At 71.2% G+C, this 111,254-nt stretch carries 103 protein-coding genes, 1 tRNA gene and 1 pseudogene (1 of these 105 running past the window's edge); 62 read left to right on the forward strand and 43 right to left on the reverse strand.

Features of this window, described 5'->3' with window-relative positions; genetic code table 11:
• Positions 1-137 precede the first annotated feature (137 nt).
• Genes J2W21_RS08065 through J2W21_RS08075 form a run of 3 tightly spaced genes read right to left on the reverse strand, consistent with a single transcriptional unit; the run spans position 138 to position 2,488 of the window.
• Positions 138-986 (reverse strand): HAD family hydrolase, encoded by an 849-nt coding sequence (locus J2W21_RS08065; protein ID WP_307114244.1) that lies wholly within the window; start codon positions 984-986, stop codon positions 138-140.
• Between the two features lie 39 nt (positions 987-1,025).
• A complete protein-coding gene (locus J2W21_RS08070) occupies positions 1,026-1,553 on the reverse strand; it encodes a YbhB/YbcL family Raf kinase inhibitor-like protein (RefSeq protein ID WP_307113990.1) in 528 nt (175 codons plus the stop codon).
• On the reverse strand, positions 1,550-2,488 hold the full coding sequence (locus J2W21_RS08075) for a carbohydrate kinase family protein (RefSeq protein WP_307113991.1): 939 nt from the start codon (positions 2,486-2,488) through the stop codon (positions 1,550-1,552). Before J2W21_RS08075 ends, J2W21_RS08070 begins: the two co-directional genes overlap by 4 nt.
• Before the next feature lie 168 nt (positions 2,489-2,656).
• Between J2W21_RS08075 and J2W21_RS08080 the strand changes: the two genes are divergently transcribed.
• Both J2W21_RS08080 and J2W21_RS08085 read left to right on the forward strand, forming a co-directional pair.
• A complete protein-coding gene (locus tag J2W21_RS08080) occupies positions 2,657-4,108 on the forward strand; it encodes a sugar porter family MFS transporter (RefSeq protein WP_307113992.1) in 1,452 nt (483 codons plus the stop codon).
• 76 nt (positions 4,109-4,184) lie between these two features.
• Positions 4,185-5,291 (forward strand): GTP pyrophosphokinase, encoded by a 1,107-nt coding sequence (locus J2W21_RS08085; protein ID WP_307113993.1) that lies wholly within the window; start codon positions 4,185-4,187, stop codon positions 5,289-5,291.
• A gap of 84 nt (positions 5,292-5,375) precedes the next feature.
• Here the strand turns inward: J2W21_RS08085 and J2W21_RS08090 are convergent, their stop codons facing one another.
• Positions 5,376-6,977 (reverse strand): S53 family peptidase, encoded by a 1,602-nt coding sequence (locus tag J2W21_RS08090; protein WP_307113994.1) that lies wholly within the window; start codon positions 6,975-6,977, stop codon positions 5,376-5,378.
• 168 nt (positions 6,978-7,145) lie between these two features.
• On the opposite strand from J2W21_RS08090, the gene J2W21_RS08095 reads away from it, so the two are divergent.
• Both J2W21_RS08095 and J2W21_RS08100 read left to right on the forward strand, forming a co-directional pair.
• Positions 7,146-8,147: a bile acid:sodium symporter family protein gene (locus J2W21_RS08095; RefSeq protein WP_307113995.1), complete on the forward strand. Its 1,002-nt coding sequence runs from the start codon at positions 7,146-7,148 to the stop codon at positions 8,145-8,147.
• Between the two features lie 70 nt (positions 8,148-8,217).
• Positions 8,218-8,676 carry a Dps family protein gene (locus J2W21_RS08100; RefSeq protein WP_307113996.1) on the forward strand — a complete coding sequence of 153 codons (459 nt, stop codon included), beginning with the start codon at positions 8,218-8,220 and terminating at the stop codon, positions 8,674-8,676.
• A 23-nt stretch (positions 8,677-8,699) separates the two neighbouring features.
• On the opposite strand, the gene J2W21_RS08105 is transcribed toward J2W21_RS08100, so the two are convergent.
• A complete protein-coding gene (locus J2W21_RS08105) occupies positions 8,700-9,611 on the reverse strand; it encodes a LysR family transcriptional regulator (protein WP_307113997.1) in 912 nt (303 codons plus the stop codon).
• A gap of 90 nt (positions 9,612-9,701) precedes the next feature.
• On the opposite strand from J2W21_RS08105, the gene J2W21_RS08110 reads away from it, so the two are divergent.
• From J2W21_RS08110 to J2W21_RS08120, 3 genes are all read left to right on the forward strand, one after another.
• Positions 9,702-13,397: a bifunctional proline dehydrogenase/L-glutamate gamma-semialdehyde dehydrogenase gene (locus J2W21_RS08110; protein WP_307113998.1), complete on the forward strand. Its 3,696-nt coding sequence runs from the start codon at positions 9,702-9,704 to the stop codon at positions 13,395-13,397.
• 140 nt (positions 13,398-13,537) lie between these two features.
• On the forward strand, positions 13,538-14,125 hold the full coding sequence (locus J2W21_RS08115) for a hypothetical protein (RefSeq protein WP_307113999.1): 588 nt from the start codon (positions 13,538-13,540) through the stop codon (positions 14,123-14,125).
• Between the two features lie 91 nt (positions 14,126-14,216).
• Positions 14,217-14,687, forward strand: a complete 471-nt coding sequence (locus J2W21_RS08120) for an NUDIX domain-containing protein (protein ID WP_307114000.1) — start codon at positions 14,217-14,219, stop codon at positions 14,685-14,687.
• A gap of 31 nt (positions 14,688-14,718) precedes the next feature.
• Here J2W21_RS08120 and J2W21_RS08125 read toward each other — a convergent pair whose 3' ends face one another.
• Positions 14,719-15,516, reverse strand: a complete 798-nt coding sequence (locus J2W21_RS08125; RefSeq protein WP_307114001.1) for an alpha/beta fold hydrolase — start codon at positions 15,514-15,516, stop codon at positions 14,719-14,721.
• A gap of 158 nt (positions 15,517-15,674) precedes the next feature.
• Positions 15,675-16,436, reverse strand: coding sequence for a LysR substrate-binding domain-containing protein (locus J2W21_RS08130; protein ID WP_307114002.1), 762 nt, complete (start codon positions 16,434-16,436; stop codon positions 15,675-15,677).
• 58 nt (positions 16,437-16,494) lie between these two features.
• Between J2W21_RS08130 and J2W21_RS08135 the strand changes: the two genes are divergently transcribed.
• A complete protein-coding gene (locus J2W21_RS08135) occupies positions 16,495-16,914 on the forward strand; it encodes a DUF5997 family protein (RefSeq protein WP_307114245.1) in 420 nt (139 codons plus the stop codon).
• A 9-nt stretch (positions 16,915-16,923) separates the two neighbouring features.
• Here J2W21_RS08135 and J2W21_RS08140 read toward each other — a convergent pair whose 3' ends face one another.
• Positions 16,924-17,298, reverse strand: coding sequence for a VOC family protein (locus tag J2W21_RS08140; RefSeq protein ID WP_307114003.1), 375 nt, complete (start codon positions 17,296-17,298; stop codon positions 16,924-16,926).
• Positions 17,299-17,428: 130 nt separating this feature from the next.
• On the opposite strand from J2W21_RS08140, the gene J2W21_RS08145 reads away from it, so the two are divergent.
• Positions 17,429-18,523 carry an alanine racemase gene (locus J2W21_RS08145; protein WP_307114004.1) on the forward strand — a complete coding sequence of 365 codons (1,095 nt, stop codon included), beginning with the start codon at positions 17,429-17,431 and terminating at the stop codon, positions 18,521-18,523.
• A 185-nt stretch (positions 18,524-18,708) separates the two neighbouring features.
• Positions 18,709-18,954, forward strand: a complete 246-nt coding sequence (locus J2W21_RS08150) for a hypothetical protein (protein ID WP_307114005.1) — start codon at positions 18,709-18,711, stop codon at positions 18,952-18,954.
• A gap of 33 nt (positions 18,955-18,987) precedes the next feature.
• On the opposite strand, the gene J2W21_RS08155 is transcribed toward J2W21_RS08150, so the two are convergent.
• On the reverse strand, positions 18,988-19,743 hold the full coding sequence (locus tag J2W21_RS08155; RefSeq protein WP_307114006.1) for a MerR family transcriptional regulator: 756 nt from the start codon (positions 19,741-19,743) through the stop codon (positions 18,988-18,990).
• A 156-nt stretch (positions 19,744-19,899) separates the two neighbouring features.
• A complete protein-coding gene (locus tag J2W21_RS08160; RefSeq protein ID WP_307114007.1) occupies positions 19,900-20,460 on the reverse strand; it encodes a TetR/AcrR family transcriptional regulator in 561 nt (186 codons plus the stop codon).
• Positions 20,461-20,538: 78 nt separating this feature from the next.
• Between J2W21_RS08160 and J2W21_RS08165 the strand changes: the two genes are divergently transcribed.
• Both J2W21_RS08165 and J2W21_RS08170 read left to right on the forward strand, forming a co-directional pair.
• Positions 20,539-22,089 carry an MFS transporter gene (locus tag J2W21_RS08165; protein ID WP_307114008.1) on the forward strand — a complete coding sequence of 517 codons (1,551 nt, stop codon included), beginning with the start codon at positions 20,539-20,541 and terminating at the stop codon, positions 22,087-22,089.
• A gap of 111 nt (positions 22,090-22,200) precedes the next feature.
• Entirely contained in the window at positions 22,201-22,737 is a 537-nt protein-coding gene (locus tag J2W21_RS08170; RefSeq protein ID WP_307114009.1) for a YbhB/YbcL family Raf kinase inhibitor-like protein, read from the forward strand.
• Positions 22,738-22,815: 78 nt separating this feature from the next.
• Here the strand turns inward: J2W21_RS08170 and J2W21_RS08175 are convergent, their stop codons facing one another.
• Together J2W21_RS08175 and J2W21_RS08180 are read right to left on the reverse strand one after the other, a co-directional pair.
• Positions 22,816-23,196, reverse strand: coding sequence for a fluoride efflux transporter FluC (locus J2W21_RS08175; protein ID WP_307114010.1), 381 nt, complete (start codon positions 23,194-23,196; stop codon positions 22,816-22,818).
• Positions 23,193-23,903, reverse strand: coding sequence for a fluoride efflux transporter FluC (locus J2W21_RS08180; RefSeq protein ID WP_307114011.1), 711 nt, complete (start codon positions 23,901-23,903; stop codon positions 23,193-23,195). The genes J2W21_RS08175 and J2W21_RS08180 overlap by 4 nt, the downstream gene beginning before the upstream one ends.
• A 79-nt stretch (positions 23,904-23,982) precedes the next feature.
• Here J2W21_RS08180 and J2W21_RS08185 point away from each other — a divergent pair, with 79 nt between their 5' ends.
• A complete protein-coding gene (locus tag J2W21_RS08185; RefSeq protein WP_307114246.1) occupies positions 23,983-25,488 on the forward strand; it encodes a lipase maturation factor family protein in 1,506 nt (501 codons plus the stop codon).
• 103 nt (positions 25,489-25,591) lie between these two features.
• Here the strand turns inward: J2W21_RS08185 and J2W21_RS08190 are convergent.
• Positions 25,592-25,674 (reverse strand) — tRNA-Leu (locus J2W21_RS08190).
• A 291-nt stretch (positions 25,675-25,965) separates the two neighbouring features.
• Here J2W21_RS08190 and J2W21_RS08195 point away from each other — a divergent pair.
• The 7 genes from J2W21_RS08195 to pknB are packed head-to-tail and all read left to right on the forward strand — an operon-like array spanning position 25,966 to position 35,555.
• Positions 25,966-26,688 (forward strand): FhaA domain-containing protein, encoded by a 723-nt coding sequence (locus J2W21_RS08195; protein ID WP_307114012.1) that lies wholly within the window; start codon positions 25,966-25,968, stop codon positions 26,686-26,688.
• Entirely contained in the window at positions 26,685-27,158 is a 474-nt protein-coding gene (locus tag J2W21_RS08200) for an FHA domain-containing protein FhaB/FipA (RefSeq protein WP_307114013.1), read from the forward strand. Before J2W21_RS08195 ends, J2W21_RS08200 begins: the two co-directional genes overlap by 4 nt.
• A gap of 2 nt (positions 27,159-27,160) precedes the next feature.
• Complete coding sequence (locus J2W21_RS08205; RefSeq protein WP_307114014.1) at positions 27,161-28,903, forward strand: protein phosphatase 2C domain-containing protein; 1,743 nt, start codon at positions 27,161-27,163, stop codon at positions 28,901-28,903.
• On the forward strand, positions 28,900-30,321 hold the full coding sequence (locus J2W21_RS08210; RefSeq protein WP_307114015.1) for an FtsW/RodA/SpoVE family cell cycle protein: 1,422 nt from the start codon (positions 28,900-28,902) through the stop codon (positions 30,319-30,321). Before J2W21_RS08205 ends, J2W21_RS08210 begins: the two co-directional genes overlap by 4 nt.
• Entirely contained in the window at positions 30,318-31,793 is a 1,476-nt protein-coding gene (locus tag J2W21_RS08215) for a peptidoglycan D,D-transpeptidase FtsI family protein (RefSeq protein ID WP_307114016.1), read from the forward strand. Before J2W21_RS08210 ends, J2W21_RS08215 begins: the two co-directional genes overlap by 4 nt.
• Entirely contained in the window at positions 31,790-33,478 is a 1,689-nt protein-coding gene (locus J2W21_RS08220; RefSeq protein WP_307114017.1) for a serine/threonine-protein kinase, read from the forward strand. Before J2W21_RS08215 ends, J2W21_RS08220 begins: the two co-directional genes overlap by 4 nt.
• A gap of 49 nt (positions 33,479-33,527) precedes the next feature.
• Complete coding sequence (gene pknB, locus J2W21_RS08225) at positions 33,528-35,555, forward strand: Stk1 family PASTA domain-containing Ser/Thr kinase (protein WP_307114018.1); 2,028 nt, start codon at positions 33,528-33,530, stop codon at positions 35,553-35,555.
• Between the two features lie 6 nt (positions 35,556-35,561).
• Here the strand turns inward: pknB and J2W21_RS08230 are convergent, their stop codons facing one another.
• Positions 35,562-36,203 carry an aminodeoxychorismate/anthranilate synthase component II gene (locus tag J2W21_RS08230; protein WP_307114019.1) on the reverse strand — a complete coding sequence of 214 codons (642 nt, stop codon included), beginning with the start codon at positions 36,201-36,203 and terminating at the stop codon, positions 35,562-35,564.
• Positions 36,204-36,367: 164 nt separating this feature from the next.
• Between J2W21_RS08230 and J2W21_RS08235 the strand changes: the two genes are divergently transcribed.
• A complete protein-coding gene (locus tag J2W21_RS08235; protein WP_307114020.1) occupies positions 36,368-36,715 on the forward strand; it encodes a cell division protein CrgA in 348 nt (115 codons plus the stop codon).
• Here J2W21_RS08235 and J2W21_RS08240 read toward each other — a convergent pair.
• From J2W21_RS08240 to J2W21_RS08250, 3 genes are all read right to left on the reverse strand, one after another.
• Positions 36,690-37,832, reverse strand: coding sequence for a glycosyltransferase (locus J2W21_RS08240; RefSeq protein WP_307114021.1), 1,143 nt, complete (start codon positions 37,830-37,832; stop codon positions 36,690-36,692). The genes J2W21_RS08235 and J2W21_RS08240 overlap by 26 nt on opposite strands.
• A 49-nt stretch (positions 37,833-37,881) precedes the next feature.
• Entirely contained in the window at positions 37,882-38,286 is a 405-nt protein-coding gene (locus tag J2W21_RS08245; protein ID WP_307114022.1) for a 6-pyruvoyl trahydropterin synthase family protein, read from the reverse strand.
• A 69-nt stretch (positions 38,287-38,355) separates the two neighbouring features.
• The gene (locus J2W21_RS08250) at positions 38,356-39,402 is read right to left on the reverse strand and encodes a zinc-dependent alcohol dehydrogenase (protein WP_307114023.1); all 1,047 of its coding nucleotides are present in this window, start codon (positions 39,400-39,402) and stop codon (positions 38,356-38,358) included.
• A 78-nt stretch (positions 39,403-39,480) separates the two neighbouring features.
• On the opposite strand from J2W21_RS08250, the gene J2W21_RS08255 reads away from it, so the two are divergent.
• The 10 genes from J2W21_RS08255 (at position 39,481) to J2W21_RS08300 (ending at position 52,116) form a co-directional block, all read left to right on the forward strand.
• Complete coding sequence (locus J2W21_RS08255) at positions 39,481-40,197, forward strand: hypothetical protein (RefSeq protein ID WP_307114024.1); 717 nt, start codon at positions 39,481-39,483, stop codon at positions 40,195-40,197.
• Positions 40,197-40,826 carry a phosphoribosylanthranilate isomerase gene (locus tag J2W21_RS08260; RefSeq protein WP_307114025.1) on the forward strand — a complete coding sequence of 210 codons (630 nt, stop codon included), beginning with the start codon at positions 40,197-40,199 and terminating at the stop codon, positions 40,824-40,826. Before J2W21_RS08255 ends, J2W21_RS08260 begins: the two co-directional genes overlap by 1 nt.
• A 114-nt stretch (positions 40,827-40,940) precedes the next feature.
• A complete protein-coding gene (locus tag J2W21_RS08265) occupies positions 40,941-41,750 on the forward strand; it encodes an IclR family transcriptional regulator (RefSeq protein ID WP_307114026.1) in 810 nt (269 codons plus the stop codon).
• A 660-nt stretch (positions 41,751-42,410) separates the two neighbouring features.
• Positions 42,411-43,715 carry an aromatic ring-hydroxylating oxygenase subunit alpha gene (locus J2W21_RS08270; protein ID WP_307114027.1) on the forward strand — a complete coding sequence of 435 codons (1,305 nt, stop codon included), beginning with the start codon at positions 42,411-42,413 and terminating at the stop codon, positions 43,713-43,715.
• A complete protein-coding gene (locus J2W21_RS08275; protein WP_307114028.1) occupies positions 43,712-45,118 on the forward strand; it encodes a ferredoxin reductase in 1,407 nt (468 codons plus the stop codon). Before J2W21_RS08270 ends, J2W21_RS08275 begins: the two co-directional genes overlap by 4 nt.
• Before the next feature lie 128 nt (positions 45,119-45,246).
• Positions 45,247-46,152 (forward strand): formyltetrahydrofolate deformylase, encoded by a 906-nt coding sequence (purU, locus tag J2W21_RS08280; protein WP_373423089.1) that lies wholly within the window; start codon positions 45,247-45,249, stop codon positions 46,150-46,152.
• Positions 46,153-46,201: 49 nt separating this feature from the next.
• A complete protein-coding gene (locus J2W21_RS08285) occupies positions 46,202-48,694 on the forward strand; it encodes a GcvT family protein (protein ID WP_307114029.1) in 2,493 nt (830 codons plus the stop codon).
• A 2-nt stretch (positions 48,695-48,696) separates the two neighbouring features.
• Positions 48,697-49,368: a cyclodeaminase/cyclohydrolase family protein gene (locus J2W21_RS08290; protein ID WP_307114030.1), complete on the forward strand. Its 672-nt coding sequence runs from the start codon at positions 48,697-48,699 to the stop codon at positions 49,366-49,368.
• Entirely contained in the window at positions 49,365-50,279 is a 915-nt protein-coding gene (locus J2W21_RS08295; RefSeq protein WP_307114031.1) for a bifunctional 5,10-methylenetetrahydrofolate dehydrogenase/5,10-methenyltetrahydrofolate cyclohydrolase, read from the forward strand. Before J2W21_RS08290 ends, J2W21_RS08295 begins: the two co-directional genes overlap by 4 nt.
• Positions 50,280-50,703: 424 nt before the next feature.
• Positions 50,704-52,116, forward strand: a complete 1,413-nt coding sequence (locus tag J2W21_RS08300) for an MFS transporter (RefSeq protein ID WP_307114032.1) — start codon at positions 50,704-50,706, stop codon at positions 52,114-52,116.
• Positions 52,117-52,443: 327 nt separating this feature from the next.
• Here the strand turns inward: J2W21_RS08300 and J2W21_RS08305 are convergent, their stop codons facing one another.
• The 5 genes from J2W21_RS08305 to J2W21_RS08325 all read right to left on the reverse strand — a co-directional run bounded on the left by J2W21_RS08305 (position 52,444) and on the right by J2W21_RS08325 (position 56,168).
• Positions 52,444-52,905, reverse strand: coding sequence for a DUF4383 domain-containing protein (locus J2W21_RS08305; protein WP_307114033.1), 462 nt, complete (start codon positions 52,903-52,905; stop codon positions 52,444-52,446).
• Between the two features lie 139 nt (positions 52,906-53,044).
• Positions 53,045-53,923: an anti-sigma factor gene (locus J2W21_RS08310; protein WP_307114034.1), complete on the reverse strand. Its 879-nt coding sequence runs from the start codon at positions 53,921-53,923 to the stop codon at positions 53,045-53,047.
• Positions 53,916-54,518: an ECF RNA polymerase sigma factor SigK gene (gene sigK / locus J2W21_RS08315; RefSeq protein WP_307114035.1), complete on the reverse strand. Its 603-nt coding sequence runs from the start codon at positions 54,516-54,518 to the stop codon at positions 53,916-53,918. Before sigK ends, J2W21_RS08310 begins: the two co-directional genes overlap by 8 nt.
• A 94-nt stretch (positions 54,519-54,612) precedes the next feature.
• Positions 54,613-55,323: a fasciclin domain-containing protein gene (locus J2W21_RS08320; protein ID WP_307114036.1), complete on the reverse strand. Its 711-nt coding sequence runs from the start codon at positions 55,321-55,323 to the stop codon at positions 54,613-54,615.
• A 119-nt stretch (positions 55,324-55,442) separates the two neighbouring features.
• Positions 55,443-56,168 carry a DUF72 domain-containing protein gene (locus J2W21_RS08325; protein ID WP_307114037.1) on the reverse strand — a complete coding sequence of 242 codons (726 nt, stop codon included), beginning with the start codon at positions 56,166-56,168 and terminating at the stop codon, positions 55,443-55,445.
• Positions 56,169-56,220: 52 nt separating this feature from the next.
• Between J2W21_RS08325 and J2W21_RS08330 the strand changes: the two genes are divergently transcribed.
• The 4 genes from J2W21_RS08330 (at position 56,221) to J2W21_RS08345 (ending at position 60,406) form a co-directional block, all read left to right on the forward strand.
• A complete protein-coding gene (locus tag J2W21_RS08330) occupies positions 56,221-56,907 on the forward strand; it encodes an HAD family hydrolase (protein ID WP_307114038.1) in 687 nt (228 codons plus the stop codon).
• Positions 56,908-56,955: 48 nt separating this feature from the next.
• Positions 56,956-57,894 carry a 5'-3' exonuclease gene (locus J2W21_RS08335; protein ID WP_307114039.1) on the forward strand — a complete coding sequence of 313 codons (939 nt, stop codon included), beginning with the start codon at positions 56,956-56,958 and terminating at the stop codon, positions 57,892-57,894.
• A gap of 10 nt (positions 57,895-57,904) precedes the next feature.
• Positions 57,905-59,152 carry an NRAMP family divalent metal transporter gene (locus J2W21_RS08340; protein ID WP_307114040.1) on the forward strand — a complete coding sequence of 416 codons (1,248 nt, stop codon included), beginning with the start codon at positions 57,905-57,907 and terminating at the stop codon, positions 59,150-59,152.
• 171 nt (positions 59,153-59,323) lie between these two features.
• Entirely contained in the window at positions 59,324-60,406 is a 1,083-nt protein-coding gene (locus J2W21_RS08345) for a YeiH family protein (RefSeq protein WP_307114041.1), read from the forward strand.
• Between the two features lie 5 nt (positions 60,407-60,411).
• On the opposite strand, the gene J2W21_RS08350 is transcribed toward J2W21_RS08345, so the two are convergent.
• The 9 genes from J2W21_RS08350 to J2W21_RS08390 form a co-directional block, all read right to left on the reverse strand.
• Positions 60,412-61,137 carry an aspartate/glutamate racemase family protein gene (locus J2W21_RS08350; RefSeq protein ID WP_307114042.1) on the reverse strand — a complete coding sequence of 242 codons (726 nt, stop codon included), beginning with the start codon at positions 61,135-61,137 and terminating at the stop codon, positions 60,412-60,414.
• Positions 61,138-61,255: 118 nt separating this feature from the next.
• Complete coding sequence (locus tag J2W21_RS08355; protein WP_307114248.1) at positions 61,256-62,728, reverse strand: NCS1 family nucleobase:cation symporter-1; 1,473 nt, start codon at positions 62,726-62,728, stop codon at positions 61,256-61,258.
• Positions 62,729-62,949: 221 nt separating this feature from the next.
• Positions 62,950-63,585 carry a nucleoside/nucleotide kinase family protein gene (locus tag J2W21_RS08360; RefSeq protein ID WP_307114043.1) on the reverse strand — a complete coding sequence of 212 codons (636 nt, stop codon included), beginning with the start codon at positions 63,583-63,585 and terminating at the stop codon, positions 62,950-62,952.
• A 100-nt stretch (positions 63,586-63,685) separates the two neighbouring features.
• Positions 63,686-64,465 (reverse strand): 4'-phosphopantetheinyl transferase family protein, encoded by a 780-nt coding sequence (locus J2W21_RS08365; protein WP_307114044.1) that lies wholly within the window; start codon positions 64,463-64,465, stop codon positions 63,686-63,688.
• Positions 64,465-68,574: a Pls/PosA family non-ribosomal peptide synthetase gene (locus J2W21_RS08370; protein WP_307114045.1), complete on the reverse strand. Its 4,110-nt coding sequence runs from the start codon at positions 68,572-68,574 to the stop codon at positions 64,465-64,467. The genes J2W21_RS08365 and J2W21_RS08370 overlap by 1 nt, the downstream gene beginning before the upstream one ends.
• Before the next feature lie 10 nt (positions 68,575-68,584).
• The gene (locus J2W21_RS08375; RefSeq protein WP_307114046.1) at positions 68,585-69,964 is read right to left on the reverse strand and encodes an aspartate aminotransferase family protein; all 1,380 of its coding nucleotides are present in this window, start codon (positions 69,962-69,964) and stop codon (positions 68,585-68,587) included.
• 66 nt (positions 69,965-70,030) lie between these two features.
• Positions 70,031-70,573, reverse strand: coding sequence for a hypothetical protein (locus J2W21_RS08380; RefSeq protein ID WP_307114047.1), 543 nt, complete (start codon positions 70,571-70,573; stop codon positions 70,031-70,033).
• Between the two features lie 243 nt (positions 70,574-70,816).
• Positions 70,817-71,833: a homoserine dehydrogenase gene (locus J2W21_RS08385; RefSeq protein ID WP_307114048.1), complete on the reverse strand. Its 1,017-nt coding sequence runs from the start codon at positions 71,831-71,833 to the stop codon at positions 70,817-70,819.
• Positions 71,830-72,633: a FadR/GntR family transcriptional regulator gene (locus J2W21_RS08390; protein ID WP_307114049.1), complete on the reverse strand. Its 804-nt coding sequence runs from the start codon at positions 72,631-72,633 to the stop codon at positions 71,830-71,832. Before J2W21_RS08390 ends, J2W21_RS08385 begins: the two co-directional genes overlap by 4 nt.
• A 227-nt stretch (positions 72,634-72,860) precedes the next feature.
• On the opposite strand from J2W21_RS08390, the gene J2W21_RS08395 reads away from it, so the two are divergent.
• The 4 genes from J2W21_RS08395 (at position 72,861) to J2W21_RS08410 (ending at position 77,517) form a co-directional block, all read left to right on the forward strand.
• Positions 72,861-74,255, forward strand: coding sequence for an MFS transporter (locus J2W21_RS08395; protein ID WP_307114050.1), 1,395 nt, complete (start codon positions 72,861-72,863; stop codon positions 74,253-74,255).
• A gap of 1 nt (position 74,256) precedes the next feature.
• Positions 74,257-74,790 carry a gluconokinase gene (locus tag J2W21_RS08400; RefSeq protein ID WP_307114051.1) on the forward strand — a complete coding sequence of 178 codons (534 nt, stop codon included), beginning with the start codon at positions 74,257-74,259 and terminating at the stop codon, positions 74,788-74,790.
• Positions 74,791-74,828: 38 nt separating this feature from the next.
• The gene (locus J2W21_RS08405; RefSeq protein ID WP_307114052.1) at positions 74,829-75,302 is read left to right on the forward strand and encodes an MSMEG_6728 family protein; all 474 of its coding nucleotides are present in this window, start codon (positions 74,829-74,831) and stop codon (positions 75,300-75,302) included.
• A 364-nt stretch (positions 75,303-75,666) separates the two neighbouring features.
• The gene (locus tag J2W21_RS08410) at positions 75,667-77,517 is read left to right on the forward strand and encodes a cytochrome c biogenesis protein CcdA (protein ID WP_307114053.1); all 1,851 of its coding nucleotides are present in this window, start codon (positions 75,667-75,669) and stop codon (positions 77,515-77,517) included.
• Positions 77,518-77,605: 88 nt separating this feature from the next.
• Here J2W21_RS08410 and J2W21_RS08415 read toward each other — a convergent pair whose 3' ends face one another.
• Entirely contained in the window at positions 77,606-78,742 is a 1,137-nt protein-coding gene (locus J2W21_RS08415; protein WP_307114054.1) for an L-idonate 5-dehydrogenase, read from the reverse strand.
• 216 nt (positions 78,743-78,958) lie between these two features.
• Between J2W21_RS08415 and J2W21_RS08420 the strand changes: the two genes are divergently transcribed.
• Positions 78,959-80,167: an aspartate transaminase gene (locus J2W21_RS08420; RefSeq protein WP_307114055.1), complete on the forward strand. Its 1,209-nt coding sequence runs from the start codon at positions 78,959-78,961 to the stop codon at positions 80,165-80,167.
• A gap of 28 nt (positions 80,168-80,195) precedes the next feature.
• Positions 80,196-80,879 (forward strand): 4-carboxy-4-hydroxy-2-oxoadipate aldolase/oxaloacetate decarboxylase, encoded by a 684-nt coding sequence (locus J2W21_RS08425; RefSeq protein WP_307114056.1) that lies wholly within the window; start codon positions 80,196-80,198, stop codon positions 80,877-80,879.
• Between the two features lie 89 nt (positions 80,880-80,968).
• On the opposite strand, the gene J2W21_RS08430 is transcribed toward J2W21_RS08425, so the two are convergent.
• Positions 80,969-81,193: a hypothetical protein gene (locus J2W21_RS08430; protein ID WP_307114057.1), complete on the reverse strand. Its 225-nt coding sequence runs from the start codon at positions 81,191-81,193 to the stop codon at positions 80,969-80,971.
• Between the two features lie 122 nt (positions 81,194-81,315).
• Positions 81,316-82,266: a LysR substrate-binding domain-containing protein gene (locus J2W21_RS08435; RefSeq protein ID WP_307114058.1), complete on the reverse strand. Its 951-nt coding sequence runs from the start codon at positions 82,264-82,266 to the stop codon at positions 81,316-81,318.
• Positions 82,267-82,529: 263 nt separating this feature from the next.
• Here J2W21_RS08435 and J2W21_RS08440 point away from each other — a divergent pair, with 263 nt between their 5' ends.
• From J2W21_RS08440 to J2W21_RS08485, 10 genes are all read left to right on the forward strand, one after another.
• Complete coding sequence (locus J2W21_RS08440; protein ID WP_373423090.1) at positions 82,530-83,318, forward strand: LamB/YcsF family protein; 789 nt, start codon at positions 82,530-82,532, stop codon at positions 83,316-83,318.
• Between the two features lies 1 nt (position 83,319).
• On the forward strand, positions 83,320-84,039 hold the full coding sequence (locus tag J2W21_RS08445) for a 5-oxoprolinase subunit B family protein (RefSeq protein WP_307114059.1): 720 nt from the start codon (positions 83,320-83,322) through the stop codon (positions 84,037-84,039).
• Positions 84,036-85,049 carry a 5-oxoprolinase subunit C family protein gene (locus J2W21_RS08450; RefSeq protein ID WP_307114060.1) on the forward strand — a complete coding sequence of 338 codons (1,014 nt, stop codon included), beginning with the start codon at positions 84,036-84,038 and terminating at the stop codon, positions 85,047-85,049. Before J2W21_RS08445 ends, J2W21_RS08450 begins: the two co-directional genes overlap by 4 nt.
• A 97-nt stretch (positions 85,050-85,146) precedes the next feature.
• A complete protein-coding gene (locus J2W21_RS08455) occupies positions 85,147-85,896 on the forward strand; it encodes an SDR family oxidoreductase (protein ID WP_307114061.1) in 750 nt (249 codons plus the stop codon).
• A gap of 263 nt (positions 85,897-86,159) precedes the next feature.
• Positions 86,160-86,498, forward strand: a complete 339-nt coding sequence (locus tag J2W21_RS08460; RefSeq protein WP_307114062.1) for a hypothetical protein — start codon at positions 86,160-86,162, stop codon at positions 86,496-86,498.
• 55 nt (positions 86,499-86,553) lie between these two features.
• Positions 86,554-87,111 (forward strand): gluconokinase, encoded by a 558-nt coding sequence (locus J2W21_RS08465; RefSeq protein ID WP_307114063.1) that lies wholly within the window; start codon positions 86,554-86,556, stop codon positions 87,109-87,111.
• The gene (locus J2W21_RS08470; RefSeq protein WP_307114064.1) at positions 87,111-87,884 is read left to right on the forward strand and encodes an SDR family oxidoreductase; all 774 of its coding nucleotides are present in this window, start codon (positions 87,111-87,113) and stop codon (positions 87,882-87,884) included. The genes J2W21_RS08465 and J2W21_RS08470 overlap by 1 nt, the downstream gene beginning before the upstream one ends.
• Before the next feature lie 70 nt (positions 87,885-87,954).
• Positions 87,955-88,896 (forward strand): 2-hydroxyacid dehydrogenase, encoded by a 942-nt coding sequence (locus tag J2W21_RS08475; RefSeq protein WP_307114065.1) that lies wholly within the window; start codon positions 87,955-87,957, stop codon positions 88,894-88,896.
• 958 nt (positions 88,897-89,854) lie between these two features.
• Entirely contained in the window at positions 89,855-91,249 is a 1,395-nt protein-coding gene (locus tag J2W21_RS08480; protein WP_307114066.1) for an MFS transporter, read from the forward strand.
• Positions 91,250-91,574: 325 nt separating this feature from the next.
• Positions 91,575-92,324 carry an SDR family oxidoreductase gene (locus J2W21_RS08485; protein WP_307114067.1) on the forward strand — a complete coding sequence of 250 codons (750 nt, stop codon included), beginning with the start codon at positions 91,575-91,577 and terminating at the stop codon, positions 92,322-92,324.
• A gap of 128 nt (positions 92,325-92,452) precedes the next feature.
• On the opposite strand, the gene J2W21_RS08490 is transcribed toward J2W21_RS08485, so the two are convergent.
• Positions 92,453-93,118, reverse strand: coding sequence for a transmembrane-type terpene cyclase (locus J2W21_RS08490; protein WP_307114068.1), 666 nt, complete (start codon positions 93,116-93,118; stop codon positions 92,453-92,455).
• A gap of 1,067 nt (positions 93,119-94,185) precedes the next feature.
• Here J2W21_RS08490 and J2W21_RS08495 point away from each other — a divergent pair.
• Positions 94,186-94,578 (forward strand): nuclear transport factor 2 family protein, encoded by a 393-nt coding sequence (locus J2W21_RS08495; RefSeq protein ID WP_307114069.1) that lies wholly within the window; start codon positions 94,186-94,188, stop codon positions 94,576-94,578.
• Between the two features lie 50 nt (positions 94,579-94,628).
• Positions 94,629-94,925 carry a hypothetical protein gene (locus J2W21_RS08500; RefSeq protein WP_307114070.1) on the forward strand — a complete coding sequence of 99 codons (297 nt, stop codon included), beginning with the start codon at positions 94,629-94,631 and terminating at the stop codon, positions 94,923-94,925.
• 325 nt (positions 94,926-95,250) lie between these two features.
• Here the strand turns inward: J2W21_RS08500 and J2W21_RS08505 are convergent, their stop codons facing one another.
• Positions 95,251-96,402: an ATP-binding protein gene (locus tag J2W21_RS08505; RefSeq protein WP_307114071.1), complete on the reverse strand. Its 1,152-nt coding sequence runs from the start codon at positions 96,400-96,402 to the stop codon at positions 95,251-95,253.
• Positions 96,403-96,550: 148 nt separating this feature from the next.
• On the opposite strand from J2W21_RS08505, the gene J2W21_RS08510 reads away from it, so the two are divergent.
• Positions 96,551-96,871: a histone-like nucleoid-structuring protein Lsr2 gene (locus J2W21_RS08510; RefSeq protein ID WP_307114072.1), complete on the forward strand. Its 321-nt coding sequence runs from the start codon at positions 96,551-96,553 to the stop codon at positions 96,869-96,871.
• A gap of 139 nt (positions 96,872-97,010) precedes the next feature.
• Here the strand turns inward: J2W21_RS08510 and J2W21_RS08515 are convergent, their stop codons facing one another.
• Entirely contained in the window at positions 97,011-97,535 is a 525-nt protein-coding gene (locus J2W21_RS08515) for a DUF805 domain-containing protein (protein WP_307114073.1), read from the reverse strand.
• A 526-nt stretch (positions 97,536-98,061) separates the two neighbouring features.
• Between J2W21_RS08515 and J2W21_RS08520 the strand changes: the two genes are divergently transcribed.
• Both J2W21_RS08520 and J2W21_RS08525 read left to right on the forward strand, forming a co-directional pair.
• A complete protein-coding gene (locus J2W21_RS08520; RefSeq protein ID WP_307114074.1) occupies positions 98,062-98,202 on the forward strand; it encodes a helix-turn-helix domain-containing protein in 141 nt (46 codons plus the stop codon).
• Positions 98,199-99,293, forward strand: coding sequence for an XRE family transcriptional regulator (locus J2W21_RS08525; RefSeq protein ID WP_307114075.1), 1,095 nt, complete (start codon positions 98,199-98,201; stop codon positions 99,291-99,293). The genes J2W21_RS08520 and J2W21_RS08525 overlap by 4 nt, the downstream gene beginning before the upstream one ends.
• 83 nt (positions 99,294-99,376) lie before the next feature.
• Here J2W21_RS08525 and J2W21_RS08530 read toward each other — a convergent pair whose 3' ends face one another.
• Entirely contained in the window at positions 99,377-99,583 is a 207-nt protein-coding gene (locus J2W21_RS08530) for a hypothetical protein (RefSeq protein WP_307114076.1), read from the reverse strand.
• A 244-nt stretch (positions 99,584-99,827) separates the two neighbouring features.
• On the opposite strand from J2W21_RS08530, the gene J2W21_RS08535 reads away from it, so the two are divergent.
• Complete coding sequence (locus J2W21_RS08535) at positions 99,828-100,109, forward strand: hypothetical protein (protein ID WP_307114077.1); 282 nt, start codon at positions 99,828-99,830, stop codon at positions 100,107-100,109.
• A gap of 24 nt (positions 100,110-100,133) precedes the next feature.
• Here J2W21_RS08535 and J2W21_RS19795 read toward each other — a convergent pair.
• Together J2W21_RS19795 and J2W21_RS08540 are read right to left on the reverse strand one after the other, a co-directional pair.
• A pseudogene (locus tag J2W21_RS19795) lies at positions 100,134-100,473 on the reverse strand (transposase); the annotation flags it as partial.
• Positions 100,474-100,500: 27 nt separating this feature from the next.
• A complete protein-coding gene (locus J2W21_RS08540; protein WP_307114078.1) occupies positions 100,501-100,917 on the reverse strand; it encodes a hypothetical protein in 417 nt (138 codons plus the stop codon).
• Positions 100,918-101,379: 462 nt separating this feature from the next.
• Here J2W21_RS08540 and J2W21_RS08545 point away from each other — a divergent pair, with 462 nt between their 5' ends.
• From J2W21_RS08545 to J2W21_RS08565, 5 genes are all read left to right on the forward strand, one after another.
• Positions 101,380-101,919: an SRPBCC family protein gene (locus tag J2W21_RS08545; protein ID WP_307114079.1), complete on the forward strand. Its 540-nt coding sequence runs from the start codon at positions 101,380-101,382 to the stop codon at positions 101,917-101,919.
• Positions 101,920-102,041: 122 nt separating this feature from the next.
• Positions 102,042-102,233, forward strand: coding sequence for a hypothetical protein (locus J2W21_RS08550; RefSeq protein WP_307114080.1), 192 nt, complete (start codon positions 102,042-102,044; stop codon positions 102,231-102,233).
• Positions 102,234-102,404: 171 nt separating this feature from the next.
• Positions 102,405-104,984 (forward strand): PEP/pyruvate-binding domain-containing protein, encoded by a 2,580-nt coding sequence (locus tag J2W21_RS08555; RefSeq protein WP_307114081.1) that lies wholly within the window; start codon positions 102,405-102,407, stop codon positions 104,982-104,984.
• A gap of 565 nt (positions 104,985-105,549) precedes the next feature.
• Entirely contained in the window at positions 105,550-106,005 is a 456-nt protein-coding gene (locus J2W21_RS08560; protein ID WP_307114082.1) for a MarR family winged helix-turn-helix transcriptional regulator, read from the forward strand.
• Entirely contained in the window at positions 106,002-107,639 is a 1,638-nt protein-coding gene (locus J2W21_RS08565) for a chloride channel protein (protein ID WP_307114083.1), read from the forward strand. Before J2W21_RS08560 ends, J2W21_RS08565 begins: the two co-directional genes overlap by 4 nt.
• A 601-nt stretch (positions 107,640-108,240) precedes the next feature.
• On the opposite strand, the gene J2W21_RS08570 is transcribed toward J2W21_RS08565, so the two are convergent.
• From J2W21_RS08570 to J2W21_RS08580, 3 genes are all read right to left on the reverse strand, one after another.
• The gene (locus J2W21_RS08570; RefSeq protein ID WP_307114084.1) at positions 108,241-109,317 is read right to left on the reverse strand and encodes a tellurite resistance/C4-dicarboxylate transporter family protein; all 1,077 of its coding nucleotides are present in this window, start codon (positions 109,315-109,317) and stop codon (positions 108,241-108,243) included.
• Positions 109,318-109,646: 329 nt separating this feature from the next.
• A complete protein-coding gene (locus tag J2W21_RS08575; RefSeq protein ID WP_307114085.1) occupies positions 109,647-110,828 on the reverse strand; it encodes a glycerate kinase in 1,182 nt (393 codons plus the stop codon).
• A 29-nt stretch (positions 110,829-110,857) separates the two neighbouring features.
• Positions 110,858-111,254 carry the 3' end of a cation:dicarboxylate symporter family transporter gene (locus J2W21_RS08580; RefSeq protein ID WP_307114086.1) on the reverse strand. The gene runs 926 nt beyond the window's last position, so 397 of the gene's 1,323 nt are visible here — the last part of the coding sequence; its start codon lies off the right edge, out of view; its stop codon occupies positions 110,858-110,860.

The following is a 111,254-nucleotide window of genomic DNA, read 5'->3' on the forward strand; positions in this document are numbered from 1 at the left end:
CGGCGGGGGGGCCGGCCCCCCCCCCCCCCCCCCCCCCCCGCCGCCCCCCCCCCCCCCCGGGGCCCGGGGCCGCGGGGGGGGGGCCCCCCCCCCCCCCCCCTCTCTGCTGTCTCCGTCCTTCTGCAGGGCGGCGCCGTCTACCGCGCCAGGCTCCCGGAGGCGGGGCGCCGAGGTCTCCGTGTCCCCGGGGCCGCGGCGAGCTTGCGCTCGAGGACCTGCGCGACGCCGTCGTCCTCGATGCCCGGGGCGTGCAGCTCGGTCGCGGCGAGCGCCTCGGGGTGCCCCGAGGACATCGCATACCCCTCGCCCGCCCAGGCGAGCATCTCGACGTCGTTCGGCATGTCCCCGAACGCGACCACCTCGGCGGGCGCGATCCCGAGCGCGTGCGCATACTCGGCCAGCGTCACGGCCTTGTTCACCCCGAGCGGGGCCATCTCGAGCATGGTCAGGTCCACCGCCGAGTGCGTGATCGAGACGAGGTGGGAGACATGGGGCGCTACGATGCGCAGGTACTCCTCGGCCGTGATGCCCTCGATCTTCGCCATGAACTTCACCACCTCGTCCCCCGGGACCAGCTCGGCGAGGTCGCCGTGGCGAACCTGGTCCAGCAGGGCCCGGTGCCGGGGCTCGGCGAAGGCGGTCTCCATGACGAACTCCGCCGGGGTCTCCGCCGCGAACGCCGTCTCAGGGAAGAGCCCTTGGATGATCCCGCGGACCTCGAGCATCGTCTCGCGGCGGATGGCCTCCGCGGAGACCACAGACATCGTCTCGAGGTCGTAGACGAGGGCGCCGTTCGAGCAGATCACACGCCCGGCGTGCCCGAGCTGCTCGCTCAGCGGCGTGAGCCAGCGCGCAGGGCGGCCGGTGACGAAGACGAGCTCGACGCCGGCCTCCTCGCACGCGTGCAGCGCCTGGACGGTGCGCTCGGTGATCCGTCCGTCCCGGCGCAGGATGGTGCCGTCGATGTCGCTGGCCACGAGCCGCATGAGCTCGGCGGCGCCCAGGCCGCCCTCGGTTCCGGACATTCAGCGGACCTCGTAGGTGCAGGTGATGGTCGCAGTCGCCAGCTCATGCGCGGCGATGTCCCGGAGCACCCGCGAACCCTTGCTGCGCGGCGTCCCGGGCACGCTGCCGACGTCGAGGGCGTGCACCGTGAACACGTACCGGTGGGGCCCCGAGCCGCGCGGCGGCGCTGCGCCGACGAACCCGGTGAAGCCGGCGTCGTTGAGGAGCTCGAGGCAGCCATTGGGGAGGCCGGCCTCGGAGTCGGCCGGGCCCATGCCGTCCGGGGCGCCGCCGGCGCCCTCGGGCAGCTCGTCGACTTCGGCGGGGATGTTCACCACCGCCCAGTGACAGAAGCTGCCCGCCCGCGGGGCGTCCGGGTCCATGACCGTCACGGCGAAGCTGCGGGTCCCCTCGGGCGCGCCGCTCCACGCCAGCTGGGGCGAGAGGTCCTGCCCGTCGAGCCCGAAGTACGCGCTCGTCTGGGGACGCGGGAGCCCGGCGCCGTCCTTGAGGTCCTGGCTCCTCAGCGAGAACTGTCCTTCGCTCATGACGCTCCTCCTGTGCGGATCTCGGCGCGCGACGGCGGGTTGGCGCCGGGGCGCGAGACGGTCACCGCGGCGGCGCGCGCGGCGAAGTCGAGGATGCGGCCGAGCTCGGCCGCATCGAGGCGGCGCAGCTCGGGGCGGCGCTGGGCGCCGTCGAGCTCGCGGTCCACGATTGCTGAGAGCAGCGCGGCCATGAACGAGTCCCCGGCCCCCACGGTGTCCGCCACGCGCACCTTCGGGGCCGGCGCCGAGGCCTCGCCGTCGCGGCACACGGCCCACGGCCCCTCGGCGCCCCGGGTCACGACCACGAAAGCCGGCCCCTCGGGGCTGCCCAGGCCGAGCCAGCGGCGCGCGGAGTCGAGGGGGTCCACGCCGGGGTAGAGCCAGGCGAGGTCCTCGTCCGAGGCCTTGACCACGTCGGCGAGGGCCACGAGCCGTTCGACCCTTCCGCGGACCACGTCGGCATCGGTGGTGATGGTCGGGCGGCAGTTCGGGTCGAAGGAGATGGTGGCGCGGGGCCGGGCCCGTTCCACGGCGCGCAGCACCTGGTCCGCGCCGGGTTCGAGGACCGCGGCGATCGAGCCGGTGTGCAGGAGCGTCGTGGGGCCCAGAAGGCCTTCGAGCCGGTCGCGGAGGCTGGGGAGGTGCCAGTCGAGCTCGAAGTGGTAGATCGCGGCGCCGTGGTGGTCGAGCTCGGCCAGGGCCACCGAGGTGGGGCTCTCGTCGGGCGGCAGGGCCACGAGCACGTTGGCGCCGTGGAGGTGGTCGGTGAGCATCCGCCCGTTGGCGTCGTCGCCGTAGCGGCCGATGAACTGGACCGGATGGTCGAGGCGTGCCAGGCCGACGGCCACGTTCAGCGGGCTCCCGCCCGGGTGCGACTCGGTGCCGGAGGGGCGGCGGACCACGTCGATGAGTCCCTCGCCGATGACTGTCAGCATGGCATTCACGGTAGCAGTCGGGGGTGCGGCGCGGGCCGCCGGAACCGAACTGGCGCTCCCGCGCGACGTGGGTCTGGGTGGCCCGACGCGGGAGGCGGGGAGAGGGCTGGGTAGGGCCCGTGCCCTATGGTTCCACTCTGGACCTACTCGAGATTTTTGGAGTCCCCGATGTCCGCTACGGCTGCACCGCACCATCAACCGCGCGCGACGAAGCTCCCCGCGCTCGTCCCCGGCCCCCACTCGAAGCGGCTCGGCCTCATCGCGCTCGTCGCGACGTTCGGCGGCCTGCTCTTCGGCTACGACACCGGCGTGATCAACGGCGCCCTCAACCCGATGTCCGCCGAGCTGGGCCTGACCCCCATCACCGAGGGCGTCGTCACCGCCTCGCTCGTGTTCGGGGCCGCGATCGGCGCGATCCTCGGCGGGAGACTCTCGGATGCCTGGGGGCGCCGGACCACGATCATCATGCTCGCGGCCCTCTTCTTCGCCGGCACCGTCGCCGTGGTGGCCACCTCCAACTTCGAGGTCCTCGTCCTGGGCCGCATCCTCCTCGGCCTCGCGGTCGGCGGCGCCTCGACCGTGGTCCCGGTCTTCCTCGCCGAGCTCGCCCCCTACGAGATCCGCGGCTCGGTCGCCGGCCGCAACGAGCTCGCGATCGTCATCGGCCAGCTCGCGGCGTTCGTCATCAACGCCGTCATCGGCAGCGTCTTCGGCATGATCCCCGGCGTGTGGCGCATCATGTTCGCGATCTGCGCGCTGCCCGCCGTCGCCCTGTTCTTCGGGATGCTGCGCATGCCGGAGTCGCCCCGCTGGCTCGTCGAGAAGGGCCGCAAGGCGGAGGCCCTCGCCGTGCTCAAGACCGTCCGGGCCGGTGACCGCGCGGCGGCCGAGCTCGCCGACGTCGAGCTCGTCGCCCAGGAGGAGCGCGCGAGCCACCAGATCGGCTGGCGCGCCATCTTCTCGAACAAGAACCTGCTCCGCATCCTGCTCGTCGCGATCGGCCTCGGAGTGGCCCAGCAGCTCACCGGCATCAACTCGATCATGTACTACGGCCAGACCGTGCTCACCGAGTCCGGCTTCAGCAAGGACGGCGCGCTCATCGCCAACATCGCGCCCGGCGTCATCGCCGTAGTCGGCGGAATCGTCGCCCTGAAGATGATGGACCGACTGGACCGCCGCACCACCTTCATCACCGGCCTCTCGCTCACCACGGCCTGCCACGTGCTCATCGGCATCGCCTCGATGGCCCTGCCGGTGGCCAGCCCGATCCGGCCCTTCGTGATCCTCTTCCTCGTCGTGGCGTTCGTCGGCTCAATGCAGACCTTCCTCAACGTGGCCGTGTGGGTCTACCTCTCGGAGATCTTCCCGCTGCACATGCGCGGCTTCGGCATCGGCGTCGCGGTGTTCGCCCTGTGGGTCATGAACGGGTTCCTCTCGCTCTACTTCCCCTCGATGGTCGCCGCGATGGGGATCACCGGAACGTTCTTCCTCTTCGCCGTGGTCGGAGCCCTCGCCCTGGTCTTCGTCATCACCCAGGTGCCCGAGAGCCGCGGACGCACCCTCGAGGCCCTCGAGGAGGACGTCACCACCGGCGCGATCTACCTCGTGCACAAGAAGTAGCAGCGCCCGGTCGGGGCAGGCGGCCGCCCCTGCCCCGACCGGGCCGAGTGTCGGCGCCGGTTGCTACGGTTCTTGCATGGCCTCCACCTACGACCACCTCGACGCCGGGCAGCGCGCCATCGTGGACGCGTCCGTCGCGACGTACGAGCGCGTCCGGCCCATGCTCAAGAGCGTCACGAGGGACATGATCCAGACCCTCATCTCCATGTTCAAGGACGCCGAGGTGACTCCCCTGTTCGTCACGGGCCGCACCAAGACGGTCGAGTCCTTCCGCGAGAAGATCTCCCGACTCGACCCGCCGGCCGTGCCGGGGGGCGAGCCCACGCTCAAGTTCCCCGACCCGTTCCGGACCCTCAACGACATGGTCGGCGTCCGGGTGATCACCAAGCTGCCGGCGGAGAACGCGGTGGTGGCCAACCTCATCAAGCGGCAGCGGCAGATCTTCGACTGCCGCGGGGACCGGGAGAAGGCCATCGGCTCAATCGAGTCGGGCACATACGGATACTCGAGCCGGCACCTGATCCTGCGGACCCTCCAGAACGACACCGTGCGCGCCTACCAGGCCGTCTTCAACCCGGAGCTGCCAGCCAACGGCTCGTACTTCTTCGAGTGCCAGATCCGCACCGTCTTCGCGCACGCGTGGAGCGAGATCGAGCACGACATCCGCTTCAAGGGCGAGGACCCGAGGGCCTGGAGCCCCCAGTTCGACCGCCAGTTCACGGCCACGGCGGCCATGCTCGAGGTCGTCGAGAAGGAGTTCGCAGAGCTCCACGAGCGCTACGAGACCGTGGTGAGCTTCTGGGACGAGGGCGGAGAGGGCGCCGCCCCGCTCACCCCCGAGCGGATCCGCGAGGTCTGGCAGACGCTCCTGCCGCACGTGGACCGGAAGATCGACGACGACTGGGGCTGGGCGGCCGAGCTCTTGGCCGCCCACCGGCTCGCGGAGACGCGCCAGCTCGTCGAGCTGATCGACGCCGAGCGGATCACCGACGTCCGCAAGGCCCTCGACCACCGGTACTCCCCCGGCCCCGACCGGCTCCTCGACGACCTCCTGCTGTGGCGCTACGGCCGGGAGCACATCGAGCTCACCGCGGAGCCGGCCGACGTCGAGCCCCACCCGCGGCGGGACTCCCTCCAGCGGCGGCTCAAGCAGATCGAGCGCTACCGGCTGACCGGCCGGTAGGAACTGCCGCGACGACGGCGCCGGGCGGCCCGCCCGCACGAGGGGGCGCCCGGCGTCGTCCGCGGTGCCGGCTCGTCGCCGCGGCTACAAGGAGGGCTGGCCGCCCAGGGCCGCCAGGAGCGCGGTGCCGTTCGGGGAGCCCAGCCCAGTGCACGGGTCCCACCCCGGGCCCGCGTGATAGGTGCCGTTGCTGCCCGAGGTGATGTCCCGGAAGGCCCCTGCCTGCGCGTACAGGGCGGGCTGGAGCAGCCCGAAGCGCCGCCCCGTCGCCTGGGCCAGCCGGGCGACGAGGGCTGCCCAGAGCGGGGCCACGGCGCTGGTCCCGCCGATCACCATGTCGGTCCCGTCCACGCGGACCCGGTAGCCGGTCTGCGGGTCGGCCACCGCGCTCACGTCGGGGACGCCCCGCCCGTGCTTGGCGGGATGCGGGGCGGGCTTCGGCCTGCGGTGGGCGGCGGGAGCCGACGAGTTCTGCCACGCCGGGGCCGGGAACACGTCGCTGTACCCGCCGCCGGTCGCGGACGTGGTGGGCGAGTCGTTCCAGACGGTCTCGGACGTGATGGTCCCGGACGCGGCGTCGGCGACCAGGCGGGTGCCGCCGCATGCGAGGGCATGGGGGCTCGAGGCGGGGAAGTCTGCGTGGTCCTTGCCGTCGCCCACCCCGTCGGTGCTGCCGCGATCGCCGGCCGCCGCGGTGACGGTGACGCCGAGGGCGGCCGCGTCGGCGAGCGCCTGGTCCATGGCGTTGCGGGCCTGGGCGGTCCAGGCGTCCTCGCTCTGGCCCCAGCTGATGCTCACGGCGCACGGGGCGGGGGTGGCGTGCGAGGCCCGCACGAGCGCATCGAGGAAGCCGGCGTCCGTGTTCGGCCCGAAGTAGACCACGATCGTGGACCCCGGGGCGAGGGCGCCCACCACCTCCACGTCCAGCAGCACCTCCCCGTCTGCGCCCTGGGGGTCCTGGCCGGGCTGGTTCTCGGCGCCGTCCACCCCGACGGCGGTGACGGTGGGCGTGGCGAGGCCGAGGCCCCCGAAGTAGGCGTCCAGGTCGGCCTGCCCGAAGCCGCCGCCGAGCTCGAGGATCGCCACCGTCTGGCCCGCACCGTCGGTCCCGGCGGGAAAGCCGTAGATCCGGCCTAGGTCAGGGGGGCTGTAGCTCGTGCCGGCCGCCGCGCGCGGGATGGCCCGGAACTGGGCCCTCGCCTGGGGGCGGTCGTCGAGGCCCAGGACCGCCGTGACCACGCCGTCCAGCGAGGCTGGGATCCGCAGGGACCCGGTGCGATGCCGGTGTGCGACGGACTGACCGTGGGGGCCGGAGCTCGTGACCCTCTCGAGGCTTGTGCCGAAGATCCGGCAGAGCTGCTCGACCGTGCCGGCCAGGCGGATCCTGCGGGAGGCGGGGTCGGCTTCCACGACCTCGGCCCCGAGCCGGGTGAACGTCTCCGTGGCAAGCCTGAGGTCCTCGTCGGAGGCGCCGTGACGGGCGGCGAGCTCCTGTGGCGAGAGCGGGGCCTCGCCGGGCTCCGCTGGAAGCGGGGCCTTGCGGCGCAGCACCACGGTGATCTGGATGCGCTCGGCGGGGTCGGCCGCCTGGCGCGCCGCAAGGCCGGGGGCGGGGGCGCGCTCCGAGCCCTCGAGAATGACGCTGGGCTCCTCGGCAGAGGGCTCGGAGGTGGGCTGGTCGGTCATGGCGTTCTCCGTTCGTGGGCCCTGCCGGGCCCGTCGCTGCGGGAGGGTGCGGTCCGGTATCCGCGACGATACGACCCGCGCGGCCCGCGGGCCATGCCCGGCACCGGCGATTCGTCCGGATGACGGGCGCGACTCGTCCGATTAGGTGCCCGATGCAACCATAGGGGGGTGACCCCCGCCGTATCCCAGCAGACAGCCCATGCCCCAGCGCCCTCGAAGGCCGACCGCGACGCCAAGCTCGCCGTCACCGTCTTCCCCGTCCTCGTGCTCGCCGCAGGCCTCATCGGCTTCCTCGTCCCGGGCCCGATCAAGGCGGCCGCGCCGGCCGTGCCGTACCTCCTCGGCGTCATCATGTTCTGCATGGGGCTCACGCTCACCCCGCCGGACTTCGCCTCCGTGGCCAGGAGGCCGTGGGCGGTGGCCCTCGGGCTCGTGGCGCACTACGTGATCATGCCCGGGGCCGGCTGGGCCATCGCGACCGCCCTGCAGCTGCCGCCCGAGCTGGCCGTCGGCGTGATCCTCGTGGGCTGCGCGCCCTCGGGCACGGCGTCGAACGTCATGGCCTACCTCGCCAAGGGCGACGTCGCGCTGTCCGTCGCCGTCGCGACCGTCTCCACGCTCGTGGCGCCGCTCGTGACCCCGGCACTCACCCTCCTGCTCGCGGGCTCGTTCCTGCACGTCGACGCCGGGGGCATGATCCTGGACATCGTCAAGACCGTGCTGATCCCCGTGGTCCTCGGCCTCGTGGTCCGCGTGTTCCTCAAGAAGGCCGTGGCGAAGGTCCTCCCGGCGCTGCCATGGATCTCGGCGGTCGTGATCGCCGCGATCGTGGCGATCGTGGGGGCCGGATCCGCGAGCAAGCTCGTGGCCGCGGGCGGGATCGTGCTGCTCGCGGTGGTGCTCCACAACGGCTTCGGACTGAGCCTCGGCTACCTCGCCGGCAAGGCCGGCCGCCTCGACCGCAGGGCCCGGCGCGCCCTCGCCTTCGAGGTCGGCATGCAGAACTCGGGGCTCGCCGCGACCCTTGCGGCCGCGCACTTCACGCCCCTCGCAGCGCTGCCCTCGGCGGTGTTCTCGGTGTGGCACAACATCTCCGGCGCGGTGGTGGCGGCGTGGCTCGCGCGCCGTCCGGTGCCGGAGGCCGAGCAGGTGGCGCACACCGGGCGCTAGGGTTTTGCCCCGCCCCGGGCTGGGGTAAGAGGCCGGTATCCCGATTCGTTCCGATGGAAAGGACCCGGCCATGAAGGCTTCCGACCAGCTCGCCCACGGACTGCAGGCGATCCTCGTGGACCTGATCGAGCTGTCCCTCCAGGGCAAGCAGGCGCACTGGAACATCGTGGGACCGAACTTCCGCGACCTGCACCTGCAGCTCGACGAGGTCGTCGCGGCGGCGCGGCTCCACGCCGACGAGGTCGCCGAGCGCCTGCGCGCCCTCCACGCGGTTCCGGACGGCCGGACCGCCACCGTGGCCAAGACCACCTCGCTGTCCGAGCCCACCGAGGGCCTCGTGAGCACCTCGAGCACGGTCGACGCCGTCGTGGCCGCCATCGACTCCGTCTGCGCCACCGTGCGCGGGGTGTACGACGCGGTGGAGAAGGACGACGCCGCCACCACCGATATCCTCAACCAGATCCTGCTCCAGCTGGAGAAGCTGTCGTGGATGGTCGGCGCGGAGAAGGCCAAGACGACCGCGCCGTAGGGCGCCCCGTCCGGGGGCCCGCCCTAGGCCGGCAGAACCGCCTGGGCGGCCTCCTCGAGCGCGCGGCGGACGGCCAGCATCACCGGGTTCTGTGCCGCCGCCGAGCGCATGGCGGTGAAGACCGTCCGGTGCGGGGCGCCGGCGAGCGTCACGAGCCGTGCCGCCGGGGCCCGTCCCACCCAGACCAGATCCGGCAGCAGGGCCACGGCATTGCCCGATTCGACGAGCCGGACGTGCGCCTGCAGGTCCGCGGTCTCGTAGCGGACGTCCGGCTCGAAGCCGGCGGCCCGGCAGCTCTGCTCGGCCCAGTGCCGGGAGGCCGCCCCTCGCGGCTCCATGACCCACGGCAGGCCCGCGACCTCGGAGAGCGCGCCGGCACCGTCGAACGCGGCGCCGGAGCCCGCGGGCGGGAGGGCGAGCCGGATCGCATCCTGCGTCAGGCGCTGCCGGTCCAGCCCGGGGTAGTGGGGAGCCGCGTGGTGGGGGTACTGCTCGGCCACGACGATGTCGAAGCTGCGCGCCCAGGTCTCGCGCAGCGCCGTCTCGGGCTCGTGCTGGACCATCTCCACGCGCAGCAGCGGGTGCCGCTCCCCCAGGGCGCGCAGCGCCGCCGGCAGAAGAGCGAGGGCCGCAGTCTGGAAGACCGCGAGCCGCACGGTGCCCTGCACCTCGCTCGCACTGGCCGCGAGGGCCGCCTCGGTGCGCTCGAGCTCGGCCAGAAGGGTCTCGGTGTGCGCCACGAGGACCTCGGCCTCCGGAGTGAGCACGACGCCGCGGCCGGACTTGCGCGTGAGCGGCACCCCCGCCTCCCCCTCGAGCAGGGCCAGCTGCTGCGACACCGATGAGGGGCTATAGGCGAGGGCCTCCGCGACGCCCGCGAGCGTCCCGCGGATGCTCAGCTCACGGAGCAGTCTGAGGCGGCGGATCTCAAGCACGGGGCCTCCTTTCTTCCGTCGGATTTCCTCACCGGTACCGGTCAGAAATCATCACTTCTCCTTTCGTATTGTGCGTCACATACTGGCTCCATGACCACGCACATCCACGCCCGGAGCTCCGCGGGCAGCGCCCCCGCCCCCTCCGCTCCGGCTCCGGCCGCGCGGGCACTGGCCGCGCCGCACCCCATCCGTCCCCAGGACCTCGCCGACGACGCCGTCGCGCAGGTCCGCAGGTGGCTCGACGCCGCCGCCGCGCTGCCCGTCGATGCGGCCGCGGCGCAGCTGGCGGGCGTGCTCCAGGACCCGGACGGCCTGTCCTTCACCGTGGGATTCGTCGACGGCGTGGTGCGCCCGGAGGACCTCGGTGTCGCGGCGCGCAACCTCAGGGCGCTCTCGGCCAAGGCCCCCGCCTTCCTGCCGTGGCCGCTGCGCGCCGCGCTCGCCGCGGGCGGAGCGCTGGCGCCTGCCGCCCCCGGCGTGGTGGTGCCCGTGGCCCGCCGCGTCCTCCGCGAGATGGTGGGCCACCTGATCGTGGATGCCTCGGACGCCCGCCTGGGCCCCGCGATCGCCAAGATCCGGAAGCCGGGCATCCGGCTGAACATGAACCTGCTGGGCGAGGCGATCCTCGGCCGGGGCGAGGCGTCGCGGCGGCTCGAGGGCACCCGGCGGCTGCTGGCCCGCGACGACGTCGACTACGCCTCGATCAAGGTCTCCTCGACCGTGGCGCCGCACAACCACTGGGCGTTCGAGGAGGCCGTGGCCCACATCGTCGAGTCGCTCACCCCGCTCTACCGCCTGGCCGCCTCGGCCCCCACCCGCAAGTTCATCAACCTGGACATGGAGGAGTACAAGGACCTCGACCTGACGATCGCAGTCTTCACGCGGCTGCTCGAGCGCGAGGAGTTCCGAGGCCTCGAGGCCGGGATCGTGCTGCAGGCGTACCTGCCGGACGCGCTCGGGGCGATGGTCCACCTCCAGGAGTGGGCCGCGCAGCGCGTGGCCGGCGGCGGCGCGCCGATCAAGGTCCGCGTGGTCAAGGGCGCCAACCTGCCCATGGAGCACGTGGATGCGGAGATCCATGGCTGGCCGGCCGCGACGTGGGGCTCCAAGCGGGAGACCGACACCTCGTACAAGGCGATCCTCGACTACGCGCTCACGCCCGAGCACCTGGCCAACGTGCGGGTGGGCGTCGCCGGGCACAACCTGTTCGACGTCGCCCTCGCGTGGCTGCTCGCGAAGGCCCGCGGTGTGGACACGGGGGTGAGCGCAGGCTCCGGGCTGATCGAGTTCGAGATGCTCCTCGGCATGGCGTCGGCGCAGGCGCAGGCCGTGCTGGCCGACGTGGGCCACCTGCTGCTGTATACGCCCGTGGTGCACCCGGACGAGTTCGACGTCGCGATCGCCTACCTGATCCGCCGCCTCGAGGAGGGCGCGAGCCAGGAGAACTTCATGTCCGCGGTCTTCGAGCTGGGCTCGGACGATCCCCGCGGCGCCGCCCTCTTCGAGCGGGAGAAGGAGCGCTTCCTCGCCTCCCTCGAGGCCCTCGGCTCCGCCCCGTTCACAGGACCCGACGGCCAGCCGGCCCTTCCCGCCCCGAACCGGACCCAGGACCGCAGCCGCGACCTCCCCGCCCCGTCCGGGAGTCACCTGCTCGGGGTCACCTCGGGCGACTCCCAGGGCGTGACTCACAGATGGAGGGCCGGGGCGGGCTTCGCCAACACCCCGGACACCGACCCCGACCTCCCCGCCAACCGGCAGTGGGGACGCGATATCATCGCCCGCGCCGAATATAGCCGTATCGGCATGGACGCGATCGAAGAGGCGACGATCGGCACCGAAGGCGAGCTCGACGACGTCGTCCGTGCGGCAGCCTCGGCCGGCGAGGCGTGGGGGGCGCTCACCGGCGTCCAGCGCGCCGCCGTCCTTGACGAGATGGGCCGCTCGCTCGAGCGGCACCGCGCGGACCTTCTCGAGGCCATGGCCTCCGAGACGGGCAAGACGCTCGACCAGGGCGACCCCGAGGTCTCCGAGGCCGTCGACTTCGCCCACTACTACGCGACGCTCGCCCGCGAGCTCGACGCCGTCGAGGGCGCCCGGTTCGTGCCCAGCCGCCTCACCGTCGTGACGCCGCCCTGGAACTTCCCGGTGGCGATCCCCGCGGGATCCACGCTCGCCGCGCTCGCCGCCGGCTCCGGCGTCGTCATCAAGCCGGCCCAGCAGGCCCGCCGCAGCGGCGCGGTGATGGTCACGGCGCTGTGGGAAGCGCTCGAGGCGACCCGAGCGCAGACCGGGGTCGGGCCCGAGGTGCTCCGACTCGTGCAGCTGCCGGAGCGCGGACTCGGCCAACGGCTCATCGCGCACCCCGACGTGGACCGGGTGATCCTCACGGGCGGCTACGAGACGGCGCAGCTGTTCCGCTCCTTCCGGCCGGACCTGCCGCTGCTCGCCGAGACCAGCGGGAAGAACGCCGTCATCGTCACTCCGAGCGCGGACCTCGACCTCGCCGCGAAGGACGTGGCCTACTCCGCGTTCGGGCACGCCGGGCAGAAGTGCTCGGCCGCCTCGCTCGTGGTCCTCGTGGGCTCGGTCGCCCGGTCCCAGCGGTTCCGCAACCAGCTCGTCGACGCGGTCGAGTCGCTCCACGTCGGCTACCCGTGGGACCCGCGCAGCCAGATGGGGCCCGTCATCGAGCCCCCGGGCGAGAAGCTGCGCCGCGGCCTCACCGAGCTCGGCCCGGGCGAGCACTGGGTGCTCGAACCGCGCCAGCTCGACGACTCCGGCAAGCTCTGGAGCCCCGGGGTGCGTGCGGGCGTCCGGCCCGGGAGCGAGTACCACCTGACCGAGTACTTCGGCCCGGTCCTCGGCGTCATGACCGCCCGGACGCTCGAGGAGGCCGTTGAGCTCGTCAACCGGGTCGACTACGGCCTGACCTCCGGGCTCCACTCCCTCGACGCCGCCGAGATCGAGTACTGGGCCGAGCACATCGCCGCCGGCAACCTGTACGTCAACCGCGGCATCACGGGCGCGATCGTCCAGCGGCAGCCCTTCGGCGGCTGGAAGAAGTCCGCCGTCGGCGCCGGGGCTAAGGCGGGCGGACCCAACTACCTCGTGGGCCTCGGCTCCTGGACGGACGCACCCGTCGGGGCGGAACCGGCCACCGGGCGGAACCTCGGCCGGGCGGCCGCGGACCTCCTCGCCTCCGCCCGTGAGGAGCTCCCCGCAGCCGACGCCGCGTGGCTGGCCGCCGCCCTCGGCTCGGACGCCGCCGCGTGGGCCGAGGAGTTCGGCATCTCGAAGGACGTCTCAGCCCTGGCCTGCGAGCGCAACGTGTTCCGGTACCGCCCCGTCCCGGTGACCGTCCGGTTCGAGGCCCCGACCTCGGGACATGGCGTCGCCGAACTGCTGCGGATCGCCGCGGCCGGGCTCGTGGCGGGATCGGCCGTGACGGTGAGCACCGCCGTCGGCCTTCCCGGCTCCGCGGAAGGCGTGCTGCGGCGCCACGGTGTGACCGTGGCGGTCGAGGACTCCGCCGCCTGGCTGCGGCGCGCGGCAGCTCTCGGCGCGGGGCGCGTGCGGCTCATCGCCGGCACGGACGACGACGGTGTTTCCTCCGCGCGGGCCCTCGCCGGCGCCGTGGACGGCACCCCGGATGTGGCCATGTATGCGCATCCGGTCGTGTCAGCTGGCCGCGTGGAGCTGCTCCCGTTCCTGCACGAGCAGGCTGTCTCCGTCACGGCGCACCGGTTCGGGAACCCGAACCCCGTGACGGCAACGGTGCGCCTCTGAGGAAGCCCGCTGCGACGTCTACGACATGAAGTTTTCGGAAATAGTCATGTGAAGTAGTGACATGAACACGTCCTGTCACGAATCATGGACTTGCCATCTCACATGCACCCGGGGAACGTCACCCGAACAGGAGAGACTTCATGTCCAGATTCACGGCACTTGCCTCGCACAAGCTGGTGGTCGCCGCTGTCGCCGCGGGGGCCATCAGCCTCGGCGGCGCCGCGGCCGCCGCCATCGCTGCCCCGGGAGTCCAGCCCGCGGCGGACCAGCCGACCGCAACCTCGACGGCCCAGCCGACCGAGACGGACTCGCCCGAGCCGAGCGAGAGCGCCGAGCCCACCGAGACCGCCCAGCCGACGGAGTCCGCCGAGCCAACGGAGTCCGAGGCCCCGAAGCCGAGTGAGTCGGCCGAGCCCAGCGAATCGGCCGAGCCGACCGAGACCGAGTCGCCCGAGCCGAGCACGACGGCCTCCCCCAAGCCCAGCGAGGACGGGAGCGGCCCGAACGAGCACGCTTCGGAGGTGGGCAAGCAGGCCTACATCGCCGCCCACTCCAGGCCCACGGGCACCCCGGCGCCGCGATGGGTGTCGCAGTGGGTGCACCGGTACGTGCCGGGCTCGTCCCAGCACGAGTCGGAGCAGGACCAGCAGGGCGAGGACCAGCAGGGTTCCGGCGAGCACGGCCAGCAGGCCTCCGGCGACCACGGCAGCTCGCACCGCGGCCGCTGATCAGCCCTGACAGCCGCAGCGCCACCCGCTGGGGGCCGAGGACTTCCTCGGCCCCCAGCGGCGTCTCGTAGGCTGGGCCCATGGAGCTTCCATGCCGATGAAGAGCGCGGGCATCCTGCTGTACCGCCGCCCGGCAGGGTCCCCGGACGGGCTCGAGGTCTGGATCGCGCACATGGGCGGCCCGTTCTGGGCCCGCAAGGACCAGCACGGCTGGTCGCTGCCCAAGGGGCTCTGCGAGGGAGACGAGGATCCGCTCACCGCGGCGCAGCGCGAGTTCGCGGAGGAGATGGGCAGCCCGCCGCCCGCGGGGGACTACGTGCACCTCGGTGAGTTCCGGCAGCCCTCCGGCAAGGTGATCACGGCGTTCGCGGCAGAGGCGGAGTTCGAGCCCGAGCAGGTGGTCAGCAACATGTTCGAGCTCGAGTGGCCCAAGGGCTCGGGCCGCGTCCAGGAGTACCCAGAGGTGGACCGCGCCGAGTGGGTCAGCGAGCCCACGGCCCGGCTCAAGCTCGTCAAGGGCCAGATCCCCATCCTCGACGCGCTCCTCGCCCGGCTCGGCTGAGGCGCGGCGCGGCCGGGGGCTCCCCAGCATGTCAGGGCGCGTCGAGGAATCCGAGGACATCGCTGGCGAAGCTGGGCACGAGCGGGATGCCGACGTGGCCGCGGCCGTAGTAGATGATCAGACGGCCCCGGGGCAGCCCGCGTGCGGTCTCGCGGAACACCGCGGCGCCGTAGGGGGCGTCCTCGTCACCGCCGACCACGAGGGTCGGCACGGCGATGGCCGCGAGCCGCGAGGTGATGTCGAACCGGTCCTCCGCGCGGAGCACCGCCATGACGTCCGCGGTGGAGCCGCGGTACATGAGCGGGCCCATGACCCACCCGGCCCAGCTCTCGAGGCTGCGCGCGGAGGGCCGGAGGCCGCCGAGCCGGACGATCTCCACCCCTGCGCCGCGGAGGTCGCCGGCTTCGAGCCGGCGCAGGAGGGCCCGCTGCCCGGCCTTGCCCGCCGGCCCCAGCCGGCAGCCGCCGGCCACGAGGACGAGGCGGCGGACGAGCTCCGGCCGGTCGTGCGCAAGCTGGAGGGCCACGGCCGCTCCGGTGGAGATCCCGAGGACGTCCACGGGTCCCCCGAACCGCGGCAGCCGCTCCGCGTAGTCGGCTGCGATGTCCGCCATGGTCGTCGCCGGCGTGAGGCCCGGGCGCCGGTTCACCCACCAGACCTCGCGGCGCCGCGCCAGGGGACCCAGCGGTTGGGATTCGGCGATGAAGGCAGGCCCGCGCGGCACCTCGTGCCGAGGGGTCAGCCCCGGGATCACCAGAAGCGGCGGCCCGGACCCGAGCCTGAACGAGGGCAGCCCCTCGAAGGGGTTCGCGTGGCCGGTCTGCTCCATGGCGCGCCCCTACTGCCCGGCCCCGGCGCGGACGGCCCCGCGGCACACACCCGCGGTGCCCGCCGCGCAGGCCGGGCCGTGGCCGTTCGCCGCCGCAGAGCGTTCCATCCTGCTCAGGCTAGCCCGTGGACGCGGAGTGCTGGCAGGGCCGCGTCCGGTCAGCGGCCGCGGCGCTTCCCCGCGCCGGGCCGTCCGCCTCCCGCGGAGGGGCCCCGCTTGCCCCCTGCTCGGCCGCGGCCGCCCCCGGCGCGCGCGGCCTTGGCCGCCCGGCTCGCCTCATTGCGGGCCCTGGCCTCCTTGGACTGGGACGCGGCCCGGTCCTCTCGGCGCTTCTTCGCGGCCTCGGCCTGGTCCCGCTGCACGGACGCCTGCCGCGAGCTGTTCGCGCCGCGGCCCCGGACCACGCCGATGAACTCCTGGATGTGCTCGGACTCGTCCTCGCGCCGCCAGGCCACCCCCACCGCGTACGGGTCCACCCCGGTCACCGGCCGGTAGCGCAGCTCCTTGCGGTTGAAGTGCCGCACCACGGACATGGGCATGATCGCGAGCCCCGCACCGCCCTCGACGAGGTCGAGGCGTTCGGAGGGGCCGCCGTCGTACTCGAAGAGCTCATCCTCGACCTCGGCGAGCGGGATCTCCTCGAAGGCCTGGATCTCGTGGCCCTTCGGCGCCACCACCACGGGGAGCTCCTCGTAGAGCGGGATGACGTGGAGCTGCTCGCGGTCCCTGTCCACCGGGAGCCGGACGAACGCCACGTCCGCCCGGCCGTCGCGGAGCACGGCGAGCTGGTCGACGTCGTCGACCATCTGGGAGGCGAGCGGGACGTCCGGGAAGCGCTCCTCCCACCGGTGGAACCACTTGCCCGGCGCGACCCCCGCGACGAAGGCAACCTTCAGGGGCTGGGCACTCTCCGACTGCATGCGTCAACGGTAGCCTTGATCCATGAGCTCGAACCCCCAGGGCAGCGCGTCCCAGTCCATGAAGCCTGCCACCGCAGCCAAGAAGCTCGGGATCTTCCTGCCCGCCGCGCCCGCGGAGTTCCAGGAGGGCACCGTCTCCCGCGAAGAGTTCGACCAGCTGCGCGAGAACCCGCCCGCGTGGCTCACCGAGCTGCGCGAGCACGGCCCGCACCCGCGTCCGATCGTGGCGCAGAAGCTCAACGTGACGATCTCGGGCCTCGCCCGCGGCGGCATCACCGAGCCCCTCACCACGGCGCAGATCACCGAACTGCTCAACAACCGGCCGCAGTGGCTCCAGGAGGAGCGGGCCAACATGGCCGCGGTGCGCGAGGAGGCGCGCCGCGTCAAGGCCGAGGCCGAGGAGAAGGCCGCGCGCGCGGCGTCCGGGGCGCACGGCGCGGCGGCGGAGCGCTCGCTGCGCGGCGGCCGCCACGGCTGAGGCGCCGCGTCAGTCCTGGTGGAGCTGGATCCAGTTGCCGTGCCGGTCGTCGAACACCGCGGAGATGCCCGAGGGATCCTCGGCCGGCTCGCCCCGGAACTCCAGCCCGGCGTCGCGGAGCCGCCCATAGTCCTCCACCACGTCCGGGGAGCCGAGGACGATGGCCGGCAGCCCGGCGTCGTACACGCCCCGGCGGTAGGCCTCGGCGACCGGGTTGTCGCTCGGCTCCAGCAGCAGGCCCACGCCGCCGGAGTCCGGCGTGGTCACAATGAACAGGTTCGCCTCAGCCATCGCGAGCAGGGGCTCGAAGCCGAGGACCGTGGTGTAGAAATCGAAGGCTGAGGCAGGGTCTGTCACGTGGATGGAGCACATCTTGATCCTCATGCGCACAGCCTATGCACGCCCGGGCCGCCGGCCTAGGGTCCGCCACCGCGCACGACGCCGCGCCGGCACCGCCCGCGTCCGCCCGGCCTAAGCTGGGGCTTCCGACCCGACCCCGAGCCCAGGAGCGCCCGTGAGCACTGTTCCCCCCGAGATCGACACCCCGGAGATCATGGTGGACGCCGACGTGCTGCGGCGGAACATCGAGCGGATGGCGGCGGGCGTCGCGGCGAAGGGCCTCGCGCTGCGTCCGCACGCGAAGACGCACAAGATCCCCGAGATCGCCGCGCTGCAGCTCGTCGCGGGGGCCGTGGGGCTCACGGTCGCCACCATCGGCGAGGCCGAGGTGTTCGCGGAGCACGGCGCCGCGGACCTGTTCATCGCGTACCCGCTGTGGGTCACGGAGCGCAGCGGGCAGCGGCTGCGGCAGCTCGGGCGCCGGGCGAGGATCGCGGTGGGCACCGATTCGGCCGAGGCGGCCCGAGCGATGGGCGCCCATGTGGCGGGGGCCGACGTGGAGGTGCTCGTCGAGGTCGACAGCGGCCACCACCGCAGCGGCGTGGCGCCCGCGCAGGCCGTCCAGGTGGCGCGCGCCGCGGCGGACTCCGGGCTGCGCGTGGCCGGCGTCTTCACGTTCCCGGGCCACTCCTACGCACCCGGCATGCCCGCTGAGGCGGCCGAGGAGGAGCGGCGGGCCCTGGCCGAGGCCGCGCGGCTGCTCACCGAGGCGGGCTTCGAGGTGACCCGGGTGAGCGGCGGCTCGACCCCGAGCGCCCTCCTCACCGAGGCCCGGCCCACCACCGAGGTCCGTCCCGGCGTGTACGTGTTCGGCGACGCGCAGCAGCTCGAGCTCGGCCGCTGCGCGCCCGAGGACGTGGCCCTCACCGTGGCGGCGACCGTGGTGAGCCGCCACGAGGGCTCATCTGGCGTGCCCCGCCGGGTGGTCCTCGATGCGGGCAGCAAGGTCCTGGGCGGGGACCGCCCGGGCTGGGCCACGGGGTTCGGCCGGCTCGCCGACTTCCCCGATGCGCGGATCACCGCGCTCTCCGAGCACCACGCCACGGTGGCCTTCCCCGACGGCGAGGGGCTGCCAGCGCTCGGCGAGCGCCTGCGGGTGATTCCGAACCACGTGTGCGTCGCAGTGAACCTCGTCGACGAGGTCGCCGTGGTCAGCGGCGGCGAGGTCGTGGACCGGTGGCGGGTGGCCGCGCGGGGGCGGAACAGGTAGCCGCCGCTGCGGGGCGCGGACGACGGCGGGTGGGCGGCCGCCGTCGTCCGCCCCCTCCGCACGGGTGCCCAAGGACCTCTTGCCCCGGGCATGACAACAGGAGTAAAATTCTGTCAATTTCGATGCCTTGCACCAGCCCGGGCGCCTCCGCCTCGGCCGGGGGCGGCGGACGGGCAGGGGGACACATGCATCACCACCCATCAGGCGCCCCGCAGCGGGACGCCCTGACCATCGCGGCCCTGCACTGCCCCGCCTGCGACACGCTCGCGGACCACGCGATCGCCCCCATGGCCAGGAGTGCCCGGGCCTTCGGCGCGGCCCTGCGCCACCGGACCTTCACCCTCTTCTGCCTGGCGTGCGGCCGGATCGAGGAGCTCACGCCCGAGCAGGCCCGGGCGGCGCGATCGTTCGCCGCGGGCCGCAGCGCCTGACGCCCCGGACACCTTCGCCCCCTCCGCCCCCGGCTACAGCATGCGCTCGGCGTAGGCGCGCAGGGCGTCTCGGACAAACGCCGCCCCCTCCGGGCCGCCGTAGTTCTGCGCGAAGCGCGGATCCGCGACGTACATCTCGGCCAGGCCGAGCACATACTCCCTCGCCGGGCCGTCCGGGTAGCCGGGCGTGCCCGGGATGTCGGCGAGCCACCGCACGTGGCGCCCCGCGAGGCCCTGGGCGGCCTCGCCGTCGGGCGCCTCACCGGCCGCGGAGGCCTGCCGCCAGTCAGCGTTGAGCTGCGCCACCCGGGCCCGCCACTCTTGCTGGCCCGCGGCGCCGAGCCCGCGCCACCAGGCGTCGGAGTCCGCGTAGGCCTTGGCGCCCCATCGGGCCTCGACCTCGTCCCTGTACTGCGTGTGGTCGAACCCGGCGAACATGTCCTCGGCCATGAGTGGCCCTCCTGTCTCCAATGCGGTGATGGTCTGCTCCACCGCCCGCGCCTGGCGCGCGAGCCGCTCCTGCTCGTTGCCGAGCCACGCGAGGTGGCGGCGCAGCGCGGGGGCGGCGTCGCCGTCGTGCGCGAGGGCGTGTGCGATGTCCTCGAGCCCAAGTCCGAGCTGGCGGAGCAGGAGGATGCGCTGGAGCCGGACGAGGGCGTCGCGGTCGTAGTAGCGGTAGCCGTTGGGGCCGACCCGGGTGGGCTCGAGCAGGCCGATGCTGCCGTAGTGGCGCAGCGTCCGGCTCGTGGTGCCGGCGAGCCTGGCGACCTCCTGGATGCTCCAGTCCATGCGCGTCCTCCTTCGTGGCTTCCACGGTAGGAGTTGACGCTGCGTCAAGGTCAAGGGGGCCGGGTCAAGGAGCGGGCGCGAGGGATTCCGACCGGCTTTCCCAAGGCCGCGAGGCGATACGGCGGCGCGCCGCCCGGGACGCGCCCGCGGCGGCCCCTAGACCCGGTCGGATTCCGGCGCCACCCCGCGCAGCCGGTCCACGACGGCGAGCAGACCCTCGAGGCTGGTGCCGAAGGCCGCCTCGGGCCAGCCGCCGGCGAGCGTGGAGTAGTGGTACAGCCCCTCCCCCACGAGCATGATCGCCGCCGAGGCTTCCGGGTCCGGCACCTCGCGCCGGATGATCTCGAGCCACGCGGCGTCAAGCTCCTCGAGCGCGGCGAGGGCCCCCGCGTGCCCGGCCTGGGCCAGCCGCACGGTGGCGACGAAGAGCAGGTCCAGGTCCGAGCCCGTGCTCACCGAGGTGCGCACGAAGTACCGCGAGGGCCCCTCGGTGGCGGAGGCCATCTGCTCCCGGTCCTCGGCGGCGGCCTCGGCCAGCCGCCCGAGCAGCCCCTCGGCCAGCGCGTCCTTGCTCCTGAAGTGGTACAGCAGCCCGCCCTTGGAGACGCCGGCCGCGGCCGCCACGGCGTCCATGGTCGCCGCCCGCTCGCCGTCGGAGACGAGGAGGTCGCGGTAGGCATCGAGGATCGCCGCGCGGGCCTTGGGGGGTCTGGGCATACCGACACTGTACGCGTCGTTGCAGCAATACCGTCCAGACGGTATAGTTATGGCTATCCCCCACCCCAGGAGCCCCCGATGAACCAGGCTTCCCAGGCCCAGGCATCACCCCGCCTCGCCCCGCCGACCCCCGCGCGCCGCTGGCTCGCCCTCGCCGCCCTCATGTTCCCCGTGCTGCTCATCGCGGTCGACAACACCGTGCTGAGCTTCGCCGTCCCGGCGATCTCGCTCGCACTGGCGCCCACGGGGACCGAGATGCTGTGGATCGTCGACGTCTACTCCCTCGTCCTCGCGGGACTGCTTGTGCCCATGGGCTCGATCGGGGACAGGATCGGGCGGCGCCGGATCCTCCTGACCGGGGCCAGCGGCTTCGCCGCGGTCTCGGCCGCCGCCGCATTCGCGACCACCCCGGCCCAGCTCATCGCGGCGCGGGCGCTCATCGGCGTGTTCGGCTCGATGATCATGCCCGCGACCCTGTCGCTGATCCGCAACATCTTCGCCGACGCCCGCGAGCGCCGGCTCGCCGTGGCCGTGTGGGCTTCCGTCTTCTCCGGCGGCGCGGCGCTCGGGCCCCTCGTGGGCGGCGCGCTCCTCGAGCACTTCGCCTGGGGCTCGGTCTTCCTGCTCGCGGTGCCCATGCTCGTCCCCGCCCTGGCCCTCGCCCCGGTCCTCGTGCCCGACTCCCGCGACCCGGCGCCGTCGCCCGTCGACCCGGTGAGCATCGCGCTCGTGGTGGGCGCCGCCGTCGCCCTCGTCTGGGGGATCAAGGAGCTCGCGCACGACGCCGGCCCCGCCCCCGCCGCCGCAATCCTCCTCGGGCTCGGGCTGGGTGCAGCCTTCGTCCGGCGCCAGCTCGGCCGGGCCGCAAGCGGCAGGGGCCCCATGCTCGATGTCCGCCTCTTCGCCCGCCCGGCGTTCAGCGCGGGGCTCGCGGCCAACCTGCTGAGCATCTTCTCGCTCGTCGGGTTCATGTTCTTCCTCTCCCAGCACCTCCAGCTCGTGGCCGGGAAGGCACCGTTCGAGGCCGGGCTGCTCATGCTCCCGGGCATGGCCCTCTCCGTGGTCGCCGGGCTCGCGGCCGTGCGGCTCGCGGCCCGGTTCTCGGCCCGGTCGGTCATGGTGGCCGGCCTGCTGATGAATGCGCTGGGCTATGCGGTGGTGCTCGGGTTCGGGCGCGACGGCTCGCTTCCGGGGCTGCTGACGGGCTTCGCCGTGACGGGCGCCGGCGTGGGCCTGGCGGAGACGCTCTCCAACGACCTCATCCTCGGCTCGGTCCCGCCGGCCAAGGCCGGGGCGGCCTCTGCGATCTCCGAGACGGCCTATGAGCTCGGGGCGGTGCTGGGCACGGCGGTGCTCGGGAGCATCCTCGGCGCGGCGTACCGGGCGGGGGTGCAGGTGCCGGCCGGGCTGCCCGGCGAGGAGGCGGCCCGCGCGCACGAGACCCTCGGCGGCGCCGTCGAGGCCGCCGGGCTCCTGCCCGCCGACGCGGCGGCGGAGCTCCTGGACTCGGCGCGTCGGGCCTTCGACTCCGGCGTCGCGTCCACGGCGGCGATCGGTGCGGCGCTCATGGCGGGGGCCGCCGTCGTCGTCCTCCGCGTCCTGCGGGCGCCGAAACCGCCCCGGAGATGATGGGTCGGGCACGGTCCGGGCAGCAGGCACCCTGCTCAAGCCACCATGTCCCGCCATAGGATCGGAACCGCGTGGGCGCACGCCCCGCTCCCCGCGAGAGAGGAGCTGCACATGAGTGGCAACGATCCCTTTGACCGCATCCCGGAGACGGCGAGCTTCACCGTCACGAGCACGACCGTCACGGACGGCCAGCCCTGGCCGGCGGCGCAGTACTCCGGCGCGTTCGGCGTGCCGGGCGGCGAGGACGTCTCGCCCCAGCTGTCCTGGTCCGGGGCACCCGAGGGCACCAAGAGCTTCGCGGTCACGGTCTACGACCCGGACGCGCCGACCCAGTCGGGCTTCTGGCACTGGGCCGTGGCGAACATCCCCGCGTCGGTCACCGAGCTGCCCGAGGGCGCGGGCACGGCGTCGGGCGAGGACATGCCGGACGGCGCGATCCAGCTGAAGAACGACGGCGGCACCGCCCAGTTCGTCGGTGCCGCGCCGCCCTCGGGGCACGGGACGCACCGGTACTTCATCACGGTGCACGCCCTCGACGTCGAGGACATCGGCGTCAACGCGGACTCGTCGCCGGCCTTCCTGGGCTTCAACATCTTCTTCCACACGCTCGGGCGGGCCGGCCTGGTCGTCACGGGCAAGATCGACTAGTCACAGGACGGCCAACTCGCTGCCGTACGGCCGCGTCTGCCGGGATGCCCGGCGGCCGCGGCCGCTGCGTCCGGGACCTCAGCCGGCGAGCGCGGCCGCCGCAGCGAGACCGAGCAGCGCCGCGGCCAGGCACAGCGCCAGGGTGCCCACCCCATTGACGACGGCGGCCGCCCAGCGGCCGCTGAGGGCGAGGCTCACGCTCTGGTAGCTCGCGGTGGAGAAGGTCGTGTAGCCGCCGAGGAAGCCGGTGCCCAGGACCGCCTGCACGGCGGGGTCGGCCCCGGCGAGCACGGCGCCCGTGACGAGGCCCAGCGCGAGCGACCCGGTGACGTTGATGCCGATGGTGGCGAAGGGCAGCGGGCCCCTGATGCGGCGGCTCACGGCGGTGTCCAGCACGTAGCGGGCCACCGCGCCCAGGCCGCCGGCCGCGCCGAGCAGCAGGGCCTCGAGGGGGCTCATCGGGGCTCCTCGGGGAGGTCCTGGCCGTCAGCCGCGGCGCGGTCTCCGATTCCGCCCCCGGTTTCGGTCATTGCCCCCCGCTGAAGACGGTGGTCCTGACCGAAAGGTGAGGCGGTTTCACGGCTGGCGTCGGCCGCGGGAGCCGCGGGGTGGGCCCGGCCGCCGTGGGGGTGGGCCGCGGCGTGCGCCTCGGCGGCCAGGCCGCGCCGGTCCTCGCGGTGCAGCCAGGCCGCCCCGGCGACCCCGAGCAGGGTGGCCGCGGCTCCACCGAGCAGGCTCAGCGCGAGGTACCACGCGCCGTCGGACGTCCGGCCGGCCGCCAGGAGCCGGGACCCGTCCACGGCGAGGGTCGAATAGGTGGTGAAGGCGCCGAGGAAGCCCGTGCCCACCGTGAGCCGGACGAGGCGCCGGGGACCCACGTCCGGGCCGCGCCGCGCGAGCGATTCGAGCAGCGCCCCGAGGGCCAGCGCCCCGACGAGGTTGATGGCCAGGGTCCCGAGGGGCCAGCCGCCAGGCGTCGGGATCGCGGCACCGAGCGCCCACCGGGACAGCGCGCCGAGCACGCCGCCGCCGAACACGAGGGCGAGCACCCCCGGGGAGAACGGGTGGGCGAGCCGGGGAGGCGCAGGCAGCCGCGACGGCGCGTGCGGCGCGGGGCCGGCGTCGTGCGCGGGGCCCGGAACGGGAAGGCGGGGGTCGGAAGTCACGGCGGGTAGAGCCTACCGCCCCTCCCTGTGCGCGCGGGGCCCGGCGTAGCGTGGAGGTGTGGACGCGGCATCCGGGGTCATGGCGTGGTTCGCGGCCACCGATTCCGAGGTGGCCCGCTGGGTGCTGCAGCGCGGCGTCGCGGCCCTGTTCTTCGTCGCATTCCTCTCGAGCCTCAACCAGTTCCCCGCGCTCGTCGGCGAGCGCGGCCTCCTGCCGGTCCCGCAGTACCTCGCGGGGTTCCACCGCCTGCGCCGCCCGAGCCTTTTCCGGTACCGCTACTCGGACCGGCTGTTCCGCTGGGCGGCGGCCGTGGGCCTCGTGGTGTCAGCGCTGCTCGTGCTGGGCGTCCCGCAGGCGGGGCCGTGGTGGGTCCCGCTCGCGGCGTTCCTGGTGCTGTGGGGGCTGTACATGTCGATCGTGAACGTCGGTCAGACGTTCTACGGGTTCGGCTGGGAGATGCTCCTGCTCGAGGCGGGGTTCACGGTCGCGTTCCTCGGCTCGGACCAGGTCCCGCCGCCGCGCCCGATCCTCATCCTGGTGGTCTGGCTCGTGTTCCGGCTGGAGTTCGGGGCGGGAATGATCAAGATCCGCGGGGGCGCCGAGTGGCGGGACCTCACCGCGCTCTACTACCACCACGAGACCCAGCCGATGCCCGGCCCGCTGAGCCGGCAGTTCCACCTCCTGCCGAAGTGGATGCACCGCTCCGAGGTGGTGGGGAACCACTTCGCGCAGCTCGTGGTGCCGTTCTTCCTGTTCTTCCCGCCCGTGGGCACCGTCGCGGCGGCGGTGGTGGTCGTGACGCAGCTGTGGCTCGTGCTCTCGGGCAACTTCGCGTGGCTGAACTGGTCCGCGATCGTCCTCGCGTTCGCTGCCGTGGGCGACGCGGCGGTGCACTGGCTGCTCCCGTCCGTCCCCGAGCGGCTCTCCTCGGCCCCCTGGAACGCCGGGGCCGGCGGGGGCGGCGGGCGTACGACGGCGTGGCCCGCCTCGGGCGACTGGGTCGCCTGGGTGTGGGTCGGCGTCGTGGTCGCCGCGTCACTGCTGCTGCTCGTGCTCTCGTGGTGGCCGGCGAAGAACCTCGTCTCGAGCCGCCAGCTCATGAACGCCGCCTTCAACCGGTGGCAGCTCGTCAACACGTACGGCGCCTTCGGGTCGGTGACGAAGAACCGGGTGGAGATCGTGGTCGAGGGCACGCTGGACCCGGTCCCCGCGGAGGACGCCGAGTGGCGCGAGTACAGGTTCCGCGGCAAGCCCGGCGAGCCGGAGCGCATCCCGAGGCAGTGGGCGCCGTACCACCTGCGGCTCGACTGGCTCATGTGGTTCCTGCCGCTGCGCACCGTGCACGAGGACTGGTTCTACGCCTTCCTCGTCAAGCTCCTGGCGGCGGACCCGGCCACGCTCCGGCTCCTGCGCGAGGATCCGTTCCACGGCGAGCGTCCGCGCTGGGTGCGGGCGCGGTCGGCGCTGTACGAGTTCTCGACGCACGCCGAGTTCCAGCAGACCCACCAGCGCTGGGTCGTCACGCCGCTGCGGGTGCTCATCCGGCCGCTCACCCTGCGCGAGGGCGAGGAGGCCGGGCACTGATGTGCCGTGCGCTCTGCCGTGCCGCCGCCCGCTGAGGGCCGGGGCGCAGAGGCACAGAGGCAACGAGAAGGGCCCCGGTCACTGACCGGGGCCCTTCGTGCGGTGCGCGAGGCGGGATTTGAACCCGCACGCCCTTTCGGACACTGGCACCTGAAGCCAGCGCGTCTGCCGTTCCGCCACTCGCGCGCAACACTTCCGCCGTTCGGGCCTGAGCCCAACCCTGCGAAAGCAGCGAGAACCAGCATAGCCGAGCGGTCCGCGGATTGCGAAATTGCCCGAGGCCACCCTGAGGATGGGCGAAGATGGGGGACGGCGCGCCAGGGGAACCGTCGTTACGCGCTCGGTACACCCCGGTTCAGACGGCACCCAGAGGCGCCCAGTAGTATCGGGTGAGGACTGTGCACGCAGCGTGCACCGCTCCGTGAAGCTGACGCACTGCGCCCGCACCCGCGGGCCCTGGACCTGGAAGGAGGGGCCATGGGACTGCTCGACAGGCTCGAGCGCGGCATCGAGAAGGCCGTCCACGGCGTCTTCTCGACAGGCTCGAAGGGCCAGGTGCAGCCGGTGGAGATCGCCAGCAGGCTGCGCCGCGAGATGGACCGCCAGGCCTTCTCGATCGACCAGGGACGCACCCTCGCGCCCAACGTCTTCGAAGCCCACCTCTCCGACGCAGACTTCGAGCGCGCCCGCGGCTGGGGGCAGCCGCTGGCCGAGGAGCTGTGCGACGTGGCCGTCAGGCATGCCCGCTCCCAGGGCTACACGCTGCAGGGCCCCGTCCGCTTCACGTTCCGCCACGACGCCGCGCTCAAGCCCGGCCAGTTCGAGGTCGACTCCCGCACCGAGCGGAACGAGGCGCGCCCGAACCTCCCCGCCGCCCCGACGCGCGAGCCCGTGCGACTCTCGCCCGTGCTGGAGATCGATGGGCAGCGGTACTCGGTCAACGCGGACTCCGTGGTGCTGGGCCGCTCGAACGAGGCAGACATCGTGGTCGACGACACGGGCGTCTCCCGCCGGCACCTCGAGATCCGCACCGACGGCAGCACGACGTACGCGGTGGACCTCGGCTCGACCAACGGCAGCTACATCAACGGCCACCGCATCGAGGGCAGCGCCGTTCTCCACGACGGGACCACCATCACCATGGGACGCACCAAGATCGTCTTCCGCATGCTTCCGGCACCCCGGGGAGGGAACGCGTGAACGAGCTGACCCTCACCGCCCTGCGGCTCGGGTTCCTCCTGCTGCTGTGGCTGCTCGTCTTCAGCGTCGTGGGCGCCATGCGCCGTGACCTCGCCGTCGGCCGGCGGAACAAGACCGGCGCCCCCACCGCCCGCCAGGTGCGGCGGAACCCGGAGCTCGCCGAACCGCCCGCCCGCCAGCAGGCGCACCGCCTCGTCGTCGTCGAGGGCCCCCTCGCCGGCACCAGCCTTCCGCTCGAGGGAAGCCCGGTGCTGCTCGGGCGCGCCCAGGAGGCCACGCTCGTCCTCGAGGACGACTACGCCTCGGGCCGCCACGCCCGCCTGTTCCCGCAGGGAAGCCGCTGGTTCATCGAGGACCTCGGCTCCACGAACGGCACCTACCTCGCGGACCAGCAGCTCACCCGCGCCCAGCCCGTTGAGCTCAACGTGCCGATCCGGATCGGCAAGACTGTGATCGAGCTGAGGCCCTGACCTTGGCAGAGGCCCCGCTGATCCTGCGCTACGCGGCCCGCTCCGACGTCGGCCGGCTCCGCTCCAAGAACGACGACTCCGCCTACGCGGGCCGTCATCTCATGGTGGTCGCCGACGGCATGGGCGGGCACGCGGGCGGCGACGTGGCCAGCGCCTCCACCGTCCTGGACCTCATCCACCTCGACCACGGCGCGTACGAGGAGGGCGAGGCGGCGACCCAGCTCGCCGACGAGATCCAGACCGCGAACTCGCTCCTGTCCGAGCTCGTCAGCGCGAATCCGCTCCTGGCCGGGATGGGCACCACCGTGACCGCGCTCCTGCTGTCCGAGGGGACCTTCGCGTTCGCCCACATCGGCGATTCGCGCGCCTACCGGCTGCGCGGCAACGACATCGAGCAGGTCTCCACCGACCACACCTTCGTCCAGCGGCTCATCAACGAGGGCCGCCTCCGTCCGGAAGAGGCGGAGACGCACCCGCACAAGAACGTGCTCATGCGGGTCCTCGGCGACGTGGACGCGAGCCCCGAGCTCGATCTCGCCACCTTCCCGGCGGTCGAGGGCGAGCGCTGGCTCCTGTGCTCCGACGGCCTCAACTACGTCCCCCTGCCGCTCGTGCACCGCACCCTGCGGGAGATCGAGGACCCGGCAGAGTGCGCCGACCGCCTCGTCGAGCTCACGCTCGCAGCGGGCGCGCCGGACAACGTGACCGTGATCGTCGCCGACGTCGTCGCCGGAGAGGAGGACGACGGCGAGGCCGCACCTCCCGCGCAGGCCCCGGCCGCCGCGACGCTCACCGCAGCCGCCGCCGCCCGCACGCCCGTGACCTCGGCTGCCGCCGCCAACCCGCCCCGGGCCAACGCAGCCGAGCAGGCCGCCGCGGAGGAAGCAGCGGCCTCGAAGCCGGCCCCCGCCGCCGCACCCGAGCCCCGCGCACCCGAGCCCCGCGCGGCCGAGGCGGGCGAGGCTGGCGAGGCAACGGCCCCGGAGCGTGAAGGCGAGGACTCCGGCCGCGAGGAGCCGGAGACGGACCCGAACCTCGGCGCCCACCTCTCCGCCGAGGTCCTGCGCCGGGAGCTCGACTCCCGCCCGCACGAGCTCGTGGGCGCCGCCGCCTCGGCCGCCGAGACCGGCTCGCTGCCCTCGGTCGCGAGCCGCACCGCCGCACGCCGCGCCGCCGCCATCCTCACCCACCGCAGCCCCGAGCCCGAGGAGGACGCGGAGGAGCCCGCCCCGCCGGCCCGCCCCGTGAGGCGCTGGCTGCGGATCGGGCTCGGCGCGATCGCCGCCCTGGCCCTCATCCTCGGGGTCTGGTTCGGCTACGCCTGGACCCAGACCCGCTACTACGTCGGCGCCTACGACAACCGGGTGGCCATCTACAACGGCGTCTCGCAGCAGCTGGGCCCGATCTCGCTCTCGCACGTCCACTCGGCCACGAACATCCCGCTCGACTCGCTGAGCCCGTACACGCAGCAGCGGCTGCGCTCCGGCGTTCCCGCGGACGGCCTCGAGGCCGCCGAGGACATCGTGCACGCGATCCAAGCCGACCCGAGGGGATGCCTGCCCGGCTCGGGCGCGACCGCGAGCCCGGCCCCGTCCAGCTCGGCATCGGGTGGCGCGGTCCCGTCGGGCGGCGCCTCCCCGTCGTCGAGCGCGAAGCCGTCGCCCTCGGGCTCCGCGGCCCAGAGCGCGAGCCCGAGTGCGAGCCCGACCACCACCCCCGACCCCTGCCTGGGAGGCACCCGATGAGCGGCGTGGAGACCGTGGAGAAGCCACGGCGGAACGTGGAGCTGCTGCTCCTGCTCCTGGCGTTCGCCGTGTCCATCGGCGCGAACACCATGAAGGGCCTGCAGGACGGCACGGCCTTCGGCAGCGACTTCTGGCTCCAGGAGGCGCTCCTGGCGGGACCGGCCCTGGCGATCCACGCGGTGCTGCGCTTCCGCGCCAAGTATGCCGATCCGCTCATCCTTCCCATCGTGGTGACCCTCAACGGGCTCGGCCTCGCAATGATCCACCGGCTCGACACGCCGCAGACGGACTACGGCAACACGCAGGCCCGCTGGACTGTGGTGGGCATGGTGCTCGCCATCGCCGTGGTCTGGTTCCTGCGCGACCACCGCATCCTCCGCCGGTTCACGTACATCTCCCTGATCGTCAGTGCCGTCCTGCTGCTCCTGCCCCTCGTTCCCGGCATCACCGCCGGCGAGATCAACGGCGCCCAGGTGTGGATCCGGGTCGGCGGCTCGACGTTCCAGCCCGGCGAGATCGCGAAGATCACCATCGCCGTGTTCTTCGCCGGCTACCTCTCCACGAACAGGGACCTCATCCTGCTCGCGGGGCGCCGGATCGGGAAGCTCCAGCTGCCGCGCTTCAAGGACCTCGGCCCCATGGTCGTGGCCTGGCTCGCCGCGATCGGCATCCTGATCTTCCAGCACGACCTCGGCATGTCGATCCTCTTCTTCGGCATCTTCATCTCGACGATCTACATCGCGACGAGCCGCGTGAGCTGGGCCATCCTCGGCGTGCTGCTCATGTTCGCCGGCGCGATGGCCGCGAGCCTCGCGCTGCCGCACATCCGCCTGCGCATCGACGGCTGGCTCAACGCGTTCTCCCCGGACGTGTACGGGCGCAGCTCGGGCAGCAGCTACCAGATCGTCCAGGGCCTGTTCGGCATGGCCAACGGCGGCCTGCTCGGCACGGGCCTCGGCCAGGGACGCCCGGACCTCGTGCCGTTCTCCCACTCGGACATGATCGTGGCCTCGTTCGGCGAGGAACTGGGCCTCGTGGGCCTGTTCGCGATCGTGCTGCTGTACGCCATGCTCGTCACGAGGGGCTTCCGCGCCGCGCTCGGCGCCCGTGACTCCTTCGGCAAGCTCCTCGCCTCGGCGCTCTCGGCCGCGGTCGGGCTGCAGGTCTTCGTGATCATCGGCGGCGTCACCCGGCTCATCCCGCTCACGGGCCTCACCACGCCGTTCCTCGCCGCGGGCGGCTCCTCGCTGCTGGCCAACTGGATCATCGTGGCCCTGCTGCTCGTGATCTCGAACGCGGCACGCAGGCCGGTGGCACAGGGGCCCCTCGTGGCCGACGGCGGCCACGGCAGCACGCGGCACGCCGATCTGGCCCAGCCCGGAGACACCATGACGACGCAGGCGGTGAGGACCCGATGAACCAGGCGATCAGGAATGCGTGGATCGCGATCGCGGTCATGTTCGCCCTCATTCTCGGCGCCATCAGCTACGTGCAGGTGATCGGGGCGGACGACCTCAACAAGAACTCCTGGAACAACCGGGCGATCCTGCAGACGTTCTGCCAGGAGCGCGGCCCGATCCTCGTGGCCGGCAAGCCGATCGCACAGTCCGTGGCCAGCGGCAACGACACCTGCAAGTTCCAGCGAACCTTCCCGGGCCAGGACCTCTACGCGGGCATCACGGGCTTCTACTCGAACGTGTACGGCTCCTCAGGCCTCGAGAACACCATGAACTCGACCCTCACGGGCCGCTCCGACGAGCTGCTCATGGACCGGATCCGCCAGCTCTTCCTCGGCGAGCAGCCGCAGGGGGCCTCGGTCGAGCTCACCATCGACCCGGCCATCCAGAAGCTCGCCTACGACCTCATCCCCGACGGCCAGCGCGGCTCGATCGTGGTGACGAACCCGAAGACCGGCGCGATCATCGCCATGGTCTCCAAGCCCAGCTACGACCCGAACCTCATCGCCACCCAGGACCAGGCGGCGGCGTCGGCGGCGATGCAGAAGATCCAGTCCAAGCCGGGCATCAACCTCAACCAGGGCGTCAGCGGCCCCACGGGCGCGCTCCTCGCCCCGGGCTCGGTGTTCAAGCTCGTGGACACCGCCGCAGCGCTAGCCTCGGGGAAGTACAACAAGGACTCGGTCCTGCCCAACCCCGCCCAGATGACGCTGCCGGGGACCAACACGCAGCTGCCCAACTATGCCGGCGGCAACTGCTACACGCGGGACAAGGCGGACTTCGCCTTCGCCCTCGAGCAGTCCTGCAACACGCCCTTCGCGTCGATCGCCCTCGACCTGGGCCAGGACGCCATCGGCAAGCAGGCGGCGGCGTTCGGCTACGGGCAGGACGCCGGGGACCAGCTGCACCTCGACTACTCCTCGGGGGTGTGGCCGCAGAAGCTCGACCAGGCGCAGCTCGCCCAGTCCGCGATCGGGCAGTTCGACGTCAAGGCCTCTCCGCTGCAGATCGCCCTCGTGACGAGCGCGATCGCGAACGGCGGCGTCCAGATGAAGCCCTCGCTCGTCAAGAGCATCACGGCCCCGGACCTCCATGTCGTCTCGGAGCCCAAGCCCGAGGTGCTGCGCACGTCCACCACGCCGGACATCGCCCGCCAGATCACCGAGTGGATGACCGACGTGGTCTCGCAGGGCATTGCCGGCGCGGCCGCGGTCCCGGGCGTCAAGGTGGCGGGCAAGACCGGCACGGCTGAGCTCGGTGTGACCGACAGCAAGGGCCAGATGCTGAACAATTCCTGGTTCACCGGCTTCGCCCCGGCTGACAACCCCCAGGTTCAGGTGACCGTGGTGATGGAAGGCGTGGACATCTACCAGGGCGCCGCGCTGACCAGTCCGACAGCGAGAAAGATCTTTGAGGCGGTGTTGAATAAGTGAGACCGACGTCAGGCATCACCTTGGGCGGCAGGTACCAGCTGCAGAGCCGGATCGCCATCGGCGGCATGGGCGAGGTGTGGCGTGCCCGCGACCAGGTGCTCGGACGCATCGTCGCGATCAAGATCCTCAAGGAGGAGTACGCGGGCGACCCGAGCTTCCTCGAGCGGTTCCGCGCGGAGGCCCGCCACACCGCGCTGCTGAACCACAGCGGGATCGCCAACGTCTTCGACTACGGCGAGGCAGAGGGCTCCGCCTACCTCGTCATGGAGCTCGTCCCCGGCGAGCCGCTCAGCGCGATCCTCGAGCGCGAACGCGTCCTGTCCCCGGACCGGACCCTCAACATCATCGCCCAGACCGCCCGCGCCCTCGCTGTCGCGCACGGGCAGGGCCTCGTGCACCGCGACGTCAAGCCCGGGAACCTGCTCATCACCCCGGACCACCGGGTCAAGGTCACCGACTTCGGCATCGCCCGCCTCGCCGACCAGGTCCCGCTCACGCAGACCGGCCAGGTCATGGGCACCGCGCAGTACCTCGCGCCCGAGCAGGCCACGGGCCAGCAGGCCACAGGCTCGAGCGACATCTACTCCCTCGGCGTGATCGGCTACGAATGCCTCACCGGCCACCGCCCGTTCTCCGGCGAGAGCCAGATCGCGATCGCGCTCGCCCAGGTCAACGACGCCCCGCCGCCGCTGCCCGAGCACCTTCCCGCCCCGGTCCGCGCCCTGCTCATGTCGATGCTCTCGAAGGACCCGCGGAACCGGCCCGCGAACGCGATCAAGCTCGCGGAGGCGGCCGAGGCCATCCGCCGCGGCGACGTCCGGGCCGCGCAGGCGGCCGTGCCGGGCATGCTCCTGCAGGAGGATTCGACCGAGGCGATGAATGCCGTCTCGACCGGGAAGCTGCAGCGCCAGACGGCCCCGACCGCCGTGGTCGGCGGCGCGGGCCTGGCGGCCGGGGCAGCTGCCGCGGCCGCAGCGGCAGGCGCCTCGGCCTCGCGCGGCGCCCCCGCGACGTCGGCCCTGCCCCTCATGGGCGAGGGCGGCCGCGGCCCGGAGGGGAGCGTCTCCGCGAGCGAGGACGCCCACCAGCCGCTGTACGCCCCGGACGACGACGAGCAGCCCGAGCCCCCCGCAGTCCGCAAGCAGCGCAAGCGCAGCCCCCTCACGTGGCCGCTCGTGGCCCTGCTGCTCCTGCTCCTGTTCGTGCTGATCGGCGTGTGGCTCTCCAACGCGGGGCTATTCAGCCCCTCGCCGCTGCCCTCGAGCGCGCCGAGCAGCTCGAGCGCAGCGCCGAGCACGACGTCGGCCCCGCCCACGAGCGAGCCGCCGAGTTCGACGGCGCCGCCGGCGCCCGCCACGGTCACGATCGTCCCGTCGAACTACATCGGGCAGAACTACACTCAGGTGAAGTCACAGCTCGAGGAGCTCGGCATGAACGTGGCACTCAACGCCGTCCAGTCGCAGACTGGGACGATGGGCCAGGTCACCGACGTCACGCCCGCGGGGCAGGTCACGGTCGGCTCGACCGTCACCGTCACCTACCTCTCGGTCCAGCCGCCGGTCACGGCGCCGCCGGCGCCGTCGAAGTCCTCCGCGCCGCCCAAGAGCAGCCCCGCGCAGCCGCAGCCGCCGTCGCAGACCTCGGGCGCCCTGCCCTCCACGCTGCCGATCACGCCGAGCAGCTGACCCGGTGACCTATTCCGCCCACCCGCCCCTGGAACGAGAGGACGAGCCCATGCCCGCTCCCATCGTCCTCTCGGGCAGATACGAGCTCGGCGAGCTGATCGGCCGGGGCGGGATGGCGGACGTCTACGAGGGCCTCGACCTGCGGCTGGGGCGCCGGGTCGCGGTGAAGATGCTGCGCCCGGACATGGCCCGCGACGGGCAGTTCCGGGCCCGCTTCGAGCGCGAGGCGCGCGCCGTCGCCGGACTCAACCACCCCTCGATCGTGGGGGTGTACGACACCGGCGAGCACAATCCGGACCCGCTCTCGCCGCACAGCGTCGCGGTGCCGTACATCGTCATGGAGTATGTCGAGGGCCGGACCCTGCGGGACGTGATCCGCGAGGGCACCCCGAGCATCGACGACTCCATCGATGCGCTGCTCGGCGTGCTCTCCGCGCTCGAGTACAGCCACCGGCACGGCATCATCCACCGGGACATCAAGCCCGCCAACGTCATGGCGTGCAACGAGCCCGGGTCCGTGAAGGTCATGGACTTCGGGATCGCGCGGGCCACCGCGGACACCTCCGCGACCGTCACCCAGACCCAGGCCGTGGTGGGCACCGCCCAGTACCTCTCCCCGGAGCAGGCCCAGGGCAAGGTGGTGGACGCCCGCAGCGACCTCTACTCCGCCGGGTGCCTGCTCTACGAGCTCCTGACCGGCCGGCCGCCGTTCGTGGGCGAGTCCGCGGTGTCCGTGGCCTACCAGCACGTCCAGTCCGTGCCCCGCCCGGCCGCCGACTTCAACCCGGACGTGTCCCCGGCGCTCCAGAGCGTCCTGGACCGCGCCCTCGAGAAGGACCCCGCCGACCGCTTCCAGAGCGCCGCCGCCTTCCAGCGCGCGCTGCGCGGCGCCCGGGCCGGCATCGTGGTGCCCGCCCGCCCCGGCCGCGGCGCGGCCGGGGCGGGGGCCGCCGCTGCAGCCGCAGCTGCTGCTGCCGCCCGAGGGCAGGCGGACGACGGCGGGATCCCCACCGCCGCTGTCGGGCTCGTCGGCGAGGATGGCAGCGGCCAGAACGCCGCAGCCGCGGGGCAGGACGGCCGTGGGCCGAACGGCGCCGGCGCGCAGCCTGCCGGCGAGGCCCAGTCCTCCCCCCACCTCGGCGACACGGGCGAGTTCCCGGCGTTCGCGCCCCAGCCCTCCGACCTCATCGAGTTCGACGACGCCCGCGACGAGGAGCGCGCCCGCCGTGGACGCGGCCGGCGGCGCGCCTGGATCGTGGTGCTGCTCGTGATGGCGCTGCTCGTGGCGACCGGCGGCGGCCTGCTGCTGTACCAGTACATGAACCAGCCCTCGGCGGTGCAGATGATCACCGTCCCGGCGGTGTCCAACATGTCCGAGACCGAGGCCGCGCTCAAGCTCCAGTCGCTCGGCCTGCAGCCGAACATCTCCCATCCCAAGGACCCCACGGTGCCGAAGGGCACGGCGATCCGCACGGTGCCCGACGCGGGGACGCAGCTCGCCAAGGGCTCCTCGATCTCGCTCGAGATCTCGGACGGGCCGGCCAACGCGACGATCCCGACGTCGATCATCGGCGCCACCGAGTCGGGCGCCCGCTCGACGCTTCAGGCCCTCGGGCTCCAGGTCAAGCCGCGCTCGATCCTCGCGAACGATCCCAAGGCCCCGTACGGGACCGTCATCGCCACCAAGCCGGGCCCGGGCCAGACCGTGGGCCTGGGCACGGAGGTGGAGCTGACCGTCTCGACGGGCAAGGTGAGCGTCCCGAACCTGCGCGGCATGGCGGTCGCCGACGCCCAGAAGGCCCTGGCCGACCGCGGCCTCAAGGCCGCGGTGCAGGAGCAGGAGAACGCCAACGCGGCGCCGGGGACGGTCACGTACCAGGACCCGGCCGCGGACGGCAGCGTGGACCAGGGTGGGACCGTCACGCTGATCGTGGCGAAGGCCCCGCCGCCCCCTCCGGCGCCGAGCCCCTCGCCGTCGCCGAGCGACACCACGAGCCCGTCGCCCCCGGCGTCGAGCCCCGGCAACAGCGGCGATGCCCCCGGCCATCGAGGCGGCGGCGGAGGCGGAAACGGCTGAGCGCGCTCAGCCTGCGGTGATGAGCGGGCTCAGGTGCGAGGCCTTCTCGGCGGCCCCGGCGAGGCCGAGGGACTCGAGCCACGTGCCGAGCATCTGGTAGCCGCCCTCGGTCAGCACGCTCTCGGGGTGGAACTGCACCCCGCACAGGGGCGCGGTCCGGTGCGCGAGGCCCATCACTACGCCGGAGTGCGTGTGGGCAGTGACCTCGAGGACGTCGGGGATCGAGTCCGCGACCGCGGCGAGGGAGTGGTAGCGGGTGGCGGTGAAGGGCGAGGGGAGGCCGGCGAACACGCTCCTGCCCTCGTGCTCGACGAGGGAGGTCTTCCCGTGCATGAGCTCCGGCGCGTGCGTCACGGTGCCGCCGTAGGCCTCGGCCAGGGCCTGGTGGCCCAGGCACACGCCGAGCATCGGCTTGCTGTTCTCCCCGCACCACCTGATGAGCTCGATGCACACCCCGGCCTCGGCGGGGTTGCCGGGCCCGGGCGAGACGAGGACGCCGTCGCGCGCGGCGGCGAGCTCGATCGCCTCGGCGAGGGAGACGTCGTCGTTCCTCACCACGGTCGTCTCGGCGCCGAGCTGCTGGAGGTAGCCGACGAGCGTATAGACGAACGAGTCGTAGTTGTCGATGACGAGGATGCGGGTGGTCATGCGTCAGTAGCCGTTTCGTCCGGGCCGGCGCGGGTACGGAGGGCTCCTGCGGCTAGACTGAAGCCTCAGGAACGCACGGCCCGCACCCGCGGTGCAGCGTGTTGGTGCTTAGCAGAATATCAAGCGGGCCCCGCGGCGTGACGGGCGGGCCCCGAGGAGGACGAGTGCCCGAGTCGACGGACAAGCCCCAGCAGAAGCCGGCTGCGGCCGCGCCGAAGAAGGCAGCAGACCCCAAGGCAGCCGACCGCCGGTCGGCCAACCGCAAGGCGGCCGAGCGGAGGGCCGCGAAGAAGGCCAAGCGGCAGCGCCGCGCCCAACGCGCCGGCGGACCCACGCCCCAGTGGTACAAGTACGTCATGTTCGGCCTCATGGTGGTGGGCCTGCTCTGGATCATCACGTTCTACGTGACCCAGGGCCTGTTCCCCTTCCCCGAGCTGGGCAACTGGAACATCCTCGCCGGCTTCGGGATCGCGATCGTGGGGTTCCTCATGACCCTGCGCTGGCGGGGCTGAGCGCGCGGAGCACCGCGCGTCCCGTCGACTCCCACCCCGGCAGCAGCGGCCTCGCCGCGAGCGCGGCGGCCCGCCATCGGGCGCGCACCGAGGGGTCGTCGAGCCACCCCGCGAGCTTGCGGGCAAGCGGGTCCGCGGCTCCGAGCCCCGCATTCCCCGGGGGCTCCACCGCGGCCCCGGCCGTCCCGAAGCCTCCCTCGAGGGAGAGCCCGAGCGCCTCGACCGCCCCGGTGCCCGCGGCGACGATCGCCGGGATGCCCCGCGCGAGCGACTCCACCACCGCGAGCCCATAGGTCTCCGGGTCCGAGGCGAGCACCGTGAGGTCCGTGACGGACCACTCCGCGTCGAGCGCGTCGCCCCGCAGCTCGCCGGGCACCCGCACGCGCTCGGCGATGCCGAGGTCCGCGGCGGCATCCCGGACCGCGCGCGCGTAGGCCCGGTCGGCGGCGTCGTACCCGGCGAGCGTGAGCGTCCACGGCCGGTCGCGGAGGGCCGCGAGCGCGCGCACGAGCCGCAGCTGCCCCTTCCCCGGCAGGAGTGCCGCGAGGCACAGCACGTGCGGGATCCCGCCGTCGGCGAGGCTGCCCCCCGCCGCCGGGGCACCCACGACGCCGGGCCTCACCACCCCGGGCACCATGCCGTAGCGCTCGGCGAGACGCCGGGCGGAGAAGTCGCTCGGGACCAGGGCCACGTCCGCGGCGGCGAGGGCGCGCCGCTCCAGGCCGGCGAGCCGCTCCGCCTCTTCGGGGGACAGGCCCGCGGCGTCCGCGAGGAGCAGGTGCACGAGGATGCCGAAGCGGCCCCCGCCGCCGCGCACAGCAGGGACGGCCGAGGCGACCTCGTCCGGGGCGCCGAGCGCGAGGAGACCGTCGACCAGCACGTGGGCCCCTGCCGCGGGCGTCCCCTCAGGCCGAGACGGGTGCGGCGGGTGGGAGCCGCCGTCGTGCGCCGGAGCGAGCGCGGCGGCGAGGCGGCGGCGGTCCTCGGCCGAGCCCACCGGCCACTCCCCCGGCACCGCGACCACCTCGACGTCGGCGCCGAGCGCCGACAGGGCCTCGGCAAGCTGGGTGTTGTAGACCGTGCCCCCCGAGGTGTAGCCGAGGCCGTCGGGGACCACGAGCCGGATCCTGGCCGGCGAAGGCGCCGGGACGCGGGTGCGCTCCATCTCAGCCGCGGGAGCCCGGGACCCCGGCCAGGGCCAGCGTGTACGAGGCCCACGCGTCCGGGTTCTCGCGCAGCGTCACCTCGATCGCGGCGAGGTGCTCGAGGCGGCGCAGGTGCTCTGCTGCGCCCACCGCGATGTGCTGGGCGAGGACCTCGGTGGTGGTGAGGCGGCCCGTGAAGTCCGGGTGCTCGTCCAGGTTGCGGTACCGCAGCCCGTCTAGGACTGCGGAAAGGAGCTCGGAGGCCTCGCCGATGTCCATCACGGTCGAGTTCGCGTCCAGCGCCTCGGCACGGACGGTCAGTTCGACTACGAACGTGGCGCCGTGCAGTCCCTGGGCGGGGCCGAAGGCCGGCCTCGGGAGGCTGTGGGCGATCATCACGTGGTCGCGGACGGTGAGGCTGAACATGGCTCTCCTTCGGGTCAGGGGACGGGTCTCGGCCGCGCAGGGCCGCCGGTCGGGATCAGGGGTGAGGGGTCAGGGGGCGCCGGGGTAGCGGATCACGTGGCACAGCCCGGGCCAGGCGCCGGCCACGTCGCCGCCCTCCGCGAGCCGCTCCATCGTCGCGGGCAGGTCGGCGAAGTCGGAGGGCTCGCCGAGGAACGCGTCGAACACCGGGTCCTCCAGGAGCCGCAGCGCGAGGGCCAGGCGCTGCGCGGTCGTGCGCCGGACGCGGCGTGGCTGGGCGACCTGGCCCACCTGGCTCGCGCGCAGCGAGAGGCGGCGGGCGTGGAAGTCCGCGCCGAGCGGGACCTGCACGCTGCGGTCGCCGTACCAGGACAGCTCGATGACCTCGCCGTCGTCGCCCACGATCTCGAGGCAGCGAGCGAGCCCCTCGGGCGTCGCGGAGGCGTGGAAGACGAGGTCGCAGTCCTCCGCAGCATCCTCGGGCGCGACGAGCCGGACCCCGAGCGCGTCCATGAGCCTCCCCCGGGCGGGGTCCGGGTCCACGGCCTCGAGCCGTTCCAGCGGGAAGCGGCGCAGGAGCGCGGCCGCGGAGGCGCCGATGAGCCCGCAGCCCACCACGGCGATCCGGTCGCCGATGCGGGGGCCGCCCTCCCAGAGCGCGTTGACTGCCGTCTCGACGGCTCCGGCGAGCAGCGCGCGGCGGGGCGGCACGCCGTCGGGCACCAGGGTGAGGTCCGCGGCCGGGACCACGTAGCGGTCCTGGTGCGGGTAGAGGCAGAAGACGGTGCGGCCCTCGAGCTCGGCCGGGCCGCGCTCGACGACCCCCACCGAGAGATAGCCGTACTTGACGGGGGCAGGGAAGCTGCCCTCCTGGTGGGGAGCCTCCATGAGGTCCGCGACCCGGTCCGGCACCTTGCACGCGTGGACAAGGTTCTCGGTGCCGCGCGAATGGCCGGAGTACAGGGTGCGGACGAGCGCCTCTCCCTCCCCCGGCTCCGGGACGGGCACCGGCCGCAGCTCGCCCCGGCGCGGGCCGGTGGTCCAGTAGGCGGTGGCCTTCGCCATGCCGCTGGAGGGCACGGCGGCGCCCGGATCGGTCCTGCGCGGATCTCCCATGCCCCGACACTACCCACCCGGGCTGCGGGTGAGACACAGGCCCCGGCCGCGCCGCGCTGCCCCGCCTAGACTGGAAGGATGACCACGGCGGTAGACCAGCAGACCAACGCGTACTTCGACGACACCTACCTCACCGAGACGACCGCTACCGTGATCGCCGCCGGGACGGACGAGGACGGCGCGTGGGCGGCCGTGTCCCCCAACATCTTCCACCCCAAGGGCGGCGGGCAGCCCTCCGACGAGGGGACGCTCGACGGCGTCGCGGTCACCCCGGCGCGCGACGACGCGGGACTCGTGGTCCTCACCGGCGCGCCCTCCGCGCCCGAGGTGGGGACCGCCGTCGTCTGCCGGATCGACGCGGAGCTGCGCCGCCGGCACGCCGCGCTCCACACGGCGGGCCACATCCTCGGCCACCTCGGCGAGGCACGCGGCTGGCAGCACTCCGGACATTCGCACTTCCCCGGGCAGGCGCGGCTGGACTTCGACCCCGCCGGCCACGAGGACGAACTCGCAACCCCGGAGCCCCGCGAGTCCGTCCGCGCCGAGTTCCAGGCGCAGATGGACGCCGTGCTGGCCCGCGGCGGGGCGGTGTCAGCGTCCGTGGACGCCACTGGGCACCGCACGGTGACGATCGAGGGCGTCAACGCCGAGCCGTGCGGCGGCACGCACGTGCGGTCGCTGTCCGAGCTCGCCGGCGTGCGGATCCTCGAGGTGAAGGTCAAGCGCGGCGCCATCAAGGTCCGCTACGAGGCGGAGCACGCCGACCGTGCGCCGGCGGGCGGGAGCGCGTCCTGATGCTGTGGGTGAAGATCTGCGGGCTGTCCACGCCCGAGGCCGTCGAGGCGGCGGTGGAATCCGGGGCCGACGCGGTGGGGTTCGTCCTCGCCCCGGGGAGCCCCCGGACGGTCGGGGCTGCGCTGGCAGCTCGGCTCGTGGCCGCCGCCCGGGACGCGGCGGGCCGGGCGGGACGCGAGGTCGAGACCGTGGCGGTGGTCCGGGACCAGACGCTCGAGGAGGTCGCGGCCCTGGCGCGCGAGGCCGGCGTGGACACCGTCCAGCTGCACGGGGACGAGCCGGACGCGACGGCCGATGCCCTCCGCGAGGCCGGCCTCCGGGTGATCCGGGCCCTCTCCGCGGGCGAGTACACGCGGCGCACCGCCACGGGCTGGTCCTCCCCGGACCGGCTCCTGCTCGACGCCGCCGTCCCCGGCTCCGGCGAGCGGTTCTCCGAGGACGAGCTCGGCGCTGCGCCGTCCGGGTTCTGGGCCCTGGCTGGCGGCCTGTCCCCGCAGAACGTGGGCGAGGCGGTCGCCGCGCTGCGGCCCGGCGGGGTGGACGTCTCGAGCGGGGTGGAGTCATCGCGCGGGGTGAAGGACCTGGGGCTCATCCGCGCCTTCATCCAGGCCGCCCGCACCGTCCTCTAGGGCGGGACCTCCTGGGGCGCCTCTAGGGCGGGACTTCCTGGGGCGCCCCACCCCTGCCCCGGTCATATGCACGCTGTCACCGCCATCACGGTCCCCGGCATAGGATCAGTAGGTATGGCTCCCAAAAATGAACCGGAATCAGAGACCGACCTCGAGGGCGGCCAGTCCGGCGGAGTGCAGTCCGTAGAGCGTGCGCTGACTGTCCTGGAGATCTTGGCGCGGGAGGGGCACGCGGGCGTCAGTGAGATCGCCGAGGAGATGGGGATCCACAAGTCCACCGTCTCTCGGCTGATGGGGTCGCTGGTAAGCCGCGAGATGGTCCACCAGAACAGCGATCGCGGCAAGTACCAGCTCGGGTTCGGGATCCTCCGCCTGGCCAGCTCCATTCCCGGGCGGCTGAGTCTGGTCCACGAGGCACGGCCTGTGCTGGAGAGCCTCGCCGAAGAATTCAAGGAAACGGTCAACCTCGCCGTCCTGCGGTCCAACTACGCCGTCAATGTGGACCAAGCCATGGGCCCCTCCACACTGGCAACGTATGACTGGGTGGGAAGCCTGACGCCGCTGCACGCCACCTCCAGCGGGAAGGTGCTCCTGGCTGCCTTGGGTGCTGATGAACGGGACCGCATCCTGAAAGAGGCCGGACTGAAAGCCCGCACGGCCAAGACCATCACCAGCCGGAAAGAACTGGATGAGCAGCTGCTCGAGGTGGGCGCCAAGGGGTACGCGGTCGTGCGGGAGGAGTTCGAGATCGGCCTGAATGCAGTGGCGGTGCCCGTCTACAACCACCAGGGCGAAGTAACGGGCGCCATCAGTATCTCGGGGCCAGCGTTCCGGTTCGACCCCGAGAAGATCCCCGGCCTGCTGGAGACGCTCAAGGAAGCCGGACTCAAGGTCAGCGCCAACATGGGCTACACGCGGCGCTAGGACCATCAATCGCCCCACGTCCACAATGACTCAGGGCCATGGCCTGTTGTCGACTGCCATTGGCTGCCTGCGGTTGCCGCGTCCAACCACCGATCGTAGGCACGACCAATACGCGGCGCCGCGGCCCACGAAGTACCGCGCCGCAAGGCCATCGGCGAACTCCGCCAGACCCTCGGGCGGCTGGTGTGCATCGTCGTGACGATGGGGGTCTGCACCCCCGCGGTCCTGCCGCGGCGATCCGCATGATCTCGCCATGACCCGGGACAACAACCTGCCTTTCAGCCGGCAGCCAAGGTAGCCCCGGCCCGGCGGAGCCCGGCCGGGCCGAGGCAAGCGCCCGCGAATCTGGCCCCATGCATCTAGAAGGACTGCCCGGCCCGGTGAATGGCCTCCTGCCTGCGGAGCTCCAGAACGCATCCGTCACATCTTGACAGCGAGGGTGGCCTGCGTCACGCTGTTGCACATGCTGATCGTTGTTGCGTAGGACGCACGCTCGTCGAAGGGCCGAATATGGATTCGCTCCAAGCATCACCCGCAGGACCCCTTCTCGCGCCTCGCCGTTCCTCCTGAACGCGCAGCCTCACCCTCAGACGATGCCGGCGGCCTCCACGCCGTAGTCGCCCCAAAGCCACACTTACCCAGCCCTTCCGGGAGGAATTAATGACTGCTCCAGTGAACGCGCCCCTCAATTCACGCGGAAGACTCGCTTCGACCTTGCCTGCGGAGAAGCTGGCGGAAATCGCTGCGCTGTTTGAGTTCCGGCGTAAGGGATATTCACTCGATGCCCCCTTCTACACCGACCCAACGCTCTTCAAGCTCGACATGGAGGCCGTCTTCGGCCAGCACTGGATCTTTGCCGGCAGCGTTGCCGAGCTGCCGGAGCCGGGCGACTACATCACGGTGGACTACGGCCCCTACTCCCTGATCGTGCTGCGCACCGACGAGGGCGACGTCAATGTCCTGCACAACGTGTGCCGCCATCGCGGTGCACGCGTCCTGACCGAGGCCGCCGGGTCCACCGGAAACCTGGTCTGTGGCTACCATTCCTGGACCTACTCTCCCGAGGGCAACCTGATCCACGCCTCCGCCCCCGGCGAGGCAAAGTTCGACAAGAACTGCTTTGCCCTCAAGCGTGCCCACAGCCGCGAGGTCGCCGGGCTCATCTTTGTCTGCATCGCGGACGAGCCGCCCGCGGACTTCGATGAGACTGCCAAGATCTTCGAGCCGTACCTCGCACCCCACGACCTGTCCAAGACGAAGATCGCCTACCAGCAGAACATCATCGAAGAGGGCAACTGGAAGCTCGTCATGGAGAACAACCGTGAGTGCTACCACTGCGACGGGCACCCAGAACTCGCCTGCTCGCTCTTCCCCACCTGGGGCCTGACCGAGGGCCTTATCCCTGCCCACCTCGAGGAAGTGTGGGACCGCAACAAGCAGGCCCAGTCATCGCTCGAGGAGCGGTGCCGCCGCTACGGCCTGCCCTACAGGGTGGTCGAGGAGCTCGACACCCGCATAGCCGGAATCCGCATCTCACGCGAATCCCTGGACGGCGAGGGCGAGTCGTTCTCGGCCGATGGGCGCCGGCTCTCCAAGAAGCTGCTCGGCGACCTGCCGGACTTCCGTCTGGGCCGCTGCTCGATGCACCTGCAGCCCAACAGCTGGTTCCACTTCCTCGGCGACCACGTCATCACGTTCGGCGTCTTCCCCATCAACGAGCACCAGTCCCTGGTCCGCACCACCTGGCTGGTGGCCGACGACGCCGAGGAGGGCGTTGACTACGACCTCGACAAGCTCACCTACACCTGGAAGCAGACCAACCTGCAGGACAAGGCGTTCGTGGAGCTGTGCCAGCAGGGTGCCAGCAGCCCCGCGTACGAGCCCGGCCCCTACATGAAGAGCGAATACCAGGTCGAGGCATTCATCAACTGGTACGTCCAGCGCGTGCAGGAGCACTTGGCATGACGGACGTCCTCACTGAGACACCCATCCAGGAGCCACAGCGCATCCGCGGCCTGGAAATGCCGTGGAACAGGGTGATGGGCAGCATCGAAGGACCTGCCAACGCTGCGCGTGCCCTCGGCCCGTGGCATCCGCAGGAGTTCATGGCCGAATGCGTGGAGACCGTTCCCGAGGCAGGCGGCATCATGACCTTCGTGTTCCGCCGCCGCGACGGTGCGCCTCTGGCGTTCCGTGCGGGCCAGTACGTAAACGTCGCGTTTCCCGTCAACGGCGAGGACCAGGATCCAGTAGACCGCAGCTACTCGCTGTCCAGTTCGCCCACCCAGCCGTGGACCTTCAGCATCAGCGTAAAACGGGACAACACGGGACTTGTTTCACCGTGGGTGCATGAGAACGTCAGGCCCGGCACCGTCCTGGACATGCTCGGACCGGTCGGGGCGTTCCATCTGCCGGACGCCGATCGGCGTGCACGGTACCTGTTCCTGGCCGCCGGCGCGGGCATCACCCCCATCATGTCCATGGTGCGGACCATCCACTCCCTGCCGGGCCATGCCGATGTTGTGGTGCTCTACCACGGCGCGGAAGCCGGCGGCTTTGCCTTCCACCAGGAACTGGCCTACATCGCATCCGTGGACTCGCGCGTCAAGGTCTTCTACTCCCTAGGCGACCGCAGCAAGCCCGACGAGTGGGAAGGGCTCAGCGGAAGGCTGACGGCCGCCATGATCGATCAGGTTGCTCCGGATGCAAACGGCCGCCAAGTGTATGCCTGCGGCCCGGAGGGTTACCTGAACAGCGCCACCGAACTCCTCAAGAAGGTGGGCGTCGACGACACCTCCATCTACATGGAGTTCTTCTCGGGTGATCGCCAGACCATCCTCGAGTACCAGGCTGAACTCGCCCTCGCGGCGGACATCGCAGAGGAGATCGCAGGGGAAATCGCCACTTCCGCTGAGGACTACTACGAAAGCCAGCCAAGCCCGTTCGGGCTCTATGAGCCCGGTTACGACGAGGACGGAACCCTGCAGGCCGCGGGGCTGCCGCTCGAAACCGCCAACCCGGACGCGCCAGCCCCCGAAGGAAGTTCGCACGCGGAGCCCGAGGCGGGAACCCCCGATGCCTCGAGCTTCGACACGGTCGGAACGGGAAGCCTCACCCTCTCCTTCATGCGCACTGGCATCAAGGTGCGGATCGATCCCGACCAGCACATCCTCGAGGTGGCGCAGCGGGCGGGCGTCAGGATCGGCGCCAACTGCAAGGAGGGCATGTGCGGCTCCTGCAAGGTCGTCAAGCTTTCCGGGGAGGTCGAGATGAACCACCAAGGCGGGATCCGCAAACGGGAGATCGACGCCGGCAAATTCCTTCCCTGCTGTTCCACAGCGCGCACCGACTTGGCCATCGACGCCTAGAGGCTCCCCTGGAGCGGCGCCGCCGCCCCCGCAGAAGGCCTGATGCAGACTTTGCCTCCTGGCGAGTCCAGCTGGGCAATCTAATATATCAGTCTTCTACTTTGAATATATCTACAAGGAGGAGGGCCATGCCCCTCATGGAACCAGCACCTGCCACGGCTGTCCGGCCGGAGCTCAAGGACGAGCACGCCCAGAAGTTCGTGCTGACGTTGTCCTGCCGGGAGCAGGCCGGAATCGTGCAGGCAGTGACCACGTTCCTCTTCGAGCGCGGCTTCAACATCGACGAGCACCAGCAGTTCGACGACAGCCTGCGCGAGACGCTGCACCTGCGCACCGCATTCTCCGGGTCCCCCAGCTACACCCCCGCCATGCTCGAAGAAGAGTTCGGCGGCATCGCGCAGCGGTTCGACATGAAGTTCAGCTTCCACGACCAGACCCAGCAGCGTGTCCTGGTCATGGTCTCCAAGTTCGGCCACTGCCTCAACGACCTCATCTTCCGCTGGCGCGGCGGCAGTCTGGGCGGTGAGCTGGTCCTGGTGGTTTCCAACCACGAGACCCACCGTGCCATGGCCGAGGCCGCGGGCCTGCCCTTCATCCACATCCCAGTCACCCCGGACACCAAGGCTGACGCCGAACGCCGCCTTCTGGAGCTCGTGGATGAATACGACGTCGATCTGGTGGTCCTTGCCCGATACATGCAGGTGCTCTCAAACGATCTCTGCCGTTCCCTGGAAGGCCGTGCGATCAACATCCACCACTCCTTCCTCCCCGGCTTCAAGGGTGCCAAGCCCTACCACCAGGCCCACGCACGCGGCGTGAAGCTCATCGGTGCCACCGCGCACTACGTCACCGCCGACCTGGACGAGGGCCCGATCATCGAGCAGGAAGTCATCCGGGTAGATCACAGCTACGGCCCCTCCGCCCTGTCCACCGTCGGCCAGGACGCCGAGGCACTCGCCCTGTCCCGGGCCGTCCGCTGGCACTGCCAGCACCGCGTGCTGCTGGACGAGACCAGCACCGTGGTGTTCCGGTAACCGGCACTGCCGGCACAGACATTAATTCGTAGAGCAGCAGGAGAACCTCATGGAATCGACGCCCCGCATTGTCATCATCGGAGCCGGCATCGTCGGCACCAACCTCGCGGACGAACTCGTCACGAAGGGGTGGAGCAACATCACGGTCCTGGACCAAGGCCCCCTCAACATGCCGGGCGGTTCCACGTCCCACGCCCCCGGCCTGGTCTTCCAGACCAACCCCTCCAAGTCCATGGCGCTGTTCGCCAAGTACACCGTGGAGAAGCTCCTGTCCCTCACCGAGGACGGCGTCAGCTGCTTCAACCAGGTGGGAGGGCTGGAAGTCGCCACCACCGAAACCCGCCTCGCGGACCTGAAGCGCAAGCTTGGCTACGCCTCCTCATGGGGCATTGAGGGGTCCATCCTCTCCCCCGCTGAATGCAAGGAGCTCTACCCCCTGATCAATGAGGACGAGATCCTCGGCGGCCTCCACGTTCCCAGCGACGGCCTGGCCAGCGCCGCCCGCGCGGTCCAACTGCTGATCAAGCGCACCGAGGCGGCCGGCGTAAAGTACATCGGCAACACCGAAGTGACCGGCATCGAGCAGTCCGCCCGCCGCGTCACCGGCGTCCAGACGCCCGACGGCGTGATCCCGGCTGACATCGTCGTCTCCTGCGCCGGCTTCTGGGGCGCAAAGGTCGGCGAGCTGATCGGCATGTCGGTGCCGCTGCTGCCCTTGGCCCACCAGTACGTCAAGACCACCCCGGTTCCGGCACTGCAGGGCAAGAACGAGCTGCCCAACGGTGCGCGGCTGCCCATCCTCCGCCACCAGGACCAGGACCTCTACTACCGCGAACACGGCGACCGCTACGGCATCGGCTCCTACGCGCACAAGCCCATGCCCGTCGACCTGGACGAGCTCGGCAGCTTCAAGCCGACCGAGATCAGCGAACACAACATGCCCTCCCGCCTGGACTTCACCCTCGAGGACTTCCTCCCGGCCTGGGAGGCCACCAAACAGATCCTGCCCGCCCTGAGCGAGAGCGAGATCGAGGACGGCTTCAACGGCATCTTCTCCTTCACCCCCGACGGCGGCTCGCTGGTGGGCGAGTCCAAGGAACTGGACGGCTTCTTCGTGGCCGAGGCCGTCTGGGTCACCCACTCCGCCGGCATCGCCCGGGCCGTGGCCGAACTACTGGTGGACGGCAAGTCCTCCATCGACCTGGGCGACTGCGACATCCACCGCTTCGAGGAAGTGCAGCTGACCCCGGAGTACGTCAGCGAAACCTCGCAGCAGAACTTCGTGGAAATCTACGACGTCCTGCACCCGCTGCAGCCCAAGCTTTCCCCGCGCAACCTGCGTGTCAGCCCCTTCCACGCCCGCCACCAGCAGCTGGGCGGCTTCTTCCTCGAAAGCGGAGGCTGGGAGCGGCCCTACTGGTTCGAGGCCAATGCCGAGCTGCTCAAGGAACTGCCCGCAGACTGGCAGCCGCCGGCTCGCGATTCCTGGTCCGGCATGTTCAGCTCCCCCATTGCCGCGGCCGAGGCGTGGAAGACGCGTACTGCCGTCGCCATGTACGACATGACCCCGCTCAAGCGCCTGGAGATCTCCGGACCCGGCGCACTGAAGCTGCTGCAGGAACTGACTACCGGGGACCTGAACAAGAAGCCCGGAGCCGTCACGTACACGCTCCTGCTGGATGACCAGGGCGGCGTCCGAAGCGACATCACGGTGGCCCGTCTGGATGAGCAGACCTTCCAGCTCGGCGCCAACGGCAACATCGACACCGTCTACTTCGAGCGGGCAGCCCGCCACCAGACCGAAAGCGGCAGCGCCGAGGACTGGGTCCAGGTACGCGATACCACCGGCGGCACCTGCTGCATCGGCCTCTGGGGTCCGCTCGCCCGGGAGGTGGTCGGCGCGGTCAGCAGCGACGACTTCTCCAACGACGGCCTGAAGTACTTCCGGGCCAAGAAGGTTGTCATCGGCGGCATCCCGGTCACGGCGATGCGCCTGTCCTACGTCGGTGAACTGGGCTGGGAGCTGTACACCAGCGCAGACAACGGCCAGCGCCTCTGGGATGCGCTGTGGAAGGCCGGCCAGCCCTTCGGCATCATCGCCGCGGGCCGCGCCGCTTTCAGCTCGCTCCGCCTGGAGAAGGGCTACCGTTCCTGGGGCTCCGACATGACCACCGAGCACGACCCCTTCGAGGCCGGCCTCGGTTTCGCGGTCAAGATGGCCAAGGACAACTTCGTGGGCAAGGCAGCTCTGGAGGGCCGCACCGAGGAGAACTCCGCGCGGCGCCTGCGCTGCCTCATTGTCGACGACGGCCGCAGCCTCGTGCTGGGCAAGGAACCGGTGTTCTACAAGGACCAGGCGGTGGGTTACGTCACCAGCGCCGCCTACGGCTACTCCGTCCGCAAGCCCATTGCCTACTCCTACCTGCCCGCCGAAGTTTCGGTCGGCGATTCCGTGGAGATCGAGTACTTCGGCCGCCGCATCGTGGCCACCGTGACCCAGGATCCGCTGTACGACCCCACCATGTCCCGGCTGCGCGGCTGAGCATGACGGAACAGCACTCGAACAGAGCGGCACCGTCCGGCGCCGGGTCGGTCGGCACCGAGACCCTCGGCAGCTACCTCGCACGGCTCGCCTCCCGGCAACCCACGCCGGGAGGCGGGGCGGCAGCCGCACTCCATGCCGCACAGGGGGCGGCACTAGTGGCCATGGTGGCCCGCTACACCACCGGCCCCAAGTACGAAGAGCATGCAGGACTGGTGGAGCGGACCACGAAGGTGGCCGATGAGCTCGCATCGGAGGCACTGCGCCTGGCGGAGTCCGATGAACGGGTCTTCCAGGCGGTGATCGACGCGTACCGGCTTCCCTCTGACACCGAGGGGCTCAGGGCTGCCAAGACGTCAGCCATCCAGGCGGCGCTGGTGCAGGCCGCACAGACCCCCGCACAGCTGATCAAGCTGGCCGGTGAGGTGGTGGACCTCGCAGCCGGACTGGCCGACGTCGCCAACCCGAACGTCATCAGCGACGTGGCGGCAGCAGCAGATGCGGCACGTGCCGCCGCCACCACGGCACGGGTCAACATCGACATCAACGTCGTGGCCATCAAGGACCAGTCGGCGCGGTCGCTGCTCAAGGAGCAGACTGCCGGCATCGAGGAAAAGGTCGTGGCGGCGGCGGACGCCCTCGTGGGGCGGGTACGGGAAAGGATCCTGCAGTGAGCGCCCAGACGCTCTCTGGAAAGGAGCTGGCCGGAGACATCCGGCGCCGCGCGCGGGAACAGGGCCGGGACCTCGAGCAGGACAGCATTCGCCCTGTCCTAGCCGTGGTCATCGCCACCGACGACGGCTCGACCCACTGGTACGTCCGTTCCATCGAGCGCGCCGCAGAGTCGGCCGGGATCGGCTGCCGCGTCATCGATCTCGGCCACGATGCAACGGAGCAGGACCTGGCCGGCGTCCTGCGCGACCTGGCCACCGAATCGTCGGTGCACGGCATCATCCTGCAGACGCCGCTTCCGGCCGGCGTCCGCACCGATGCCTTGGTGGGGCTGATTCCGCCGGAGAAGGACATCGACGGGGCGAACCCGCTGAGCCTTGGCCGCCTCGCCGTGGGGCAACCCGCCTTCGCGCCTGCCACGGCCCGGTCCGTCGTCGAGATCCTTGAACACCACCGCATCCCGGTGGCCGGGCGCCGCGCTGTGGTTGTAGGCCGCTCGGCAGTGGTGGGAAAGCCGCTGGCCCTCCTGCTCCTGGAACGCGACGCTGCCGTCACGGTGTGCCATTCACGGTCCGGGCCGCTGGAGAACCACACGGCTGGGGCGGACATCGTGGTGGTCGCGGCGGGAAGGACCGGCCTGCTCAACGGCAGCCACGTCTCTTCCTCTTCCGTAGTCATCGATGTGGGCACCAACGTCCTGGCCGACGGGTCGCTGGCGGGGGACGTGGACGCGGACAGCGTCCGAGGGGTTGCAGCTGCGCTCAGCCCTGTTCCGGGTGGCGTCGGCTCCGTGACGACGGCGTTGCTGCTGCTCCACACCGTGGAGGCCGCTCGGCGCCAATCGTCCGGCATGCCTCGGGACCAGCAGCAAGGAACGCCTACACACTCTGTCTTGCACAGGCGACGCCCTTGACTTTGAGTGTGACCTAGCGCACGATCTGTTGCACAGAGCGAACGTTGTTGATCATCACGGAACGAAGCCGACCCGGTTGTTTCCCCCTCGGGACTCCACCCGTGATGCGCTGAGAAACAGCTAAACGAATTCAGGATGGCCGATCACAGGGGAGCCCTGTCTCGCGCATCGGCCGCACAACGTTGGGAACTGTTGATGACTATCAAAGGTGGCAGCACCATCGATCAAAGCAGTGCGGTGCGCCGGAACCTGGGAACGACGCCGAAGTCGTCTCCCGAGTCCTGCGCGGCCATATCGGCTGGCATCGAGCCAGTCGGGCTCGTCGACCGGTCGCCCAGGGCTGCTGCGGCTCTCCAAGCACCTAGGAAACGGCGCTCGGGTGCCGGCAGCGGTTTGCGCTGAAACCAGAAGGGAACGAATCTCAGTGATCCATTCGATCAGGACGACGGCCCCCGCCGACGCCTCCATCTCAAAAGAGACCAGCTCCACGTTCAAACGCCGCTTCATGATACGGCTTGTCGCTGTCTTCATCGGCGGGATGTTCCTCGACGGTTACATCCTCGGAATCATCGGCCCCGTCACCGGACCCATGCGGGCGGATCTCCAGCTCAACGAACTATCGCTGGGCATGATCGCTGCAGGCCCGCTGGCTGGGATCTTCGTCGGCTCCCCGCTGGCCGGCTGGGCTACTGACAAGTTCGGACGCAAGCCCATGTTCCTCGTGGACATGGGCCTGTTCCTGCTCGCCTCAGCGGCCCAGTTCTTCGTAACCTCCGGAGACGGAGCCGTGATCCAGCTGGCCGTCATCCGGTTCTTCATGGGCGTCGCGATCGGCGGCGAATACTCAATCGGCGGGCCACTGCTGTCAGAGTTCTCCCCTCCGAAGCTCCGCGGACGATTGCTCGGGCTGACCCTCATCGCCTGGTACGTCGGTTTCATGATGGCATTCATCATCGGCACGCTCCTGCACGACGCCGGCACCCCATGGCGCCTCGTGATCGGCACGAGCACGATACTCGCATTCGTCCTGTTCCTCGCCCGCTTGGGCCTCCCCGAATCGCCGAGCTGGCTCATCACGAAGGGACGGCGCGAGGAAGCACTGGCGATCGCACGCAGATACGTTGAATCGCCCCAGATGCACAAGAGCATCACCGAAGAGATCGATCTGAGGAAGATCCAGGAGGCCCAAGCCGCGCGGAGCAGGACCAAGGTCAAGGGCGCCTCCGTCGGAATGCTGTTCTCGAGACAGTACTGGCGCACCACGCTCTTCACCTCAGGTTTCTGGTTCTGCGCGGTCACCCCGTACTTCGCGATCGCGACTTTCGCCGACGACGTGCTCAACCATTTCGGCTTCGGCGGCGGCTGGGCCGGTGGAGTGGGCCTGTCCGCACTTGCGACCGCGGGCGTTGTCACCACCGTGCTTCTGATTGACAAGCTCGGCCGCCGAATCCTCACCGTGCCCGGGCAGTGGCTCTGCGCAGGCATCCTGCTCGTTATCGGACTCTGGGCGAACGCACCTGCGATCCTCGTGCTCGTCCTGTTTCTCGCCTTCTCCTACTTCAACGCCGGCTACACCACGCTGACGCAGGTCTACCCGGCAGAGGTATTCCCCGGTCACCTGCGCGGCATCGGCATGGGCTTCGCCGCAGCCTTCAGCCGCATCGGAGCCGCACTCGGCACGTTCGCGTTGCCATGGGCGATCAGCAACATCGGCATGGGCCCAAGCATGGTTGCAGCCGCCGCCGTCGCATTACTCGGCGCAGTCCTCTCGCAATGGCTCGCGCCTGAAACGAAGGGGCGCACCCTCGCCGAGATCTCAGCAGACTTCTCCCACTGACACTGGGACTGCACCGTCATTTCGAGTCAGAGCCAAAGCCGTCGGGCCGGGTAACCGAGCCCACCATGCAGGAGGCCTTCGCCGCGACAGCGGCGGAGGCCTCTTTGATGCGTCGAGCACGTGAGCCGGATGCCGTGATGTCGAAGGCCGTTGTGTGGTCCAGCCCGACCACTTGGCCGGTGAGCGGGGCCGCCCCAGGGCGCGTCACATCCTGAAGGTCACCCCACGGAGGTCAGAGTCAGGACAATGACCTTCAGGAGGTGACCTTCAGATGGCGCGGCGAGGCTGGGGGGTGCCCGCGGCTCACCACGGCGGTGGCGGCCGGCGTCAGCGGCGGGCGGCCGACGTCTGGCGGGAGGCCGCGACCGTGCGCCCGAGCACCAGGCCGATCACCAGCATGCCGAGGCCGAGCAGGAGGTGCAGCCCGTTGTCCGCGGCGTTGAGCGGGACGAAGTTGCCGGCGGACTCCCCGCCGAACACGAGGCCGTAGACGAACAGGACGAGGTAGATCGCACCGCCCCAGACGAGGAAGCCCTTGGAGCCGGCCGCCGAGCGGCCGAGCGCAAGGCCCGCGATGCCGAAGAGCAGGTGGACCACGTTGTGCAGCACGGAGACCTGGAACAGGCCGAGCAGGTACGCGTCCGAATGGTGGCCCGCGAAGCCGAGGCCCGAGCCGGACGTGACGCCGGGGATGAAGCCGAGCACCCCGACGAGGAGGAAGACGGCGCCGACGACGGTCGCGGCGACCTGGACTGCGGTGCGGCGGTTCGAGACGACTGAGGTGGACATGATGTCTCCTTGTGAGAAGGTCCCCGGCGTGCCGTCTGACGCGCCGGTGCGGTGTTCCCGCACCTGTAATTCGGAAGGGCCCGCGCAGACGGATTGGACCAATCTGCGCGGGCCCTCCGGAAGGGGGTCGCCGAGGAGGCTAGGAGAACTGCTGGACGAGGATCGGCGCGGTGGTGGGCTGCTTCGACCCGCCAGCCGGCTCGACCGTCACGCCGAGCACGGTCGAGGAGCCGATCCCGCCCGCCAGCTCGTTCCACGTGGTCCCGGTGCCCTGCACGAGGCCCGCGGGCTTCATGCTGCCGGACGCGTCCCCGAGCCACAGCTCATAGACGTGGCCCTGTGCCGGCTGCGGCAGCCCCAGCGTCACCACGCCGGCCACCGCGTCCTGCCGCGAGTGGGCGAGGACCAGGGTCCCGCCGCCGGGCACGCTGACCTCCTGGAGCTTGGCGTCCGGCGCTGCGAGGATCCGGCCCATCACCGCACCCGGGGCGTCGGCTGCGAGGGCGAGCTGGCGGAGGGCGTCGTCGCGCTGCTGCTGGGCGCGGATGGCCCACGCTCCGCTCACGCCGGCGATCACGAGGAGTGCGGCAGCGGCAGCGGCGAGCCACCGGGTGCTCACGGCGAACCGGGACGCGCGACGGCGGTGCTCGCCGAGGTCGGCCACGGTCGCCTCCGGGGCGGCTGGCTCCCCAACGTAGGGATGTGACCCCGCAACATTGGGATGTGACCCCGCATCGGTGGGGGCGGTGGGAGTGGCGGTTGCTCGGGGCCGGGGCTCCTCGGCGGCGTCGAACTGCGGCGTCACCGCGATCTGGGCCATGAGCCGGGCCTTCAGGTCCGGCGGCGGCGCGACGGGAGTCGTGCCCGCAGCGAGCAGGGCCGCGGTCTCGGCGAGCTCGCGCGCCTCCTCTGCCGTCTCGTCCCCGAAGCCGAGGGTGTGCTCGAAGCGGCGGCGCTCCTCGTCGTCGAGCGCGTTGAGGGCGTAGGCACCGGTCAGCAGGTGCAGCTGATCATCCATGGCTCACTCCCAACACGTCTCTCAGGCGGATCATTCCGTCGCGGATTCTGGTCTTCACGGTGCCCAGGGGAAGCCCCAGGGCGGTGGCGACTTCCCCGTAGGTGTAGCCGCCGTAGTAGGCGAGTCTGATCGCCTGCTTCTGCACCTCGGTCAGGGACTCGAGGGCCCGGTTGACCCGGTCGCTCTCGAGGGCCACCTCGACGCGGTGCTCGACGTCGTCGTAGCTCTCCTGGAACTCCTTGATGCCCTGGCGCAGGTCGCGGTCCGCGGCGGCCTGGGCTGCGCGGACGCGGTCCACGGCACGGCGGTGGGCCATGACGGTGATCCAGGCCCGGGCGCGGCCGCGGTCGGCGTCGAACCTCTTGGCCTGCTGCCAGACCTCGAGGAACACCTCCTGGGTGACCTCCTCGGCCTGTGCCCGGTCGCGGACCACGCGCAGCACGAGGCCGTGGACGAGTGGGGCGAGCGCGTCGTACAGCTGGCCGAACGCCGCCTGGTCGCCGCGTGCCACGAGGTCCATGAGTTCGTCGAGGTCCGGGGCCGGCGCCCCGGCGTAGTGGTCCGGCATGTAGACCACTGTCTCACGAAGAGCCATCGCCTTCCTCACCTCCCTGGGCTCTCGGCTGCGCGCCGACGGCGGGCCGGGCGACCATCATGCCCGGCCCGCCGTCGGTGGCTGTTCTGACCTGCTACTTCGCCGGGGGCATCAGCACGGAGTCGACGAGGTACACCGTGGCGTTGGCCGTATGCACGCCGCCGCAGACCACGTTGGCGCCGTTGACCTTGAGGCTGTTGCCCGAGCCGGTGACGGTGACGTCCTGGCCCTCGACCGTCTTGTGGGTGCCGGCGATCGAGTCGGGCTCGATCTGGCCGGGGACCACGTGGTAGGTGAGGATCTTCTTCAGCGTCGCGTCGTCGGTCTTGAGCGAGTTGATCGTGGCGGGGTCGATCTTCGCGAAGGCGCTGTCCACCGGGGCGAACACCGTGAACTGGCTCGAGTCGAGGGTGTCGACGAGGTTGACCTTGGGGTTGAGCTTGCCCGAGACCGCCGAGGTGAGGGTCTTCAGCAGCGGGTTGTTGGATGCCGCGACGGCGACCGGGTCGGCGCTCATCCCCTGGACCGACCCTGGTCCGGAGGGGTTGGCCTTCGCGTAGTCGGCGCAGCCGGCGCCTACGAGGTTCGCGGCCGGGTCGGCGCTCATGCTGCCCGAGGCCATCGGGCTGCTCATCCCGCTGCTCGCGCTCGGCGTGGTCATGCCTGCCGCGGCGCTGGACGGGGCGGACGACGACGAGCCGCCGGCCGCCGTCGTCGACCCGCCGCAGGCGGAGAGGCTGAGCGCGGAGACCGCGGCGAGAGCGGCGAGGCCCACAACGGCGGGGGTGCGATGGGTGGTCTTCATGGCTTCACTCCTGTTCGAGGTTGGCATGCCGTCGAAGGTGGCGTGCACCTCTACTTCGGAGCGGGTGCGGGGGCGGATTGGACCGATGTGTGTGAGGTCGGTCCAGCCCGGCAGCCGGTTCAGCCCAGCAGCGAGCGCAGCGTGAAGGCATTGCGCACGGCGTTCCCGCCCCCGTCATTGTTGAAGTAGGCGAACACCTCGTGGCCCCCGGCGTCCCATTCCCGGATCCGCTCGGCCCACCAGGCCAGGTCGGCATCGGAGTACGAGCCGCCGTAGAGGTGCTCGTGGTCGGGGCCGTGCAGACGCACGTAGACGTGCGGGGCCGTCGCCTCGAGGATGCACGGCAGGCCAGCGCCGCTCATGACGCAGTACGCGGCGCCGTGCCGGCGGAGGATGTCGAAGACGCCAGGATCGTGCCAGCTCGGGTGGCGGAACTCGACCGCGGTGCGCAGCCAGGGCGGGAGGGTTCCGAGGAACCAGTCGAGCCGCGCGTCGTCCCGCGCGTGGTGGGGCGAGAGCTGGACGAGGAGCACGGCGCGGCGCGGTCCCAGCTCGTGCCACGCTCCGGCGATGCGCTCGGCCCACGCCTCGGGGGCGTAGAGGCGCTTCGCATGGGTCAGCCCGCGGGGGGCCTTGACCGAGAGGAGGAAGCCTTCGGGGAGCCGGCGGCGCCAGCTGGCGAACGCCGTCGGGCGCGGCCAGCGGTAGAAGCTCGCGTTGAGCTCCACGGTGGAGAACGCGCGCGAGTAGATGCCGAGGCGGTCCCACGGGCGGGTGCCCGGCGGGTAGAGGGCGTGCTCCCAGTGGTCGTAGCTCCAGCCCGAGGTGCCGATGTGCCAGCCCATGTCCCCGAGCCTAGCCAGATTGGCTGGGGGCCGCCGGGGGTAGGGAGGGGCCATGGCTACCTCGCTTCGCGGCGTCCTCTTCGACGTGGACGGCACCCTTGTGGACTCGACCTACTTCCATACCCTCGCCTGGTGGCACGGGTTCCGCCGCTTCGGGCATGACGTGCGGATGAATGAGATCCACCGCCTCGTGGGGATGGGCGGGCAGAAGATCGTGGAGCGGCTGCTCGGGCCGGACCGGGACGCGTCGCAGGACAGCGAGATCATGGACACGCATGCGGCGGTGTTCTCCACGTTCTGGCCGCATCTGCGGCCGTTCGACGGGGCCCGCGAGCTTCTGGGGCGCTGCAAGGAGGCGGGCCTGGCCGTGGTCCTGGCATCCTCGGCCCGGGAGCAGGACCTGACCGTGCTGCGTTCCGTGGTTGATGCCGAGGGGTCCGTGGACGCGGCGACGAGCTCGGCCGATGCGGATGAGCCCAAGCCCGCGCCGGACATCCTCGAGGCCGCGCTCAGGGCCGTGGGCCTCGAGGCGTCCGAAGTGGTATTCGTGGGTGACGCCGTCTGGGACGTGCAGGCCTCCTCTGCCCTGGGCATCCCGACCATCGGGCTCTCGTGCGGCGGCTACAGCGCGGCCGAGCTCGAGGAGGCGGGGGCGGCCGAGGTGTTCGCCTCGCCCCGCGACCTCATGGACGCATTCGGGGACAGCCTGATCGGGCGGGGGCTCGCCGGGGCGGAGTAGGGCCGGGAGGGCCGGGCGCTTCCGGCCCAGGGCGTGTCAGGATGGGCTATGACCGAGCGCCTGATGCTCCTCGACACCGCCTCACTGTACTTCCGCGCCTTCCACGGGGTGCCGGAGACGATCCGGCGCGAGGACGGGACGCCGGTCAACGCCGTCCGCGGCCTGCTGGACATGATCGCACGGCTCACCGTGGACTTCGGCGCCACGCACCTCGTTGCCTGCTGGGACGACGACTGGCGCCCGCGCTGGCGCGTCGACCTCATCCCCTCCTACAAGGCCCATCGCGTCGAACGCCATGTAGCGGACGGCCCCGACGTCGAGACCGTCCCCGCAGGCCTCGTGGCGCAGGTCCCGCTGATCCGCCACGTGCTGGGCCTGGCCGGGATCGCCGTCGTCGGCGCCCCGGAGCACGAGGCGGACGACGTGATCGGCACCTACGCGGCCAGCGCCGGGCTGCCCGTGGACGTGGTGACCGGCGACCGCGACCTCTTCCAGGTGGTCGACGACGGCCGCGGCGTCCGCGTCGTCTATACCGCCCGCGGCATGAAGAACCTCGAGACCGTCACGGACGCCGTGGTGGTGGGCAAGTACCGCGTGCTGCCCGAGCAGTACGCCGACTACGCCGTGCTCCGCGGCGACGCCTCGGACGGGCTGCCCGGCGTGGCCGGCATCGGCGAGAAGTCCGCCGCGACCCTCCTCGGCCGCTTCGGCACCCTCGAGGGCCTCCTCGAGGCGGCCGGCGACCCCGACAGCGGGCTGCCCGCCCCGATGCGGGCCAAGCTCGCCGCCGCCGCGGACTACCTCGACGTGGCCCCCGCGGTGGTGCGGGTGGTCCGCGACCTCGACCTCCCCGCCCTCGACGCCGCCGGGGCCCGGCTCCGCGCGGTCGACGGCGACCCCCGCCTCGAGCTCGAAGAGCTCGCCTCCGCGTGGAACCTCGGCGGGTCGGTCAAGCGCCTGCTCGCGGCGCTCGACCGGCACGGGTGACCGGAGCCGGATGAAGAGGGCAGGGGGCTACCGGCCCCTGCTGGCCCTGGTGGGGCCAGGACTGATGGCGATGCTGGCCGACACCGACGCGGGAAGCGTGGTGACAGCGGCCCAGTCTGGGGCGCGCTTCGGCTACCGGCTTCTTCTGCTGCAGTTCGCCCTTGTGCCCTTCATCTACATGGCCCAGGAGACGGCGGCGCGCCTGGGTGTGGCCACGGGCAAGGGCCAGGCGGAACTGATCCGGGAGCACTTCGGTCGGGGATGGGCGATGCTGGCCTCCGGCACCCTGTGGATCGCGTGCCTGGGTGCCCTCGTGACCGAGTTCGCGGGCATCGCCGGAGTCGGCGCCCTCGCCGGGCTGCCGCGCCCGATCTCCGCGGGCTCGGTGGTGCTGGCGCTGACCGTGCTCGTGCTGGCGGGCGGTTACCGGCACGTCGAACGGATCGGCATCGCCGTCGGCCTGCTCGAGCTGGCCTTCCTGGCCGCCGCCGCGCTCGCCCGGCCGGATGCGGGCGCCGTCGTGGACGGCCTCGTCCATTCCGCAGCGGCGGCTCCGGGATACCTGACCCTGCTGGCGGCGAACGTCGGGTCGGCCGTGATCCCGTGGATGCTCTTCTACCAGCAGGGGGCAGTCGTCGAAAAGGGTCGCCGCGGCCTCATGCTGGAGGAGGCGATCGCTTCGGCCCGCGCCGACACCCTCCTCGGGGCCCTGATCTGCCAGACCATCACGGCAGCCATCGTCGTTGCCGCCGCCGCGACGGTCGGGACCGCCCATCCGGGGGTGAGCCTGGACAGCGTCGGGCAGATCGCCCAGGCTCTCGCACCCTTCCTCGGACCCCGCGCCGCCACGATCCTCTTCGGCGTCGGCATGGCGGGCGCCTCGCTCGCGGCGATCCTCGTGGTGAGCCTTGCGGGGGCGTGGGGGCTGAGCGAGGCCCTTGGCTGGCGGCACAGCCTCACCGACTCACCCCGCCAGGCGGCCAAGTTCTACACCCTGCTCGCCGGCGCGAATGCCGTCGCCGCGGCAGCCGTGGTCCTCGTGCCGAACCTGGTCGACCTCACGGTCGGCCTGCAGGTGATGAATGCCTGCCTGCTGCCGATCGTCCTGGGCTTCCAGCTCGTCCTCGAGCGCCGTGCCCTGCCCCCTCGCCTCCGTTCCCGCGGGCCGCGGTGGGCCGCTGTGCTCGTCCTCAACGGCGCCCTCATCGTCTTCGGCCTGGCGACGGCTGCCGGGCTCCTCGGTGGCGTCCCAGGGTGAGGACTGCCGGGAGGCCGCCCCCCTGACCCCGCTCACGTGAGCCGCAGGGTGCGGATCTCCCAGGGCTGCAGGCGCAGTACGATCCCACGGCCCACCCATATCACCAGTACATGGGCCCCATATCCGAAAGCGGGCTACCGGTCTTCGCCCTCGCGCGGGAGAGTCGGTGGAATGAAGCCTCCGCGCGCACTCCCCCATGACGATACGGCCCCAGCAGCGTCCGGCGGCGGGGCCGCGTCGCGGCGCGTCACACTTCTGCGGACGCTGCCGGGGCTCGGCGTCGCGGTGGCGGTCGCCGCCGTCGCGAGCGTGCTCGGTCAGCTTGCGCCGGTCATCGGGGGCCCCGTGTTCGGCATCCTCCTGGGGCTGCTCGCGGCAGCGGCCATCCGCCCCCTGCGGGGCGAGCGGTGGACGGCGGGCTACCGCTCGGCGGGCACCCACGTCCTGCAGAGCTCGATCGTGGTCCTCGGCACGGGGCTGTCCCTCCAGCAGGTCGCCCAGGTCGGCGCGAGCTCGCTGCCGGTGATGCTGGGGACGCTCGCCGTCGCGCTCGGCGGCGCCGCGCTCCTCGGCCGCGCCCTCCGGCTCGATGCGGACACTCGGACGCTCATCGGCGTCGGCACGGGAATCTGCGGCGCCTCTGCGATCGCCGCGACGACGGCGGTGATCAAGCCCAAGGAGGCGGACGTCGCCTACGCGATCGGCACCATCTTCACCTTCAACATCGCGGCCGTCCTGCTCTTCCCGGCGGTCGGCCACCTCCTCGGCCTCAGGCCGCACTCGTTCGGCCTCTGGAGCGGCACCGCGGTGAACGACACGTCCTCGGTGGTGGCGGCGGCCGCGAGCTACGGGGGTGGCGCGGAGTCCTACGCGGTCGTCGTCAAGCTCACCCGCTCGCTCATGATCATCCCGATCGTCATGGCACTCGCCGCCCTGCGGGCCCGTCGGGAGCGCACGGACGGCGCGGGCGGCCGGACCAGCATGCCGTGGCGGCGCATGGTGCCGACGTTCCTCGTGGGCTTCGTCCTCGCCGCGGGTCTGGACACCGTGGGCGCCATTCCCCAGGCGTGGCACCCCGGCCTCTCCTCGCTGGCCACGTTCCTCATCACGGTGGCCCTCGCGGGGATCGGCCTCAACCTCCGCCTCGCCGAGATGCGCAAGGCCGGCCCGCGCCCGCTCCTGCTCGGCGGGATGCTCTGGGCGGCGGTGGCGCTGACGAGCCTCGGCCTGCAGGCGGCGACCGGGACGATCTGAGGCGTTCAGCGGGCGGAGAGCGGCCAGCCCGTCACGGCCTTGGGCCGGGGCGCCGCGTAGGTGCGCACCTTGGAGGTGGTCAGCCCGAGCCGGACCAGGCCCTCCGCGACCGCGACCGCCGCCGCCACGCCGTCGACCACCGGCACGCCGCAGCGTTCGCGGATCTGGGCATCGAGGCCGCTCATGCCGCCGCAGCCAAGCACGATCACCTCGGCCTTGTCGTCGTGCACCGCGGCCTCGGCCTGGGCCACGATCTCCTTGACGGCTCGCTGCGGATCCTCCTCGAGCTCGAGGACGCCGAGGCCGGAGGCGCGCACCGAGGCGCAGCGGGCGTCGAGGCCCGCGAGCTTGAGCCGGTCCTCGATGAGCGGCACCGCGCGGTCGAGGGTCGTGACCACGGAGTACTTGTGGCCGAGGTACATGGCCGTCGCGGCCGCCGCCTCGGTGATGTCCACGACCGGCACGTCGAGGAGCTCCTGGAGGCCCTCGCGGCCGTGCTCGCCGTAGCCCGCCTGGACCACCGCGTCGAACTCGCCCTCATAGCGCGTCACGGCGTCCATGACGGCGACCGCGGCGAGGTAGGACTCGAAGTTGCCCTCGCACGAGTCGGCGCCGAAATGGGGCGTGATGCCCACGATCTCGGTGCCGGGCGAGGCCGCGGCGCGGGCGGCCGCCGCGATCGAGTCGGTCATGGTCTGGGTCGTGTTGACGTTGGCGACGAGGATGCGCATCTGGGGGTCCTTGGGTGGAGCTGGCTGGGGGGAATGGCGAGGCACGACGGCGGCGGGCCGGCTCGGGGGGCCAGCCGGCCGCCGTCGTGCTCATGGAGGCGGACGGAACCGGGGCGGGTCAGTGGACGCTGGGAACGGCGATCTCCTCGCCGTCGACGTCCTCGAAGGCCTGCTTCCGGTCGGCGAGCGCGTAGAAGTTCACGGCGGCGATGCCCGCGCCGAAGAACCACGAGAAGGAGCTCAGGGCGCCCAGGGCCGGGATGAACGCGATCGCGAGGGCCACGGCTGCGGCGGGCACGAGGGCGGCGACGGCCTTCGGGTTGACGCCCCTGCGGTAGTGGTACGCGCCGTCGGCGTCCTCGGAGTAGAGGGCCGGCACGGAGACCTTGCCGCGGCGGACGAGCCAGTAGTCGGCCATGATCACGCCGAACAGCGGGCCCAGCAGGGCGCCGAGGCCTCCGAGGAAGTACACGATCACGACCGGGTTGTTGTAGAGGTTCCACGGCAGGATCAGCAGGCCGATGACCGCCGAGACGAAGGCCGCCCTGCGGAAGTTGAGCTTGCGTGGGAAGAGGTTGGTGAGCGCGTAGGTGGGGGCGACGAAGTTGGCCATGAGGTTCACCGCGACGGTCAGGACGAGGAGGGCCGTGCTCGCCGCGGCGAGGAGGAAGGTGTTCGGGATCGAGGCGACCACGTCCGAGGGGCTCTCGATGAGGTGCCCGTCGATCTTGAACTGGGCGCCGGCGAGGACCACGCTGATGGCTCCGAAGAGGAGCATGTTGATCGGGATGCCCCAGAAGTTGCCCTTGACGATCGACTTCTTGGTCCGGGCCGAGCGGGTGAAGTCGCAGAAGTTGAGAACGAACGTGCCGTAGATCGAGACCCACAGGGCGCCGCCGCCGAGGATGTGCAGCCACATGTCGCCGCCCGAGAGGTCCTTGCCGGTGCTCCACGCGATGGAGAAGCCGGCCTTGGCGAACATCCAGACCGCGAGGGCGAGCATGGTGGCGAGGATGATGGGACCGGCGAAGGCCTCGTACTTGCGGATCATCTCCATGCCGTAGGAGACGATGACGACCTGGACGATCCACAGGAAGACGAAGGCCATCCAGCCGAGCGGGGACAGGCCGAGGATCGAGCCGCCGTCGAGCGGCTTGAGGCCGGGGAAGACCGCGATCACGAGGACGCGCAGCACCACCGAGGCTAGGTACGTCTGGATGCCGAACCAGGCGACGGCCACCCCGCCGCGGGTGAGGGCCGCGATCTGGGCGCCGTGGATGCCGAAGGCGATGCGGCTCATGACGGGGAACGGGACGCCGGTCTTCTGGCCCATGAAGCCCGAGAGGTTCAGGAGGGCGAAGAGGAGGACCGCGCCGACGCCGAGGGCCGCGAGCACCTGCCAGCCGCCGAGGCCGAGGGCAAAGAGCCCGATGGCGAAGGCGTAGTTGCCGAGGCTGTGCACGTCGTTGGCCCACAGGGTGAAGATGCTGTAGGCGGTCCAGCTGCGCCCCTTGCGCTGGGTGGGGGCGAGGTCGGTGTTGTAGAGCCGCGGGCTCAGGCCCGCCGGAAGGGTGGCGGTGGTGTGGCCCATTGGTGCCTCCGCTTCGCCTTCGATGTTCAGCTGCTGGACGGCGGTGTCCGGGATGCTGGTCATGGGGGAACTCTCTGGTCTGGGATGGGGGTTTGCGCTCGAGGGTGCGATCGCTTGTCCGGTACGGGGTGTGATCCCGATCTCTTGGTATACCAAAGATAGAGCCCAGTGAGCTGTTCCACAAGGGGGTTTTTTATTTTCGCATCGCGGAAGTCTGAAGTCTAGTCCTCCTCCCGGACGACGAGGTCTGCGAGCGGCCTGCCTGCCCTCACGAGGAGGGCGTTCGCCTCGTCGGACCGGATCACCCACTCCCGCGCACGGTCGGGGTCCTTGCCGAACTCAATGTGCCGGCGGACGAGCCGGTCCACGCGGGTGGCCGGGTCGGCGTCGAGGTACCAGACCTCGGTCAGGCAGGCCCGGGCAGCGGCCCACGGCGCGTCCCCGAGGAGGAGGTAGTTGCCCTCGGTGATGACGAGGCGCGCTTCCGGCAGGACCGCGATGGCGGCGGCGAGGGGCTGCTCGAGCCGGCGCTCGAACCCCGGAGCGTAGACCACGGACCCGGTATCCGAGGCGATCCTGGCCAGGAGGGCGGCGTACCCGTCGGGGTCGAAGGTCTCCGGTGCGCCCTTGCGGTCCGCGAGCCCGAGGCGCGCGAGCTGTACGTCGGCGAGGTGGAATCCGTCCATCGGCACGTGGGCCGCCCAGTCTCTGCCATGGGAAGAGCGCAGCCGCTCGAGGAGCTGCTCAGCGAGCGTCGTCTTGCCCGCACCGGGCTCGCCGCAGATGCCGAGGATGGCCCGGCCGCCATCCTCGGGGACGAGGGCGGCGGCGCGGCGGGCGAGTGCGTCGACGTTCATGCGTGGTTCGCCACCTGAGCGGGGTCGGACTCGAGCTGGTCCATGGGCCAACCCTAGCCGCCCCGACCGCGTGCCTCGGCCGAAACGGGCCCGCGGACCTCTACGGTCTTGGAGTGGCCACGGATGAGGAACTCGAAGGCCAGACGTCCATCGAGGAGGCGCTGGCGGACCTCGGCGAGCCGTGGACCGCCGAGTCGGAGACCGACGAGGACCCCACGCCCACCCTCTTCTGACCGACAGGGACGACCACCGACGTCGCGAGCAGCCCGCGCGCGGCCGTCCACTGCCCGGCGAGCTCCGTCACCTCGACGCCGGCCACGACGGGACCGGCCACGAGGAGCCGGGCCCGGAACCGGCCGCCCTGCCGGAACTCGATGCGGACATCCTCGAACCCGAGCCACCGCCCCGTCAGGGGGTACCAGGCCTTGTAGACGGCCTCCTTCGCGCTGAAGAGGAGCCGGTCTGCCGCGACAGCGTCCCGCGCTCCCGGCCAGATCCCTGCCCGTTCCCCCGCACACGCCACGAGGTCCAGGACTCCGGGGGGCAGCGGCGCGTTCGGCTCAGCGTCGATGCCGACGCTCGCCACGGCCCCAGCCCGGGCCACCGCGGCGGCCCGGTAGTGCGGGCAGTGCGTCATGCTCCCGACCACCCCGGCCGGCCACACCGGCGCGCCATCGGCCCCCGGCACGAGGGGCGCCGGTGCCACGCCGAGCTCCGCGAGGGCCTCCCGGGCGCAGGCGCGCACGGCCTCGAAGTCCGCCCTCCTCGCCGCTGTGCTGCCCGCGACCGTCGCGAGCTCCTCCGGGAAGAGCACGACGCCGGCCCCGTCGCCGAAGCGCTCTTCGGCGCGGACCGCCGCCGGCAGGATGGCCCGGAGCATCAGGACCACCGTCCCCCGTCCGCCCCCGATCGGAGCGGCTGCGGCAGGGCCGGGAGCTGCTGGGCGGGGTTCCCGCCGAACCTCATCCCGGCAGGGACCTCCTCGCCCTTCATGACGAAGGAGTCCGGCTCGACCGCCGTCCCGTCGCCGAGGTTCACGCCGTAGTGCACGAACGCCTTGACGCCGAGGGTGCAGCCGGAACCGATGACCGTATCCGCCAGCTTGAAGGTTCCGTCCTCCATCGAGTGGCACTGGATGACGCACCGGGCGTTGAGCATGCAGTCGTCGCCGATCGTGACAGTCGTCTTCTCGGGGATGCCGGCGCCGTCGTCGAACAGGCGGCGGCCGACGTTCAGGCCGCGCGTCCTCCACAGGAAGCCCTTGAACGGAGTGCCGTTCAGCAGTGCCGCGTAGGGATCGTTGCTGAGCTTCCAGAAGCGTTCGTGCCGCCAGAACGGGCGCTGGTAGATCGAGCAGAACTTCGGGACCAACCTGCGGAAGCCCCGCGCGGCGCATTCGATGACGGTGTAGTAGCAGGTGGTGAAGAGGAACAGCGCCAGGACGGCCCCGGTCGCCGTGAGGACTGCTTGGGCGGGGTCGATGGTCAGGGCGAAGGTGCCGATCAGCAGGGTCGCGAAGGTGAAGCCTTCCCGGGCCAGCAAGAAGAGCAGGATGGTCACGGCGTTGTGCCGGTTCTTCGCCCTCAGCGCGGACTTGAACGCCGGGCCGCTCTTGAGCTCATCAAAGGCTGCGTCGGACTGGACGCTCCGGGGGATCTCGAAGCTCGGAGAGCCGAGGAGGCCGACGTCCTCCCGGACGGCCCCGTCCAGCGGGACCATAGCCTTCGTGGCGATGAGGCAGTTCTCCCCCGTCCTGGCATCCGGCGGGTACAGGATGCCGTTCCCCAGGAAGCTGCGCCTGCCGATGGACACCGGGGTGATCTGGAAGGAGCTGCTCGAGAACTGCGCGCTCATGACGGACAGCCCATCCGCAACCATGGTGCCGCTCCCCACCGTGCACGCAAAGGGGCTCTCGTGCTTGACCTCCATTCCGAAGTTCGAGCCTGTCTGCACCAGCTCGGGCATCCTGTAGCCGATGAGCCGCAGGTAGTGCGGGATGAGTGAGCTGTCGCCGGTGAGCTGGATCAGGAACTTCAGGTTCGTCAGGCGGCCGATGGTCCGGTGGAGCCCGTAGTGGAACCCGTACAGCGGGTACACCCTGCCGGGCCTGAGCAGCAGGTTGAGGGCCCGCGGGATCAGCGTGATGCCCAGGAGGAGGACGACGATGAGGGCCCCGAGCACGGTGGCGGCAATGCCGGCGAGGCGCAGGTAGTAGGCCGCATTCCCGGTGTCGACTCCGGCGGCCGCGACGACCAGGGGGACCAGGCCCGCGAAGACGCTCGTCCCGAACGGGATGACCAGGAGCACAGTAAACAGGAGGTTCCAGACGCCGTAGAAGAACCTCCGGCCCGTGCCGCAGGGCGCCGGCGGCGCACCGCTGTAGTCGACGGCGCACGGCTGGGCCGGGGACCCGTGCCACGACTGACGGTCGGGGATGGCCTGCCCGGCGTAGAGCGCGGACGCGTGGCCGAGCTGGGCGCGGTCCCCGACGCGGGCGCCGATGTCCAGCACGGTGGCCTCGCTGATCACCGCGCCCTCCCCGACCGTGACGGCGCCCGTCTGGATCATCCCCCCGAGCGCGCGGTAGCAGCTGAGGCTCGCGTCCTTGCGGACCACGGTCCCTGCCCCGACGCTCAGGAGGTCGGTGCACACCGGCACCTCGGTGGTGAAGACCGTGGCGCCGCGGCCGATCCGGGCCCCGAGCGCCCGCAAGTACAGCACGTACAGCGGCGAGCCCGCGAGCAGCCTCATCGGGCTGGTGCGGAGGACGGCGCGGACCAGCCAGAACCGGAAGTAGCGCAGGGACCACACGGGGAACTCCGTGGGCCGCCACCGCCCGACCACCAGCCACTTCACCGCCACGGGCAGCACGCACAGGCCGGCGTACACCACCGCCCCGAACAGCGTGGCGCGCAGCCACCCATCCAGCGGGTCCGTCGCGGCACCGAGGTACTGGAAGCCGGTGGCCATCGCGAAGCCGGCCAGGAAGGCTCCGAGGACATAGGTCAGCGCCTGGAGGGCGCCGCAGAGCACGTACTGGAAGGTGGAGGCGCGTTCCGGCGTCGTCGGCTTCTCCGAGGTGACCGCCGCGGCGGCCGGGGGTGCGGCGGGCGCCGCGGCGGCGAGCGAGCGGATCGTCGGGTGCAGGTAGGTGTCCTTCATCGACACGGGAACGAGGTCTGGGTCCTTCCTGACGATCGCGCAGAAGTGCGCCATAGTGATCGAGCTCGCGCCGAGGTCGGCGAAGAAGTCGGCCTCCACGGAGACCGCCGGCTCTCCCAGGGCCTCGGCGAGCGCGCGGGCCAGCTTCGCCTCCCGATCGGTCGCCGGGGGCGCGGGCGCGGTGGCGGCGTCGTCGCCGCCCCGCCGGCCTGGCGCGGGCAGCCGGCGGCGGTCCACCTTGTCGCTGGGCAGCAGCGGGAAGGCCTCCAGCTCCTGCAGGAAGGCCGGGCGCATGTAGGCGGGCAGCGCCCGCCGGAGGTGTTCGCGCACGACGGCGCGCTCGACCCCGCCGCCGTCGCGTCGCCTGCTGTAGTAGGCCGCCAGCTCCACGACACCGGGGCTCGGCTCGTGGGTGACGACGGCGGCCTGGGCGACGCCGGGGATCTGGAGGATGACGGATTCGATCTCGGCGAGCTCGATCCGGTAGCCGTGGACCTTGACCTGGGAGTCGATCCGGCCGTGGTACTCGATCTCGCCATCCGCGTTGATGCGGCCCAGATCGCCGGTCCGGTAGATCCGGTGGCTCGGATTGTCGGGCAGGTCCAGGAAGTCCGGGATGAACGCCTTCTGGGTCAGGTCCGGGCGGTTGACGTAGCCGCGCGCGAGGCCGATCCCGGCGAGCCCGATCTCGCCGAGCTCGCCGGCACCCACGGTGCTGTCGTTCTCGACGTCGAGGATCACCGCAGCATAGGTGGGAAGCGGTGTGCCCAGGGTCGGCGGGCGGTGGGGGTCCACCACCGACCACGTGGCGGTGACGGTGGCCTCGGTGGGCCCGTACACGTTGAGGAACCTGCGCTCGGGCCGGTGCCAGCGCTCCACGAGATCGGGCGGGCATGCCTCCCCGGACACGAGCAGGAACCGCAGGCCCGGGACGTCGTCCTCGAGGGTGGACAGGAGCGTCGGCACGCAGCAGAGGGCGGTGACGGCGCGCCGCTGCAGGAATTCGGCCAGCTCGATCCCCACCAGGCTCGTGCTGCCGTCCTTCGGCACGAGGGTGGCGCCGCTCATCCACGGGACCCAGATCTCCTCGACCGAGAAGTCGAAGGCGGTGGTCATGCCCTGGTAGACCCGGTCGTCCGGCCGGATGCCGTAGACGCCCGCGGCCACTCGGACGAAGTTGCAGATGCTCGCGTGCTCGACAGCGACTCCCTTGGGCCTGCCCGTCGAGCCGGAGGTGTAGATGATGTACGCCAGCTGGTCCTGCTCCGGGCCGCGCTCGTCGGCGCTGAGGCGCAGCGGCGACTCGGAGCCGAGCGTCGCCTCCTCGTCGTCGAGGTACAGGGCCCGGGCGGTCCCGTCCGGCACCACGTCGCGAAGGTGGGACAGTGAGAGCAAGGTGGCCACGCCGGCGTCGTCCATGATGTAGGAGATCCGCTCGGGCGGGAACGCAACGTCCAGCGGCACATAGGCGGCATGCGCCTTGAGCACGGCCAGCATGGCCGCGTACGTGAAGACGGGCTGGTCGAACAGCAGCGCGAGCCGGTCCCCCGCCCGGACGCCCCGGGCGCGGAGGCGGCGCGCGAGCCGGTTGGTCCAGGCGTCGAGCTCGTCGTAGGTGAGGGTGAACCCTCCGGCATCGACTGCCAGCCTGTCGCCGTGCCCCGCGTCGCGGAGGCGGTCGCAGGCCTCTTCGAACAGCGTCTCCAGCCGCTCCCCCGGGTGCCACCGGATGCCGTCGTCGCCCGAGGCGGCGAGGAGGGAGTCCGGACGGCCGTTTTCGGAGGCGGGGCGGCTGGGCGCCTCCCGGGTCGCGAGGTGCTTGGGCATGGCGGGCCTCCTACGCGCCCGGCTGGGCCGCGATTTCCTCGGTGATCGCGTCGCGGAGGATCGCGCAGGCCGTGGCGACGACCTCCTCTGTGACGTTCAGCGGGGGCAGGAGCCGGACCACGCAGTCCTGCCGCCCCCCGCATTCGAGGATCAGCCCGTGCTGGAGGGCAGTGTGCTGGATGCGGCGGGCGAGGTCCCCAGCGGGCGCGCCCGACACCGGGTCCGCCATCTCGATGCCCCACATGAGGCCGCGGCCGCGCACCTCCCGCACCCAGGGGCTGCCCGCGAGCGGCTGCAGCAGCGAGGCGATCTGGTCTCCGCGGGCGCGGACGTTGCCGAGGACGTCGTCCCGGCGCATGATCCGCACCGCGGCGGTTCCGGCGGCGAAGGCCAGCTGGTTGCCGCGGAACGTCCCGGTGTGCGCGCCGGGTGCCCACACGTCGAGGGACTTCCTGTAGAAGATGACGGCCACCGGGAGCCCGATGCCGCTCAGCGCCTTCGAGGCCACGATGACGTCCGGCTCGAGGTCGTACTGCTCGAACGCGAACCAGGTCCCGGTGCGGCCGTAGCCTGCCTGCACCTCGTCGACGATCAGGGGAATCCCGAGCTCGTGGGCCACACGCCCCACCCGGCGTGCGAACTCGGGGGTCGCAGGGATCACCCCGCCCTCGCCCTGGACCATCTCCAGGATCACGGCGGCGGGCCGGGGCACTCCCCCGTTGCTGTCGTGGAGCGACCGGTCGAGGTAGGTGGCGCAGTTGGTGGAGCAGGTCTCCGGTGTCAGGCCGAGCGGGCAGCGGCTGCAGTAGCTATAGGGGAAGAAGTGCACGCCGGGCATCTGGTTGCTGACCGGCTCCTTCTGTTCGAGGAGGCCAGTCAGCGCCATGGCGCCGGCAGTGCTGCCGTGGAAGCCGCCTTGGAACGAGACGACGTCCCCGCGCCCGGTCGCGGTCTTGCACAGCTTGATGGCGGCCTCGACGGCGTTGGCACCCGTGGGCCCGCAGAAGTGCACCCGCATCGAATCCCGCAGCGACGCGGGCAGCGTGGACAGCGCGGTCTCGGTGAACTCCTCCTTGAGCGGGGTCGGGAAGTCGAGCCCGTGCGTGAGCCGTGCCAGCTGGTCAGTCACCGCCTCGGTGAGCTCGGGATGGTTGTGGCCCAGCGAGAGCACGCCCGCGCCTGCGAGGAAGTCGATGAAGACGTTCCCGTCGACGTCCCGGACGAAGGACCCAGAGGCCTCCTCGATGGCGATGGGGAGGTGGCGGGGGTAGGTGCGCGCGGAGGACTCGACGTCCTCCTGACGGGCGAGCATCCGCGCCGAGGCCGGCCCGGGCAGCGGCCCGGCAACCCGAGGCCCGCGGAAGGTGTCCGAATCTGGGGTGACACTCATGGACAGCGGCTCGTTTCTCTCGTGGCGGCGGAAAGGCGGACTGTGCGAGCGGGCGCGGGGGCGCCCTCAGGCGGTGCGGCGGCCCAGGTGTAGCCCCGCGTCGAGGGCGTCGATCGCCTCGGTGACCCGTGCGGCCGGGATCACCACGGCCAGGCAGTAGTCCGAGACTGAGATCGGGCCGGTCGGGATGCCGGCGGCGGAGAGGGTGGCGACGAAGTCGGGCACGATCGTCGGGGTGGACCGCAGCCCGATCCCCTTCAGCGACAGCTTGGCGGCGTCGTCCCGGTAGCGCAGCCCGCTGAACCCGATGGACGTCCTCCGGCGGCGCAGCGCTTCCATGGCCCGGGGCCGGTCACGCACGGGCGAGGTGAACATGATGTCCCGCATCCCGTCCCCGGGCATCGGGCCGCTCTCCGAGAACATGTCCACGCCCGTTCCGGCCTCGGCGAGGGCCAGCAGGACGGCCGCGACGCGGTCGGCGCCGCCCGGGCTGCCGGCCACGGTGATCTCGGCGACGGGGCCGTCCACGCTCAGGCCGGAGATCTCCGCCTCCTCCTTGAACGGCTTCCGCCGGACCGGCTCCGTCAGCAGGCCGATGGAAGGGATCACCGCGCCCTCCGGCTCGGCAGCGGCGCTCGGGCGGGTCCGGGAGTAGCTCCCCCGGGGTACCAAGAACAGTCTTGCGGCGCGGAAAAGCGTCGATAACGTGACCATGCCGGGCCTCCTCACAGTGCGCCCTACCGGTCTGAGTTCCCCCTTGCCCCAGTCGCTGCGGCTCTCTGCTACAAGAGTGGAAGCATTGCTCGGGACGCTGGAGGGGAAAAGGTCCTGTCCCTTCCAGCGGCCCGGATGTTACTGGTGGGGCACGTGGCGCGCGGCCAGCAGGTGCTCGAAGTCCTTCAGTGCCGCCGCCGCGGTGGCCCGCGGATGGGACGCCCCTCCGGTCACCGTCAGCGTGCCCATCTCCTCGGTGACCGCGCGGAGGCCCTTCATGCTCCCGCGCAGCTGGGCGAACGGGTGGTCCTCCCCGTAGAGGCGAAGCTCGACGCCGGCCCGGAACCCGCCGCCGTCGTGCTCGGCGACGCCGACGAGCCGCGGGGTGAGGCCCGCGGACTTCCACTGCGCGACGTGTCCGGGCGTCACCGCGCCGATTCCCTCCCGCGGCAGCCCGTCGAGGCGCAGGTCCGCGTCGAAGACGGCGTTGGCGATGATGACCAGCTTGGCCGCGGTGTCCCAGCCGTCGATGTCGAAGCTGGGGTCCGGCTCGGCGATGCCCTGCGCCTGTGCGAGGGCCACGGCGTCCGAGAGCCCGAGGCCGGCGGCGGCCATCTGGTCGAGGACGAAGGCCGCGGTGCCGGTCAGCACCGCTTCGAACCCCTGGAGCGTGGCGCCGGCCAGGCTGTGCGAGAGCAGGTCCACCGTGGGCAGCGCCGAGGCGGCGGCACCGCTGAAGCGCAGGCTCCCGCCGTGCTCCGCGGCCAGCCGCAGGAGCCCGCGGAGGTCGACGACGAGGGCGCCCTTCGACACCGCGATGGCGTCCAGGCCGCGGGCGAGGGCCCAGCGCAGGTGGCCGAGCGCCGCTCCGCCGGTGGCGTAGTCGCTGGGCCCGGCCTCGATGAGCACGTCGGCGCGGACGGCCTCGAGGAAGGCCTCGCCGGTGAGCCCGTGCACGAAGCCGCTGCGGTCCGCGAGCCGTTCGGGCGCGAGGCCCGCGGGATCGACGAGGCCCGCGGTCGAACCGCAGACCCCCGTGATCCGTACCTGGACGCCGTGGCGCGCACGGTACGCCGCGGCGCGGGCCTCGAGCATCGAAGTGATCTCGCGGGCTATCCGGCCGTAGCCGGTGACCGCCACGTCGACGGTCCTCACCCTGGCAGGCCGCCGTGGGACGCGGCGCCGCCGTGGGACGCGGCGCCGCCCGGGGAGGGCGCGACGCCGGACGAGTGGAGCTCGCTGAGCTCAGCCATGGTGCGCGTCATGATGGCTCGCATGGCGGCGTGGGCGGCGTCTGGATCCGAGCGCTGGATCGCCGCGGCCACGTCCATGTGGAGCTGGAGCGCGTCGGGGTGGGGGCGGGAGGGCATGAGGCCGAAGTGGGTGCGGCCCGCGAGGACCTCGGCGACGCTGGGGTGCAGCGCTGCGAACATCTCGTTGCCTGATGCGGCGAGGATGAAACGGTGGAACTCGGTGTCCACCCGCAGGAAGCGCTCGGCGTCCGCGCTCTGGCCCGCGGCCCAGAGCTCGCCGGCCAGTTCGAGGAGCTCCGCGGTCTCGCGCTCGTTGGCGCGCACGGCGGCCAGGCGCGCCGCTTCGGGCTCGACGGCGCCGCGCAGCTCCGTCAGCGATCGCAGCTGGGCGAAGCGGCCCGCCGAGGCGAGCCGCCACTGGATGACCTGGGGCGCGAAGACGTTCCACTCGCTGGCCGGGAGGATCTGGATGCCCAGCCGGCGGCGGATCGCCACGAGGCCCATCGCGGCCAGCACGCGGAGCGCCTCGCGGACCACCGAGCGGGAGACGGCGTAGCGCTCCTCGAGCTCCTCGATCTGGATCACGCTGCCCTCGGGCAGGGACCCCTCGGCGATGGCCGATCCGAGGCTCTCGACGAGCTTGGTGTGGAGTCCGCCCGGTTCGGAGGATCCCGCCGGACGCGGCGAACCGGCCTGGGCCATGGGGGCCTCCTTCCGCGTCCTGATCCCTCCCCTGAGACTCCCACATCATAGCTGTTGCACGGATCACCTCTTTAGATATGATCTAAACCTTGCCAGAGGGGCAAAGAACAGATGTAAGAACCATCGGGAGTGACTATGGCGTCAGCTCATTCGGCCGCGCTGGCCGGTGCCGCGCACCGGGACTCCCAGCGAGGGAGGCCATGATGGACCAGGCGACAATCCGGCGATTGTCTGACGAGGCAACCGACGTCCTGCTCAACAAGGACGGCACGTCATCCAGCCGCCGCGGCGGCTGGATGATGATCGCGACCATCCTCATCGAGGCGTGGGACCTCTACGCGATCTCCTTCGTCCTCGTCTTCATCACCGCCGAGTACCACCCCACGGCCGCCCAGCTCGGCCTCGTCACGGCCGGCGTCCAGGGCGGCGCGCTGATCGGGGCCCTCCTCGGCGGGTACGTCGCGGACAGGCTCGGGCGCAAGCGGGTCTTCATCATCACGATGGTGCTGTTCATCGTGCTCGCGATCGCCCAGGGCTTCTCGCAGAACGTGTGGGACCTGATCATCCTGCGGATCCTCATCGGGATCCCGCTCGGCTCGGACATCTCCAACGGCTACGCGTACATCATGGAGTCGATGTCCAAGGGCTCCCGCGAGGTCATGGGCAGCCGCTGGCAGTTCATGTTCGGCCTCGGCGAGGTCTTCTCGATCGTGGTCATCACGGTCATGTACATGACCGGCATGGACCACGCGGTCCTGTGGCGCGTGGCCCTCGCGATCGGCGCGGTCCCCGCGTTCATCCTCCTGCTGGCCCGGCTCGACCTGCCCGAGACACCACTCTCGCTCATCCAGCGGGGCAAGTTCGCCAAGGCCAAGGAAGTCTCGCTGCGCCTCTTCGACGAGCCGCTGGACATGCTCCCCGACCGCGACGTCGAGATCGAGCGGCCCAAGGTCGGCGACTTCCTCCGGGTCACGTGGGCCGACCGGACGCGCCGCCGCGCCACGGTCTTCGGGTGGATCTCCAACGCCTGCCAGGGCGCGGAGTTCACGGCCTTCGGCTTCTACCTGCCGGTCATCCTCGTCAGCGCCGGCGTCGGCGTGGTGGGCGGGGGCGCCGCGGCGAACATCACGGGGACGAACTTCGTCACGGCCGGCATCTACGTGCTCGCGACCATCTCGGGCCTCGTGGCGCCGATCATGATCACCAAGATCGGCCACCGCGGCGTGTCCATGTGGGGCTTCGGCCTCGCGTTCGTCGGCCTCCTGATCGGTGCCGCCGCGCTGGGCGCGAACATCCAGTGGCTCATCGTCCTGGGCGCGTGCGTGCTCATGTGGGGCCACTACTGGGCCGCCTCGAACGGCATGACGATCGTCTCCATGGTCGCGCCCTCCCGGTTCCGGGCCACCGCCTCGGGCTTCGGCTACGTGTTCGTGAAGGCCGCCTCGTTCTTCGGCGCGTTCGTCTTCCCGATCATGACCGCCTCCTGGGGCAAGGTCGGCGCCACGGTCGCGGTGTCCGTGCTCTCGCTCATCGGCCTCCTCTCCGCGAAGTTCATCCTTCCCGAGCTCTACGGCTACGTGGACCGCGAAGGTGGGCTCGAGGCCTCCGAGCTCAAGGCCTGACGTGGAGCTTCCCCCCGGACCCGGCCTCTGGGTCGTCATGGGCGTCTCGGGTGCCGGCAAGACCACGGCGGGCCAGGCCCTGGCGGCCCACCTCGGCGTCCCGTTCGGCGATGCGGACGATCTGCACCCCGCCGCGAACGTGGCGAAGATGCAGTCCGGGGTGGCGCTGGACGACGCCGACCGCGCACCCTGGCTCGCCGCCGTCGGGGCGTGGCTGGCCGAGCGCAGGGACGGAGCGGTGATGAGCTGCTCCGCCCTGCGCCGGGCCTACCGGGACGCCCTCCGCGAGCACGCGGGGCCGGTCAGGTTCCTGCACCTGGCCGGGGCCGCCGAGGTGGTCCGCGCCCGGGTCGAGGCCCGGGAGGGCCACTACATGCCGGCCTCGCTCGTGGAGAGCCAATATGCCGCGCTCGAGCCCCTCGGGGACGAGGAGGAGGGGCTCACGGTGGGCTTCGACGAGCCGATCGGGGCGATCGTGGCGCGCGCCGCGGCCGCGGCCCTGCCGGCCACCGCGGGCCGAGTGCACGTGGCCTGACCTGCCGTCCTCCGGGGCCGGGGACTATGATCCGCCTGATGCAGACGTTCATGCCGTACCCGGATTTCGCCCGCACCGCCGGGGTGCTCGACCAGAAGCGCCTCGGCAAGCAGCGGGTGGAGTGCATCCAGGTCATCAGGGCGCTCACCGTCCCCGGCTACGGCTGGGGGCGCCACCCGGCGGCGCGGATGTGGTGCGGCTGGCTCGAGGCGCTCGGCTCCTACTCCCTGGCCGTCTGCGAGGAATGGCAGGGCCGGGGCTTCTCGGACACCTGCGCGGCGACCATCCGCGCCGACCTGCTCGCCACCGGCCTGCGCGAGGTCAGGACGCAGCGAGAGCTCGCCGCCGCGGACGAGCTGCCCACCTGGCTCGGCGAGGAGGCCTTCCACCGCAGCCACCGCTCGGCCCTGCTGACCAAGGACCCGCTGTTCTACGGCGAGGTCTTCGGCGGCGAGGAGGAGGGCCAGCCGTACGTGTGGCCGGCGGGGCGGCCGGGCTCGGTCTGCCCCTGACCGCGCGACGTCACCCCCGGGACGCGCGAGGTCACCCCCGGGACGCGCGACGTCACCCCCGGGGCGCGCGAGGTCACCCCGTGGGAGTCGCCGGCGGTACTCGGAAGCGGCGCTCCCAGCCATCGGTGAGTGAGACAGCCGTTGATCGATTCTGGCGCCCCTTCTTGGGGGAGGGCACCCGGCGCCGGTCCCGCCTTGAGCACGACGGCGGTGCGCGCGGCATGCGGGTTACCTCGCCGGCCAGCGGGGTGACCTCGCGCGTACACGGGGTGACCTCGGCGGCTGAAGGGGCCCCGGCAGGCCGGCCCGGCCCCGATCGGCTCGCCCCCCAATCCACACCCCGGCCCCGCCCCGAACAGGGGGCATGGGCGAGAACATACTCATCGGCTTCCTCGGCGGTCTCATCACGGGCATCTCGCCCTGCATCCTCCCGGTCCTGCCGGTGATCTTCTTCTCCGGCGGCCTCGACAGCGCGCGGAAGGACGCGCCGTCGTCCGTCTCCGCCGCGGCAGGCGCACGGGGCGACCTCGGCGGCCCACGGGGTGACGTCGGCGGCACACGGGGCGACCTCGGGGGCGCACGGGGTGACGTCGGCGGAGGGGCGCGGCGGGCGTCCCGCTGGCGTCCGTTCCAGGTCATCGGCGGGCTGGTCCTGAGCTTCAGCCTCGTGACGCTTCTCGGCTCGCTCGCGCTCTCGGCACTCGGGCTGCCGCAGGACGTGCTGCGCTGGGCGGGCATCGCTGTGCTCGCGGCGGTGGGGCTCGGGCTCATGGTCCCGCGGATCGAGGAGTGGCTCGAGAAGCCGTTCTCGTGGATCCCGCAGCGGCGCGTCGACGCCCGCCGGGGCGGGTTCGGGCTGGGGCTCGCGCTCGGGGCGGTGTTCGTCCCGTGCGCCGGGCCGGTGCTCGCGGCCATCACCGTCTCGGGCGCCACCGGCCACATCGGCCCGGAGACGGTGGCCCTCACCCTCGCGTTCGCGGTGGGGGTCTCGGTGCCGCTGCTGTTCTTCGCCCTCGCCGGCCGCGGCCTCGCGGAGCGGCTCAAGGCCTTCCGCAGGCGCCAGCGCGGCATCCGCCTCACGGCCGGGGCTCTCATGATCGCCCTCGCCGCGGGCCTCGCGTTCGACCTCCCGGCCACCCTCCAGCGACTCATCCCCGACTACACGGCGTCCCTCCAAGACCAGCTGCGCCCCTCCGCCGGCACGCCCCTGGACCTCGGCGGCCTCGTCACCGACGAGAACCGCGCCCTGGCCAACTGCACCCAGGGCGCCACCTCCCTCCAGGACTGCGGCCCGGCGCCGGCCCTGCGCGGCGAGACCGCGTGGATCGGCTCGCAGCCGCTGGACCTAAAGAGCCTGCACGGCAAGGTGGTCCTCATCGACTTCTGGGCCTACTCGTGCATCAACTGCCAGCGCTCCCTGCCGCACATCGTCCAGCTCAACGACGCCTACAAGTCCTCCGGGCTCGAGGTCATCGGCGTCCACACCCCCGAGTACGCCTTCGAGCGCGAGCAGCGCAACGTCGAGGCCGGGGTCAAGGAGCACGGCATCGACTACCCCGTGGCGATGGACAACTCCTACGCGACCTGGACCGCGTACCGGAACCGCTTCTGGCCGGCCCAGTACCTCATCGACGCCAACGGCACCGTCCGGCACATTCAGCAGGGCGAGGGCGGCTACCAGACCACGGAGGCCCTCGTGCGGCAGCTGCTCTCCGACGCCCACCCCGGGGTTGCGCTGCCGAAGCCCGTCGAGTCGGCGGCCACCGCCGTCGCCGCCGGCACCACCCCGGAGACCTTCCTCGGCGTCGCCAAGCAGACCGCCTACGCCGGCTCCGGCGCCTACCGCGCGGGCCCCGGCACGTTCTCGTTCCCCGCCCAGCAGCGCCCCAACTCGTTCGCGCTCTCCGGGGCGTGGACGCTGGACTCGCAGCGGATCACCGCGGGCCCCGCGCACGACGCCGGCTCCTCCCCCGCCGCTGCCGGCTCGCCGTCTGCTCCCTCTTCGGTGCGGCTGAACTTCACCGCGAAGCAGGTCCAGGCCGTGGTGGGCGGGACCGGGAAGCTCACGGTCAAGGGCCCGGACGGCGAGCGCACGGTCGAGGTGGGCGGGACCCCGCGCTCGTACGTCCTCCTCGACGGGGACCAGCAGCGTTCCGGGACCCTCGAGGTCGAGGCGAGCGCCGGCGTCGAGCTCTACTCGTTCACGTTCGGGTAGGCGGGGCGGCTTACTTGGCGCGGGCGGAACGGCGGTGCCAGATTGACAGTGCCCGAGGGCGGAACGTGGCCACGTGGTCGGTGGTGCATCACCGACCACCGAATCGGGAGGCAGCACTCGATTCGGCCTGCTGGGCGGACCGCGTCGGAGCGTCCCGGGGCTGGGATGCCTCTACGTCTGTTCCGCTGAAGCTGAGCAGGACTTTGCCCGATGTGGACGCATCGCTGGCTACGTGAAACGCCTCGAGGGCCCTGTCGACGTCGAACACATGGGTGACCACAGCGGAGGGATCGATCTCGCCGGCGCTCAGGGCCGCGATCACCTCGTCGATCTCATCGTTGAACCGGAACGATCCGACGAGTTCGAGCTCACGAGCGATCGCCATCGAGATCAGGACCGGCTGGTCTCCCGGCGGGAGGAGGCCGAGCATGACCACGCGGCCGCCGCGGGTGGCCGCCCGGATCGCGGTGCGCAGGCCGGGCACGCTCCCGGAGGACTCGATGACCACGTCGGCATCGAGGCTGTCGAGCAGGTCCCCCTCCGAGGCAGGCACAGTCCGGTGCGCGCCGAGCCCGACGGCGCGCTGGAGGGGCGCCTCGAACAGGTCCGTGGCGATGACCTCCCCTGCGCCGTGGTGCCTCAGGGTCGCCACAACGAGGGCGCCGATCGGACCGGCCCCGATGACGAGGACTCGCTTGCCGGCCACGTCGCCTGCCCGCCGGACCGCATGCCAGGCGACGCTCAGCGGCTCGATGAGCGCGGCGGCCCGAGGGTCCAGCGTGTCCGGTATCGGCCGCAGCATCCGCGCCGGGAGGGCAACGAGGTCGGCGAACGCCCCATCGCGGTGCGGGTGCGTGGCGGCGCTGCCGAGATAGGTGCCGCCGGGTGAGAGGTTCGGACGGTCCGCCGGGAACCTGGGTCCGCCCGCCGGGCCGGCGGTCGCAGGGTGGACGGCCACGCGCGTCCCTTCCCCCGGCCCTGTGCCGTCCCCGGCCGGACGCACCACCCGGCCGATGACCTCGTGGCCCAGCACGAGGGGATCCCGCAGGATCGATTCCCCCGCCGCTCCGTGAAGCCAGTAGTGGAGGTCGGAGCCGCAGATGCCTCCGAGCTCTATCGCCACGAGGGCCTCGTCCGGCCCCAGCGCCGGTTCCGCGAGGAGGTCCACTCGGAGATCGCCGCTTCCATGGGCGACGACGGCGCGGACGCCTGCTGCTGTCTGCATTCTCTGTTTCCCTTGGTTGGCATAGTGGCCCGGGCTGGCTCGTGGAAATGCCCGGGAAATGTGGAGACGATGGGAAACAGGATAAGCGCATCCACCCGAATTCCGGTCATAAGAGGTGCTTATCCGCCCATCGAATATAGGTCTTATCCACGCCGCGGCCCGCTCTATAAGGTCGAAAGAAGACCTCGGATTCCCGCACACTCACTTGGAGGAGACATGCCCGACTATCAGCCGGCTTCGCGGGTGACCCGCATCAAGGAATCAGCGAGTGTGCAGGCCGCCGCCCGCGTCCGTGAGCTCAAGGCGGAGGGGCGCTCGATCATCGACCTCACGGTAGGCGAGCCCGACTTCGACACCCCCGAGCATGTGAAGCAGGCCGCAGTGGCAGCGATCGCCGCGGGCGAGACGAAGTACACCTCGGTCACCGGGACACCCCAGCTGCGCTCGGCCATCCTCGACCACGTCGAGCGGCGCACCGGCCTCCGCTACAGCCCCTCGGAACTCACGATCGCGGGCGGGGCAAAGCAGGTCATCTTCACTGCCTTCATGGCCTCTCTCGACGAGGGCGACGAGGTCATCGTCCCGGCGCCCTACTGGGTCTCCTACCCGGACATGGTGCTGGCCAACGGGGGCACCCCGGTGATCGTGCCGTGCGGCGACGAGGTCGGGTTCAAGCTGACTCCCGGGGCTCTGGCCGCCGCCATCACCCCCGCGACCACGTGGCTCATCCTCAACACGCCCTCGAACCCGACCGGTGTCGTCTACTCCCGCGATGAGCTTGAGGCGCTCGCGGCGGTCCTGGCCGAGCACCCCGGCGTGTACGTCTTGACCGACGAGATCTACGACGAGATCTTTTACGGCAACGGCCGAATCAGCAGCTTCGTGGCGGCCGCCCCCGAACTGCGCGACCGCGTGCTCGTGGTGAACGGTGTCTCGAAGGCGTACGCGATGACGGGCTGGCGGCTCGGCTACGCCGTGGGCCCCGCCGCGCTCGTTGCCTCGATCAACAAGCTCCAGTCCCAGATCTCCTCCTGCCCCTCCTCGATCAGCCAGGCAGCGGCCGCAGCCGCGCTCGACGGCGACCAGTCCTTCGTGGCCGAATGCGTCGAGGCCTACCGAGAACGGCGCGACGCAGCCGTCGCCGGGCTGAACGCCGTCGACGGCCTCTCATGTGAGACTCCCCAGGGCGCCTTCTACGCCTACGTGAACTGTCGGGGCGCCATCGGAAAGACTACGCCGGACGGCGCCACGATCAACAACGACCAGGACTTTGTCCTGTACCTTCTCGATGCGGCGTCGGTGGCCGTCATTCCGGGTTCCGCCTATGGTCTCGGACCGTATTTCCGCATTTCTTTCGCGACGTCCCTGGAAACGATCAACGCAGGCGTTGAAGCCATCGACAAGGCGATGCGCGCGCTCAGCTAATTTCAGCCAATCCATTCAAGAGAGAGCCATGGAACAGATGATCCACGTCAAGACACGATTCGATCGCCCGGACGCGGACGTCGTCGAACGCCTCGCAGCCTTCTCCTCCGCGACGATCCACGAAGCCCAGGGCCGCAGGGGCGCACTCAGCTCGCGCATCAAGCCGATCGACCGGTCCATGTCCTTCTGCGGGCCGGCCGTCACGGTGCGCTGCGCGCCCCGGGACAACCTCATGCTCCAGGTCGCAATCCACTACGCCCGCAAGGGCGATGTGGTGCTCGTGGGCGCGGGCGAATTCAGCGAGGCAGGCACGTTCGGGGACGTCCTCGGCAACGCCATGAAGGCCAAGGGCATCGCGGCCATGGTCACGGACTCAGGTGTCCGCGACACCGCGGACCTGATCGAACTCGGGCTGCCCGTCTTCTCCGGCAGCATCTCCATCAAGGGGACAGTGAAGGAGACGCTCGGCCCGATCAACCATCCCCTCGTCTTCGGCGACGAGGTCGTCTACCCCGGCGACATCCTCCGTGGAGACGCCGACGGCGTCGTCGTCGTGCGGCGCGATGAGGCCGAAGAGGTCATCGCGCTGTCCCAGGCGCGCGTGGACGCGGAGAACGAACTGATCAAGGCGTACCACGCGGGCGGCACCACGATCGAACTGTGCAAGCTCACGGACGTGCTCAAGGCCAAGGGGCTCCTCGTCGAGGACTGAGCCAGTGCAAAGAGGGAGGCGCCCCGTCTTCACGGGGCGCCTTCCCTCTTTGGCTGTCCTCCGGGCCCGCAATGCCTGCGGCGGTGCTGCTACAGCACCAGATCGGCCCTCCTGCGGTGGACCTGGACGAGCTGCCACTCCACGCTTGCTCCCGCGAGGGTCGGCATGACGCTTCCCTCGAAGACGAACACCGGATCGGCCGGGGACCCGAGGGGTTCCCAGAGGCCGTTCACCGGGCAATGCACCCCGGTGGGAGCGATCGTCGGAATCGCCGGGTTCTTCGAATTCCAGCGGACGTTGCTGATCTTCTTCATTTCAGGCTTCCTTGCGCTTCGGAGACTGGGCCGCAGGGTTGCGGATTCAGCTGCTGAAACCATCGTAGGAACTTCCGGGGAGCCTGAATAAGACCTAAGTCGGGTGCCGCGATAAGGCGGGGCTATGGATGGGGAACCAAAGTCTGGTCCCCATTCATACCGTACCGGGTGAGCATCTGGGCCTTGATAATTTCACGCAGGAGAATGAGCACGGCCGCAGCGGCCTCGGACATCGGCTCGTGGTCCGCCGTGCACAGGCCGAGCTTCACCTGGAGGACGGGGTCGAGAATCCGCAGCACCGTGAAGCCCTGGTCCGGGAAGAGGGCATCGGCGGCGGACCTCGGAAGGACCGTCGCACCGAGGTTGGCCTGGAGCAGCCGGTACAGCGAGGGGACCGACTCGACCTCGCCCGCAAGGCGCAGGGCGAGGCCCTGGTCCGCACAGGCCTTGTCGACGAGCCTCCGAATGGTGTGGTTGTCCTCCGGAAGGAACAGCGGCAGCTGCAAAGCCTCCCGCAGGGTCACGCTCCCCTTCCCCTCCGGATCCGCGCCGGCCTCGGCGTTCGCCACGAGGTACAGGTCCTCGACGATCATGGGAGTGAACCTGATGCCGCGGTTCTCCCGGGGCTCGTAGATCAGCGCCATGTCGAGCCTGCCGTTCTTGATGGCCTCGCTCAGCACGCCACCGAAGATCTCGGTCAGATGCAGCGTGATGTCGGGGTACCGCTGCCCTACCTCCCGCACAATGGTCGGCGCGAGGCTCGACGCCATGCAGTAGGGCGCCATGGCGATGGATACCCGGCCGGCCGGGGCGTCGCCCGAGGTCGCCACGTCCTGCCTCGCCTCGTCGACCAGCCGGAGGATGGTCTGGGCGTGCCGGTACAGCGCCGTGCCGGCCGCGGTCGGCTCGACGCCCTGCTTGCTCCGGACCAGGAGCCGCTGCTTGAGGTCCTTCTCGAGCGCGGAGACCTGCTGGCTGAGCGCGGGCTGGGCGACGTGCAGTGCCGAGGCGGCCCTCGTGATGCTGCCCGCATCCACGATCCTCACGAAGTACTCGAGCTTCCGTGTGTCCACGTGTCCTGCCTCCCTAGCAGTTCCCTGTCCGAGCGTGCCTCCGGCGCTCGGCCCATGACAGAAGGCTATGTCGGCGCCGGAGGCCTGTCGTCGTGCGAGTGCGGTCCTAGGTCATAACGCAGACCTATCCCGTGATAGCCGATAGGTCTTTGTCCCGCCGGTTCGCACAGTGAGACGATCCCATAGGAGAAGCACGGGGATCCCGAATCTGAAATCCCTTCCCCTCCCGAAAGAGCAGTCCAGAACCGCGAAAAGAGCAGCACGTGAATCCCATGATCGATCTCGTGGCCGACCTCGGCGAAGGATTCGGCGCGTACCGGCTCGGAAACGATGCGGAGCTGCTGGACATTGTCTCGAGCGCGAATATCGCCTGCGGATTCCATGCCGGAGACCCGGACATCATGAATTCGACGGTCGCGGAATGCGTGAGCCGAGGCGTGGGCATCGGCGCCCATCCGAGCTTCCCGGACCTGCGCGGCTTCGGTCGTCGCGCCATGGACCTCAGCGAGGACGAAGTCCGCAACGATGTCCTCTACCAGCTCGGCGCACTCTCGGCCTTCGCGGCGGCGCACGGCCGCCGCGTGGCGCACCTCGCCCCCCACGGCCGTCTGGGGAACCTCGTGGCCGTGCGCCCGGACTACGCCTCGGCCGTCGCCGACGCGGCCTCCCGCTTCGACGAGGACCTCATCGTCGTCGCCCAGGAGGGCGAACTGGCCACCGCAGCGCGCGCCCGGGGGCTGCGCGTCGCCGTCGTCGGCATCGTCGACCGCGCCTATCAGGAGGACGGCACGCTCGTGCCGCGCGGCACCGAGGGGGCCGTGCTGCACGATGCCCGCGCCATCGTGGACCGCACCGTGCGCATGGTCTGCGAGGGGAAGGTCCGCACCGTCACCGGCGTCGACATCGACGTCGAGGCCGATACGGTCCTGCTGCACGGCGACAACGAGGGCGCCGTCGAACTCGCGCGGCTCATCCGCTCTGAACTGACCTCCGCCGGCGTCCGCATCGCCCCGCTCGGCGATGTGCTCGCCGCGAAGCACCCGGTGGCCTGACATGGGCGTGCTCGTCCCTTCCCCCGTGGAAGTCCTCGAATCAGGCGATGCGGCGCTGCGTGTCGTGGCCACCTCCGGCGACGCGGAGCGCGACTGGACCACGGTGCACAGGCTCGCCGGATGGCTCGAGGCGTGCGGCGCCGAAGGCCTCCACGGGGCAGTCCCCACCTACGACTCCGTCCTGGTGGAATTCGATGTGCTCGTCGTCTCTGCCGCCCAGATGCGGGCCTTCGTCGGGCTGGGGATGCGGCAGCTCGCGCTCTCTCCCGACGGCGAGGGCCCCCGCACCTTCGACGTCCCCGTCGTGTACGGGGGCGACTACGGGCCGGACCTGGACGACGTCGCCGAGCAGCAGGGGATCACGGCCGAAGAAGTGGTGCGCCTCCACTCCTCGAAGACCTACACCGTCCGCTGCCTCGGCGCACCGGCAGGGTCCCCCATGATGGACGGTCCAGACTTCCCCCACCCCGTGCCCCGCCTCAAGGACCCCCGCCTGAGCGTGCCCGCTGGCGCCGTCTCGGTCGCCGGCCGCCAGGCGGTCATCGCGCCAGCCGTGGCTCCGGGAGGATGGCGCGTCATCGGACAGACCCCCCTCACGCTGCTCGACGTCGGGCGGGACCCCCTCGTCCCCTACCGTCCGGGTGACACGATCCGCTTCCGGCCCGTCGCCGAACGCGACTTCGAAGCGCTGGCCGGCACGCTCATGGAAGCCCAGCCATGAGCAACGAGCTCGTCGTCCAGCAGCCGGGGAACTCGGTGGTCACCGACCTCGGAAGGTTCCGCGGCCCGCGCTTCGGGCTCCCCGTGAACGGCGCCCTCGACCAGTACTCGGCTCGGGCAGCGAACATCCTCGCGGGCAACGAGGACGACGCACCGCTCATCGAGCTCACTGCGCTGGACTTCAGGATGACGACCACGGCAGACCTCCTCATCTCGGTCACGGGCGCACCGGCGGACCTGACCGTGGGCGGGCGCACGTACCCGCAGTGGGAACCCGTCTCCGTCGCGGCTGGCGAAACCGTCGCGGTGCGGGGCATCCACGACGGCCTGCGCGCCTACCTTGCAGTCCACGGTTCCGTGGATGTGCCACGCCTCCTCGGAAGCTGCGCCCCGGACAGCGTCGTCGGCTTCGGCGTGCGGCTCGCGAAGGGGACGGCCCTGAAGGTGCAGCGCCCCGTGGCCCCGATCCGGCAGCCATACTTCGACCTACCGCTCTTCCGCCTCGGCGTGGAGCGCCCCCGCGCGGGACGGGAGGTGCTCGTCGACGTCACCGACGGGCCCGACATCGCCGAATTCGGCGCCTCGGCGGACCTGCTGTTCAACTCCGAGTACACCGTGAGCCCGAGAAGCAACCACATCGGCCTGCGATTGGGCGGAAGGCTGCCGGAGAGGATCTCCTCGGGCGAGGTGCTCTCGCGCGGGGTCCCCGTCGGCGCGATCGAGGTGCCCTCGCGCGAGGAACTCCTCGTGCTCCACCGAGGCCGCGGAGTGACAGCAGGCTACCCAGTGCTCGCCGTCGCCACGAGCCTCGGGCTCGACGTCCTGGCCCAAGCCCGGCCCGGCGACAGGGTCCGCTTCAGACCGACGACGGTGGCCGACGCAACGGCGGCCTACCGGCGCTCGATGCTCCAACTAGAAACCCTTCGGCACTCCGTCAACACCGTCTTCGGCCTCCTGGGCCTCCACGGCCCGGCCGGCTGGCACGATCTGCCGGCAGCCGCCTGCGGCTGAACCAGTGCCATCCACCCCGAAAATCGCAACGCCCGACCAGCTCCGCCGCCCGAAGTGCCCCACCCGGGACGCTGCCTCATCCTTCCCAGGAGATTCCATGACCTTCGCCGACTACAAAACAGCCCTCGTCACGGGAGCCTCCACCGGCATGGGGGCAGCCATCACCGAACTCCTCACCAAGCGCGGCCTCGAGGTCCACGCGACCGCCCGCAACGAAGAGCGCCTCAAAGAACTCGCAGACCGCACCCGCGCCGTCCCCCACGTCCTCGACCTCACCGACACCGCAGCCATGGCCCACGAACTCGGCGGCCTCGAGATCGACGTCCTCATCAACTGCGCCGGCGTCTCACGGCCGGGCAACATCCTCGACTCCTCCCAGGAGGACCTCGACGAGATCATCGACGTCAACCTCCGCGGCCTGCTCCAGCTCACCCGCCTGATCCTCCCCGGCATGGTCGAGCGCGACCGGGGCCACATCGTCAACATCAGCTCGATCGCCGGCGTCTACAACTTCTACGGGCACACCGCCTACCACGCGACCAAGGCCGCCGTGCACCAGATCTCCCGGCAGCTGCGCAACGACACCGTCGGCAAGCGGATCCGCGTCACCGAAATCTGCCCCGGACGCGTGGAAACCGAGATCTTCGGCCGGAACATGGGCGGATCCCCCGAAGCCATGGAAGAAGCATGGAAGACCTACTACGAGGGCTACGAATCCCTCACGACCGACGACATCGTCAACGCCATCGACTACGCCCTCGACACCCCGCGCCACGTCAACATCGGCATGCTCGAGATCACGCCGACCTTCCAGGTCCCCGGCGGCCTCACCTTCGACCGCCGCTGACCGCACCCAACCAGGCGCCACCCCCACACACACGACCAACCGAGGACGGAAGGTGCGGCACCATGCACGAGAGGACTGAGGCGCCCCGCCTCCGCAACACTCTCGAGAATGCCGCCAGGTACCGCTACCGGAACCGGCCCGCCCAACCGGGTCAGGGCCGGAGCAGCGCGCCGACTGAGCAGGTCCTCCAGTCTCTCGCTGCCCACAAGCAGCGCCTCGGGCACGTCCGCGCACAGGTCCGTGCACTGACGGCCCAGAGGAACGTGTCACTCGCCCAGGCCGTCGGGAGCGGCCTACGGATCTCCGCCGCAGCAGGCATCCTCGGCGAGACCGTTCCGGGCACCCGCCGGATAGCCCTCGCCGTTGACGATCCGCCCCCGGCCGCGCTGTCGCGCGACGAGCACGTCCACGCGCTCCAAACCGTGCGTACCGAGCTCGAAGCAGCGGCCACTGCGAAGGAGACCCTCGAACGCGAACTCCGCCTCCTCGTCGCCCAGGCGTATGCCCTCGGGTTCACCGACGAGGCTCAGCTCGCTGCCCTGGCCGGCCTTCCCGCCGAGAGTGTCCGCCGCAGCCTGCCGTGCCGGCGCCGCGCAGGGTGATGACATGGCCTCGGACGGTCCACAAGGTGCCCTCAGACTTAGGACAGGAAGAATCATGATCCACTCCTCGCTGCCCATCGTCGTGATGGGCGTCTCCGGCAGCGGGAAGAGTACCGTCGGCAGGCTCCTCGCCCACACCGTCGGCGGCCGGTTCATCGACGGCGATGAACTCCATCCCGAATCCAACGTGGCCAAGATGGCAGCCGGGACCGCGTTGACCGACCGCGATCGGGAACCGTGGCTGCACGAGGTCGGCCAGCGCCTCCGTTCCTCGGACGGGCCGCTGGTGATCGCGTGCAGTGCGCTCAGGCGGACCTACCGCGACATCATCAGGGCTGCTGTCCCGCGCACGCGCTTCGTGCACCTCGAAGGCACACGCGATCTGCTGGCAGAGCGCATGTCGGCACGCCCCGGGCACTTCATGCCGCGATCCCTCCTCGAGTCCCAGATTGAGACCCTTGAGCCCTTGGAGCCCGACGAACTCGGCATCGTGCTCGACATCGCCGAGCCGCCCACGGTCCTGGCAGCAGAAGCCTCAAGGTGGGTGTCGGCGGACTCCACCGCACCGGGCTCCGCATACCCTGCCGACGTCCAGCAGAAAGTGAGATCTTGATGAGCACCTCCCCCTTCGACCTGACCGGCGCCCTCGCGCTGGTCACCGGCTCGAGCCGCGGCATCGGCAATGCCCTCGCCGCGGGCCTGGCCCAGGCCGGAGCCAGAGTGGTCCTGCACGGCCGGGACCCGGACGCGTTGGAGGCCCAGAGGGAGGACTTCGCGGCCCGCTTCGGCCAGGACAAGGTTCAGGCCGTCGCCTTCGAAATCACCGACGAGTCCGCCGTCGTGGACGCCATGGACTCCATCGAATCCGGAATCGGGCCGCTGGACATCCTGGTGAACAACGCCGGTGTCCAGCACCGCGTCCCGCTCGTGGACCTCGCCCTCGAGGACTGGAACCGCGTGCTGGCAACCAATCTGACCGCGGCGTTCCTCGTGGGCCGCGAGGCCGCCAGGCACATGGTGCAGCGCGGACGCGGCAAGATCGTCAACATCGGCTCCGTCCAGTGCGATCTCGCCAGGCCGACCATCGGCGCGTACACAGCTGCCAAGGGAGGCCTGCGGAACCTGACCCGGGCGATGGCCGCCGAATGGGCCCGGCACGGGCTGCAGGTCAACGCCGTTGCCCCGGGCTACATCCACACCGAGATGACCCAGCCGCTCGTCGACGATGAGACGTTCAACGCCTGGATCTGCGGCAGGACCCCCGCCGCCCGATGGGGGACCGTCGAGGACCTCACCGGGCCCGTCACCTGGCTCGCCTCCAGCGCCTCCGCCTTCGTCAACGGCCAGACCATCTTCGTCGACGGCGGCATGACGGCCGTGGTCTGAGGACACAGCGGGACAACCCGCAGCAGAAGAAGTACAACGCTGACCCCACCACCGAAGAACGAGGCCATCCATGCAGATCGTCCGCACCGTCTCCTTCCCCGACCAGGAGCTCCTGTCCGACCTCTCGCCCCTCCCGCCCCAGCTCGAAGGGGTCGTCTGGGACATGCGCTCCGCACCGGCCTCCGGCAGCCTCGACGACGTCGACGCCGTCATCCTCCCCTACCTCAACGCGGGCGAGGTGCTCCCCGAGCTCTCCAAGGTCCCACGGCTGAAATTCGTCCAGTCCCAGTCCACAGGATTCGACGGAATCCGCGAGGCCGCCGGACCCGCCGCAGGGGTCGCGAACGCCTCCGGCGTCCACGCCGCAGCGACCGCGGAGATCGCACTCGGGCTCATCCTCGCTAAGCTCCGCGGCATCGACGACGCCGTCCGCGCCCAGCAGGAGCGGATCTGGCGGCCCAGCCGCCGTTCGTCCCTCGCAGACCGGCGCGTCCTCCTCATCGGGGTGGGGGGCATCGGGACCGAGATCGCCCGGAGGCTCAAGCCCTTCGAGGTAGAACTCACCCGGATCGGCAGCGCGCCCCGGAAGGACGCCCTGGGGAATGTGCACGGCATCGCGGAACTGCCTTCGCTGGCGCCGCACCACGACGTCGTCATCGCGGTCACCCCGCTGAGCGAGGCCACCCGGCACCTCATCGACGCCGCAGTCCTCGCAGCCCTGCCGGACGGAGCCCTCGTGGTGAACGTCGGCCGCGGACCGGTCGTGGACACCGACGCGCTCACCGCCGAGGTCCTCTCGGGCCGGCTGCACTGCGCCCTCGATGTGGTCGACCCCGAACCACTGCCCCGTGACCACCCGCTCTGGGGCGCACCGAACGCCCTCATCACACCGCACGTGGGCGGGAACGCCTCCGCCTTCGAACCGCGCATCCGCCGGCTCCTCTCGAGCCAGCTCGCAGCTCTGGCCGAGGGGAGAACCCCCGCCAACCTCGTCCAGCAGGGCCCCTTCTGACCAAAGGACCCATTCAAGCCCGATTCACCGAGAACACCGCTGCCGGCGCTCCCGCCACGGCATTCGCTCGCAGCCTCTGCCAATAGGCCCTACTGACGGCCTCCGCAGATGCGCCATCCCAGACCTGACCGGCGGGGATTGCATATCTGCCGCCTCGAAGACGCGAGAATTCCAATAAGCAGTTGGAATTGTTAGTTCCAGAGAAGAAGCCTTCCTTTGGGGTGCAGCCCAAAGAAGAACATATGCACCTCATTTCCGCGGGAGCGCACGTCATGTTCTATTCGCTCATGCGGTGAGTCGGCGGATTACACGTGCCCAGCGGGAAACCGAAGCATGGGGCGCGAGGTTCATGGAATCATGCCTGCTTCCGCGGTCAGCCAGCGGCGACCGAGAGTGGGCACGATACCCAGCCGTCCGGCGGCCGGCGATGGTGACGTCGTCAGCGGAGGCGGGAGCGGTGGCGCGATCACGTGTCCTGGCCAAACCTCGAAGGCCCTGGTCGGTGGCATCGACGACGAAGCGCCTGTCACGGCCACGGGAGGCGAGCCACAAGGCTGGGCGGCAGGCGGCCTTCCATACGGTGTCGGTGAACCCGGCGTCCAGCAATATCCCGCCCAGGAGACCATAACCGTATCGTATGCAGGGATAGGGATTAGGTCTTGGAGTGATGGGGGTCTCATCGCCTAATCTGGTGTCAGTCGCTTTAGGGCGACAATTCGAGTGCACTTCAGCCTGAATCCGTTCGAGCTCCAAGAAAGCGCAGCTCACACATGAGGGGTTTTCCGAAAAATGGCATCGCATAGTTTGCCATGGTCACTGACCCGGCACTCCTCCTCTGTGGATATGGAGCGGCGCCGCCCACATCAGGACCAATCAACTGGTTGTTCCACTCGAGTTCTCTTTCCGCTGCTCACGTGTGCCGGCAGGCCGCGGTTCACCCATCGCCAATGGAGACGAAATGACTGAAACCATACTTCCCAGGAAGACCCCGGTCAGAGCGGCGGTCGCGGCCTGGATCGGCACGACGCTCGAGTACTACGACTTCGCGGTGTACGGCACCTCGTCGGCGTTGGTCCTGAACGTCCTCTTCTTCTCGCCCCAGCTCCCCACGGGCATCAGCGTGCTGCTGTCCCTCATCACCTTCGCAGTCGGCTACGCGGTGCGCCCTATCGGCTCCCTCATCCTGGGCCCGATGGGCGACCGCTTCGGCCGCAAATTCGTCATGATGCTCACTCTGTTCGGCATCGGCGGCTGCACCTTCCTGGTCGGCTGCCTGCCGACGTTCGCACAGATCGGTTCGCTTGCTCCGATCCTGCTCGTGACGATCCGCGTCATCCAGGGACTGTGCCTCTCCGGCGAACAGCCGAGCGCGATCACGATGAGCCTGGAGCACTCTTCCGAGCGCCGGCGCGGGTTCATCACAAGCTTCACCACGCTGGGCTCCGCCAGCGGCACGCTGCTCACGCTGCTGTTCTTCATCCCGATCACCTCGATGCCCTCGGCGCAGCTGCTGTCCTGGGGCTGGCGGGTTCCCTTCTGGTTCTCCGCCGTCGTGGTGGTCGTCGCCTACCTGATCCGCCGGCACGTCCAAGAGCCGCCGGAGTTCATCGAGACCCGCGCCACGAAGGTGAATGTCGCCCCGCTCAGGCACGTCCTGCGCTTCCACTGGCGAGCCGTGCTCCGGATCGTCTTCTGCGCGCTCATCGCCGGTACGAGCTACATGATGCAGACCTTCTCCGTGGCGTTCGGAACGTCCGGGTACAAGCTGGACAAGCCGACCATGCTCCTGACGACGACTGTCTCGGCCGTCATCGCCCTGGCCATCACACCCCTGGCAGGGTTCCTGGTGGACAAGATCGGCCGCAAGACGATGTTCCTCATCGGAACGATCGGCGTCGGCATCACGATGGCGCCCTACCTCTGGTCGATCACGACCGGCAACTGGGCCCTGATCTTCCTGTTCGGCATCATCAACTACTCCTTCTTCTACTCGATGGTGAACGCGTCCTGGCCGGCGTTCTTCGCAGAGATGTTCCCCGGCCGGCTGCGCGTCTCCGGGCTCGCCCTCGGCACCCAGATCGGCTTCGCCATCTCCGGCGTGATCGGCCCAGTTCTCGCGACAGCACTCGCGGGCGCCAACCTCAAGGATTGGGTCGGCCCCTCCATGGTCGCAATCGGGTTCATGGTCTTCGCCGGGGTCTCGGCTCTCACCGCCAAGGAGACCGGCAAGTACACACTGAAGGAGCTCGACGAGGTGCAGCAGAGCGAACGGGAAAAGGACGTCATCACCGCCGCCATCCACCTCCCGAACACCACCACACCCCGCCTCGCCGCCAGGCCCGGCCTCGAGTGACAGCCGGCCATCGGCCCACACCTCGGCACCCCACCAGTGCAGCTGACGGGTCGTCGCCGACCCCTCAGCCATCCTGATTCCCATCGAGCTCGACGTGGTGGTCATCGTGGCGCAGGTCAAGGGGCTGCGAAAGGCACTCCTGAACTGAGTTCAACCCCACACACCATCTGCAGGGTCGACGTCGGCGTCTCGAGCCGACGTCGATCCTGCGCGTTTCCCAGACGCTCTTGCTGCACGGCGACGCCCAATCCGGTTCCACCACTGACCACACCAACCCGCATAGCCGTGCTGTCAGCGCGCTGCCCCGTCCTTCCCAGGAGATTCCATGACCTTCGCCGACTACAAAACAGCCCTCGTCACGGGAGCCTCCACCGGCATGGGGGCAGCCATCACCGAACTCCTCACCAAGCGCGGCCTCGAGGTCCACGCGACCGCCCGCAACGAAGAGCGCCTCAAAGAACTCGCAGACCGCACCCGCGCCGTCCCCCACGTCCTCGACCTCACCGACACCGCAGCCATGGCCCACGAACTCGGCGGCCTCGAGATCGACGTCCTCATCAACTGCGCCGGCGTCTCACGGCCGGGCAACATCCTCGACTCCTCCCAGGAGGACCTCGACGAGATCATCGACGTCAACCTCCGCGGCCTGCTCCAGCTCACCCGCCTGATCCTCCCCGGCATGGTCGAGCGCGACCGGGGCCACATCGTCAACATCAGCTCGATCGCCGGCGTCTACAACTTCTACGGGCACACCGCCTACCACGCGACCAAGGCCGCCGTGCACCAGATCTCCCGGCAGCTGCGCAACGACACCGTCGGCAAGCGGATCCGCGTCACCGAAATCTGCCCCGGACGCGTGGAAACCGAGATCTTCGGCCGGAACATGGGCGGATCCCCCGAAGCCATGGAAGAAGCATGGAAGACCTACTACGAGGGCTACGAATCCCTCACGACCGACGACATCGTCAACGCCATCGACTACGCCCTCGACACCCCGCGCCACGTCAACATCGGCATGCTCGAGATCACGCCGACCTTCCAGGTCCCCGGCGGCCTCACCTTCGACCGCCACTGACCCCCCGGCACACCGCCCGGCCCACCCACACCCAACCAGGCGCCACCCCCAAACCCACGACCAACGCCCTCAGCACCCCGCACGTGGGCGGAAACTGCTTCCGCAACCCGGCATCCGGCGACGGGCGATCAGGCCTCCGCGGATGACGACAGTACAGCCCTGCCCGCCTCCGTCCCGGGGTGCCTGTGGGCGTGGAGGAGGAGGCCTATGTAGGTCAGGTCGAGCACCGTGCACAGCAGTCCGATGCCGAGCACGAACCCCCGCCCCTGGAGCAGTCCGAGCTGGATCGTCGGGGCCAGTGTGCCGAGCCACTTCGCCGCCGCGATGACCATGCTCTGCCCGCGGGCGCCGTGCCGGGAGAGGAACATCGCGACGAACAGTCCCGACATGAGCAGGTTCTGCAGGAACGCCGAATACACCTCCCCGTTGCTCCGGCCGAACTCGCCCAGAAACAGCAGCTGGACCGCCACCGAAACCCCCAGCAGCCCGACCCCGCCCACGATGAACACGCCGCGACCGATGCGGTCGGAGAACTCCACGTAGCCGAAGCGGAAGAACGTGACGACGATCGCCACGTCGGCCACCGCCCACACCAGGTTCACATATCCCTGCACACCCGGCGTGCCGGTGAGGTCGAGGAACGCATAGAGCCACTCCCACGCGATGTTCAGCATCAGCGCCGCCGCCGGAATCGCGTACGTGCGCTGGGTGAAGCCGATCCGAATCGCCTCGGCGTAGACGACCGTCCACGCCACCCCGCTCAAAAGCGTCAGCACCGTCCCGATGCCACCCATACGCCGAGGGTACGCCCCCCACCAGCCCGGCGATCCAGGGTCCCCAGGAATCATCCCTGACCTCATCGATGTGCTGCTCCATGCGGCCCAGCGCGCGCTGCGCCCCGGACCCCGAGCGCAACGACGCCGAGGGACGATCCCGGGCCGACGGTTTCCCACTGCCGTGACCTCGGCCGAGCAGCGGCGACGGCGTGAGGGCGCCGCCACGTCGCGGAGCAAGGCAGGGCATCTCCGAAACGGGCCTGCTGATCAGGAGGCGCGCGGTGCCGGACCAGGCCGGGACGGAAATGCGATCCCCGAGGGGTTCGGCACCGCACGGTCCAGCTCCCCCCCATGAAACAGAGCACCAGCTGGACGATCCCGAAGGTATGGGGGCACGACGCCCCCAGTCAACGCGGTCGGTCCGACACCGCGTCACAGTGGCTGCCGGCTCCCCGGGTCCGGGCCGGCGGCCGACCATCCCCAGGGAGGAGGCCTCCACCATGACGAGCCAGGCCTATAGGAATCCACCCCGGTGTCGCATCAGCGTGGAACCCGAGCTGAACCCTCCAGCCGCGCGGGCCCTGCTGTCTGCTAAGACGAAGGGAGCCGCGGCCCGAGCGGCTCCGATGAGAGCCGAAGTCCTCTGGGCGGCCGGCGCTCCTCGACCTATCGTCGAACTGTGCCGGCCTGCCGCCTGCGGGATGGGACGCCGGCATCGGCGCCCCGCCTCGGCGTCCCCCCACGCTGGGCGGGGCGACCGTCGCCGATCGCAGGCCCACCGGCACCCCCAGCCTTCCAGAGCTCCTTCGGCGACCCAGGGATGAGGGCCTTCATAGGGATCCGTCGGCGCCGACCCAGCCCAGTCCTGAAGTCACCTCCGGAGAGGCAATCGGCTCGCTCGACCAAATCTGACCGCTCTTGCCGCATCGGACGGCCGAACGGCCCTACCGGGCTGCTCCCCGGGCGCGGATCATCAGGGGAGGCGCTTGGGCCCTCCGCTGGCGCAGCGGGACCCTGCATGCGGCCAAGTCCTGCATGCCTCAGGGCGCCCCCGACCAGAGAACGACGACGGAGAGGTATCCGACATGGGCGCTACAGAGAACGCCGAACTCGTCCGGCGTGGGTACGAGGCCTTCAACGCAGGCGACCTGGCCGCATTGAGCGATTTGTTCGCCGAAGACGCGGTCTGGCACGCCGCCGGCAGCGGCGTACTGTCCGGGACCAAGCAGGGACGCGACGCCATCCTGGCCTACTTCGGCGAGCTGGGCGCGCGTTCCCAAGGCTCCTTCCAAGCGGCAGTCCAGGACATCGTCGGCGGCGAGAGCCACACGGTAGGGATCCAGCGAAGCCACGCCGAGAACAACGGAAAGACCATGGACCTGGCCACGGCAATCGTGTTCGTCCTCCGGGACGGAAAAGTCATCGAAGGCCGTGAGTTCTTCGAGGACACGGCCAAGGCGGACGACTTCTGGAGCTGAGCCCCAGCGGCACAAACACCACACGCATCCGGACCATCCAAGGAGCAGACATGGGAACCACCCCATACGGAGTCGTGCACTTCTTCCCGGGAGGCACCAAGGAGCAGTACGAGGCCTCGATCGCCGCTGTCCACCCAGGCGAAGGCCTCCTGCCCGAAGGCCAGACCTTCCACGCCGCAGGGCCCTCGGCCGGAGGGTGGACGATCATGGCCGTCCACGAGTCGAAGGAGAGCTGGGAGAAATTCCGCGACGGCATCCTCATGCCCCGCATGCAGGCGGGCATCGAAGGCGGATTCACCTCGCCACCCGAGGAGACCGTCATCGACCTGTACAAGATCATGCCCTGACAAATCCGGCCGGGCGCCCGAGCTCTCTCAGACGGGCTCCCGGTCCAGAGCTCCACTGAAACGGGCCTCGAGCGCCCGGCAGTTCCTCGTCCGACCACGGAGGAGGCCCCCAGGGGTTTCCTTGGTTTCCCCAGGACCTCCTCCGCTGCCGGGTTCGGTCGGCCCGCACAGCCTGGCCTCACAGCCGCCATGAGCATCTCCATCCTGCTCGAAGACTGGATGGGCCGCCCCTGGCCCCTGCCGAGAATGGGTTCTTCGATGAGGCTCTTGTTCTGGCTTCTGCCAGAAGATCAACGCCGGTGCGACCGACAGGATCCGGCGTTGGCTATTCGTCCCCGAGGTCGCGGATGAACCCGGCGAAACCCGGGATGGTGAACTCGAGGGCGCCCCGTCCGACGGCCTGCACGAATCCCTTGTCGATCAGGCGCGCGCGGTGGACCGAGAGGCTCTCGCTGCTCACGCCCAGGGCGGCGGCGATGGCCGACCGGCGCACCGCCTCGTCGCCGAAGGAGGCCATCGCCGCCATGAAGTCGCGCTCCCCCGCGGTGGCGTTCGCCCAGCGTGCGCGGAAGAGGGCTTCCATGTCCGCCTCCATCGCCTCGCGCCCGGCCTCGACATCGGCCGCCGTGATGGTCCCGCCCGGATCCGGCCGTCCGGCCTCCGACCAGGCGGCATCGCCGATGAGCTGGACCAGGTACGGGTAGCCGCGGGCGATCGCCACCGCCTTCCGGAGCCCCTCGTCCTCCCACGCGACCCCGAGCTCGCGGGCAGGGACGGCGAGGGCGAACTCCTCCGCGTCCGGCTCCAGCGGGGGAAGCGGCCGGTAGGCGAACCGCTCGCTGAAGGTCACCGCCGTGGCGATCGCGTCGGAGGCGTTGGGCAGCCCGGCGGCCAGAACCGCAGCCGGCACGTCCGCGCCCTCGGCCTGCAGGTGCTGCCAGGCATAGGCCAGCGTGCGCAGGCCCTCCGGGTCGGCGGCCTGGATCTCGTCTACCAGGATGACCAGGCCCGACCGGCCTCCCGCTGTGGCCGCGGAGCGCACGAGGGCCTCGAAGGCCCGGCTGTCGTTCGCCGATGCCGCCTGCCCCGTCCGGAACGCCGCGTCCGCCCCGACCACGCCGGGGACCCCGACCCGCACGCTCAGGCTCTCCACCCTTGTACGGATGGCCCGGCGGGCGTCCTCCCGCCACCCTTCAGCGGCCCTGGCGATCTCCGCGGCGATCTGGGCGACCAGGCCGCCCTCCTCCCCGGCCGTGACCCACACCGCCAGGACCCCCCGCTCCTCCGCCCGGCGCTGGTACTGGCGCAGCAGGGAGGTCTTCCCGAAACCGCGCGGGGCATGGTCGACCCGGATCCGGCCCACCAGCCGGCCCAGATCGACCAGGTACGACAGCCGCTCGTCGAACTCGGCCAGCTGACGGACCCGGCCCGGGACCGTCCGGGCGACCTCGCCTGGGGTGTAGGGACTCGGCTGCACAGCAACTCCTCGTTATCGTCCTTTATAGAACCGCGTATCTATAACAGACGATAACCGACGGGCCACCGGAGGACGTGCGCGTGGCGGCAGCGGGGGGCCCGGCTCGGCTTCCCGCCGCTGCGGGCCTTGGCCGGGTACTTTCGAGCGCATGGCAAGAACCGTGATCATCACCCTCGTCGACGACCTCGACGGGAGCGAGGCCGACCAGACTGTCTCCTTCTCCCTCGACGGGCGGCACTACGAAATCGATCTGAACGCCGACAACGCCGCGCAGCTGCGCGAGTCCCTCGCCGGCTTCGTGCAGGCCGCACGCAGGCGCGGCCCGCAGAGGGCGACGCCCCGGCGCGCCGCCGGCCAGCCACCGCAGCGCGCGGTCCGAGACTGGGCGGACGCCAATGGCATCGAGGTCAGCAGCCGCGGCCGCATCCCCCAGAGCATCCTCGACCAGTACACGGCCGCCCAGAACTGACATCCCACCCTCCCGCCCGGACGGCCCGGCCCACCCCGGGGACCAGGACAGCTGCCGCCCGCTTTGTGGCGGCACGCAAGGAGGGCCCGGTTCCGCCCCTCGTGGGGCGGGACCGGGCCCTCCTCTGTGCCGGGTCGGGTCAGTGGCCGTAGGCGGGTGCTGTGGGCTGGTCGAAGCGCTGGCCCTCGGGCTTGGGCGGGAGCAGGGTGAAGACGAGCACGATGATGCCGCCGACGAACGGGATGAGCCCCAGGAGGATCATCCAGCCGCTCATGTTCACGTCGTGGAGCCGGCGCACGGTCAGGGCAAGGCTCGGGACGACGACGGCCAGGCCCCAGACCACCGCGAGGATGACGCCGATGATCGAGACGGGCCCCAGGGTGGGGGCCGAGTAGGCGTAGCCCGAGTAGGTGCTCGTCGAGGTGACCATCCCGGCGGAGATGATGATGTTGAGCACGACGCCGACGACGGCGCCCACGAGCGCCCACCACCAGTACTCGGCGCGGCTGGCTCTGCCGGTGAATGTCGCGTACTTCTTGAAGACCCGCTGCACGGCCTCCTTGAACGGGGCCCCGTAGTAGGGCGCCCACAGCGGCGGGGCGGCGGCGAAGCCTCCCGGGGCCTGGGACGGGTACTGCGGCTTCGGGTACTGCGGTGCGGTCATGGTTACCCCTGATTTGGATGCTCATGGTGCGGTGACGAGCCGATCGTACGGGTCATCGCACATGTACAACCAGATCTCGCGTACAGCCGACGCCATATGAAGGAAGGGGGCGGCCCCGACGACGGGGCCCCGGCCCCGGGCGTCACTCCCAGAGCCCCGGAGCCACCGGGTGCGCCCTGGCGGCCCACATCGCCGGGACGTGGAGCCACTCGGAGACCCGGATACCGGGGCAACGGGCGCGCCCCCGGCGCCGATGCCCCGGACGGGCAGCCTGCCGTCATCCACCCGCCGCATCCCGCACCTTCACTTGTTGTACATGTAAAATTCTTCTAGTCCGGCGGATCCCGGAGGTCGCGGCAGCAGTCGCGGGAGCCGGGACCCGCGCCCGGAGGCGGATGGCTGTGCGGTGGTCCCCCGGCTCGAGCACCCAGCGGCAGATGCCGGCAGCGGGCTCCGGGGTTTCCGGCCGGTGTCATACCGTCCGGGGCCGCGTTCCGCCGCCGAATCTGGAAGGGATCTGGTCGACATGGGAAGCGAGTTCGGCGCCCACCTGCGGTCCGAGCGGACCTCCCGCGGGCTCTCGCAGGCCGAGCTGGCCGGACCAGGGTATTCGCCCAGCTACATCTCGCTCCTCGAGACCGGGCGCCGCAGGCCCACTCCCGGGTGATCGCCGACCTTGCCGGGCGCCTCGGACTCGCTCCGGAGGTCCTCGAAGGCTGGGACCTCGGGGTCGAGCCGGGAGAGGCCGAGTGGGTCCAGTCCGGCTTGGCTGCACGGCAGGCCTGGGAGCTGCGCGACTATGCCGGCGCCGCCTCCTGCGCAGAGGCCGCCGCCCAGGCGGCGCTGGCCGCGGGCAGGCAGGGCATCTGGTGGACGATGGCCTACATGCGGGCCGAATGCCTTATGAAGCAGGGCCAGCTCGCCGAGTGCCGGCGGATCGTCCAGCAGCTCCTCGAGCACCGCATCGTCACCGAGTCCGCCGGCCTCGCCGTCCGCGCCCGCCAGATGCTCGCCGCCGTCTGCCACGGCCTCGGGCTGCTCTCCACCGCCGTCGAGCACGCCCGCGAGGCCGTGCGCCTGGGCGCCCGGCTCCCTGCGGGGGCCACGGTCTACATCGGCGCCCTGCGGGCCCTGATCGCCGCCCTCGCCGAGAGCGGGCGCCTCGAGGAGGCCTGGGACCACTGCCGCACCCTCGGCCCCCTCGTCGACGAGGAGACCACGCGGCAGCTGTGCGGCGAAGCCGAATGGGTCATCGGCAACGTCGCCTTCCTGCGCGGAGACCACCAGGAGGGCCTCGGACACCACGAACGCGCCCGGGAGCTCCTCTCCCCCACCGCCGACATCGAGCTCTGGGCCCCGTTCAACAAGGCCACCGCCGCCGTCCGCCTCACGGCCGGGATCCTCGGGCCCGAGACCCTCGCCGCAGTCGAACGCGCCGAGCTCGCCCTCTCGATCGTCGGCGGCCCCCGCAGGGAACATCTCGAGGTCGCCCTCATCCGCGCCCGCTGGCTCCACCTCACTGGCCAGGCCGCCGAGGCGGCCGACAGGCTCAAGACGATCCATGCGGAGAGGAGCCTGCTGGGCCGCCACACCGCCGGCGAGGTCGCCCTGCTGTACGGGCGCGCGCTCAAGGCACTCGGACGCAACGACGAGGCGGTCGAGCTCCTCGACACCGCCCTGGCCGACTTCAGCGCCACAGGCCTCCCCCACCGGATAGGCGCAGCCGCCGAAACCACCCCCACCGTCGCCGGCGACTGACCCACGCCCCGCTGGCCCGCCAGCTCGTCAGGGCATCCCCACCGGCAGGGGCCCTCATTGATCCCGGAACGGCACCCGGTCCGTCACACCCCGGCGCCCCCGGTGAGCTGTGGGCGGAGCCTGGCACGCAGGGCTCGGGCGTCGGTGAGAAGGCGGTGGTTGGTGTGCCAGAGCGTCTCGCCGATCTCGGATCGGGACTCAGCGTCCCGGACGGTCGCGGTCCGCTCGAGGTCCTCCAGAGGAGGTCGGGCCTGCTCTGCCCCCGGCCGGGTGTGCGCGGGGTTCCTCACGCTCCTGCACGGGCGTAGCGTTGTGGGGCGTGGCCTGACACAAGATGCTCTGCGGGAGTTCCTGCTGCATCGGGCCACTGCAGCCGAGAAGCGAGCTGCGAGCTATCAGCCGGCGCCGGTCCGGCTTCCCTGGAGGTTCAGCACCATGTCTTCCGAGCACGACGAGGGTCCCGACAGCCGTACTCCTGACCACCTTTCCTGGCCAGAGGACCGACCTCGACAGCCCCGCGACGGCCGCCAGAGCATGCCTCGGACGCAGCGCCATCCGATCCCGGTCGAGACAGACCCGGACAGGCAGCAGGACGCCCTGGCATCGGCCTTCGCGGCGTCAGGACTCACCCTGGGCGAGCTGTGGACCCGCTACCTCGGAGTCGGCGGCAACGCGTACGAGCACCGGCTCGAGTCCTTCCTCGACGGACTCACCGGCCTTCCCAGCTTCGAAAGGGACCTGATCGCACAGGCACTCAACGAGAACCTGGATGACCTGGGGCTGCCACGCTCGGTCCCCTACAGCTTCGCCACCTGAGGCGGATCCGGTCGGCTGGCTGCTTCAGGCGGCGAGAGGGACCGGAATCGGCGGAGCATACGCGGATCTGTCGCGGAGCATAGCCCACGAGACGTTCACGCGGCGGCGGGCCAGGCAGGGGATCGCCTGGATGTGGGTCTTGCCCTCGGTTGCCGGTGATCCTGCCCGAATCCCGCAGGACCGGGGCGGGGCCGGGGACGGCGCGAGCCGGTCCGCGTTCTCAGACATCCCCAGCGCGCCCCCCGGTCGCGGCGAGGAACTCCGCGGCCAGCAGCCGGCAGAAACCGGGCATGCTCGTGATGAGCTCGGTATGCCTGTGCTCGGCGCCCCGCCCGGCGATACAGCCATCGAGGTCGGCGATCTCGTCCTGGACCCGGGTGTCCCCTCTCGTTCAGAGGCGGATGCGTCCATTGCGCCTGCTGATACGGACCCCTGTCCGCTGGGGCAGCATCCAGCCAAGGACCGCGATGACGATCCCGATGCCGCCCACCACAGGATGCATCACCGGTTGGAACACCTGCATCCACAGCAGCTGGACGAGGACCCAGCCCACGAGTCCGAGCCCAGAGAGGACCGCCAAGGGCCGCGCGTAGCGCCAACGAAGCACCACGGCACCGCCGGCCGCCACCTCCCCTGCACCCGGCAGGAGCATCAACGCGATCCCTGGAACCGTCCAGTCCTGGAAGGGGGTCTTCTGCAGCCAGTCCTGCTCCAGCTCCATCTGTCCCGTCAGCATCAGCCAGCCACCGGCGATAGCGAAGGATCCGACCACAAACTGGAGGACGGCGAGGAAGGCCCTGATCTTCACGGTCCCTCCCAGAAGGGGAGCAAGGAGGACGGATATCCGTTCAGGCTCGCAGCCGCGCCCGCTGACCGGCAGTGCCCATGGTCCCGACCACCGGCAGGCCCTGTTCCGGCTTCTCAACCCGGGGAGGACGGATTCCCGGGCTGCCTGCCCTCACAGGCACGCCGGACCGGTCGCGTGAGCAGCCAGAGGCAGGACACCAGGCCGGGCCTGCATCAACAATGGCTCCTGGGGTTCGGGCCCGCGGCTTGGACGAGCCCGAGACCCGACCTGCAACTCCTCGGAGTTCTGCGCTGCGGACCTGACCGCCCGTCCGCCGCCGGGGCCTTGGCGGCCGTGCGGCCGCAGCGAGCGTAGGGACCCCCTTGGCCGCCGCGGGCCCAGCCTGTCCTCAGCCGGCGCGCCCTCTCGCCGGCCCGTGCGGGCTGCACCGCGGGCATACTGGGAGAGGGAGGGCCGGATGGGATGACTGTGGCCACGACCGACTACTCGTTCGTGACGGTGTGGCGCGTCGCCGGGACACGGGAAGAGGCCATCCAGGTTCTGGCGCGTGTTGAGGACCTTCCCCGGTGGTGGCCCTCCGTCTACCTCCAGGTCGTGCTCCTCGAGCCCGGTGGCCCCGACGGGCTCGGGCGCCGCGCGGCCCTCTTCACCAAGGGCTGGCTTCCGTACGCCCTGCACTGGGACCTCGAAGTGACCGAACCGATCACGCCCGAGGGCTTCGCCATCGCAGCGTCCGGCGACCTCAACGGCACCGGCAGGTGGACCCTCTCCCAGGACGGGCCCGAGACGGTGATCCGCTACGACCGGGATGTCAGCGTCGGAAAGCCCCTCCTGCGCCGGCTGAGCTGGCTGCTTAAGCCCGCCTTCGCCGCGAACCACCGCTGGGCGATGGCCCGCGGACACGAGAGCCTCGCCCTTGAACTCAGACGGCGCGGGGCACCGGACCGACGCACCAGGGAAGCGGTCCCGCCCGCGCCGGGACCCACATTCCGCCGGCGGTAGCGAAGACGAGCCCTGACCCGAGGGGGCCGCCACCGACGCGCGCCGCCCAGAGGTCGTGGCGGCCCGATTGAAGCGGTGCAGCCCGGGTACCAGCGGGTGAACGGGATCAAGGAGACGGGACCATGACGCACGAGCCACTTGAACTGGCCTTCTCCTACTACGGAGCGTCCCAGCAGGACGGCACCAGCTCCGCCGAGACGGCCGGACGCCTCGAACAGGCCCGGACAGCGGCGCTGCTGGGCATCGCCGAGAGCCTCGCCGGCCTCGCATCAGCACTGGAAGGACCCGACGGCCTTCCCCCTGCCGGCCCCTGACAGCCCTGGCGGGGCCGGTTGCGGCCGTCTGAGTGGATGCGGGGGCGACCGGCCCGAGGATCCCTTTGACCCGGGGGCCCGCAACGGCTCCCGCGCTGGGCCGCGATGCGTCTGCGCCGCCCGGGCCGGGCGGCCTTCCGGGGCACGGTCCCGGGTGCGACGCTTGGGGGCATGAACGGCTCTGGTCGTCTGGTCATCGGCCTGCGGGATCCTGCGTGCGCGGATGCGGCCGCAGCGGGAGGGAAGGGCGCCAGGCTCAGCGAGCTCGGCCGCGGCGGGTTCCCCGTGCCCGACGGCTTCGTCCTCACCACGACCGCGTTCCGCGCCGCGGCCCGGCAGGGACGCCCTGACCGGGATACCCCCTCAGCCGCTGCTGCCGCGATCCGGGAGGCTCCCGTTCCTCCCGCGGTCGCTGGCGCACTGCTGGACGCGTACCACGCGCTGGGACCGGGACCGGTGGCGGTCCGCTCGTCGGCCACCGCCGAGGACCTGCCGGAGGCGAGCTTCGCCGGGCAGCACGACACCTACCTCGGGATCGTCGGCGACGACGCGCTCCTCGGTGCCGTCCGCCGGTGCTGGGCCTCCCTATGGTCGGACCGGGCGGTGGCCTACCGGCAGGCGAACGGGATCGAGGGGCAGAGCATCGCCATGGCCGTTGTCGTGCAGAAGATGGTCGACGCAGCCGCGGCCGGGGTGCTGTTCACCGCAGATCCCGTCACCGGGACACGGCGGCGCGCCGCGGTCGACGCGGTCCCGGGCCTGGGCGAGGCCCTGGTGTCGGGAGAGGCCACCCCGGACCACTACGTCCTCGACACGGCGACGGGCTCGGTCCTCCAGTCCCGGCCCGCCGGGAGCACGGCCGTGCTCACCGAGCCCGAGCTGGTGGAGCTCGCCGTCCTGGGCGACCGTGTCGAGGGGCTCTTCGGTGCACCGCAGGACATCGAGTTCGCGCTCGACGCCGGGCGTCGGATCTGGCTCGTGCAGTCGAGGGACATCACCACCCTGTACCCAGTGCCGGCCGGGGCGCCCGACCCCGCGGAAGGGCTGCACGTCTACCTCTCGGCGAATGTGATCCAGGGCTACTTCGAACCGATCACTCCCATGGGTGTGCAGTTCTTCCGACTGCTCGGCTCGGGCGTGGCCCGGGCGATCAGCGGGCACGACCCGGCGGCCCGGGGCCCGGGGCCCGATCCCGCGGCTGGGCCGCGGATGCTGGCCGAAGCGGCGATGCGCCTGCACCTCGACGTCACAGCAGCCCTGCAGGACCCGATCGGGCGCCGGCTGCTCCAGCTCGTGGCCGGCGTCGCCGAATCCCGCAGCGCAGCCGTGCTCTCCCGCCTGGCGGACGACCCGCGGTTCGGCATCGGGAACGGCTCCCACCTCGCCTCCCTCCGCCGGATCGCAGGGCCACTGCTGCGGCTGGGAGTGCCGCTCCTCGCCCTGCGCACCTTCCTCGCCCCGGCCTCGGCACCCAGCCGACTCACACGGGAACTCGAGGCAGTCGTGGGGCCCTTCCTGGTGGCCGACGGCGACGCGGACCGTCATCTCGATGCCGTGGAACGGCTGCTGCTCGAAGCACCGCCCCGCATGTTCCCGCGGCTCGTGGGCCTCCTCGCCCCGGCGATGCTCTCCCTCGGGCTGGCCGGGCGCCTCCTGCGTGGGCGGGCGACCCCCGATGAGCTCAGGACGGTGACCCGGGGCGCCCCGAGGAACCCGACGACCGAGATGGATCTGGCCCTCTGGCAGGTCAGCGCGGCCGCCCGCCGCGACCCGGCAGCCAAGCAGGCGCTGACCGGGCGCACGCCCGGCGAACTCGCCGACGCCTACCGCACCGGGTCGCTCCCGGCCACGCTGCAGTCACAGCTCGCCCGCTTCCTGACGCACTACGGCTTCCGCTGCATCAGCGAAATAGATATCGGCACGCCGCGCTGGTCCGAGGACCCCACCCACCTCCTGGGCGCCCTGGCCAACTACGTGCGCCTCGGCGACGAAATGCCCGACCCCGACGCCCAGTTCGCCAGCAGCGCCCGCGAGGCAGACGCCATGGTCGGGGAGCTCCTCGGCCGCGTGCACGGAGCACGGCGCGCCGCCCTCCGCTTCGCGCTGCGCCGCGTCCGGCTGCTCATCGGCTCGAGGGAAGCACCCAAATTCCACCTCGTCCGCCTCCTCGCCACCCCGGCCCGCGAGCTCCTGAAGCCCGTGGGGACACAGCTCGCGGAAGACCGCCGGATCACCGACCCCGCCGACGTCTACTTCCTCACGCTCCCCGAGACCCGCCGCGCCCTCGCCGGGGACGACCTGCGCGCCCTCGTCGCCGAGCGGCGCGCAGCCTTCGAGCGCGAACGGAAGCGGAAGCACATCCCGAGGGTTCTCCTCTCCGACGGGACCGACGCCGAAGCCACGACCGGTGCCCTCCCCGCCCAGGACCTAACCGGCACGCCCGCCTCACCCGGCGTGGCCACCGGCCCGGCGCGCGTGATCCTCACTCCCGAGGGGGCCCGCCTCGAACCCGGGGAAATCCTCGTCGCCCCCTCCACCAACCCGGGCTGGACCCCCCTCTTCCTCACCGCAGCCGGGCTGGTCATGGAGATGGGCGGAGCCATGTCCCACGGCGCCGTCGTCGCCCGCGAATACGGGATCCCCGCAGCAGTCGGCGTCCCCGGGGCCACCGAAAGGATCACCACAGGGACGGTCATCACCGTGGACGGATCCCTCGGCACCGTCACCCTCCACCACACGACGGCCCCGTAGGCCACAGGCGCAGCGGCCGCACCCCGCCAGAGGCAGGGACCGGCCCTGCTCTGGGCCTGCCTTCAGACAGCCACGGGCCGCTCGATGGGAAGTCCCTCGCCCAGCGCGCAGAGAAATACCGTCAGATCGCCGAGCGGGGCACGAGTCAGGGAGCCCTCCACCACCGATTCGCGGTCGGCGACGGATTTCGTCCTCGTCGACGACGAATGGGAGCCAGCAGAGCCCTTCCAGCGTCTTCGGCGGTCCAGGGATGCGGGTCTCGTGGGCTCCGTTGGTGACGACCCCGACATACCGCCGGACGCCACCCTCGGAGAGGCAATCGGCTCGACCGAGTCGCTCCCGAGGACGCGCGGCCTCCGGTACGGCGTGCAGGCCGCCGGGCCCGACCACTCCGGTCCGGCGCCGCCGGAGCCCCCGGGGAAAGGTTCTGGCTGCAGCCCGGTTATCCGCTGCCCGCACCTTGTTGTCACCGCGGCAGGACGCCGTCCGTCTGGACCGGCTGCAATCGGGACCTCGTCTGGACGCTGAGCGCCGGTACGCCTTTGCATTATGCAATAGTTGTCGTATGGCAAATCCTTCGAAGGGCCACGTCGAGGCCCTCCAACGCGCCACGCGGGACCTGCTGGCCGTCGCGATGCGCAGCGTGGACGAGGCAACCGACCTGTCCATGCCGCAGATGCGCATGCTCTTCGCGCTCCACGACCACGGGACGGTTCCCAGCGGGGTGCTCGCGCACGTGCTGGAGGTCTCCGGGTCCTCCGTGACGCGCCTGGCCGACCGGCTCGGCGCGGGAGGCTATGTCCAGCGCACGGATTCGCCGGGCAACCGCAGCCTCGTCCTGCTCTCCTTGACGCACGCGGGCCGTGAAGCCGTGGAGGCAGTGCTCCGCCGGCGCGAGGAGGAATTCCGTGAGGCCCTCGCCCGCCTCGACCCCGAGCTGCGGGACCAGCTCGCCGCCGGCCTGGCCGCGCTGCACGAGAACCTCTCGGCGACGTCGCTGAGCCGGGCGGTGGTGGCGTGAGGACGCACCGCGGCCACCAGCTGGCCGACTTCGCCGTCGACGGGCGCATGGTCCTCGTGGCCGCCCTCGCGATTCCGGTGGGCGCGCTCGGGGCGATCGCCGCCTGGGCGCTCCTTGCCCTCATCGGCCTTGCGACGAACCTCTTCTACTTCGGCCGGCTCTCGACAGGCCTCGTCGCCGTCGGCGGCGGGCACCCGTGGTGGCAGGTGCTCCTGACCCCCGTCGCGGGCGGGCTCGTGATCGGCCTGATGGCGCGCTTCGGCTCGGAGAAGATCCGCGGCCACGGCATGCCCGAGGCGATCGAGTCGATCCTCATCGGCGGCAGCCGCGTGGACCCGAAGGTCGCCGTGCTCAAGCCGGTCTCGGCCGCCATCAGCATCGGCTCGGGCGGCCCGTTCGGCGCCGAGGGCCCGATCATCATGACAGGCGGGGCGATCGGCTCGATCCTTGCCCAGCACCTGCACCTCACCGCCGACGAGCGCAAGACCCTGCTGGTCGCCGGAGCCGCCGCCGGGATGGCGGCGACGTTCAACTCGCCGCTGGCCGCCGTGCTGCTGGCCGTGGAACTGCTCCTGTTCGAATGGCGGCCCCGCAGCTTCATCCCGGTCGCCGCCGGCGTCGCGGTCTCCACCGTCGTGCGCGGGGCGATCCTGGGCTCGGCCCCGATCTTCCCCGTCCCGACCGAAGGCCTGCACCTCACGCCCGGCATCGAGGCCCTCGCCGCGGTCGTGGGCATCTCGGGCGCGCTCGTCGCCGCGGGCGCGACCTGGCTCGTCTACCGCGCAGAGGACGCGTTCTCCCGGCTCCCGATCCACTGGATGTGGTGGCCGGCGATCGGCGGGCTCATCATCGGCGCCGGCGGCCTCATCGAGCCCCGGGCCCTGGGCGTGGGCTACGACGTCATCGACCAGCTCCTCACGGGGCAGGCCACCACCGGGCTCATCGTCGGCATCCTCGTGGTCAAGACCCTCATCTGGTCCCTCTCCCTCGGCAGCGGGACATCGGGCGGGGTGCTCGCGCCGATCTTCATGATCGGCGGATCCCTCGGCGCCGCGGCCGGCCTCGTCCTGCCCGAGGTCATCCCCGGTTTCTGGGCCCTGCTCGGGCTCACCGCCGTCGTGGGCGGGGTAATGCGCTCCCCGTTGACCGGGGTGGTCTTCACGCTCGAGCTCACCCACGCGTGGGCCGTCGCGCTGCCGCTGCTGATCGCCTCCGTCGTGGCCTACGGCGCGTCCGTGCTGGTCCTGCGCCGCTCGGTCCTCACCGAGAAGATCGCACGCCGCGGGCTCCACCTGACCCGCGACTACACCACCGATCCGCTCGAGACGTTCTTCTGCGAAGACGTCATGCGCGTCCCGGCCGCGGCCCTGCCCGAGGCCGCGCCCGTGCTCCACCCGCGGGACACGGTCCGGCATGCCGCGTACGTCCTCGCCAGCTCCGGCGCGCCCGACGCCGCGGTGGTGGACGACGACGGGGCGTTCCTCGGGCTCCTCGGCCCCGCCGACCTGCTCGCCGCCAGACTGCACGACCTCACCGAGGCCACCGACCGGAACCGCCCGCTGCGCTACCTCACCCCGGCACGCCCCAAACGGAGCAAGGAAGGCCTCCTGACGGGAAAGGTCTCGACCGAATGACGAGGGCGACCGACCCCCTACAGGTCCACGCCGGTCCGCAACCGGCCCACGTCGGGTCAGCCATCACGGGCATTGTCGGAACTGGCCAGCCTCCGGCGATCTCGTACTCGAGAAGCCCACGACGGCGCCTGTAGCACCAGCATGCTCTGGCTGAACGGCATCGAGGTCTCTCCACGAGCTCGCCTCGCCCGAGAGACCCAATCCTGCAGTTCACCCCGGACCACCGCAGATAGAGCAGTGACTATCTGCGGTGGTTCCCCCGGCGGCGGATCCTACCGTCACAGGTCCTAGGAACGGTGGCCCGGACACCCATCCGTTGGCTGTTGACAGCGGGAGCGATCGCGCGCACGGGAGCCTCGTGGGGGCCGATGCCCTCGCGGCCAGATTGCCAGCCGGATGGGTGCCGCCAAGGAGGTCGGAAGTCCCCAGGGACCAGTCCTGCCCCTGCCCCGGTCCAGCTGCGGTCAACCGAGGGGGACCGTGGCAGTCGCACGCGGCCTACGATTGCTCGAGCCGTCAGGCACGTTGTCGCCTCGGTCGGCGAGGGCGCAGGGCGATGGGGCTCGTGGTGGACCTCGCCAAGTGCGCCGCCCAGGCTCGGTCAGGAGGGCGATCCCGCCTGCCGGGCGGTCCGCGGCCCGGCGAGCGTGCCCCAGAGGTGCCAGGCCATTCCCACGAATGTCGCGGCGAACGCCGCAAGGGCTACCCAGAGCCCCGCCTGGCCGATCGCCTGCACGACGGGAAGCCCGTCGGCGCGCCCGAGGCAGATCCCGGCAACGGCATACATACCCAGCGGGAAGACGAGGCTCCACAGGCCGGGCTCGTAGGCGAGCGGGACGCGCCGGACGAGGTGCCGCCAGACGCCCGCGGCGACGAGGGCAGGCAGCAGACATGTGGCCAAGGCCCAGAACACGACCGAGGCCCCGGCGACGAGGCCGCGCGCCGCGTCGGCCACGGGCGCGTCCGCCATCTCGACGATCCGCGAGCCGGCCAGGACGCTGATGGCCATCGCACCCATCGGCACGAAGTACTGGGGCCGGAGGTCCTCGGGGCGGACCGGGTACCGCTGGAGGCGCAGGGACACCAGGACGCACAGCGCTGCGCACCCGATGAGCCCCACCGACCAGGACCCTACAGCGAGGTCGGCGAGGCCTGTCTTCCACTGGCCGGCGAGCGGCTCGAGCGTCGCGCAGGCCGCGCCAACCGACTGGCTCGCAACGCACCAGGTGAACCACGTCCCGTCCGCCTCCCGGCCCACGGGCCGTTCCCGGCGGCCGAGCACGGCAGTCCACGGGATGACATAGCCGAGCACGAGCCAGGCAGGGCCCGCGACCGCAAGGAGGAACGCCGCCGCCCACGGGCCCCCGGCCACCGCCAGGCACACCCCCAGGACGTTGGTGCCGGCGACGAACGTGAAGAACCCGAAGGCCCTGCCGGGGTCCCGGAAGTCGGCCCGCATCGCGCTGCGGAAGGCGGCCAGCCGCACGGCGTTCAGCACGACGATGACGGCGTAGGCGGCCGCGCACAGCGCGAGCAGTGCCCTGGAAAGCACCTCGAAGCCCTCGAGCCCGAGCCCGACCGAGACGATGCCGCTGGCCATCACAAGCGCGAAATACCCGGGCGTGAGGGTTGCGACGGCCTCAGAGACGCGGCCGAGGAACTCCCGGTGACCAATCATGGCGCCAGCCTACCGGGGCCAAAAAGCACGGTCAGGAACCCGGGAGCGCAGGCGATGAGCTCGCGGCCGTCCGGAGCGCCCTGAAGTTGTGGAGGCTGCTGACCTTGGAACAGCTGGTCGGAACCAAATAGCGCGAGCCTCCATCAGACCCAGGGCACTTCACCTGACGTCTCCAACCTGCTCGCAAATGGATCGACGGTCGTGCCAAGAATGGTTCCTTTGACGAGACAGAGGATCCATGACGCGCCGCGGTAGGTGATCGGCGTCCGGGAGGGCACCGAGAAGGACCCGCCCGTGGGGTCCTCGGGCAGGTGCTGTGGTCTCCGCTGTCAGGTGTAGCTGGGCTGGAGGAGGGTTGTTCCGATGTCCTTGCCGATTCTGCGCAGCAGCGAGGCGGAGAGCTCGGGGTCTTTGGATGAGTCCCTGTCGGTGTATTCGGCCAGCGTGACGACGCGGGTCAAGTCCATGTCGGACCACCGTTCCTTGGGGAGCAGGGAGCGGCCGGCCACGGCGATGATGGGGCGGTTTCCTGAGCGGCGGGCCACCGCTGCGGGCAGTTTCCCGGCGAGGGTCTGTTCGTCGATGCTGCCTTCGCCGGTGATGACTACGTCGCAGCTGTCCTTGCGGGCATCGAAGTCCAGCAGGTCGAGGAAGTAGTCGGCCCCGGAGACCTGCTTCGCTCCCAGCAGCAGGCAGGCGTAGCCGATCCCGCCGGCGCTTCCCGCGCCTTCATGTGCTGCCAGTGCGTCGGCTCCGGGGAGTCCCGCTTCTGCCATCTTGTGCACGAAGTGGCCCAGGCCCTCGTCCAGGAACGTGACCTGCTCGGCTGTGGCGCCCTTCTGGGGACCGAATACCGCCGGCGCCCCGTGGGGACCGCGGAGGGGGTTGTGCACGTCGCTGGCCACGACGAGCTCTGTTCCGGCGAGTTGCGGCAGTGCGGTTCGCCAGACGGATTCTGTCTGTCTGAGGGCTGTTCCGCTTCCGTGGAGCTGGTTCCCGTCGGCGTCGTAGAAGGTGTAGCCGAGTGCGGTGAGCATCCCCATGCCGCCGTCGGTGCTGGCGCTGCCGCCGAGTGCCAGGACGATCCTGGCCGGGTTGAGGGTGAGCGCGAAAAGGATGGCGTCGCCGAATCCGCGGCTGGAGGATGCCAGTGCCTCCAGTCTGCCGTCGGGCAGCAGGGCGAGGCCGCAGGTGTTGGCGACTTCGACCACGGCGGTGGTGCCGTCGAAGGCGATGCTGGTCTGGACGGGCTCTCCCGTGGGGCCGGCGACGGTGCAGCTGTGGCGGGCGAAGCCCGCGGCGACGGCGGCGTCGACGCTGCCGTCGCCGCCGTCGGCCAGGGGCAGCAGTTCGCACTGGACCGTCCCGGCTGCGCCGGCTTCGTCAGCGGCGGAGCGGAGGCCTGCTGCCAGGGCCTGTGCGACCTCGTGGGCGGTGAGGCTGCCCTTGAACTTGTCCGGGGCGATGAGGGTGCGCAGGGTCTTCGGGGCGGCAGTGCTGGTGCTGGTCATGTCACTTTTCCGGATAGGCGGGGCTGCGATCAGCGGGACTGGGCAAGGTCGACGTCGTCGGCGGAATGCTTCGGTGCCGCGTCCGCCGCTGGGTCGAGCTGCTTGGGCGAGTGGTGGCCGTATTCGACAAGATCGTCATCGATGTCTGCGACGTCATCGACGTGGATGGGGTCCTGGCTGGGCGCCGGTTCGACGGCTTCGCCGGCGAAGACGCGGCGGACGCGGTCGGCGTCGAGGGTGCGGTCCCACCAGGCGATGAACAAGGTGGCGACGGCGTTGCCGGTGAAGTTGACCAGGGCCCGGCATTCGGACATGAACTTGTCGATGCCGAAGATCAGCATGATGCCTGCGGCAGGGATGGTGCCGATGGTCGCCAGGGTGGCGGTGAGGGCGATGAAGCCGCCGCCGGCCACGCCTGCGGCGCCC

Origin of the sequence: Sinomonas atrocyanea (genome assembly GCF_030811715.1) — a bacterium.
GTDB classification, from domain to species: Bacteria; Actinomycetota; Actinomycetes; order Actinomycetales; family Micrococcaceae; genus Sinomonas; species Sinomonas atrocyanea_A.

What these genes read in the sequence shown, in the direction of transcription:
- J2W21_RS08270 (WP_307114027.1), top strand. Translation starts at nt 42,411, where the DNA reads ATGACTGCTCCAGTGAACGCGCCCCTCAATTCACGCGGAAGACTCGCT.
- J2W21_RS08215 (WP_307114016.1), top strand. Translation starts at nt 30,318, where the DNA reads ATGAACCAGGCGATCAGGAATGCGTGGATCGCGATCGCGGTCATGTTC.
- J2W21_RS08370 (WP_307114045.1), bottom strand. Translation starts at nt 68,574, where the DNA reads ATGCCCAAGCACCTCGCGACCCGGGAGGCGCCCAGCCGCCCCGCCTCC.
- J2W21_RS08125 (WP_307114001.1), bottom strand. Translation starts at nt 15,516, where the DNA reads ATGGAGCAGACCGGCCACGCGAACCCCTTCGAGGGGCTGCCCTCGTTC.
- J2W21_RS08090 (WP_307113994.1), bottom strand. Translation starts at nt 6,977, where the DNA reads ATGACCGACCAGCCCACCTCCGAGCCCTCTGCCGAGGAGCCCAGCGTC.
- J2W21_RS08515 (WP_307114073.1), bottom strand. Translation starts at nt 97,535, where the DNA reads ATGACCGCACCGCAGTACCCGAAGCCGCAGTACCCGTCCCAGGCCCCG.
- J2W21_RS08350 (WP_307114042.1), bottom strand. Translation starts at nt 61,137, where the DNA reads ATGCGCATCCTCGTCGCCAACGTCAACACGACCCAGACCATGACCGAC.
- J2W21_RS08305 (WP_307114033.1), bottom strand. Translation starts at nt 52,905, where the DNA reads ATGTCCACCTCAGTCGTCTCGAACCGCCGCACCGCAGTCCAGGTCGCC.
- J2W21_RS08230 (WP_307114019.1), bottom strand. Translation starts at nt 36,203, where the DNA reads ATGACCACCCGCATCCTCGTCATCGACAACTACGACTCGTTCGTCTAT.
- sigK (WP_307114035.1), bottom strand. Translation starts at nt 54,518, where the DNA reads ATGGCTCTTCGTGAGACAGTGGTCTACATGCCGGACCACTACGCCGGG.
- J2W21_RS08065 (WP_307114244.1), bottom strand. Translation starts at nt 986, where the DNA reads ATGCGGCTCGTGGCCAGCGACATCGACGGCACCATCCTGCGCCGGGAC.
- J2W21_RS08375 (WP_307114046.1), bottom strand. Translation starts at nt 69,964, where the DNA reads ATGAGTGTCACCCCAGATTCGGACACCTTCCGCGGGCCTCGGGTTGCC.
- J2W21_RS08070 (WP_307113990.1), bottom strand. Translation starts at nt 1,553, where the DNA reads ATGAGCGAAGGACAGTTCTCGCTGAGGAGCCAGGACCTCAAGGACGGC.
- J2W21_RS08345 (WP_307114041.1), top strand. Translation starts at nt 59,324, where the DNA reads ATGAAGCCTCCGCGCGCACTCCCCCATGACGATACGGCCCCAGCAGCG.
- J2W21_RS08520 (WP_307114074.1), top strand. Translation starts at nt 98,062, where the DNA reads ATGGGAAGCGAGTTCGGCGCCCACCTGCGGTCCGAGCGGACCTCCCGC.
- J2W21_RS08445 (WP_307114059.1), top strand. Translation starts at nt 83,320, where the DNA reads ATGGGCGTGCTCGTCCCTTCCCCCGTGGAAGTCCTCGAATCAGGCGAT.
- J2W21_RS08365 (WP_307114044.1), bottom strand. Translation starts at nt 64,465, where the DNA reads ATGCTCCGGGCCATCCTGCCGGCGGCGGTCCGCGCCGAAGAGCGCTTC.
- J2W21_RS08495 (WP_307114069.1), top strand. Translation starts at nt 94,186, where the DNA reads ATGGGCGCTACAGAGAACGCCGAACTCGTCCGGCGTGGGTACGAGGCC.
- J2W21_RS08325 (WP_307114037.1), bottom strand. Translation starts at nt 56,168, where the DNA reads ATGGGCTGGCACATCGGCACCTCGGGCTGGAGCTACGACCACTGGGAG.
- J2W21_RS08355 (WP_307114248.1), bottom strand. Translation starts at nt 62,728, where the DNA reads ATGGGCCACACCACCGCCACCCTTCCGGCGGGCCTGAGCCCGCGGCTC.
- J2W21_RS08080 (WP_307113992.1), top strand. Translation starts at nt 2,657, where the DNA reads ATGTCCGCTACGGCTGCACCGCACCATCAACCGCGCGCGACGAAGCTC.
- J2W21_RS08250 (WP_307114023.1), bottom strand. Translation starts at nt 39,402, where the DNA reads ATGGGAGATCCGCGCAGGACCGATCCGGGCGCCGCCGTGCCCTCCAGC.
- J2W21_RS08545 (WP_307114079.1), top strand. Translation starts at nt 101,380, where the DNA reads ATGACTGTGGCCACGACCGACTACTCGTTCGTGACGGTGTGGCGCGTC.
- J2W21_RS08260 (WP_307114025.1), top strand. Translation starts at nt 40,197, where the DNA reads ATGCTGTGGGTGAAGATCTGCGGGCTGTCCACGCCCGAGGCCGTCGAG.
- J2W21_RS08245 (WP_307114022.1), bottom strand. Translation starts at nt 38,286, where the DNA reads ATGTTCAGCCTCACCGTCCGCGACCACGTGATGATCGCCCACAGCCTC.
- J2W21_RS08480 (WP_307114066.1), top strand. Translation starts at nt 89,855, where the DNA reads ATGACTGAAACCATACTTCCCAGGAAGACCCCGGTCAGAGCGGCGGTC.
- J2W21_RS08265 (WP_307114026.1), top strand. Translation starts at nt 40,941, where the DNA reads ATGGCTCCCAAAAATGAACCGGAATCAGAGACCGACCTCGAGGGCGGC.
- J2W21_RS08450 (WP_307114060.1), top strand. Translation starts at nt 84,036, where the DNA reads ATGAGCAACGAGCTCGTCGTCCAGCAGCCGGGGAACTCGGTGGTCACC.
- J2W21_RS08390 (WP_307114049.1), bottom strand. Translation starts at nt 72,633, where the DNA reads ATGGCCCAGGCCGGTTCGCCGCGTCCGGCGGGATCCTCCGAACCGGGC.
- J2W21_RS08310 (WP_307114034.1), bottom strand. Translation starts at nt 53,923, where the DNA reads ATGGATGATCAGCTGCACCTGCTGACCGGTGCCTACGCCCTCAACGCG.
- J2W21_RS08160 (WP_307114007.1), bottom strand. Translation starts at nt 20,460, where the DNA reads ATGCCCAGACCCCCCAAGGCCCGCGCGGCGATCCTCGATGCCTACCGC.
- J2W21_RS08175 (WP_307114010.1), bottom strand. Translation starts at nt 23,196, where the DNA reads ATGAGCCCCCTCGAGGCCCTGCTGCTCGGCGCGGCCGGCGGCCTGGGC.
- J2W21_RS08550 (WP_307114080.1), top strand. Translation starts at nt 102,042, where the DNA reads ATGACGCACGAGCCACTTGAACTGGCCTTCTCCTACTACGGAGCGTCC.
- J2W21_RS08425 (WP_307114056.1), top strand. Translation starts at nt 80,196, where the DNA reads ATGGAACAGATGATCCACGTCAAGACACGATTCGATCGCCCGGACGCG.
- J2W21_RS08340 (WP_307114040.1), top strand. Translation starts at nt 57,905, where the DNA reads ATGAAGAGGGCAGGGGGCTACCGGCCCCTGCTGGCCCTGGTGGGGCCA.
- J2W21_RS08335 (WP_307114039.1), top strand. Translation starts at nt 56,956, where the DNA reads ATGACCGAGCGCCTGATGCTCCTCGACACCGCCTCACTGTACTTCCGC.
- J2W21_RS08455 (WP_307114061.1), top strand. Translation starts at nt 85,147, where the DNA reads ATGACCTTCGCCGACTACAAAACAGCCCTCGTCACGGGAGCCTCCACC.
- J2W21_RS08100 (WP_307113996.1), top strand. Translation starts at nt 8,218, where the DNA reads ATGAAGGCTTCCGACCAGCTCGCCCACGGACTGCAGGCGATCCTCGTG.
- J2W21_RS08155 (WP_307114006.1), bottom strand. Translation starts at nt 19,743, where the DNA reads ATGGACTGGAGCATCCAGGAGGTCGCCAGGCTCGCCGGCACCACGAGC.
- J2W21_RS08560 (WP_307114082.1), top strand. Translation starts at nt 105,550, where the DNA reads ATGGCAAATCCTTCGAAGGGCCACGTCGAGGCCCTCCAACGCGCCACG.
- J2W21_RS08195 (WP_307114012.1), top strand. Translation starts at nt 25,966, where the DNA reads ATGGGACTGCTCGACAGGCTCGAGCGCGGCATCGAGAAGGCCGTCCAC.
- J2W21_RS08410 (WP_307114053.1), top strand. Translation starts at nt 75,667, where the DNA reads ATGGGCGAGAACATACTCATCGGCTTCCTCGGCGGTCTCATCACGGGC.
- pknB (WP_307114018.1), top strand. Translation starts at nt 33,528, where the DNA reads ATGCCCGCTCCCATCGTCCTCTCGGGCAGATACGAGCTCGGCGAGCTG.
- J2W21_RS08185 (WP_307114246.1), top strand. Translation starts at nt 23,983, where the DNA reads ATGGCGTGGTTCGCGGCCACCGATTCCGAGGTGGCCCGCTGGGTGCTG.
- J2W21_RS08415 (WP_307114054.1), bottom strand. Translation starts at nt 78,742, where the DNA reads ATGCAGACAGCAGCAGGCGTCCGCGCCGTCGTCGCCCATGGAAGCGGC.
- J2W21_RS08290 (WP_307114030.1), top strand. Translation starts at nt 48,697, where the DNA reads ATGACGGAACAGCACTCGAACAGAGCGGCACCGTCCGGCGCCGGGTCG.
- J2W21_RS08555 (WP_307114081.1), top strand. Translation starts at nt 102,405, where the DNA reads ATGAACGGCTCTGGTCGTCTGGTCATCGGCCTGCGGGATCCTGCGTGC.
- J2W21_RS08465 (WP_307114063.1), top strand. Translation starts at nt 86,554, where the DNA reads ATGATCCACTCCTCGCTGCCCATCGTCGTGATGGGCGTCTCCGGCAGC.
- J2W21_RS08210 (WP_307114015.1), top strand. Translation starts at nt 28,900, where the DNA reads ATGAGCGGCGTGGAGACCGTGGAGAAGCCACGGCGGAACGTGGAGCTG.
- J2W21_RS08120 (WP_307114000.1), top strand. Translation starts at nt 14,217, where the DNA reads ATGCCGATGAAGAGCGCGGGCATCCTGCTGTACCGCCGCCCGGCAGGG.
- J2W21_RS08165 (WP_307114008.1), top strand. Translation starts at nt 20,539, where the DNA reads ATGAACCAGGCTTCCCAGGCCCAGGCATCACCCCGCCTCGCCCCGCCG.
- J2W21_RS08535 (WP_307114077.1), top strand. Translation starts at nt 99,828, where the DNA reads ATGCCTCGGACGCAGCGCCATCCGATCCCGGTCGAGACAGACCCGGAC.
- J2W21_RS08575 (WP_307114085.1), bottom strand. Translation starts at nt 110,828, where the DNA reads ATGACCAGCACCAGCACTGCCGCCCCGAAGACCCTGCGCACCCTCATC.
- J2W21_RS08430 (WP_307114057.1), bottom strand. Translation starts at nt 81,193, where the DNA reads ATGAAGAAGATCAGCAACGTCCGCTGGAATTCGAAGAACCCGGCGATT.
- J2W21_RS08255 (WP_307114024.1), top strand. Translation starts at nt 39,481, where the DNA reads ATGACCACGGCGGTAGACCAGCAGACCAACGCGTACTTCGACGACACC.
- J2W21_RS08570 (WP_307114084.1), bottom strand. Translation starts at nt 109,317, where the DNA reads ATGATTGGTCACCGGGAGTTCCTCGGCCGCGTCTCTGAGGCCGTCGCA.
- J2W21_RS08110 (WP_307113998.1), top strand. Translation starts at nt 9,702, where the DNA reads ATGACCACGCACATCCACGCCCGGAGCTCCGCGGGCAGCGCCCCCGCC.
- J2W21_RS08085 (WP_307113993.1), top strand. Translation starts at nt 4,185, where the DNA reads ATGGCCTCCACCTACGACCACCTCGACGCCGGGCAGCGCGCCATCGTG.
- J2W21_RS08420 (WP_307114055.1), top strand. Translation starts at nt 78,959, where the DNA reads ATGCCCGACTATCAGCCGGCTTCGCGGGTGACCCGCATCAAGGAATCA.
- J2W21_RS08285 (WP_307114029.1), top strand. Translation starts at nt 46,202, where the DNA reads ATGGAATCGACGCCCCGCATTGTCATCATCGGAGCCGGCATCGTCGGC.
- J2W21_RS08330 (WP_307114038.1), top strand. Translation starts at nt 56,221, where the DNA reads ATGGCTACCTCGCTTCGCGGCGTCCTCTTCGACGTGGACGGCACCCTT.
- J2W21_RS08170 (WP_307114009.1), top strand. Translation starts at nt 22,201, where the DNA reads ATGAGTGGCAACGATCCCTTTGACCGCATCCCGGAGACGGCGAGCTTC.
- J2W21_RS08475 (WP_307114065.1), top strand. Translation starts at nt 87,955, where the DNA reads ATGCAGATCGTCCGCACCGTCTCCTTCCCCGACCAGGAGCTCCTGTCC.
- J2W21_RS08490 (WP_307114068.1), bottom strand. Translation starts at nt 93,118, where the DNA reads ATGGGTGGCATCGGGACGGTGCTGACGCTTTTGAGCGGGGTGGCGTGG.
- J2W21_RS08360 (WP_307114043.1), bottom strand. Translation starts at nt 63,585, where the DNA reads ATGAACGTCGACGCACTCGCCCGCCGCGCCGCCGCCCTCGTCCCCGAG.
- J2W21_RS08135 (WP_307114245.1), top strand. Translation starts at nt 16,495, where the DNA reads ATGAAGCCTGCCACCGCAGCCAAGAAGCTCGGGATCTTCCTGCCCGCC.
- J2W21_RS08470 (WP_307114064.1), top strand. Translation starts at nt 87,111, where the DNA reads ATGAGCACCTCCCCCTTCGACCTGACCGGCGCCCTCGCGCTGGTCACC.
- J2W21_RS08130 (WP_307114002.1), bottom strand. Translation starts at nt 16,436, where the DNA reads ATGCAGTCGGAGAGTGCCCAGCCCCTGAAGGTTGCCTTCGTCGCGGGG.
- J2W21_RS08140 (WP_307114003.1), bottom strand. Translation starts at nt 17,298, where the DNA reads ATGAGGATCAAGATGTGCTCCATCCACGTGACAGACCCTGCCTCAGCC.
- J2W21_RS08405 (WP_307114052.1), top strand. Translation starts at nt 74,829, where the DNA reads ATGCAGACGTTCATGCCGTACCCGGATTTCGCCCGCACCGCCGGGGTG.
- purU (WP_373423089.1), top strand. Translation starts at nt 45,247, where the DNA reads ATGCCCCTCATGGAACCAGCACCTGCCACGGCTGTCCGGCCGGAGCTC.
- J2W21_RS08150 (WP_307114005.1), top strand. Translation starts at nt 18,709, where the DNA reads ATGCATCACCACCCATCAGGCGCCCCGCAGCGGGACGCCCTGACCATC.
- J2W21_RS08485 (WP_307114067.1), top strand. Translation starts at nt 91,575, where the DNA reads ATGACCTTCGCCGACTACAAAACAGCCCTCGTCACGGGAGCCTCCACC.
- J2W21_RS08115 (WP_307113999.1), top strand. Translation starts at nt 13,538, where the DNA reads ATGTCCAGATTCACGGCACTTGCCTCGCACAAGCTGGTGGTCGCCGCT.
- J2W21_RS08500 (WP_307114070.1), top strand. Translation starts at nt 94,629, where the DNA reads ATGGGAACCACCCCATACGGAGTCGTGCACTTCTTCCCGGGAGGCACC.
- J2W21_RS08510 (WP_307114072.1), top strand. Translation starts at nt 96,551, where the DNA reads ATGGCAAGAACCGTGATCATCACCCTCGTCGACGACCTCGACGGGAGC.
- J2W21_RS08075 (WP_307113991.1), bottom strand. Translation starts at nt 2,488, where the DNA reads ATGCTGACAGTCATCGGCGAGGGACTCATCGACGTGGTCCGCCGCCCC.
- J2W21_RS08275 (WP_307114028.1), top strand. Translation starts at nt 43,712, where the DNA reads ATGACGGACGTCCTCACTGAGACACCCATCCAGGAGCCACAGCGCATC.
- J2W21_RS08320 (WP_307114036.1), bottom strand. Translation starts at nt 55,323, where the DNA reads ATGAAGACCACCCATCGCACCCCCGCCGTTGTGGGCCTCGCCGCTCTC.